The organism is Sedimenticola selenatireducens DSM 17993 (assembly GCF_000428045.1).
GTDB classification, from domain to species: Bacteria; Pseudomonadota; Gammaproteobacteria; order Chromatiales; family Chromatiaceae; genus Sedimenticola; species Sedimenticola selenatireducens.
Map to the genome: position 1 here is coordinate 113,034 of NZ_ATZE01000002.1, position 115,343 is coordinate 228,376.

Here is a 115,343-nt window from a genome sequence, read left to right on the forward strand (position 1 = left end):
TGGTTCACTGTATGAGGTGATGCACAAAAGATTCCATGAATCACTAAAGGATTATCAGGAGCGGTTTGGTTATGCGGATATCTTCCTGGTCGATTCAAAGACCGGAGAAGTGATCTATTCCGTGGCCAAGAAGGCGGAGTTTGCCACTTCATTGCTGGAGGGACCGTTTGCCGGAACCGGTCTGGGGCAGGTGTTCAAGCAGGCCAATGAATCAGATGACCCGGGCTTTATCGCCATGACTGACTTTTCCGCTTATACCCCCTCTTACGACAACCAGGCGGCGTTTGTCGCCTCGCCCGTGTTCAATCGCGGCAAGCGTCTCGGCGTACTGATTTTCCAGCTTTCGGTTGACCGGCTTTCCGGCATCATGACCCATGACCGCAAATGGGCCGAAGTAGGCCTGGGTGAGTCGGGTGAAAGTCTGATTGTTGGAGCGGATTATTCGCTGCGTAACGACAGCCGCTTCCAGATTGAGGATGAGACCGGTTATCTGGAGAGCCTGCGCCAGACGGGCGTGTCAGGGGAGCAGTTGGCCAGGGTGCAGGCCAAGCATTCGGCCATTGGTGTACAGCAACTACGGTCGCCGGCGACAGAAGCCGCTTTGGCCGGTGAGGCCGGCGTGGCGGTATATCCGGACTATCGGGGCGTGGATGTACTGACAGCCTATGCGCCGGTGAAAGTTGCCGGCTTGAATTGGGCGGTTGTTGCCAAAATGAATACCGAGGAGGCGTTCCGCTCCGTGGAGTCGCTGAAGAGCACCATTGCCGGCGTGGCGATCGGTATTTCCCTGCTGGTGTTTGTCCTGGGTGCCCTGGTCGGATGGGTCTTTACCGGACTGATTGTGCGCCCCATCCAGAACACGGTGGATGCGGTCAGGGATATCGCCGAGGGTGAGGGTGACCTGACCCGTCGGCTGGATGCCCGGAGCAAGGACGAGCTGGGTGAACTGGCCGGATGGTTCAATCGTTTCCTGGACAAGATGCAGGGCGTGGTCGGTGAACTGAACAGCGTGACGCAGAACCTGTCGGTGTCGGCTGAGCAACTCTCCCGGGTCTCCGAGGAGACTCGGGACGGTATCAGTAACCAGCAGGGGCAGACCGAGCAGGCTGCTACCGCTACCAACCAGATGGCGGCCACGGTACAGGAGGTGGCGAAGAACGCCGAATCCGCCGCCAATTCGGCCATGCAGGCAAGAAACGAGGCGACACAGGGCAAGGGTACGGTGGATGAGAGCATCACCACAATCCATAACTTGTCGGCGACGGTTGAGCAGGCGGCCGCGGTGATTGGCAAGCTGGAGCAGGACAGCGTCGAGATCGGCGGGGTGCTGGATGTGATCCGCAATATTGCCGAGCAGACCAATCTGCTGGCCCTGAATGCCGCCATCGAGGCGGCGCGGGCCGGCGAGCAGGGACGTGGATTTGCCGTGGTGGCGGATGAGGTCCGCACCCTGGCCTCCCGCACCCAGCAGTCGACTCAGGAGATCCAGGAGATGATCGAACGCCTGCAGACAGCCTCCAAGGAGGCGGTGAAGGCGATGGATGAGACTAACTCCCAGGCCAGGAAAGGGACGGAGTTTGCTGTCAGAACCGGTGAGGTGCTGGAATCCATCACCTCCGCCATCAATCAGATCAGTGATATGAACACCCAGATCGCCAGCGCAGCGGAAGAGCAGAGCGTGGTGGCAGAGGAGATAAACCGTAATGTGGTGGGGATTAACCAGATTGGAGAAAAGACAGCCAATGGAGCGCAGCAGACCGCATCGGCCAGTGAAGGGCTGAACAGCCTGGCGGGGCAACTGCAGCGGATTGTCGGACAATTCAAAATTTAGCCAGCGCCACGCTGACCCCTGAACAGGGCGCTTCCCGTGAGGGCGGCGCCTTTTTTGCGGGCGACCCGGGTACCTGGGAAGAGCAGTGTCAGTCAGGCTACAAACTTGACGGCAATGGGCGTATCCAGGGCGATGACTCGTGCATGCACGCCTGGATAACCGGCTAGCGGTTCAGCTCAGGATCCAGGCGGCTAAAAATATTTTCATCGCGGGGAGCGGCGACCGGCCGGTTGAGCAGATTGGTCAGGCGAATCAGACGCTCGTGCCGGGGGCGGATCTCCAGTCCCTGGGAGAGATAACGCCTGGCCTTCAACGCGCGTCCCTTGTCAATCTGCATCTGTGCCAGGTCGGCGTAGCGGTCGGCTACTCTTTCCAGTCCACTGATGGCGGTCGGATTGTCCGGGTCCCGCTTCAGTACCGCGTTGAAATAGAAACGGGCACTGTTTTCGGCTGGATAACTGAGTCGATCCGTTGCCAGGCGATTTTGTGCCTTCTCCAGTAATTTGGCGATATCCGAAGCCTGGGTCGCGGTTTTTGGTGATGCGGCGGGTGCCTCTTCGGAGTCCGCTTCGGTATCACTCCTTACTTCGGCTGTTGTCTCGTTCACTCCTGATGCGGGCGGCGATAGTGTCCCGGCGGGTGCGACCACGGCCATCGATTCCACGGTTGTTGTGGTGCTGATCTCGTTCGTCTGCGGCTGTTCCGTATCGCTGTCAACCGGGCGTTGGCCAAGTCCGAGCCAGCCCAGCAGTATAAACAGTCCCAGGCCGGCGTATGCCAGCCAATAGAAACGATGAGGGAAGCTGGATGCGGTCTCCAGTGCCTGGGTTTCCGGGGGTGGCGGTTCGTGTTCGCCCAGCCTCTTCGTTGCAGGTTTTTTTTCTGACCTTATCTTGCCGCGCACGGCCTGTAAGTTCATCAGCAGTTCGGCGCCGTTTTGAAAGCGGTCTTCCGGTTTTTTTGCCAGCAGTTTGTCCAGGACGGGTTGCAGATCGGCAAATTGTTCCGGCAACTGCGGAACGGGCTTCTGGATGTGGGCCATCAGGGTGGCGGCAAAACTGTCTGCGGTATAGGGCTTTCTGCCGGTGAGCATCTCGTACAGGATAATGCCCATGCTATAGAGATCGGAGCGACCATCCACCCGGCGGATACCCTGGGCCAGTTCAGGACTGAGATAGTGGGGGCTGCCCATCACGGTACCGGTGACGGTCAGATCGTTATCGGTCTGGATCAGCTTGGCGATACCGAAATCGGTCAATACAGGGGAGCCGTCATTGCGAAAAAGGATGTTTGACGGCTTGATGTCCCGGTGTATCACCCCTTCGCCATGCACGTAGGCGAGACAGCCGGCCAGTCGGCTGAGTATCTTCAGGGCATGGGCCGGTCTGATACCCTGTACGATACGTGATTTCAGATCTCCGCCCGGCAGATACTCCATGGCGATGTAATAGAAGCCATCTCCCTGCCCGATGTCGAAGATGGCGATCAGATTGCTGTGATTAAGCCGGGCGATACAGCGCCCCTCGTTGAAAAAGCGCTCAAAAAACTGTGGCGTATCAGGATCATGCAGGACCTTGAGGGCCACCGGTCTGCCGAGCGACATCTGGGTGGCCAGGTAGACGGTCGCCATGCCGCCCTTGCCGAGGATGCGCTCGATACGATAGCCGGGGACTTCGATCTGCAGGCTATGGTTCATTTCTGGTCCCGTCTGGATCTAAACCGGCGCGCGGCGTCGTGACCGCACACCCTGTCGGAGAGAGGTTACCCCCTTGATCAAGGGTGTCGTCCGTCGATGCCGAAAATTGAGCACTGCTTCACTTAAAGGAGCCTCTGATCAAGTCATAAACGGGTATCTTGCGCCCGGAACGCCCAGCTTCTGTGTTGCAGATCTTCGCAATAGCCGGCTATTACGTGCGATTTGCGCCTTGAATCTGATCATTCTGGCTCACAATCTACTTCGTCCAGACTTAGTCAGAGGCGCTGAATGGCTCAATCCTCCCGCGCCAGCCACTGCTTTCTGGCTGACGCGATGGCGCGGCTTCTGGCCTGAAATATGATCTCCGGAATCATCCGCTGATTGCTGGCCTTTCCCGCCAGCGCCGTCGTGTCAACGGCAGCGGCGGCACGCCGGGCTGCCTTGAAATAGTCGGCCTGGGGATAGGGCTGCTGTTCAAATCCCTTACGTCCCCGTGCGTCTGCTTCGCAGGCGATCAGAAACTGATCCAGCCGCTCGGGGCGGCGCAGGGCGTCGAGTTTTTGCAGGGTGCGCAACAGGGTGGCGGGCTTCAGCTCACCTGCCCGGTGGCAGTGGGTATGGTACTCAGCCACCAGCCGGCAGAGTTCGCGAAACCGGTTCGGGATGCGCAAGCGGTCGCACAGGCGGTCAACCAGTTTGGCGCCGCGCTGCTCATGGCCGTGATGGCTGGGCCACTCGGCAGGCGGTGTGGTGCCCTTGCCGATATCGTGCAGCAGGGCAGCCAGCCGGGTTTCCGCTTCCGCACTGAGCGCGCACGCCTGCTGCAACACCATCATGCTGTGTACGCCGGTGTCGATTTCCGGGTGATGCCGTTCCGGCTGGGGGATGCCGAACAGGCGGTCCAGCTCGGGCAGGATTACCCGGAGGGCGCCAAGATCACGCAGGGTTTCGAAGAAAATTCCCGGATTGGTACCCTCCAGTGCCCGCACAATCTCGGACCAGACCCGCTCGGGTACCAGTTGATCCAGTTCGCCCTGGCTAATCATCTGCCGAACCAGCTGCCGGGTCTCTTCCGCCACACGGAATCCGAGGTCAGCGAATCGGGCGGCGAACCGCGCGAGCCGCAGAACCCGGATCGGATCACGCCGGAACGTGGGGGTGTGGCGCAGCCGGCGTGCCTGCAGATCCTGTCGGCCGTTCAGCGGGTCAAGGTAGCTGCCGTCCGCTGCCAGGGCGATGGCGTTGATGGTGAGATCCCGCTGCATCAGGTCGTCGTATACCTGCTCCTGCTCGTTCCTGCCACGAGTGTCCCCGCGTGGCAGGGCATACTCCTCGGCGTTCTGCGGATGCAGAAAGACCGTGAAGTCCTGGCCCACCTTGCGATAACCCTGGGCGACCAGCTGTTCGGCCGTGGCACCGGTGACCAGCCAGTCGCGGTCGCTGACTGGCAGGCCAAGCAGTTGATCCCGCACTGCGCCACCAACCAGATAGGCATGCATGCCGAAGATGCTAGAATCGCCCATGTGAATACGATAACCCCCCTTTCTATACGATGACCGGCAGCTGGCATCCATGGCGAAACCGCCTGATCCTGTTTGCTCTCCTGGGCCTCCTGCAAGGTTGCAGCAGCCTGGGCTATTATAGCCAGTCCATCGGCGGACATCTGCAGCTGATGGGGCAGCGTCAGCCGATTTCGCAACTGCTGCAGGACCCGCAAACCCCGTTGCCACTGAAACAGAAGTTACAGAAGATCGGGGCAATGCGCACCTTCGCCACGGAGGTGCTGGGCCTGCCTGACAATGACAGCTACCGCAGCTACACCGCGCTGGAGCGCGATGCGGTCGTCTGGAGTGTGGTGGCGGCGCCGGCGTACTCCATACAGCCGAAGCAGTGGTGCTTCCTGTTTGTCGGCTGCGTCAGCTATCGGGGTTACTTCTCCAGGGAGCAGGCCGAGCGATATGCTGATGAATTGCAGACGCAGGGACTGGATGTGGCGGTGCAGCCGGTACCGGCCTATTCGACCCTGGGCTGGTTTGATGACCCCCTCCCCAGCACCGTCATCCAATGGCCTGAAGCGAGAATCGCCGGCCTGATCTTTCATGAACTGGCTCATCAGCAGCTCTATGTCAGGAATGACAGTGCCTTCAATGAGGCGTTTGCCAGCCTGGTGGAGCAGGAGGGAGTGGAACGTTGGCTCGGTGGTCGAGATGGTCCGACCTTCATGCAGTGGCAGGAGTCGCATGGAAGGGAACGTCAGTTGGTTGATCTGCTGCTGACCACGCGGGATGCCCTGGAGGTACTCTATCGGCGGCCCCTGGATAGGGCGCTGATGGCACAGCGCAAGGCGGCACTGTTTCAGCAACTCAGGGAGCGCTATACGCGGCTAAAACAGCAATGGGGCGGATATGGCGGTTTCGACGGCTGGTTCGGTCGCGACCTGAACAATGCCCATTTGGCCTCCATCGCCACCTATGAGGCGCGGGTGCCGGCCTTCAGGCGGCTGCTGGAGAAGGCCGGGGGGGATTTGCCGACTTTCTATGCCGCCAGCCGGGCTCTCGGCCAGTTGCCCGAAACGGTGCGTGAGGAGCGGATGCAAAAGCTGCTCCGCGAGGCCGGACAGTAGTCGGTTTCACCAGCCGATGCGGATATAGCGAAACAGGTTGCCGGCCGGATCCTGCATCAACAGGCGCCCGTCTGATTCAGCGAATGCATAGGGCCGCAACTGGCCGCTGTTCAGATCCTGCAGGATGATCAGCTGGGGTTCCGGCTGTGCCAGACGACCATCACGGAAATTGTCACGGTCCAGAAAAATCCTGAACAGGCCGTTGCGGATCACCAGTATCTCTCCACTCTCACCCTGCCAGCTGCCATTGAGTACCGGGACCGGCCCGGGTGGGACGGGAGGGCCATAGACGGGACCCGGATAAGGCGCGTAGCCGGGAGCGCCGCCCGGGTAATCGTAATAATCCCGCGTCCTCTCGTGCAGCCGTTTCTGATAAGCCGAAGAGAAGGCGTCCATCATGTCGAACAGGGTTTCGGCCATGCTGTTGTAGCGGTTGGGATAGTCGAGTGCAGTGGCTTCCAGCGGCAATAGCGCCAGCAGAATCAGCAGTCTGAGCAGCCGGTTTTTATTCACCTTGGTCCCCTTCTCCACATCGTCCCGGGCACCTCGCATTTTACCAGAAAATTCCATAAGTAATTTCAAGGATATGGAGAAACTTGCCTGTTCCCCGGAATGGGGTTTATCTTAGGCTATCTTTTGGCACAAGACAGATAACAAAGGCCGCAAAATGATGGCAAGTCAGCATGGCGACGGACAAGAGCGCCGCACCCGAACTAAAGCGATGGTGGATAAGTGGCTGGACGAGCGTCAGCAGATGCTGGTCCTCTACTGCAAATTGGCCGGCATTGATTCCTTCAGTCCGGACAAGCCGGAAAAACAGCTGTTGCGAGATTTCTGTCAGTTGTTGGTTGATTATGTCGCTTTCGGACACTTCGAAGTGTTTGACCGGATCAATACGGGTGAAGAGCGCCGGGGCCAGGTGATCAGGGTGGCGCAAGCGGCCTATCCGAAAATTGTCGAGGTAACGGATCTGGTGGTGGAGTTCAATGACAAGTACGACCTGAGCGATCACCGGCAACCTCTGGACAATCTGGGCAGGGACCTCTCCATTCTCGGCGAGGATCTGGCCAGCCGCATAGAGCTCGAAGATAAAGTGGTCAAGGCGCTGTTGCAATGATCCACTCGACGGACTGAGGATGAAGGGCCAGGCATGGTGACGAAGCTTGACAACCTGTTTCGCTGGCGTCCGGATGCGGAGGAGTTCAGTAAGCCGTTACAGTTCAAAAAGCCGTTCAAGCTGCTGTTTGACCGGTTGCCGATAGGCGTTGATAACAATCGGATCGATGTCACGCTGAGTCAGGAATTCATGGATCGGTGCCGATTGTTTGTGCGCCGTTCCATGTTGCACGATGTGACGGAAAACTATTGGGGCGAACCGCCTCCACCTCCCGACAATAAAGATCTACAGGCGTTGCGTGAGGGTTATGCCGGCCTGATGGAGCTGACGGTCGACCGGGCCAGAAAGTACAACCGCCTGGAGATGGTGCAGCTGTTGCAGTTCAGCGTGGTGAAGTTCCTGCTGCAACTGGTGGGGCAGGAGTATGATCGCCTGCGCAATCAGGTGCAGCGCGCCAAGAGTGTGGACAGTCACCAATCTACCGGTCGTTCGGTTCAGCTGCACGACCGGTTGGTGCTGCTGGCCAGGAATGAAGCGGCCATTCGTTATCGGATTACCCGCCGCCTGTTCCGCGAGATGCTGAAGATCGAAAACATGCGTCTCAGTAAACTGCGTAAATCAGTCCTTGGCCAATCCTGGCCGGTGCCCAAACCACTGCTGTTCAATCCGATGCTGCAACTGCCCTCGCTGTGGGCCGATGAGCAGGTGATGAGTCACTATCCCCTGGTCTGCACCGACAGGGAGGATCAGGATGGTTTTGATCGGGTCAATCGCCTGGTAACAGGTCTGTTTGCGGAGTTTCTGCCCTCCTGGTGTTGGAGTGTGGATCCGGCTGATCCGTTCGACGCCACCTGTAGCGATATCCAGACCACGGCGCGTCGCCACCAGGGTGAGCAGGGCGGGCTACCCGGTTATACGGAAAGCCTGATGTTGCTGAAGCGTTCGCTGCAACCGACGGAATATGAAAATGGCAACTGCTCCTGGCTGGATATCCCGGAGAATATCGACCGCATTGTCTATTCGGTAAAACACAGAAGCGCAATCCGTACCGACTATGATGCTCCCCGGCTACGCGTTACCTGGGAAAATGCCAAATGGCCCGGATTTCATCATCGTCTGATGAAACGGATACTGAAGGCATTTCAGGGCAGCCGCGTAGAGCTTGATCTGCTGGCCTGCCATGCGGCACCCGGCGTCTATCACGAATTGAACCGGCAGGTGCCGGTGCGGATAATCTGCCAGTACCTTTCCGGTCGCATGACGAAACGGGATCTGCAGAGAAAGCTCAACAGTTTGCAGGGTAAGGCCGTACCGGCACAGGTGATCAAGGTCCTGGACCGGATGCTTTTGATCATCCGGCGCATGCCGGCGCCACGGCGCCGACGGCGAATTTTCAGTTTTCTGCGGCACTTCGCCCTGTTCAGGCGCGACTTGAAACAGGCCTACCAGGCCCATGTTGCCATGCACCGTATCCACTTACTGGTGCGGCCTGAGGATATTGAGCTCTCCCGGCGCAACGGTAGTCTGCTGGAGTTCCCATTGCGCGTTGAGCTGAAGCCGGAACAGCATCGCATACGTAATCACGTCATTATCAAGGCGGACGTGCGTGGCTCTACGGTAATGACCAATGAGCTGCGTAACCGCAATCTCAATCCCGCCTCCCATTTCAGTCTCAATTTTTTTGAGCCGATCAATAAGTTGCTGGAGAGTTATGGGGCGAAAAAGGTGTTTATCGAGGGTGATGCGGTGATTCTCAGTATTTTTGAGTACGAGGATACCCCCTACCAATGGCTCTGCGTTTCCCACGCCTGTGGACTGGCGCGCAAAATTCTCCAGGTGGTGGATAACCAGAACGTGAAAAATCGTCAGAACGACCTGCCGGAGCTGGAGCTTGGACTGGGTATCGCCTTCAGTGACGAAGCACCCACCTTCCTGTATGACGAAGGACGGGAGATCATGATTTCTCCGGCCATCAACCGGGCGGATCAGCTCTCTTCCTGTTCGGCAGCGGTGAAGCGGTCTGAATATGGAAAACGGCTGGGTCGTGGAGTGGTGGTGTTGGCTCCGGCGCCCAGAGAGATCATCAACAAGGAGAGTACGGACAAACTGATTCGCTATAACGTGAACGGGATTGAGCTGGATTTTCCGGCCTACTACAAACTGAAGTCGGAACTGTCCTTCCGCCGGATTGAGCTGGACAGTGGCAAACGGTCGAACAACGACCATCTGCTGGTAGCCCGCTATCCGGATCTGGAGGGGCACATGCACGTCCTGGTAATCCGGGAGGCGGCGGTTACCGTGTGGGACGGTGAAAAGGCGGGCAGGCAGGCGGCGGATGGACGCTGTTATTACCAGGTTATCAGTGATCCGGAGATGATCGCCTACGCCATTGAACAGTCCAACCAGCGGCGCCGTCCGCTACCTGATATCTCCGGCACCACGGCAGAAGAAAAAACTACAGAGCCACGCCTGTTCCACTGATCCCCTTGGCGGCCAGTTGGTCTCTGGGGCGCACGGGTGACATCCGTGCAGAGAGCCGCTGCAGCGGCTGGTTCAGGCGCTGGTCATAGATTGCCGCATAACTCAATACCCGCTCGGTATAGCGCCTGGTCTCATTGAACGGGATCAGCTCAACCCAGATGTCGGCGGGCAGGGTGGCGTCCGGCAGCCATTTCAGCACATTTTGCGGGCCGGCGTTGTAGGCTGCCGTGGCCAGCACCTGGTGTTCTCCCAACTGCCGGTAGACATGGTTCAGATAGGCGGTTCCCAGGGTAATATTGACTTCCGGCCTCAATAACTGAGCCAGGCGTGGTTTTTTCATTTTCTCCTTGCGAGCGATAAAGCGGGCGGTTGCCGGCATCAGCTGCATCAGCCCCCTGGCCCCTGCCGGTGATTGGGCGTCGCTGGAGAAGGCGCTCTCCTGTCTGATCACGGCAAAGATCCAGGATTTGTCCAGATCGGTTTCTGCCGATTTTTCCGTTACCAGGGTTTGGTGCTCCAGTGGGAAACGCAGCTCCAGGTCGTCCCAGTAACCGGTGCGTGCCAGGGTGAAAATCGCCCGGTCGTGCCAGCCCCAGGACTGGGCCAGCTTGGATACCCGCTTCAGGTCCAGGCGCTTCAGATTCTGCACGCCGGCATACCATTCACGCCGGGCGTCCAGGAACCGGCCGAGCTGAAATAATTCGCGGGCCCGCAATAGCGCGGGTTGCTGCGCCAGTTGGTCGATGTTCGACTGCTGAAGGTCCAGCGGGGTCGGGTCATAGCGATAGGGTTGATCCAGCAGGTCGGCGGCGAGAAAACCGTGATAGCTGCGCTCTTTGGCCAGGGCGGCGAATTGGGTCTGGGCATCTGCTTTATTTCCGGTCTCCGCCAAGGCACGTGCCTGCCAATAGCGCCAGCGATCAGAGTTCTTCAGGCTGTCAGGCAGTTCAGCTATCCAACCCAATAGTTGCGGCCATGCCCGTTTACTCAATGCGCTCCTGAGGCGGGATTCATGCAGGGAGTGATCCTTGCCGGAAGGGGTAAATGCCCCGAGGGCGGACAGGGTGTCGGGATGGTCGTTGCGTATCAGTCCCAGCAGCAGCGCCCGCTGACCCCGATAGCGCTCCTGCCGGCTGAAGGCGATCTCATTCTGTAGCTGGTTCCAGATGGAGGCCGCGCTGTCGATATCCTTTCTCACCAGACGTTTGAAGCCGTCCAGCAGGATGCGTTTTCGCGCTGGGCTTGCCTCCAGTCGGGAGGTGATGGAGGCAGTCTGGTGTGGATCTCGTTGCAGCTCCTGCCAGGCCTGTAGCCATGTCTGCTGTTGCGGATTGAGATAGCGTTTCAGGTAATTGGCGAAGCGGCTTTCGGAGGCCAGCATGGCGAGTTCGACCCGCTTCCAGGCCAGCGCGGGGGTCAACTTGCCGGCGTCAATCCAGCTCTGCAGAATCCGGTCGCAGGCTTCCGGCCGGGACCGGGGATGCAGCCAGATCGGTGCCGCTTCGGCCAACGCCTTTTCCGGCTTGCCGGTCTCCAGCAGCGCGGTCAGGTAGTGGCATTGGTAGGTTGCCCCGAGCTTGGGCCGGTAGAACACCAGGTAGGTCCACCATTTGCCCCGGCTGGCCAGTTCGTCGAGCCACAGGCGCCGCATTCGCTGTGCCAGGGGTGAGTCGGCATAGCGGGTGATGAAGTCATCGACCTGGCTGCTGTCCAGGCTGGAGAGCTGGAGCTGCAGCGCCTGGTATTCCAGGTAGGGGAAGAGCGGATAGCTCTGCAGGGTGGATTTGATGCTGTGGTATTTTTTCAGATCGCCGGCGGAGAGTATGCGTTCCGCAGCGAGAAATCCGCTGCGCTGCCGGTCCAGGTCGGCCCCCGCCAGGCAGAGGGCTGGCAGCAGGGCAATCAGCAACAGCAGACTCCTACCGATACTCGGGTGTACCACTTACCTGTTACTCCTTCTATGGCTTAAAACAAAAAGGGCGTGAGGGGAAGCTTAGGGGGGGCGTGGATAAGGTGCAAGGGGGAAAACCCTCTGATTTGCGCGGACGCAGTTGATTGCCCGGTAGCCCCTAATACGGGATGATAGAAGCATGACAAGGCAATCTGCAAATACATCCACATGGCCCGACAGCAGACAACTGCAGCATATCCTGATCGATATTGCCGAGGCCGAGGTACTCTCGCGCTATCGCCATCCGGATGTGACGCGCAAAAGTGACGGCACCCTGGTGACCGATGCCGACCTGGCGGTACAGAGCCGATTGATTGAACAGTTGGCCGCGAGCTGGCCGGAGATCCCGCTGATGGGGGAGGAGATGACCGCAGAGCAACAGCAGGCATTAGCCGCGCATGAATGTTACTGGTGTGTTGATCCGCTGGATGGCACCACCAACTACTCCGCGGGACTACCCTATTTTGCCCTCTCCCTGGCACTGGTGGTGGAGGGAAGGGCCGTGCTGGGCATTGTTTACGACCCGGTTCGCCACGAGTGCTTCCGTGCCGAACTTGGCCGGGGCGCCTGGCTCAATGATGAGCCGCTGCGGCTGTCTCGGGGGCCGGGCACTTTGAAAGAGTGTATCGCCATTGTGGATCTAAAACGGCTTACGCCGGAGTTGGCGGTGCGCCTGTCGAACCGGCCGCCCTACCGTTCACAACGCTGTTTTGGCGCAATTGCACTGGAGTGGTGCTGGCTGGCGGCAGGACGGGCTCATCTGAACCTGCATGGTGGTCAGAAACTGTGGGATTACGCCGCCGGCCGGCTGATTTTTTCCGAGGCAGGCGGAGTATTCAATCAGGAGGCAACCGAACAGGAACGGCTAGGGCTGGCGGTACGGCCCGCCCTGGGTGCGGTTGATGAGCATCTGTTCCGGCTCTGGCAGACGTGGCTGCAACAGGCCGGTTTTCCCCTGGCGGAGGCCGGATAAGCGGTTACTCCACCCGGTGGCCGGATCGTATGACTACAAATAACCATGGGCGAAGCCGTCAGTGATGGGGTATGAGCCCGGATAAACCGGAGGTAGACAATGAGCAGTAATGATGAACAGCTGGATATGGAACTGGGCAGCGGAATCGCGGCTTTTGAGTCGAAGCATTTCGCCAGTGCCACCAAGTTGTTGTCGGGTCTGGCCGAAAACGGCAATTCTGAGGCCCAGTACCGCATGGCCATCATGGCTCAGAATGGACTGGGTATGACAGTCAATCAGCTGATGGCCTACAAGTATATGAAGGCGGCAGCCGAGAGTGGTATGGCGCTGGCACAGCATGGCCTGGGTTTTATGTACATGGAGGGTGAGTGCGTGGAGAAGAACGGCGCCAAGGCGGTGGAGTGGTTCACCAAAGCCGCCGAGCAGGGGCTGGTCGGTTCCCAGACTACCCTGGCGATGATGTATGAGACGGGCGAGGGCGTCGAGCAGGACCCGGAAGAGGCCCGGCGCTGGTATCACGCCGCCGGTTTTGACGAGAAATAGGCGTCCGGAGAACGAATAAGCAGGCCAGCGAAACCCCGGGTCTTCGCGCCGTGGCGTGACGACCCGGGGTTGTGCGTCAGCTACTGTGGCGTGTGCGGCGCTGGCGCACCGCCTCGGCCAGGGTGCGCAGCAGGGGTTCGGTGTCTTCCCAGCTGATGCAGGCATCGGTGATACTCTGGCCGTACACCAGCTCCTCGTCGGCGCGCCACTCCTGGCGTCCCGCCTCCAGGAAGCTCTCGATCATGACGCCGTTGATGCGCCGGTCGCCACGGGCGATCTGGCCGGCCACATCATGGCCCACATCAATCTGTTTCTGGTGCCGCTTGCGCGAGTTGGCGTGGCTGAAATCGATCATTACACGCGGTTTGAATCCGGACTGCTCCATCTCTTCCGAGGCAATGTTGATACTTTCGGTGTCATAATTTGGACGAGTGCCGCCGCGCAGGATCACATGGCAATCCTCATTGCCGGTGGTGGTGAAGATGGCGGAGTGGCGCTCCTTGGTTACCGACAGGAAACAGTGCGGCTGGGAGGCGGCGCGGATTGCGTCCAGGGCGATGCGCAGGGTGCCGTTGGTGCCGTTCTTGAAGCCGACCGGGCAGGAGAGGCCTGAGGCCAGCTCCCGATGCCCCTGGCTCTCCGTGGTGCGTGCGCCGATGGCGCCCCAACTCACCAGGTCGGCTATGTACTGGGGACTGATCAGGTCGAGAAATTCGGTGCCGGCAGGCAGTCCCATGCTGTTGACATCCAGCAGCAGCTGGCGTGCCAGACGCAGCCCCTTGTTGATATGGAAGGTGCCGTCCAGGTCTGGATCATTGATCAGTCCCTTCCAGCCGACGGTGGTGCGCGGCTTCTCAAAATAGACCCGCATGACGATCAGCAGATCGTCTGCAAGCTCCTCACGCAACTTGTTCAGTTTTGCCGCATAATCACGCGCGGCTGCCGGATCATGTACCGAACAGGGGCCAACGATCGCCAGTACCCGGTCATCTTCGTCATGCAAAATGCGGTGTATCTCGCGTCGTGCGTTAAACACCGTATCGGCAACCGCATCGCTAACGGGGAACTCTGCCAGTAGTTCAGCCGGGGCTACCAACTCTTTAATGGCGGCGATGCGAAGGTCGTCGGTTTCGTGGCGCATGGTCTCTCTCTTGTGGAAAATAAAAGTAAGCCGATGATTGTATAGTGTAATCCATTCCGGCAACAGGCGTCCCTGACACCGGGGGAGGGCTTGTGTATGCTGTCGGATATGGCATCAGCTTGAACGAGGCGGCGTTATGACGGAACTGACACTGGTAATCGGCAATCAGAACTACTCTTCCTGGTCCCTGCGGCCGTGGCTTTTTCTGGCCCATCATGCGATCCCGTTCAAGACCAGGAAGATCAAGCTTTCTACCGACAGCACGGAACGGGATCTGGCGATGCATTTCTCGGACAACAAGGTGCCGATACTGATCGATGAAGATCTGGAGGTGTGGGATTCGCTGGCGATTCTGGAGTATCTGGTGGAGCGTTTTCCCGAGACCCGGGGTTGGCCGGAAGAGCGTTCTGCCCGGGCGGTGGCCCGCTCGGTCTGCGCCGAGATGCACTCCGGTTTTTTCGGGCTGCGCGGCGAACTGCCGATGAATTGTCGTCGGCGCTTCCCGGGATTTGAGCCGGGGCCCGAGGCGCAGCGGGATATCGACCGGGTGTTGGGCTTGTGGCAATTCTGCCGTGAGCGTTATGGCGCTTCTGGCCCCTGGTTGTTTGGGGAGTTCAGTGCCGCTGACTGCATGTATGCACCGGTGGTAATGCGTCTGCTGAGTTATGAGATACCACTGGACGCGGTCTCCACGGTCTATGCCCGTACGCTGTTTGAGAGCCCGGCGATGCAGCAGTGGGTAAAGGCCGGTGCCGGGGAGGCTGAGGTGATCGATGAGGATGAAGCGGACTGGCCGAGTGTGCCGTTCTGATCTGATATACCGGGGTGGAGCCAAATTGGATTGGGCATTGATATAAACCGGCCCGACTCTGATCTCTTGCCTATAATCATCAGTTTTCACCGGTATTCAACCGGCTGACCCGCTGCTACATTCCGGGTAGTGGAAATATGATTTGGAAGTGGTCAGGTTGCAGATAGCCATTCACAGCAGTATCGGTGAAATACCCGCCGCAGAGTGGAACGGGCTGGTGCGGGATAACAATCCCCTGATCCGCCATGAGTTCCTGCATGCCATGGAGCAGCAGGGTTGTGTCGGTGAGCGGTTTGGCTGGCTACCGCGACATATCGGTGTGTATCGCGACGATCATCTGGTGGCAGCCATGCCGCTGTACGAAAAGTACAACTCCTATGGTGAGTTCGTGTTTGACAACGCCTGGGCTGACGCCTATCAACGCGCCGGCATGGCATATTTTCCCAAGCTGGTTTCGGCGGTTCCCTATACGCCGGCCTCGGGCCAGCGACTGCTGGCACTGCCTGGTCGGGAGTCTGAGTTGTTTCCCCTGCTGCTGGAAACAGTGTTGCAACTGGCCGGGCAGATGGGTGCCAGCAGTTTCCACTGCCTGTTTCCCAGCCCGGAGGGGTTTGAGTTTCTGGCGGGTCAGGGTCTGTTGACCCGCCACGATGTTCAGTTTCACTGGCATAATCACGGTTACCCGGATTTTGACCGGTTTCTGGCCAGTCTGATCGCCAAGAAGCGTAAGAACATCCGTCAGGAGCGACGGCGGGTGGCTGATGCAGGGGTGACGCTACGCCGCTTGAATGGACACACGGCCACAGATCAGGACTGGCGGCAGTTTACCCATTTTTACAACAAGACATTCAGTGAGAAGTGGGGGATGGCGACGCTTAATTACGCCTTCTTTCGGCAGGTGGCTGAACAGTTGCCGGACCGGGTGCTGCTGGTACTGGCAGACCTGGAGGGTGAGTGCATAGCCGGTTCGCTGATGTACCAGAGTGACACCACACTCTTCGGTCGCCACTGGGGTGCCGACCGGTGGGTGGACGGGCTTCATTTCGAGGCTTGCTACTACCAGGGTATTGAACACTGTATCGACCAGGGGTTGAGCTGTTTCGAACCGGGCGCCCAAGGGGAACACAAGCTTTCCCGGGGCTTCGTTCCTACCCTGACCCGGTCAAGCCACTGGATCAGCGATGACGGTTTTCGCGATCCGATTGCCCGCTATACCGAGCATGAACAGGCGGCGATTGCCGCTTATCTGGAGCAGTTGCAGTCGTCGAATCCCTATCGTGAGGGGCTGGCGGAGTGACAGGCCGGTCCGAGGAGAGAGAATGAAGCCCTATGCCGAGTCCTGTGACCAGAATCGTGATCCGATCCTGTCGGTGATCCAGCCGTTGTTTGCGGAGCTGAGTCGGGTGCTGGAGATCGGCAGCGGTACCGGGCAACATGCCGTCTACTTCGCCGCCGCCATGCCGCACCTTACCTGGCACACCAGCGACTGCCTGGAGTACCACGACGGTATCCGCCTCTGGCTGGAGGAGGCGGCACTGCCCAATGTCCGCCCGCCGCTGCAACTGGATGTGGCCCGCTCCGTTTGGCCCGCGCTGGACGTGGAAGCGGTATTTTCCGCCAATACTGCACATATCATGCATTGGCCGGAGGTGGAGGCGATGTTTGCCGGTGTCGGCGGGTTGCTCCCGACGGGTGGTCTGTTTGCCCTCTACGGTCCGTTCAACTACCAGGGCCGGTTTACCAGCGCCAGCAACGCCCGCTTCGATGGCTGGCTGAAGCAGCGGGACCCGGCCATGGGCGTGCGGGATTTCGAAGCCCTGGACCGTCTGGCCAGCGCCGCCGGCATGGCATTGATTCAGGACTTCGAAATGCCGGCCAATAACCGCATTCTCTGCTGGCAGCGACAATGATTGTGGTGATTATTGGCGAGGATCAGGCTGTCTCAGGCTGGTCAATCCGCTGCTTTACCAGCTCCCGGGTCTGCTCAACCCACTGTTCCCGTTCAATGCGGCCGGGGAAGTGCAGATGGTGATTTAGCCAGAGGATATTTTCCCGACTCAGGCCGGCAATCTGTTCATAGTGGAAGATCCCCAGATTGTGCAGGGTCTGCTCGATCTTCGGGCCTATGCCGCGAACCTTCTTGAGATCATCCATTTGTCCTTTTGGTTCCGCCAGCGCGGCAGGGCGCCAGTCGTCGGTGATCTCCCGCTTCGGCTTTTCCGTATCCGGTTTGCTGGTATTGGTGGCTGATTCCAGCTCACGCAGGCGTTTTTTATGGCTGCTCAGCTCCGATCGAAGCAGTGACACAATAATATGGTCATCGCCGTGGCCAATAGTTTCTCCATCGCCCTTTTCGTCATCCTGAAAGGCGTGGGTAAAACCGCGCAGCAGCCAGCCGACGATGCCGCCCAGCCCGAATGCCAGCAGTATCCAAATGAGAATCTGAAAAAAAAGGTAACTCATCAATCTATCTCTTGGCCGTGCCGCGCGGTGGTGCCCAGCCGGCGGCAGCGCGGCATAAGCCGATTTCCGTCGATCCCGGCATCAGCGCTCCTTGATGCTGGATGACCAGGCGGCCGCGTCGACCGGTAATGTGGTGGTGCCGTCGTTGCCGGCCAGAATGGTGAATTCGTCAATCACACGGTTGACGCCTTCAAGTGCTTCAAGCAGATGTAGAGCCTGGTCTGCCGTTTTATTCGATGGCGCCTCTCCCTGCAGGCGCAGATTGCGCCCATCGACCTCAAGGTTCACCCATTGCAGCTTGTTTTCTGCCAATGCGGTTTCTCCCCGCAATTTCAGGTCTTGCTCGATCTTCTCTGTCCCATTATAAAAGGCGAGCGCAAGAATCAGTACAAATCCGCTCAATCCCAGCAGCAGGGTTTTGCTTCTACTCATGCTTCCCTTTTTACCTCATACGACGGTGGTGCGGATAGTGAACGGACTCGCAGTTTTATATCTACTCTGATTTGCCAACCCCGGCAATAGCCGGATCTGCGAACTGCTCTATACTCAATCTGTTGACTATTCCCTATGCTGCCAGCTTTTCCAACCAGATGCACGACCGGGTAAGGCAGCAGGGATGGCAGGGAGTTCCTTTGAATGATGTCTATCGTTGTGACCGTCGGTCGCCCGATGGTAAACCCGGGTCCACGTGATGCCAGAAGTTGAGCCGATGGTGTCGGCAACCGACAGGCGTATTCCGACCGGTTCGCTCTATCACTGGTCGCTGTTCGGATTTCTGCTGGTTACCCTGCCCCTGGTGATGGCGCTGATATCGGGTCTGTTGTCGGTGAGCCGGTATACCGAGAAGAGTCAACAGGCGTTGTTCCAGACGGTAAGTGCCAATGAGGGCGGCCGCACATTGCTGGAACGCCTGGTATCCATGGAACGCGGCATACGGCAGTTTCAAATATTGAAGGATCCGGAACTGCTCCAGGTGTATCGGCAGCACCATGACTCCTTTGTCGAGGTGGCCCGGGGGCTGCGCTTTGACGGATTGCCGAATAATCTGCGCATCCCGCTGAAAGGCCTGGTGGCGGCTGAACAGGGGATGTTTCAACACATACAGACGAAGATTACCAAGGCCGGGGCAGCCCTGACAGCAGATGATCTGCAGGGCTACGCTACCCTGACACTGCAGGCGCGCGCGTTATTACATACCGGTGGCCGACAGGTGGGTATAGAGGCTGAGGCCTTGGCTCGTGAGGCTGACCGGGTACGTCACTCCATGCTGCAGTGGGCACTGCTGGCCCTGCCGCTGGCGCTGATTCTGGGACTGCTGTTCGTCTATCTTATGACTCGGCCGATCAAGCGTATCGAACGGGTAATCAGTGAGCTGGGTGCGGGACGGTTTGACCGGCCCATCGTGATAAACGGACCCAGTGATCTGGAGGATCTGGGTCGCCATCTGGACTGGATGCGGCAGCGGCTGAAGGCGTTGGAAGGAGAGAAGCAGCAGTTTATCCGCAATATTTCCCACGAACTGAAGACCCCCCTTGCAACACTGCGGGAAGGTGCCGATCTGCTGGAGGATGAGGTGGTGGGTGAGTTGAACCAGGAGCAACGTGAAATCGTGCAATTGATGACCATCGGTGCGCTGCAGCTGAATGGGTTGGTGGAAAACCTGCTGGAATATCAGCGCCTGGCCAACCAGCGCACCCTGGCTGAGCCGAATGATTTTGATCTGGCGCAGCTGCTGAGAAAATTGCTGGATGACTACCGGCTGCTGGTGCGAAACCGGCGGCTGCAGATTGTTGATGAATTGGAGCCAGTAACCGTAAAGGGTGACAGGGAGGCGATCAGGATGGCGTTGGGTAATCTGTTGAGCAATGCAATCAAGTTTTCACCGGACGGAGGGCGGATCAGTCTCGGCCTGTCGGTTCATGAGGGTACCAGCATTTTTTTAATAGAAGACCAGGGAGAGGGGATCTCACCGGAAGATCAGCCTTTTGTTTTTCAGGAATTTTATCAGGGGAAGAGTGTCGGGCGCTCCAGTGTCAAGGGGTCTGGTCTGGGGCTTGCCCTGGTGAATGATACCGTCCTGCGCCACCGGGGCAGGATCACCTTGTTGGCGGCGACGGACGAATATTCGGGTGCCCGGATCTGCCTGGAGTTGCCTTTGACGCAGCGAAGAATATCGGAGGTGACGCAATGAAGTGGATCTGCTGGCTTTGTCTCCTGATGTTGTCGGGGTGTCAGCAACCGTTGACCCGAAACGATGCTCCTGCACGGGTAACTGAAGCGGCGGCGGATACATCAGGAGGGGCGTTGCGGAATCTGATAGACTTTTCCAATCGTTTTCAAGTTCATACGCGCCAGGATCAGTTGATCCTGTGTGGTGCGATGCGTCAGTCCCTCAGCCGTGACGGGGATCTCTGGACCGGCTGGTATCTGGCCACCGCAATCAGTCAGGTGGAAGGCTGTGGAGAGCCGGGAGAGGCGATTACCCTGATCAATCATCTGCTGGAGCAGCGTTTTGTCTCGCGCGAGACGGGCTGGCTCGCCTATTATCAGATCAGCCTGTTGCAACGACAGCAGCGTCAGCGTCAACAGCTCAGCAAGGCGGTGGCGGAGCAGAGGAGACTGGAGGAGAGACTCGCCCAGGTTGCTGAGGCCAAACGCCTGTTGGAGAACCAGTTGCGTGATCTGAAACACATCGAAACCAGTATTAACCAGAGGCTTGATGAAAAACAGCAAGGGACAAACCCCACCGTCACAAAACCAGCGGGTGCTACTGGTCGATGATGATCCGAGTCTGCTGCGACTACTCTCTCTGCGCCTGACTGCGATTGGATTATCGGTCGAGTGCGCGGACAGTGGCGAGCAGGCTGTGGGTCTGGTACCCCAGTTCAAGCCCCATCTGGTGGTGACGGATCTGCGTATGGGGGAGATGGATGGGCTGGCGCTGTTCCGTTATCTGCAACAGTACTATCCGCTGTTGCCGGTGATTATCCTGACAGCCCACGGCACAATTGCCGAGGCGGTGGAAGCGACCCGTCAGGGGGTATTTGGTTTTTTAACCAAGCCCTTCGACAGCAAGGAGCTGATCGCCCAGGTGGAGCAGGCGCTGCGGCTGGGTGGCTGGCCACAGGGAGATGATGAATCCTCGGTTGAGCAGGATTGGCGCGCTGAGATTATTACCCGCAGTCAGTCGATGGAGCAGCTGCTGCAGGAGGTGCAGCGTGTCTCCCAGGGTGATGCCAGCCTGTTTATTCATGGTGAGAGTGGCACTGGCAAGGAGTTGATTGCCCGGGCGGTGCACCAGGTCAGTCCGCGTGCCACAGCGCCCTTCGTGGCCGTCAACTGCAGCGCCATCCCGGCGGAACTGCTGGAGTCGGAGCTGTTTGGGCATGTACGGGGGGCCTTCAGTGGCGCCGTCTCATCGCGGGATGGATTGTTCCGCAGTGCCGATGGCGGCACCCTGTTTCTGGATGAGATCGGTGACATGCCGGCGCTGTTCCAGGTAAAACTGCTGCGGGCCCTGCAGGAGCAGCGTATAAGGCCGGTGGGCGCCAACCAGGATATTCCGGTGGATGTGCGTATCATCTCGGCCAGTCATCATGATCTGGATGTGCTGGTGGAAGAGGGGGACTTTCGCCAGGATCTCTACTATCGACTGAATGTGGTCACCCTTACGCTGCCCCCGCTCCGTGAGCGGCGGGAAGATATCCCGCTGCTGGCCAGCCACTTTTTGGCACGGCTCAGCCCCCGCTACGGCAATCGGGTCAAGGGTTTTTCGGCGGAGGCGCTGAATGCCCTGGTGCAATATGACTGGCCGGGGAATGTGCGCCAGTTGCAGAACGTGGTGGAACAGCTGACGGCGCTCTCCAGTACGCCGATTATACCCGTCAAGCAAGTTGAGAAGGCGTTTAAGGAGAAGGCCGCCTTGTTGCCGGGATTCCAGGAGGCGCGGGAACAGTTTGAGCGTGAGTATCTGGTGGAGCTGCTGCAGCGGGTCAATGGCAATGTAAGCCAGGCGGCCCGGCTCGCCAAACGCAACCGCACCGAGTTTTATAAGTTGCTCAAACGCCATCACCTGGAGCCGGCAAGGTTCAAGCAGGATACGGGAGCCGATTAGCCAAGTCGGTGCCGACAGGGAGTGCCCCGCGATGTTGCCATTCGGCAACAGCCAGAGTGGTGGAATTTCAACCACCTACGGTGTCGGCTCTGTTCTGCTGTTGCCGATCGGCAACAGATTATTCGTTTGTGCCGCTCTGTCTCTCGCCGTGTAGTATTTAACTGAATGAAATATATAGAAAACTATAAGTTGGCATTCCATTTGCTCTAGTCCGAGTAGCTGACTGCGCCGAGGCAGCCGGCCTAATGTTGCAACTATTGATAAATGGAGTTCCCTATGACCAAGAAGATTATGACCCTACTGTTTGCTTCCCTGGCTGCGGCTGCGGTGATTGCGGCAGAAAGCAAAACCGACGTGGTGCTGGATACCGATAACAACGGTACCCTGAGCCAGGAAGAGGCCAAGGCCATTCCGGGTCTGAGTGAGCAGTGGGAGGTGCTGGATGTGAACAAGGATGGTCAGCTGGACCCGGCTGAATTCGCCAAGTTCGAGGTGGTGACCACCACGGCTCCGGCCAACTGATCGGTCGTATGCAGGTCGCAGGGCAGTACTCCCTCCTGTGACATCTGCATGTGATTGGCCAAACCCCGGCGGGTAGCTCCCGGCGGGGTTTGGTCGTTTGTGGGCTGTTGATTTAGCGGGTCAGGGAGAGGAACAGTTCCGGCAGTTTGGCCGGCAGTTTCTCCACCCGGTCGATGACGCTGTACTGTTTACCGAAGATATCGCTGACATACTCATCCGCCCTGGGGTCGAGGTTGATGCAGTAGGTGTAGATGTTGTCCCGGTCCAGCTCCTGGACCGCCTTGCGCGCATCCTCGATCAGCAACCGCTCATCCTGGACGTCGATATCGGAGGGCTCGCCATCCGTGAGGATCAGCAGCAGTTTTTTCTCCGCCTGGCGATTACCCAGGTAGTGGCCGGCGTGGCGCATCGCCGCCCCCATGCGGGTGGAGTAGCCGGCCTCCATGGCCGCCAGCCGCGCCTTTACCTGATCGTTCCAGCTCTCGCTGTAGCCCTTGATGTGCTGATAGCGCACTTCATGCCGGGTGTTGGAGGAGAAACCGGCAATGGCGAAACTGTCCCCCAGCCGGTCGATGGCCCAGGCCAGCAGCGCCACCGCCTCCTGGCTCAGTTGCAGGATGCTCTGCTCGCACCCCTCCGGCACCTGGTGCAGGGATTGCGACAGATCCAGCAGCAGCATGACCGCGATGTCGCGGCCGTCGTGCCGATGGCTCATGTTGATCCGCGTGTCCGGTGTCGCGCCGCCCTTGAAATCGACCAGGGAGCGGATCGCCACATCCAGGTCCAGCTCGCTACCCTCTTCCTGATAGCGCACCCGCACATACTGCTGCGGTTTCAGCAGGTCGAGAATGCGCTCCAGCTGCTTGGCCAGGGCGCTGTGCTTGGTCAACAGATCATCGATTAATTTGGCATCGCCTGGTGGATGTAACGATTCATACAGACTGACCCAGTCGGGACGGTAGGTCTGGGTCTTGTAGTCCCACTCGGGATAGTGGCGCGGCGGCAGGGTGTTCAGCGGCTCCTGCTCAATCTTCTTGCGCTCCACCTCGAACTGCTCCTCCTCGTCCCCCTCCTCGATGAACTTCCACAGGTGACGGTTATCATCCCGGTATTCCACCACGGTGTTCTTGAAGTAGACGTTGGGGGCCTGGTCATTCTGGATCCGGGTGCGGGCGATAAAGGAGATTGCCAGCGGCACGATCGCCTGGGTGCTGGTCTCGCCGGCCAGCATCAGTTCATGGAACTGTGCCACCGCGTCGAGAATATCCGGGTTGCGGTAGCTGTGGTGCGGATTGAGAATCGCGTAGGAGAGCATGGCCAGGCGGTGGCGGATACAGGACTCCTTCTCCGGGTCGCACTCGCCCTCGATCGGCACCGGGTGCAGCGCCAGCCACAGCTGCCGCAGACCGGGATACTGCTGCATGGCCAGGTATTCCACCCGCGAATCCTCCAGCAGCTCGATGGCGATGCGCTGGAACGGGCTGAAGTTGTCGGCAAAGATGAAGTGGCTCCAGCGGCGGTGGGCCGCGATATGGGCCAGCACCGCACGATAGCGGTCGATGCCGGGTACGCCGCTTTCCGTATCATCGAACACGTCCGGCAGGCGGATGCCGAGGGAGTCGTAGTAGGGGATCGGCTTGCGCAGTTCGTCGAAGGCAGTGGAGTAGGGGACCAGGTGGTCCTTGTCCTGCCACAGGGCGCGCAGGTAGAGATCGAGCTGGCGTTCATGATCGGCAAACAGGGTACCGTGGCGCTCCCGTTGCAGCATGGCGCGGCTGTCGGCGGACTGCAGGCTGAAGAAGTCCTTCTGCCGCTCGGGGTGGTTGGAGTAGTTGCGAATGCCGTACTCGGTCCAGTTGCGTATCCCCTCCAGGGAGAGCTGGTTCAGCAGATAGGGCATCTGCTGCAGATACTCCTTGGCACCCGGGCTGGGAATGGTGGCCTGCCCGCCGTGGATGGAACTGCTGGTGCGCTCCAACATGTTCAGCAGCATGTCGATGTAGCGCACCAGCTGTTGCTCGCTGCCGAGTCGCCGCGCCGCTTCCGGCAGAGTCTGCAGGAACGGCAGGATGATGGCGCCATTGGGGGTGCGGGAGATCTTCCAGACGCTTTGCGAGACCAGGCCGAGTACCGGCTCGCCCAGCCGGGCCGCCACCTGCGGCATCTCCTCCAGATAAACCAGCACCGGCTCGAAGCCGCGGCCGATCATGCAGACCAGGGAGGCGCCTTCCAGATAGCTCTTGATGCCTGCCTCGCTCAGGCTGGCGGCGGCTTCTTCCATGCAGTCGCCAAACAGCAGGTCCAGCTGCTGGAAATTGCAGGTCAGTTGCTCCCGGTAGACCTGAAGGGCGGATTCCTCAATGCTCACAGTGCTGGTCCCCGCGGATTGTCTCCGTCATTTGCTTGCCGGTCAGGCGAACAGGCTGTCGATGGCGTGATCCAGGGTGGCCCGGATATCGGCGTCGTCGGTGATCGGGCGCACCAGTGCCATGCGGCAGGCGGCGGTCGGCTCAACCCCCTGCCTGATCAGCTGGGCACCGTACACCAGCAGGCGCGTGGAGATGCCCTCATCCAGACCGTGGCCTTTCAGGTTGCGGGCGGTGTGGCCGACCTTTACCAGCTTGCCGGCGGTGTCGTTGTCGATGCCGGTCTCCTGGCAAATGATCTCGACCTCCAGTGTCTCGGGTGCGTAGTCGAAATCGAGCGCGGAGAACCGCTGCTTGGTGGACTGCTTTAGGTCCTTCATCAGGCTCTGGTAGCCGGGGTTGTAAGATATTACCAGCTGAAAGTCGGGGTGGGCGGCGACCACCTCGCCCTTCTTGTCCAGCGGCAGGGTGCGGCGATGGTCGGTCAGCGGATGGATCACCACGGTGGTGTCCTGGCGCGCCTCCACCACCTCGTCCAGGTAGCAGATGGCGCCGATACGTGCCGCCACGGTCAACGGACCATCCAGCCAGCGGGTGCCGTCCGCGTCCAGCAGGTAGCGGCCCACCAGGTCGGATGCGGTCATATCCTCGTTGCAGGCCACGGTGATCAGCGGCCGCTTCAGGCGCCACGCCATGTGTTCGATGAAGCGCGACTTGCCGCAACCGGTCGGCCCCTTGATCATCACCGGCATGCGCGCCTGGTAGGCTGCCTGGTAGAGGGCGATTTCATCGCCCTGCGGTTGGTAGAAAGGCTCCTGTTGGATACGGTACTGCTCACTGTTTTCTGTCATGACGACCCCGTCTTGCGATAACCAAGATTGTCCAGCAGATTAGTAGGTATTCAACTGGAGTAATAATAGTTTTTACTGATTAGGTTAATAATAATAAATTTATGAACGACGGTCATCGTATTATATTTGGTGATGGATAAAGTAGCTGTTTGCATTTATTCCGACGATTTTCAGAGGCTGGGGCAGGCGCGGTGATTTCCTGCCACACAAGCGGATGCAGGTGACAGATAATGAAAACAATAGGCATGCTGGGCGGTATGAGCTGGGAGTCGACGGTCAGTTATTATCGTGCGATCAACCAGGGGGTGAAAGCCGCGCTGGGTGGGCTGCACTCGGCCAAAATCATTCTCTACAGTGTCGATTTTCAAGAGATCGAGCGGCTCCAGCACCAGGGTGATTGGGAGGCGACGGCGGATATTCTCGTGCGGGCCGCCAGATCAGTCGAGCAGGCCGGCGCAGATGGCCTGATTATCTGTACCAATACCATGCACAAAGTGGCGGACCGGATTGAACGTGTGTTGTCGATCCCGCTAATACATATTGCCGATGCTACAGCCCGGCAACTGCTGGCTGATGGTGTCCGGCGGGTCGGCCTGCTGGGGACCCGCTTCACCATGGAGCAGCCGTTTTACCGGGATCGATTGCAGGAACGGTATGGGATTGATGTACTGGTGCCGGAGATGGATGACCGGGAACGGGTGCATCAAATCATCTACACAGAGTTGTGTCTGGGGCAGATCCACGAGGCCTCCAGGCGCGAATACCTGCGGATTATCGCTGATCTGCAGCGGGCTGGCGCGGAGGCGGTTATCCTTGGCTGTACCGAGATCGCCCTGCTGGTACAGCCGGAACAGACGGAGGTTCCACTCTATGATACGACCGCTATTCATGCCGCTGCTGCGGTGAATTTCCTCCTCACGAACTGAGCAGGCGCCGGTCCGGCCTCAGCGTCACGTCCTACATGGTCCGGCCGGTTTTTGACCGCCGTTTACTCCTCCAGGCGATAACGGGTCCGGCAGTAGCGGCAGCTGGCTTCATCCCCGGGTTTTTTTAACGGTATGACGACACGCGGGTGCAGGCCGGTGGTTGGGCCGTCGGTTCTGGGGCAAGTAAGTGGCAGATCGCTTTTACTTACCTTGACGACAGGTGTCGACAGCGCATCAATTGGCGTTTCCGGCTGTGTCATTTTTTCTCCATTGGTTACACGAGGTCAGGGAAGCCGGATGTCGGCGAACAGATGCGGACATCCCCATACGCCGCGGATTCTACCTCAAAATTCGCCACCACATGAAGGGCGACCAGTGATGCAGGCGTGATCAGTGGTGTTTGGTCTTGACGTCCAGCAGGCCCATGGCGACGGCTGATGCCACAAAGGTCAAATGAATAATCACATACCAGAGCAGCTTGTCGTTATCAATATTCACCGCGTTCATGAAGATCTTCAACAGGTGGATGGATGAGATTGCCACGATGGAGGCGGCTACCTTGTTCTTCAGACTGCTGGTATCCAGCTTGCCGAGCCAGGCGAGCTTTTCGGTATTTTCCGAAACATCCAGTTGCGAGACAAAGTTCTCATAACCGGAGAACATCACCATCACCAGCAGGCCGCCCACCAGCGCCATGTCGATCAGCGACAGCACCACCAGCACCAGGTCGGTCTCGGTGACCGAGAAGATTTGGGGCAGCAGGTGGTACACCTCCTGGAAAAACTTTACACCAAGGGCGAGCAGGGCCAGGCTCAATCCCAGGTAGATGGGCGCGAGCACCCAGCGCATCGCATACATCGCCCGCTCGAGGTTTCTTTCAATCATGGATGGTCCTTCAGGTCAGTGAGATTTTTGTGCTTTTGAATGTAACCGGTCCCATGGTGGGGGCGCTGGAGCGTTTTTTAAAGGTCATACATCAGGACTAGCATGCTCAACAGTCCCAGCCACATGATCAGTGTCAGTGGAATGCCGACCCGCAGGAAGTCGCTGAACCTGTAGCCCCCGGCGCTGAAGATCAGCAGGTTGGTCTGATAGCCCATGGGCGTGGCGTAACTCATGTTGGCGCCGAACAGCACTGACAAGATGAAGGGTTCGGCGGGCAGTCCCAGTTGACTGGCAATACTGATGGCGATTGGGGTGCCGATCACCGCAGCCGCATTGTTGGATACCACATTGGTCAGGATGGCGATCATCAGCATCAGGCCGCCCAGCACCGCGCTGATCGGCAGTCCGGTGGAGATGGCGACATAGAGACTGGCAATGTATTCGGCGCCGCCGGTCCGCATCAGCGCCAGGCCGAGCGCCAGGCTCACCACGACGATCAGGATCACCCGGGTGCTCAGGGCGGAGGCGGCATCCTCCCAGTCCAGGCAGCGCGTCAGCAGCATCAGCCCGACGCCACACAGGGCGCTGGTGGCGATCGGCAGCAGACCGGTAGCGGCGAATGTGACCACTGCCGCCATGATCAGCAGGGCCTGGCGTGCCCGGCGGGTCTCCGGCAGATAGACCGAGGCATCCAGTACCAGCAGCTTGCCGCTGCTTTTCAGCGCTTCGATACGATCCGCTGCGCCCTGCACCAGCAGTACATCGCCGCTCTCCAGACGCACATCCCCCATGCCCTTCTTGATAGTCTGCTGGCCCTGGGTCTGGGAGCGGTGAATCGCCAGGATTACCACGTTGTTGTGTTCCGCGAAGCGCAGCTCCTTGAGAGTGCGGCGATACAGTGGCGAGCCTTCCGTAACCACCACCTCGGCCAGCAGTTGGCCTTCCGAGGAGAGGGGGTGCTCTTCATCAATGGGATTCTCGATATCAGTGGCGTTATACAGAGTGGCGCCCAACAGCTGTTCGTACTCCTTGAGCAGTTCCGGCGTGTCCCGCACCAGCAGGCGATCGCCCTCGCGCAGCTCGGCGGTCGGCAGGCGGGTCACGTTGAGCCCCAGACCCCGCTGGATCTTGTCTACCTTCATGCGCCGGTCGGTTTTCTCCAGTATCTCAGCCAGGGTCTTGCCGTTGGCAAAGCTCTCCTGATTGATATGGAGCAGGGCGTCAAAAATTCTCGGTGACATATCAGAAAGCAGCGCCTGGCGCGGGGGCAGCAGTCGCGGCGCAACCAGCCAGAGATAGAGCAGCCCAAAACTGCCGGCAACCACCACCGGTAAGGCAAAATCGAACATGCCGAAATGATGCAGGCCCAGGTCTGCGGCGATACCCACCACCAAAAGATTGGTGGAGGTGCCGATGGTGGTGGCCATGCCGCCGAGCAGGGTGGCGAGGCCCATCGGCAGCAGGATGCCGGAAGAAGACTGCTTGTTGCGGATCGAGACGCCAATCAGAATGGGCAACAGCATCACCACGATCGGCGTGTTGTTGAGAAATGCGCTGAGCAGGGCGGCGGAAAGCAGGGTGGCCAGGAACGATAGCAGGGGCCGGGTGGCCCAGAGTTTGGACAGCAGGGCCGCTAGTGGTCGGAGCGCCCCGGTGGTCTCCAGACCCTGGCCGACGATCATCAGGGCGCAGATCGCCACCAGTGCCTCATTGCCGAATCCGCTGAAAAAGTCACCCGGCTGCAGCGTGATACCGTTGCGCGTGTAGGGAAAGGCCTCGAATCCGACCACCAGGCTGACCAGAATCAGCAGCGATGAGGTCTCCAGCGGGATGTTGTCCCGGGTGAACAGATAGAGGGCGACCACGATCAGTAGCAGGACAGCGATGGCGTGCGGGTCAGGTAGCGGTGGCAGCATAGGGCGATGGTTGTTTGATGTCCGGGGTAACGCGCCGCTGATTCAGGCACACAGGTAAGAGTATAACGGCAATCGGGTTGGGTGCTTAATTTGCACAAGGGCTTGGATGGCCAGGGTATGCTTGAATAGAGTAATGGTGTAATTGGTATTTGGCGTCAGCGGCTGAGGAAGTTTTAGATGGAAAAACGGGTTCCCGGTTATTGTGCGCTCTGTATCTCGCGTTGTGGCTGCATCTCCACGGTGCGTGATGGCCGACTGGTGGCGGTCGATCCCGATCCCGACCATCCGACCGGTGAGCACCTCTGTATCAAGGGGCGTACCGCACCGGAGTGGGTGAACAGCAGCGAGCGCCTGCTGACACCGCTCAAGCGGACCCGGGCCAAAGGCGCCGCCGATCCCGGATGGCAGCCGATCAGCTGGGATGAGGCGCTCGAGACCATCAGTCAGCGCCTGCAACAGCTCGCCGCCAGTGCGGGTCCGGAGAGTGTGGCATTCTCGGTGACCACACCCAGTGGCACCGGGATCGCCGACAGCTTCAACTGGATCAACCGGCTGGCCCACGCTTACGGTTCGCCCAATATGGTGTTTGCCACGGAAAACTGCAACTGGCACAAGGACTTCACGCCGATGCATACCTGGGGTGGCGGTATCGGTATGCCCGATTATGAACGGACTGGTTGCATCCTGCTGTGGGGGTTCAACCCCACCACCTCCTGGCTGGCACAGGCCAATCTGGTGCGCCAGGCCAAACGGCGTGGCGCCCGATTGGTCGTGATCGACTGCCGCCGGGCGGGGCTGGCCGCGCTGGCGGACCAGTGGCTGCGGGTTCGCCCCGGCAGTGACGGCCCCCTGGCCATGTCCCTGGCCCATGTGCTGATTGAGAACGGCTGGTATGACCAGACGTTTATTCGCCGCTGGAGTAACGGCCCGTTTCTGGTGCGGGGTGACAATGGCCGGCTGCTGACCGAAGCGGATATCCGTCCGGGCGGGTCCAGTCAGCGATACGTGCAGTGGGACAGGCGCCGGGACGCTCCACTGATCATGGATTCAGCGGCCTCCTGTGATGCTTCAGTCGCCGGCGATGCGGCCTTGTTCGGCGCCTATCCGGTGACCACTCTGCAGGGTCGGATTCTCTGCTCGCCAGTGTTTCAGCATTACGCGGAGCGTTGCCGGGAATATGCCCCGGAAGCGCAGTCGGAGATCACCGGTATCAGTGCCGAACAGGTGCGTGAAACCGCCCGTCTGCTGCATGAGCGGGGCCCGGTCAGTTATTTTACCTGGACCGGCACCGCCCAGCAGCCGCAGGCGAGCCAGACGTCCCGCGCCATCTCCCTGCTCTACGCCCTGACCGGCGACTTTGACGCTCCCGGTGGCAATGTCTATTTCGCCAAGCCGGCAGTGGCCAACTTTTTCGGGCTGGAACTGCTGGATCAGGCACAGCGCCAGAAGACGCTGGGATTCAGTGAGCGTCCGGTGGGTCCGGGCACCATGGGCTGGATCACATCGCTTGATCTCTACCGGGCAGTGGTCGAGCAGGTACCCTATCCGGTCAAGGCACTGATCAGCTTCGGCAGTAATCCGCAGTTGACCAAACCGCCGACGGCACACACGGAGGCGGCCCTGAAGCAGCTGGAATTTTACGTGCATGCCGATCTGTTCATGAATCCGACGGCGGTCTATGCCGACATTATTCTGCCGGTCGCTTCCCCCTGGGAGCGATCCGGACTCTATCCCGGATTCCAGGTTTCACAGCGGGCGGAGTCACACCTGCAGTTGCGTCCGGCGGTGATTCCGCCCCGAGGGGAGGCGCAAAGCGATACCTGGATTGTCTTTCGGCTGGCCGTCAGGCTGGGACTGGCTGATCACTTTTTTGGTGGTGACATGCAACAGGCGCTGGAAAAACTGCTGGAACCGTCCGGGGTTACCCTGGAGACGCTGCAGCAGCATCCCCAGGGCATCGATCTGGCACTGGAGACGCAGTATCAGAAATACCGCCAGCAGGGATTTGCCACGCCCTCGGGAAGATTGGAGCTCTATGCTTCCCGCTTCGAGGCCGCAGGCCATGATCCTCTGCCGGACTTCGTCTCCGGCTCGGACAGGGATGCCGCCTATCCGCTGCGACTGACCTCGGCCAAATGGGTGCAATACTGTCACAGCCAGCAGCGCAACGTACCGTCACTGCGCAAGCGCATGCCCGATCCCCTGGTGGAACTGCATCCGGATACGGCTGTTAACGGCGGTATTGCTGAGGGAGAGTGGGTGGTCGTCGCGACGCCGCAGGGTTCGATACGCGCCCGCGCACGGTTCAATGAGTCGCTGGACCGGAATGTGGTCTGCGCCCAGTATGGCTGGTGGCAGGCCGGTGATGGCTTCGGTGGACGACACTACAATGGCCTGATTGATGCGGAAGAGATTGACCCTGTCAGTGGATCAAACAGTCTGCGCAGCGCCCGCTGCCGCATCAGCAAGATTGCTCCGGGCGAATGAACCGGATGTGGCCGCAGGAGTTAACCTGACCGGTTCAGGCGAGTGTGCTAGTACCCGCGTCGCTGGCAAACGCGCCCGGAGGCGGTATAACCCCGTTGTCAGTCAATGCTGCGAATGGCGTCCGTCTCGCTGGAGAGCGGAAGCGGCACCAGATGCAGCCCGGCGCGCCGTGTTTTCGGCTCTTCCGGCTGTATGTAGGGGCACTCATCCATGGGGCGCCAGTCGCAGGCGACGCCGGTCACCAGTTCATGCGGACAGCTATGGCAGATGTGTGTATCCAGTTTCTTCAACATATCCAGGCCTCCTTTGCGGTTCATATTAAAAATAACGCAATATCATGCAATTGCAATACTTTTATGATATTTATTTTAGGAAGTAGATCTAACTTCTGATAAATGAAGCCGGGAGTGATGCGGGGAGGGGCGATTGGTGGATGCGGGCGGCCTGTGTCGGCCGCCATGCCTGAACCGGGAGCGGGTTATTCAGGGCCTGTTTACAGGCCCCGGCTGATTAATTGCACTCACCGATGCGCTTGCCCGACCACTGATGATCCATCGTTATCTGCTGGCCCTGCATCTCCATGAACATCTGCAGGGTGCCGTTCATGGTGTCGCCCTGTGACTCGAAGTGGCCGGTACCGGTCATGTTGCCACCATGCCCGGTGCAGGCCATTTTCCAGCTCACCTGTGAACTGCTCGCCTGCACGTCGCTGAACTCGCAGTTGTTGGCATTTTGCATGATCTTGTCTGGAGACAACCGGCTGGCGGTGAAGCAGTGCTGCATACTCTTGACCGTGGGTTGGGGTAGCATGGGCATTTTCGATGTGATCTGAACTTCCCACATGCCGGGGGTAATTTGCATATCCGCAGCATCCGCTGCTGTGGTGGACAATAACAGGGTGCTGGCAAGGATTGCATAACGAACAGACATGGTACTTCTCCTGAGGGTACGGACGGTTATCTCCAAGGCTGTGATTCTGACAGAGATCCCGGAGAGCGTCGATGCGGGAGTGACCAAGTGGCTTACTGCGGTGATACATGACCACTCTACCGCTCTGGGAACGCTGCCGTGTTAGCGGTATCATCGGCTGCTCACAAAACAACCCGCGATGGCGTCAGGTCCCGTTATGAATCGTTACTGGAGTTCGGTCGTTCACACTCTCACCCCCTATGTGCCGGGAGAGCAGCCCAAACAGAACGATCTGATCAAGCTCAATACCAACGAAAACCCCTATCCGCCCTCACCCCTGGCGCTGCAGGCGATGGCGGCAGAGGCGGCGGAGAGCCTGCGGCTCTATCCCGATCCCAATGCCGAGCGGCTGAAGCAGGCAATTGCCGACCTGCACGGTCTTACCCCGGCACAGGTATTTGTCGGTAATGGCTCTGATGAGGTGCTGGCCCACACCTTTCTGGCGCTGCTGAAACATGAGTCGCCGCTGCTGTTCCCGGATATCTCCTACAGTTTTTATCCGGTCTATTGCGGACTCTACGATATCGCCTTCAAACAGGTGCCGCTCACGGAAGGGTTTGAGATCGACCCGGATGATTACCGGATCGCCAATGGCGGGATTATCTTCCCCAACCCGAATGCGCCCACCGGCCGGTTGCTGCCGCTCACGGCTATCCAGGCAATCCTGGATAACAACCGGGATTCGGTGGTGGTGGTGGATGAGGCCTACATCGATTTTGGCGGTGAGTCCGCCATTGCTCTGGTGAATCGCTATCCCAACCTGCTGGTCATCCAGACCTTCTCCAAATCGCGCTCCCTGGCGGGGTTGCGGGTCGGTTTTGCGCTCGGCAACGCCGAGCTGATCGAGGCTCTGGAACGTGTCAAAAACAGCTTCAACTCATACCCGCTGGACCGATTTGCCATTAATGGCGCGGTGGCCGCGATCGAGGATCGGGTCTATTTCACCGAAACCTGCCAACGGGTGATCGCCACCCGGGAGCAGCTGACACAACAGTTGATCACGCTGGGATTCCAGGTGCTGCCGTCGGCGGCCAATTTCCTGTTTGTGCGCCACCCCGGATGGGATGCCGGGGAGCTGGCCGCCCGCTTGCGGGAACGATCCATTATTGTGCGGCACTTCCGCCAGCCCCGGATCGACCAGTTCCTGCGTATCACCATCGGCAGCGACCAGCAGACTCAACGGCTCTGCGAGGTCTTGGCCGACATTCTCGAATAACGGTTGCCGTAGGTCTCGGATAATCGGTTCAACCCTGTGTGGATTGTTGATAAGCACCGCAACGGTGCATTGCTGCACCAGGGTGGCTGCAGCCGCTGACCGATAACCCTGAAAATAATTTTACCGGCGCTGATTCTGACGCATTTCTTACCGATGGCATGCTCCTTGCTGAATGCTGCTGTATTCGCAGGAGGTATTGTCCATGTCAGTGGTTGGTTGTTTTTCGCTTGAGCCTCACTCCCTCGTGGTGATGCAGCGGTTTCCGGGCCACCCCGTTATCGGGAGGGCATACTGATGTCCCTGGAAGTCAGGACCACCTGTCCCTATTGCGGCGTCGGTTGTGGTGTTATAGCCAGACGGGAACCCTCGGGTGCGGTGACAATCACGGGAGATCCGGAACACCCGTCGAATTATGGCCGACTCTGCTCCAAGGGGAGTGCCCTGGGTGAGACGTTGGGTGAATCGGGCCGCCTGCTGACGCCGGTGGTGAACGGTCGTGAGGTGGGTTGGGATACCGCACTGGATAGTGTGGCCAATGGCCTGCAACAGGCGATTCGTGAACATGGGCCGGAATCGGTCGCCTTCTATGTCTCGGGTCAACTGCTGACCGAAGACTACTATGTGGCCAACAAGCTGATGAAGGGGTTTATCGGCGCGGCCAATATCGATACCAACTCCCGTCTCTGTATGTCATCCGCCGTGGCGGCACACAAGCGTGCCTTCGGTGCCGATGTGATGCCCTGCAGTTATGATGATCTGGAGCGGGCCAAGCTGATTGTGCTGGCCGGCTCCAATGCCGCCTGGTGCCATCCGGTGATCTACCAGCGCATCATGGCCAGCAAACAGCAGAATCCGGATCTGCAGATCGTTACCATCGATCCCCGAATGACACCTACCGCCGCGACGGCTGATCTGCACCTGGCGATCCGGCCCGGTACGGATGCCCTGCTGTTCAACGGCCTGCTGGTCTACCTGGAACAACAAGGTGAACGCAACAGCCTGTTCGTCCGGCAGGCAACCCGGGAGAGTGAGGCCGCTTTGGCGGTGGCAGCTCTGGATGCCCCGGATATCGCCCGGGTCGCTAAGGGTTGTGGACTCGCGCCGGCAGCGGTGGAGCGTTTTTATCGCCTGTTTGCCCGCACCGAACGGGTGGTCACCGTCTATTCCCAGGGCATCAATCAGTCCAGCAGCGGCGTGGACAAGATTAACGCCATTATCAACTGTCATCTGCTGACCGGTCGTATTGGTCGTCCCGGTATGGGACCCTTCTCCCTGACCGGGCAACCTAATGCCATGGGTGGGCGTGAGGTAGGCGGGCTGGCCAACCAGTTGGCCGCCCACATGGAGCTTGAGTCCGAGGCGGATCGGGAGCGGGTGAAACGCTTCTGGGAGGCACCGGCAATACCCCGGCGGGGTGGACTGAAAGCGGTCGATCTGTTTGACGCCGTGGAAGCTGGCAGGATCCGGGTGCTCTGGATAATGGGGACCAATCCGGCGGTCAGCTTGCCGGACTCGGATCGGATACGTCGCGCCCTGGAAAAATGCGCGCTGGTGATCGTCTCCGACTGCGTGGCTGCGACGGACACCCTGGGGCTGGCGCACATCCGCCTGCCCGCCACCACCTGGGGTGAACGTGATGGTACGGTCACCAGCTCGGAACGCCGCATCTCGCGCCAGCACGCCTTTTTGCATGCGCCGGGGGAAGCGCGGCCGGACTGGTGGATCGTCAGCCAGGTGGCGAGCCGTATGGGCTATGCCAGGCAATTCAACTATCAGCGCCCCAGTGAGATTTTTCGTGAACATGCGGCCCTTTCGGGCTTTGAAAACCGGGGTGGTCACCGGGCCTTTGATATCAGCGGTTACGCGGATCTGAGTGATGCCGCCTATGAGGCACTCACTCCCCGCCAGTGGCCGCTCACCAGGAGGGAGCCCAGCGGCACCTGTCGCCTGTTCAGTGAGGGCCTGTTCTGTACCGAAGACGGCCGGGCGCGGTTTGTGCCGGTGACGCCCAGACCGCCGAAAAACATGCCAAACCAGGAATATCCGCTGACCCTGAACAGTGGCCGGGTGCGGGATCATTGGCACACCATGACCCGTACCGGCCTGTCACCCCGACTCGCCAGTCACACCATCGAACCCTATGCGGAGGTCCATCCTGATGATGCGGCTCTGTACGACCTGGCCGATGGAACCCTGGCGTGCATCGAGAGTCCCACGGGCAGCGCCACGGTACGGGTGCGGGTGACCGCCGGCCAGCAACCGGGCAGTCTGTTCATGCCGATGCACTGGAATGGCCAGTTTGCCGAGACCGGCCGGGTCAATGCGCTGCTGCCGGGGGTGACCGATCCGCTCTCCGGACAGCCGGAGTTCAAACAGGGCCGGGCACGCATCCGGGAACGCCGCTATGCCTGGCACGGTTTCCTGTTTTCGCGCCGCCGGTTACAGCCGGTCGGGGCTGACTACTGGGCACGTTCCCGGGGTGCGGGCTGCTGGCGCTATGAGATGGCGGGCGATCTGACCCCGCAGGACTGGGCCGGGATGGCCCGCTCCTATCTCTGCAGCGCGGAGCAGGAGGTCGGCTGGATGGAGTATTCCGACCGGGCCGCCAACCGCTATCGCGCCGCCCGTTTTGTCGACAACAGCCTGGAGAGCTGCCTGTTCATCGGTCCGGATCTGGAGCTGCCGCCGCGCGACTGGATCGAAGTGCTGTTTGGCAAGGCATCACTGGACATGGCCGAGAGGGCCAGTCTGCTCTCCGGCCATGCGCCGGATAAGCGCGCGGACGTGGGCAGGATCGTCTGCGCCTGTCACGGGGTTGGGGAGAAGCGTATCCAGGCGGGGATACAGGTGCAAGGACTGAACAGTGTCGAGGCTATTGCCGAGGTGTTGAAGGCGGGGAGTGGCTGCGGCTCCTGCGTGCCTGAGATTCGCGCCCTGCTGGCAGCGGGATAGGGGTGCACCTTGGAGTGGGACCCGGTTCCCGGAAATACGCGTTCCCACGCAGAGCGTGGGAACGCGGGGATAAGTTTGAGTAAACAAAAAACCCCGCACCAGGGTACGGGGTCTTCTGTTCTACACAGCGATTTAACGGCTTACTTGTGTACGCCCAGACGATCTCTCCAGCCGGGGAAGATCTGATCCGCGTCCTGCGGGAAGGACTCGAAGGCGCGGGCGAACTCCTTGTGCTCCTTGGCGTACTCGACCGGGTCGGCACCCTCTTTCCAGCACTCGTAGGCCTGGCGCAGGGAGATGGCGCCGGCCGCCGGGCTGTCGATGTGGCCGTAGGAGCCGCCGCCGGAGGTGTTGATTACGTTGCCGTGGCCCAGGTTCTCGAAGAAGCCGGGCAGACGCAGGGCGTTCATGCCACCGGAGATGATCGGGGTAGTCGGTTTCATGCCGTACCACTCCTGGTGATAGAACGGACCGTCACAGCTGTCGCGTTCGATCATGTAGGCGATGACCTTGTCATCCCGTGAACCTTCCATCTTGCCGTAGCCCATGGTGCCGACGTGGATACCGGATGCACCCTGCAGACGGGCCATCTTGGCCAGCACGAAAGCAGTGTAGCCGCGTTTGGATGACGGCGAGGTGACGGCACCATGACCGGCACGGTGGTAGTGCAGGTACTGGTTGGGATACTGCCGGCGTGCCGTGGTGATCATGCCGGGACCGCCGACATAACCGTCCACCAGGAAGGCGACGTGGGAGGCGTTCTCGCCAAAGGTCTCCAGGATGTAATCGGCGCGGGCCAGCATCTCATAATGGTCATCCGCCGTGATATTGGCGGAGAACAGCTTGGCCTGTCCGGTCTCGTCCTGGGCGCGTTTCATGGCGTCAGCGACCAGCGGCATCACCTTTTTCATCGGGCAGAACACCTGGTTGCCCTGGGGCTCGTCGTTCTTGATGAAGTCGCCACCCAGCCAGAACTGGTAGGCGGCTGAGGCAAATGGCTCGGGACGCAGGCCCAGTTTCGGTTTGATAATGGTACCGGCAATGTAACCACCGTCCTTCACCGGACGACCCAGGATACGCCACATATCACTGATGTCCTTGGAGGGACCGTCAAACAGCTGCAGCATCTTGGGTGGCACGTAGAAATCCTGCATCTGGGCGCTCTTTACATCGCCCATGCCCTGGTTATTACCAATGGCGAGGGTGAGGAAAGAGACCAGCATGATGCGACCATCGGTAACATTGCGATCGAACAGCTCATTCGGGTAGGCGATCTTCATGATGCCGTTGGCTTCATCGATCTCATACACCAGCGCGTCGACACCCTTGGTGAAGTCGTCGGTGGTGGAAACCTCGACGTTGGTGCCGGTGGAGGACTCGGCAGCGAAGTGTGCCGCGGTAGCAAGATAACCGTGGCCGGCTGCGGGCTCCATGGTGTAGGCAACCAGGATATGGTTGCCGTCAGCGATCAGCTTGTCTTCGTTCAGGCTCAGGTCGGCATAGCGACTGGTTTGGTCAAGGGCCATCTGTTGTTACCTCACTACTCTCTAATTTTGATTGGGCTGTCTGGTACAGTGCGATGCGTTGATTCGGCTTCTCCCTCAGGAGTTGCGGTGACTATAGCCATCGATCACTATAAATAAAACTAAAACTTTTTGATTGTTGTGATAAGGTAGCGCTTATGTGTAAGTACGGGGTGATGCGTTATGAATTTCACGATTCGTCAGTTAAAAGTGTTCGAGGCCGTAGCCAATCACTTGAGTTTTACCAGGGCGGCTGATGAGTTATATCTTAGTCAGCCGGCGGTTTCCATGCAAATCAAACAGTTAGAGGAGAGTGTCGGCCTACCGCTGTTTGAGAAGCTGGGTAAGAAAATTCACCTCACGGCAGCGGGTCGGGAACTCCACACTTACGGAAAGGCCATCTTCCGGCAACTGGATGAGATGGAAGAGGTGATGGAGGCTCAGAAGGGCCTGAGTCGCGGCCGTCTGGATATCGCCGTCGCCAGTACCGTCAACTATTTTGCGCCCCGTGCCCTGGGCGCGTTTTCCCGTCGCTATCCCGGCGTGCGTCTCAGCCTCTCGGTCAATAACCGCAAGGAACTCATGCGTATGCTGGATCAGAATGAGAAGGATCTGGTGCTGATGGGGCAGCCACCTGAAGCTCTTGATCTGGAATATGAAGAGTTTATGGATAATCCGCTGGTGGTGATCGCACCACCTGACCACCCGCTGGTGGGGGAGAAGCATATTGCACTGCAAAAGCTCGCCGAAGAGACCTTTCTGATGCGGGAGGCCGGTTCGGGTACCCGATTGGCGCTGGAGCGTTTTTTTCAGGAACAGGCCCTTGAGCTGAACTGTGGCATGGAGCTGAATGGCGGCGAGGCTATCAAGCAGGCGGTCAGGGCCTGGCTCGGTCTGGCGGTGGTTTCGGCCCACACCATTGAACTGGAGCTGGAAACCGGTCGGCTGGTCACCCTGGATGTGGAGGGTTTTCCGCTGCTGAAGAAGTGGTTCATGGTGCACCGCCGTGGCAAGCGATTGTCACCCTCCGCCCAGGCGTTCCATGATTTTCTGCTGGGTGATGGTCTGGCCGAAATTCAGAAAATTAGGTAGGGACTTGGCGCGGCCTGTTAGGCTAGAATGGCCGGTTTCGCTTATTGCGATTGCACAATCACCAGCATCGGGAGCCAGCTTCCACCAGTAAACGGGTGGATATTTCCCGGCGGCTATACTTTACAATGGCCGCTGGGGCCTCCAGTGGAACGTACGGGTAAGGGCATGTCAGAGCGGCAACAGAGCAGCAGGTCAGGATCGTCTGGAACATTCAAACTGCTCAACAGTATCGAATATCCCAGGGATCTCCGGTTGCTGCCGCCTGAGCGTTTGCCGACGCTGGCCGAGGAGTTGCGCTGTTTTCTGATTGAAACCGTGTCACGCACGGGCGGGCACCTCGCCGCCGGACTCGGGGTGGTAGAGCTGACCATTGCACTCCACTATGTACTCAACACCCCAGAGGATCGGCTGCTCTGGGATGTGGGGCATCAGGCCTATCCACACAAGATTCTGACCGGTCGTCGCGAGCGCATGGGCAGCCTGCGCCAACGTGATGGTATCTCCGGTTTTCCCCGGCGCGAGGAGAGCGACTACGATACTTTTGGCGCCGGCCACTCCAGCACCTCTATCGGCGCGGCACTGGGGATGGCCGCTGCTGCCAAGCAACAGAACATCAAGCGCGATGTGGTGGCGGTGATCGGTGATGCGGCGATGGGCGCCGGGATGGCGTTCGAGGCACTTAATCACGCCGGTGCGCTGGATCTGGATTTGCTGGTGGTGCTGAACGATAACGACATGTCTATTTCGGATCCTGTCGGCGCCTTCAGAAACCATTTGGCCCGTCTGCTTTCCAGCAAGTTCTATACCCGGGTACGGGAGGGCGGAAAATCGGCTCTCAGCAGCCTGCCGCATATTTCCGAGCTGGTGGGGCGCTGGGAAGAGCATATGAAGGGTATGGTGATGCCCGGCACCCTGTTTGAAGAGTTGGGATTCAATTATATCGGCCCGATCGACGGACATGACCTGGAGACCCTGACCGCCACCCTGCAGAACATGAAGGTGATGCATGGCCCGCGGTTGCTGCATGTCGTGACCCAGAAAGGCAAAGGCTACAAGCCGGCGGAAGGGGACCCGCTGGTCTATCACGGGGTTACCCCGTTTGACCCCAAGACCGGCAAGATGGATAAGAAGAGCGCCTCCGGTCCCAGTTATACGGAGATCTTCGGCCGCTGGTTGTGCGACGCGGCCACGGCCGACAAGCGGCTGGTGGCGATTACCCCGGCCATGTGCTCGGGTTCCGGGATGGTGCAGTATGCGGAACGTTTTCCTGATCGCTATTACGATGTGGGCATTGCGGAACAGCATGCCGTTACCTTCGCTGCAGGCCTGGCCTGTGACGGGATGAAACCGGTGGTGGCGATCTACTCCACTTTCCTGCAGCGTGCTTACGATCAGCTCATCCATGACGTGGCGCTGCAAAACCTGGATGTCACTTTTGCCGTGGACCGGGCCGGCCAGGTGGGGGCCGATGGCGCCACCCACGCCGGTAGTTTTGATCTGAGTTATGCGCGCTGCATCCCCAACATGGTGGTGATGGCGCCATCGGATGAGAATGAGTGCCGGAAGCTGCTGCAGACCGCCTATCAGCATGAGGGACCGGCCCTGGTCCGTTATCCCCGAGGCTCCGGTTGCGGTGCCCAGGTGGCCGAGGGGCTGGAGGCCCTGCCCCTGGGTAAGGGTGAGATTCGACGGTCGGGTCAGCGGATAGCGATCCTGGCCTTCGGCAGTCTACTGGATACGGCGCTGGAGGTGGCGGAGAAAGTCGATGCCACGGTAGCCAATATGCGCTTCGTCAAACCGCTCGATGAAGCGCTGGTGCAGCAACTGGCCAATACCCATACGCTGCTGATCACGCTGGAAGAGAATGTTATACAGGGCGGTGCCGGGTCTGCCGTCAATGAGTACCTGGCGGCTATTCAGCACCGGGTCCGTGCCATCAATCTCGGTTTGCCTGACCACTTCATTGAACATGCCACACCGGCTGAACAGCTGCAGATGGCGGGTCTTGACCGTGAAACTGTTCTGGCGGTCATCAAGCGGGCGCTGGAGTCGGGCAGCGACCGGGCGGTGGGATAACCTGTCGTGGGTGACTCGGTGATCGGCCATCTCCCGTCCCTGGTGTATCAAATTGATCAGGACCTTGCGCCCAGCTGAATAGTTCCAGCTAGTCGGTATTGCCGTGGTGCAGGGGATGTTATCTCCCAGCCGTGTGGATTATAAAAATAAAGAGAGGATGATTATGAAGCGTTTTATCGCCCTGTTCGTGGTGTTGGGTGCTGTCCTGATGGCGGCTCCCGGTATCATCGGCTTTCAGGTGGAGAAGTACTATCAGGGACTGATGCAGCAGTTTGCGAAAGGAGGAGTCGAGTTGGTCTCTCAGGATTACCAGCGGGCCTGGTTTGGTGCCGAGAGTCGTACCGGTTTTCTGGTCAGGATTCCTGCGGGGGCGGATCGCAGCAAGACGGAAACGCTGAATTTTTCTCTGGTGAGTCACATTGTGCATGGGCCGTTAACGACCGAAGGAGTCCGGCTGGCGGATATTCAGAGTGACATCAGGGTGGAGGGTGAATCACTGCTGCCGGCGGATTATGAGGCGGTGGTCAGGACACTGATCGGAATAGATGGTCAGGGCAGTACGCGGATTGACCTCCCGGCCAGTGAGATTCCGGCCAGTGGTCAGCGCCCTTCAATCCGCTTCAGTGGGGTCGAGGGCGAAATGCGTTTTGATGCCGCCTTTGAACAGGTGGATGCCCGTTTCACCCTGCCGACGTTGCGGCTGGCACAACAGAGTGGGCAGCTACTGGAAATTGATGGGATGCAGTTCGACTCGCACTCCCGCAGGGATATCTCCGGGTTGATGCTGGGAGGGGGGCGGTTCGAGATTGGCCGCATTGGCCTGCGGGATGAGGAGGCCGGTAGCCGATTTGAAATACGTCAACTGGGCATAGACGCGGAGAGTAACGCCAGCGAGACCGCGGTCAGCGCCTCTGTCCGTTACCGGCTTGAAGAGCTGGAGGTGAACGAAACCGCATACGGTCCGGCGGATATTCAGCTGGGAGTCGGTAATCTGTCACCCAAGGCGTTGCTGCAGGTCCAGCAATCGATCGATGAGATCAATGCCCAGCAGCTGTCGGATGAAAAGAAAGGGATGGCGCTGTTGAGTGTGCTGATGGGCAATGCCCCGGCCCTGCTCAAGGGTGATCCGGTAGTGACCATTGACAAGCTCAGTATTCAGACCCCGGATGGATTAATAACGGGCAAGCTCTCGGTTCAGTCGGTTGGTCTGGAGTTGAAAGAGATCGGCAATGCGCCGGCGGTGCTCAATAAGCTGGTTGCGGACGCGTCGCTACAGATGCCGAAGCGGTTGTTCATGCTACTGGTGCAGCAGAAGGTGGAGGCCGATCTGCTGCGGCAGTTTGAGCAGCGCCGGTTGATCGAGCCTGAAAGTGAGATGCCTGACACCGAACAGCTGAAGGAGATGGCGGCAACACTGGCCGATCGGCAACTGAGTCTGCTGCTCGGTCAGGAGATTCTGTTGGCGCAGGGCGATATGATTGCTACCCAGGCGACACTCTCTGGCGGACTGCTGAGTGTCAACGGAAAGACCATACCCCTGCCGCAGCCGCCGCAGTAAGCGGATCAGTCAAATAGGAGCGGCTTCGCCGCCGAAGCCGCTCCTGTAATTCGCTACCATTCCTCTGTCGGGGCTTGATCGGAAACACAGGCCTCTCAGCCGTTTCTCTCATCCATCATTTGTTCGATGATCGGAGTCAGGATAATCTCCATAGCCAACCCCATTTTCCCTCCGGGCACCACGATCGAGTTGCGGCGTGACATGAAAGAGTCATGCAGCATTGAGAGCAGGTAAGGAAAGTCGACTTTGAATTTCTTGGGGTCGCGGAAACGGATGACCACAAAGCTTTCGTCCGGACTGGGAATGTCCCGGGCAATGAAAGGGTTTGAGGTGTCGACGGTGGAAACGCGCTGGAAGTTTATATCGGTGCGCGAGAATTGCGGCGTGATGTAGTTGATGTAATCCGGCATGCGACGCAGGATGGTGTCGACAATGGCCTCGGCTGAATAGCCGCGTTCGGCATTGTCGCGGTGAATCTTCTGAATCCACTCCAGGTTGACAATGGGAACGACCCCGATCAGCAGGTCGACATACTGGGCGACGTTGGCGTCATCCGTGACCACCCCGCCATGCAGGCCTTCGTAAAACAGCAGGTCGGTTTCTCCCGGAATATCCTCCCAGGGGGTGAACTGGCCCGGTTCCAGGGCGGTGCCCAGGCGGGCATTGTGCTCGGCCGCCTCTTCCTCGCTGTGCAGGTAGTAGCGTTTCTTGCCGTTGCCGTGATCGCCATAGGACCTGAACAGCTTCTCCAGTTCGCCAAATAGATTGGAGTCAGGGCCGAAGTGACTCAGGTTTTCTCCATGTTTTGATGCCTCGGCAACGGCCTCGCGCATCGCAACTCGGTCATAACGGTGGAAGCTGTCGCCTTCGATAATGGCCGGAGTCACGCCGTCACGATAAAAAATGTGCTCAAAGGCACGCTTTACAGTGGAGGTCCCTGCGCCGGATGAGCCGGTAACGGCAACGATCGGATGTTGTTTGGACATGTTAAACCCCTGAGTTTATAACTTCTTCTCCAGATTACCGGCAATTCTGACAGTGGTGAAGCGGGAGGAGAAGTAACAATAATTTTCCTTATCTATAAGCCATTGTTATGTGTGTGCTTGCTTTTATCAGTCTAGCCGTGATTTTTTCTGACCCCGGTATGGAGTGTTGACCAGCCACTGTAACAGACCTGGCATCAGCCGGCGGGGATGCCGATACTGGCGGCTGCATGCTGCAGGGCGGATAGGCGCCGGTTGTGTTGGTGCCCCTCATTCAGGCGGCCCAATACTCCCTGTTTCTGCAGCATCTCGTAGACTTGGGGTCGGCCGCCCACCAGAAAAACCTGGCGACCGGTACTCTGGGCATTGAAGATCATGTCATCCAGGGCACGGCTGGAGGTGAAGTCAACCTTGGCCACGTCACTGAGATCCAGCACCAGGGCGCGATACTGATCAAATTGGGCCAGCCGTCGGGACATCTCCTTGGCGGCGCCAAAACTCATGGGGCCGGCCAGGTGGTAGAGCAGGATGTCACCCCTGGCCGCCTTGATGATTAGCTTCTCCTCATCGGACAAGGGAGTCTCGGTCTGATCGGGATCGGTAATGGTGCTGATACTTTTTAGCTGCAGATCCACCATCTCCTTCATGAACAGCATGCTGGCCATCACCATGCCGGTCGCAACGGCAATCATCAGATCGACAAATACCGTCAGCAGCAACACCACCAGCATTTTGACAATGCCGGACAGGGGGACCTGCCGCAGCCGTTTGAAGTAGTCCCAGTCGATAATGTCAGTGCCCACCTTAATGAGGATGCCGGCCAGTACCGCTTTGGGTATATGGCTGGCCAAACCGCCGGCACCCAGAATACAGCCGAGCAGAATCAGGGAGTGCAGGGCACCGGAGATGGGAGTCCTGCCGCCCGCCTTGATGTTCACCACGGTACGCATAGTGGCCCCGGCACCCGGCAGACCACCGAAAAAGCCCGCCACCGTGTTGCCTATGCCCTGGCCTATCAGCTCCCGGTCAGACTTGTGGTAGCCGCGGGTAATATTGTCCGCCACCAGTGACGTGAGCAGTGAATCGATGGCGCCCAGAGCGGCCAGGGTCAGGGCCGACTTGATCATGCCGGGAAGTAATAGCAGGTCAAAGGCGGGTATTTGCAGTGTGGGAATGCCGGTAGGGATCTCACCAAGTAGCGGTGCGCTGCTTCCGGGGAACAGGAACCATACCGCCGTGGTGCCGAGGATCAGGGCAATCAACGGAGCGGGTATCAGTTTGTTGAGTTGTGGCAGAAATGCGGGAACCGTATAAACAACAATCAGGGTTAACAGTCCGAGGGTCGCCGCATCTGGCTGGATATTACTGAGAAAATCCGGGATGGCCTGCATGGCCAGGAGCGGCCGGGCCGGGCTGTCGAATCCCACCAGGGGGCCGATCTGCAGCAGGATAATGATGACGCCGATGCCGCTCATGAAACCTGAAATCACCGGGTGCGGCACCAGTTCAATGAATTTTCCCACGCGCAACAGGCCGAAAATGATCTGGAACACCCCGCCCAGGACCACCACGCCAAAAGCGAGTGCCGCTCCGTGCGCCGGATTGTCCGGAAACATGCCGGTGTACTGGGTGAATATCATTGCCATGACCACGGTCATCGGGCCGGTCGGTCCGGAAACCTGTGCCGGCGTGCCGCCGAACAGCGCGGCAAAAAAGCCGACGAAGATAGCGCCGTAGATACCGGCAATCGGGCCGGCTCCCGAGGAGACGCCCATGGCCAGGGCGAGGGGCAAAGCGACCACCGCGGCCGTCAGACCGCCATAGATATCACCTTGCAGATTACGCAGATGAAAACCGTTGACGAGTGGCATGGAGCGTTACCGGATCGGGTCGTAAACGAATGAGATTAACATATTTCAACTGGACTGGAAGGGTCGGTTGGCGTGATTATTTGTTGACGATACAGTTAAGCATTGATAGGCGTCGGGCCGATGGGGCGCAGGGCGCTTTCTTGATAAATATAAGACTGGACTGATATACTTCCGTGCCCAATTTGCCGGGTGTGGCTGGCTGCCAGGCCGGCAATCTTATAAGGTATATGCAGACTGCCTGGCTATATCAGGTGAACAGTTCGGGGCGGGTCTTTTGGGGCTCGGACTATGCCGCGTTGCCCCGGATTCAGGGTGGCCGATAATCATAATATTAATTTTCGGGGTATAACAGTTGATGGAGTCTGCGGTCTCGCTGGAGAAGAAGGAATCGATCACGCTGGACGTGAAAAAAATTGTCGCGGCTGTGGTCTTTACGCTGCTTGCCATCGGCATGGCAACGGTTGTTCCGAGCATACAGATTGCCTGGGTCACTGCCCTGCTGTTGTTGACCATCTATCTGTTTGCATTTGAAGTGGTCGGTGTGGATGTGGCCGCCTTGACCGTCATGGTGTTACTGGGCCTGACCAGCCTGCTGGCACCGATCATGGGGCTGTCGGAAGGACTGGTCTCCACCACCCATCTGTTTGACGGCTTTTCCAGCAATGCCGTGATCTCCATTATCGCGGTGATGATTATCGGCGCTGGGCTGGACAAGACGGGCGTGATGAGCAAGGTGGCGGCGTTTATTCTCGATGCCGGCGGCAGTACCGAGAAGCGGATCATCCCCATCATTTCGGGCACCGTGGCGTTCATCTCCTCCTTCATGCAGAATGTGGGTGCCGCCGCACTGTTTCTCCCGGTGGTGAGTCGTATCTCCGCTCGCTCCGGCCTGCCGATGTCGCGACTGCTGATGCCGATGGGGTTTTGTGCCATCCTTGGCGGTACCGTGACCATGGTCGGTTCCTCGCCACTGATCCTGCTCAATGATCTGATTCTGACCTCCAACAAGGCCCTGCCGGCTGATCATCAAATGCAGGTCTGGTCACTCTTTTCCGTCACCCCGGTGGGTGTTGCCCTGGTGGCTACCGGTATTATCTATTTTGTGCTGGCCGGCCGCTTTGTGCTGCCGGGTGCGGGTGGCGACAGCGGTACGACCGCCACCAACTCTATGGAATACTTTCAGCGCATCTATGACATCGACTACGCCCTGTTTGAAGTGGTGGTACCACCGGAGAGTGAGCTGGTCGGTATGATGCTGGATGATGTGGAGACGGAATACCGGGTCCGTGTGATTGCCACCAAGGGAGCGAATGGCCGAATTCGTATTGGACGAGGCGATCTGGCCCGCGATTTCGCCATTGAAGGTGGTATGGTGCTGGGTGTGCTCGCCTCGCCCAAACATCTGGCAGGCCTGGTCGAGAAATTCGATCTGCGGCTGCGTAACGGCCTCAAGTCGTTTGCCGAATCCCTCGCCTCCACCAAGGCGGGTATCGCCGAACTGGTCATTCCCCCCGGCTCGCAACTGATTGGCAAGAGCGCCCGAGATGTCTGGCTGCGCAAGACCTACGGCGTCGCCATGGTGGCGCTGCATCGCAACGGCGAAACCCTGCATGAGGGTGACCATATTCGTGATCTTCCGCTCAAGGCGGGCGATACCCTGGTTGTGCATACCACCTGGGATTCCCTGGTGCGCCTGGAATCGGACCGCAACTTCGTGGTGGTCACCACGGAATATCCCCATGAAGAGACCCGCCCGCAGAAAGTGGGATGGGCCGGACTGTTTTTTGTGATAGCCCTCTCCATGGTGCTGTTCACCGATATCCGGCTCTCGATTGCACTGCTGACAGGAGCTATCGGCATGGTGCTTTCGGGGGTGTTGAAGATTGAAGAGGCCTATTCGGCGGTCTCCTGGAAGACAGTGTTTCTGCTGGCCAGCCTGATTCCGTTGGGACTGGCGGTGGAGACCAGCGGCACTGCCAAGTGGATTGCCGAGCAGACCATTTCAGTGGTTGGCGAAATGCCCGTCTGGGTGATTCAAAGTGCGGTCGCCGCACTGGCCACTTTCTTTACCCTGGTGATGTCCAATGTCGGTGCGACCGTGCTGCTGGTCCCCCTGGCGGTGAACATCGCCATTGGTGTGGGTGCCGACCCGGCGGTGTTTGCCCTGACGGTGGCCATTGCCACCTCCAACTCCTTCCTGATACCGACCCATCAGGTAAACGCACTGATCATGGGGCCGGCCGGCTATCGGGTGCCTGACTTTATGCGAGCCGGTGGCGTGATGACACTGCTGTTCCTGGTAGTGATGATCGGCATGATGAACCTGTTGTTTTGATTTACCCCGGTTACCCATTCAATTAGTAGTTGGGGTGAGCTTGTGAACCCCGGCGGGGTTTCACGCGAGTGCGCATGCTGTTGGAGTTCGTTCGTCACCCCGATTTACGGTTTTGTGGCGGCTGTGCAGATCAGAACAGGCGGGCGTTCAGCCACAGGTGGGTAAGGATGCTCGCAACATAGGCGAACAGGATCACCGGCGTCCATCTCAGGTGGCTGAAGAAAGTGTACTTGCCATTGGATTGCCCCATCAACGCCACGCCGGCGGCCGAACCGATCGCCAGCACGGAACCGCCGGTGCCGACACTCAGGGTCGCCAACAGCCACTCGCCCCGCGACATCTCCGGCATCATGGTCAGCACGCTGTACATGGTCGGGATATTCTCCAGCACCGCCGACGCCAGACCGACCGCGATATTGGCGGAGGTGGGGCCCCACTGGCTGTACATGATATCGGAAGCGATGGCCAGGTAACCGATATAGCCGAGTCCCCCGACCGACAGTGCCACGCCATAGATGAACAGCAGGGTGTCCCACTCCACCCGGGCCACCCGGACGAACACATCAAACGGATTTCTGCTGTCGATCGGGATGGGTGATGCCAGTTGCTCGGCATCCTCCACCCCCTCTTCCCGGAGCCGGTGGGTTTTTTTCAGGTAGAAGCCAAAGAACTGCAGGTAGGAGAGGCCGGTGAGCATGCCGATCACGGCCGGCAGGTGCAGTACACCTCTGAAAAATACTGCCGTGGCGATGGTGCAGATGAACAGCAGGATAATACGTCTTGCCCCGCGCAGCATACGGGTCGGTGCGCAGTGAGGGTCTGGTCTTCCCTTCGGCAATGCCAGGTGCATGGCGCAGGCCGGTATCAGGAAATTGATGAGTGACGGAATGAACAGGTTAAAGAAGCTCCAGAAGTCCAGGGTGCCATTGCTGCTCTGGATATTCTGTTGCCAGACCATCAGGGTAGTGATGTCGCCAAACGGGCTGAAAGCGCCGCCGGCATTGGCGGCAATCACCACATTCAGGCAGCCCAGGCTGATGAAACGCCGATTATCCGGCTCGATCACCAGGATCAGGGCACCAACCAGTAGCGCGCTGGCCAGGTTGTCGAGGAACGGCGACAGCAGAAAGGTGGTGATCCCGCTGCTCCAGAACAGTCCGCGATAGCTGAGTCCCCTGTTACACAGCCAGGCGCGCAGCGTCTTGAACACACGCCGCTCACCCAGGGCATTAATGTAGGTCATCACCACCAGGATCAGCAGCATCAGCTCGGCATACTGGAGCAGGCTTTGCCGCACACTCTGTTCCGCCTGATCGGTAGTGCCGGTAGTCATCGCGTACCAGCCGATCAATGCCCATATAATGCCGGCGGCGATGATTACCGGTTTGGATTTTCTGAGGTGGGTGTACTCCTCGAAGCTCACCAGGAGGATGGCGAGGGCGAAAGCCGCCAGGGCGAAATAGCCGCTCCAGTGCGCTGTCATCGTCGGCAGGAGCCGGTCCACGTCGGCCGCCATGGCGACACCACTGTTGAACAGCAGCAAGAGAAAGATCAGCTTGAGTGTTGTTCGGGTGATCTGCATGTTGTCGCTTGGTGTCAATGAACCAGCGCCCATGATAACGGAAACCATGCAGTCCGAACCACCGGCAGTAGTGCCTGCCGGTGGTTACCCGGAATCAGAAAATGGCTGAGTTGATCCAGAGATGGGTATAGATGCTGGCGGCGTAGCCCAGGGCGATCACCGGCGCCCACTTCAGGTGACCGAAGAAGGTGTAGCGGCCACGCGCCTGACCCATCAGCGCCACCCCGGCGGCGGAACCGATGGAGAGCAGCGAACCACCGACACCGGCGGTGAGGGTGACCAGCAGCCACTGTCCCATGGACATGTCAGGCAGCATGGTGAGTACGGCGAACATCACCGGGATGTTGTCGACAATGGCGGAGAGAATACCGACGATCACATTGGCGGTGGTGGCACCCAACTGGATATACATCAGTTCCGAGGTCAACGACAGGTAACCGATGAAGCCCAGGCCGCCCACGCACAGCACCACGCCATAGAAAAAGAGCAGGGTATCCCACTCCGCGCGCGCCACCTTGCTGAACACGTCGAAGGCGACCAGGTCACCCATCTGGCCATCGTGTTCCAGTTCGGTGGCGGCCTCGCCGTTGCTGGTGTTCCGTTCACGATGATAGGTCTTCTTCAGGTAGAAGCCGAAGAACTGCAGGTAGGCCAGGCCTGTCAGCATGCCGATGACCGGTGGCATGTGCAGAAAATTGTGGAAACTGACGGCGGTGACAATGGTCAGCAGGAACAGCACGATAATGCGTCGGGCGCCCCGCTTCATGGCCACCGGTTTTCCACCGCCGCTGGGTTGTTCATTGGGTACGGCAAAATGCATGATGGCCGCCGGCACCAGCCAGTTGACCAGGGACGGAATAAACAGGGCGAAGAAGCTGCCGAAAGCAACCACCCCCTGGGGGGTCTGTACCCCTTTCTGCCACACCATCAGGGTGGTGATATCACCGAACGGGCTGAAGGCGCCGCCGGCATTGGCGGCGACCACGATGTTGATACAGGCCAGCAGGATGAACTTGCTGTTGCTGCCGCCTACCGCCAGCACCACCGCACACATCAGCAAGGCGGTAGTCAGATTGTCGGCAACCGGCGAGATGAAGAAGGCGAGTACCCCGGTGATCCAGAACAGCTGCCGGAAACCGAAGCCCCTGGCCACCAGCCAGGAGCGCAGTGCCTCGAACACGTTGCGCTCATCCATGGCGTTGATATAGGTCATCGCTACCAGCAGGAACAGCATCAATTCGGCGTATTCCAGCAGGTTGTGGCGTACCGCGGCCTCGGCTTCATGGGTAAAGCCATGGCTGGCGTAGTACCAGGCGATGATCGACCAGATCAGGCCGGCTGCCAGGATGACCGGCTTGGATTTCCGCAGATGGGTAAACTCTTCGGCCATCACCAGCAGATAGGCTACGGCAAAGATGGCAATGGCCGTATACCCCACCCAGTGACTGGTCAGATCCAGGTTGTTGTCGCCGGTTGCCGCCGCCAGGGCCGCGCCGGGAAGGGCCAGCAACAGGAAAAACAGGGTTTTAAGGACGTAAGTCACGCAATTGCTCCTCGATTCAGATGCCGGACTACAGGTTGTAAGCATGGGGCCGGACCGGATGACGGAAATGGCCGCTGGATAAATTGGTGCGACTTTATACCATTTTAGGTGCGGGGTGTGGAGGCCGAGGTGTGAATATGTTTCTCTTTGCGAGGGGCGGCTGGTTATTTGGAGAAGTAGATGTCGCCATAATAGGCGTGAGCCTGCCGGCCCGAGTTGTCGGTGTCGGTCATGATGGCGATGACGTCGATATAGCGCACTCGGGTGTCGAAGTAACGCTGGAAGTCTTCCTGGATATTGCGGCGCTCGCTGTACAGTCGGCCTGGGCGGTCGGTGGCGGAGCGGACGGCAATCATGCGTGCCCGGTCGGTATAGGCATTGGGCCAGTCCGACCCCGCCGGCTGGCCGCTGGACCAGACATAGTTCAAGGCCCGGGTCCGCCACGGAAGCAGGCCACTGCGCATAATCACGTAGACCCGGGCACTGTAGTCATCGCCGGCTTTGCTCTGCTCATTCAGGCCACTCAACGGTTGCTCTATCTGCCACTGCCAGTTGAGGTAGGGTGTCTCCTGCAGATCCACCCGGATCTCTTTATACAGACCGGAAGCGGTACCATCGCTATGGGCACTGATCATCGGTGTGCCATTGAGATTAATCACCCGGTATTGGGTCTTGCCTTTGAAGTCGTGTTCCTGCCAGCCCTTCAGGCCCTCAGCGGCTATGTCGGAGATGTTGACCTGACTCTCCATGGCCAAGGCGGAGATGCTGCAGGTCAGTAGCAGTGCGGCCAGGGTCGGTTTCAGCATCATGCATCCATCTCCGGCAGGGTCTTGCCGGGATTGAGGATGTCCAGGGGGTCGAACTGGTGTCGGATAGCGTGCATCAGGCGCAGCGTTGCGGAGTCAATTTCCCGATCAATAAAGTCCCGTTTTTCCAGCCCCACACCATGCTCACCGGAGAGCGTTCCGCCGAGCTGCAGCACCAGATCAAAGGTCTGCCCCAGGCATTCGTGGGCGCGCGCCATCTTTTCCGGATCATCCGGGTCGGTCAGCAGATTGACATGGATGTTGCCGTTGCCGGCGTGGCCGAAGTTGACGATCTGGATATCGTAACTGCGTGACAGCTGTTCAAGCCCGCTGATCAGATCGGGAATTCGTGAAACCGGCACCACCACGTCTTCGTTGATCTTTTTCGGGGCGATATTGCGCAGCGTGGGTGACAGTGCCTTGCGGGTTCGCCAGAGCCGCTCGATCTCCTGTTGACTGTGGGCCACCTCGATATCGATCACCCCCTCGACCCTTGCGGCCTCGATCACCGCCTGCAGTGACTCGGCCAGGCCATGCTCCGGTCCGTCCACCTCGATCATCAGCAGGGCGCCGACACTGTCCGGCAGATCGAGGTCGGAGTAGCTGCGCACCATGTCGATGGAGGCACCGTCCATGAATTCCAGGGCGCAGGGGGTGATCGGCTGGGCCATGATGGCCGAAACCGCCCGGGCGGCAGCGTGCATGTCCCGGTAGGTAGCCTGAAATGTGGTCTTGGCCTCCGGCAGGGGCGTCAGTTTCAGTACCGCCTCGGTGATAATGGCCAGGGTTCCTTCCGAGCCGATCAGCAGGCGCGTGAGGTCATAACCCACCACTCCCTTGGTGGTGATGACGCCGGTCCTGATCTCCTCACCGGCACCGGTGACCGCGCGCAACCCCAGAGTGTTCTCCCGTGGGGTGTTGTATTTAACCGCTCGCGGCCCGGCTGAATTGTAGGCCAGATTACCGCCAATGGTGCAGATTGCTGCGCTGGTGGGATCTGGCGGCCAGAAGAAGCCGTGTGGCTGCAGTGCCTGTTGCAGTGCCTGATTGGTCACACCGGGTTCAACCCGGGCGATCCGGTTGGCCGGATCGATCTCCAGAATCCGGTCCATTCGCTCCAGGGCCAGGATGATGCCACCCCGGTCCGGTACCGTGGCGCCGGTGGTGCCGGTTCCTTTGCCTCGGGCAATCAATGGGATCCGCTGCCGGTTGCAAAGAGCCACTATGTCACGTACCTGCTCATGGGTGGTGGCGAACACCACCGCCTGGGGCAGGGCCTGACGGCGACTGTTGTCGTAGCCGTAAGGCCAGCAATCCCCGGGGTCGGTCAATACCGCCACGCTACCGACAATCGCAATCAGCTCTTGTCGTACCGCTTCGCTAATCGGTTTTGCAGTATGCTCCTCAGATGTACTCAAAGACCTTGACCACCTTGGTGACGCCACTCAGATAACGGATTTTATCCACCACGGCGGTCGCCTCTTCGGGGGTCACCATGCCCATCAGATAGACCACGCCCTTCTCGGTGATCACCTTGACCCGGGTCGGATCGAACTGCGGCAGTTTGATATTGAACAGTTCGATCTTCGCCTTTGAGGTGATCCAGCTGTCCTTGCTCTGTTCGGTAAGTGTGGCATTGGGCCCGATCTGCACCTCGTTGACTGTGCGCTTTACCATCGGCGTGCCGGCTGCGATGCGCTCGAACTGGGCGCGATAGTCGGCGTTTTCCGCCTGTCCGGTGAGCAGCACCACCTGGTTGTAACTGGTGGCGCTCATGCTGCTGTGTTCCCGCAGTTCCGGGTTATTAAGTAATTCGTTCATGATCTTCACGGTAATGGTCTTGTCATCCAGTATGGTGCCGGCCGAGCGTCGGTCGTGAATCACCGAGGCGCCGGTGGCTGCACCACCGACCACGGCCGTGGCGCAACCCTGCAGCAGCGGCAGGGAGAGGCTTGAGATGACAAACAGCGCGAGTATTCTTTTCATGAGGTTCTCCATTATTCCCTTAGTTACCAAGGAGTTGTTTATCTATCAGATCACACAGGCAGTGGATGATCAGGAGGTGGGTTTCGAGTACGCGGGCCGTCGATTCGGCCGGGATGCAGATCTCCTCGTCCCCCTCCTGCAGCAGTCCCGAGAGTCGCCCGCCGTCGCGCCCGTTGAGGGCAATCACCAGCATCTTCCGCTCGTGGGCCGCTGCAATGGCCGCATTGACATTCTCCGAGTTGCCGCTGGTGGTGATGGCCAGCAACAGGTCGCCCGGGTGTCCCAGGGTACGGATCTGCTTGGCGAAAATTTCGTCGTAGTCATAATCATTGGCTATTGCGGTCAGTGTCGAAGAATCGGTGGTCAGCGCAATCGCCGGCAGTCCGGGTCTTTCGCGGTCAAGCCGGTTGAGCATTATGGAGGAGAAGTGCTGGGCGTTGCCGGCACTTCCCCCATTACCGCAAGTGAGAATTTTCCCCCCTTCGAGCAACCGCCGGACAATCAGTTCGGCACTTCTGGCAACGGGTTCGGCGACTACGGGAAGAGACTCCATCTGCAGCTGCACGCTCTGATGAAAGGTCTCGTTGATATGTTCGATCAGGTTCATCTAGACAAGTTCCCAGGGCCTATTGAAAGGCATCGGTGATCCACTCGATCTGCGCCTCACCCTCACCGGTGAGGGTCACTACGTCAAAACGACAAGGGGCGTTGTGCCGGTTCTCACGGCTCAGCCAGTGACTGGCGGCGCGGATGATCTTCTGTTGTTTGGTACGGGTCACACTCTCGGCTGCAGAACCGAAGCGGTTCTGTCTGCGGTAGCGTACTTCGACGAACACTACGGTATCCCGCTGCAGCATGATGATATCAATCTCACCCGCACGGCAGAGATAGTTGCGTTGCAGGGTACACAACCCCTGCTGCTCCAGATAGTGCTGCGCACGTGTCTCGGCGTCATGCCCTTTTTTCCGACCCTGGAAAATAAGTGTCACCCGTCTATTCTGCCGGCTTGATGGTGGCGGCGCCGGCCTCCGGTATGATACCGCGGGCTCCCGGAGTTTCGGATTCCGAAGGTGCGGGGGCGGGGGCGGCAGGGAGGCTCTCCATCTCATCTGTCATGCTCATCATGCGGGGAGCATAACCGATCGCCTTGGGGACGCCTTTGTACATTTCGGCCCAGACCAGTTGGCGATGGATCTGACGGATACTGTCAAGGTAAAGGTTGCCGGTCTTGCCTTCGATGGATTCCCGAGGGGAAGACTGCAATCGCCCGAGATGCGGCAACAGACGGAAGCTGTCGATGCCCATGGCGTAGAGACGGCGATAGGTACCCTGGCTGTCAGGCAGGAGGCGGGCCAGGTTATCCCGTGCCAACGGGTTGTCGCCTTCGTTTAGCAATAGCCAGGGGATGTCCGGGAATTTGATACCCTCCAGGTCCTGGTCTTCAGTCGGGGTCGGTACGCCGGTATAGATGCTGGAGGTCGCGTAGATCGGTATATCGGCGGCATGATGGAACTGGAACTGGGGCCTGATCTGTCGCGCCTTGAGAGGGTTTGCTGCCAGGAGAATGAAGTCGGCATCCTCTCTGCGGCGGGGTTCAAACTCCAGTTGCTGGCCGAACAGCTTCTGCAGCCGGCTGCGCCGGGCTTGGCTCTCGTCCAGATTCAGCAGCGCCTGGATTGCGCCAGAGAAGTCGTTCTCTTTGGCGTCATAGCGCTGTTGCTCGCTCAGGATGCCGCCCAGGCGCTCCCAGCGATCGCGGAATGCCTGCAATATCCGGTCACCCCAATCGTCCTGCGGAGTGAAAATGATGGCCCGGGTGTGGCCGTCAAGCCAGGCGCGTTCGGCTATTTGCCGCGCTTCGTCTTCCGGGGCCAGGCCGAACTGATAAAGTCTGACCGGTGGTGTGGTTTCCGGAGGTACCTGGTTGAGGGCCAGTACCGGGACTTCGAGTTCGCCGGCCCGGGCCAGTTGCGCGACTCCCTCCTTGTTCAGAGGGCCGATCACCATGTCCGCGCCCGAGTCCACTGCCTGTCGGTAGAGCGGCCAGGTATCAGCGCTGTCACTGCTGTCATAGAAAACCAGCTGGGGTCGACTCTCAGGCGGCTGCTGATAGTAGGCCGCCATGAAACCGTCCCGCAATGCCTTGGCGGCATTGGCGTAGGGCCCCGATTTCGGGAGCAGGATGGCAAGGTGGTTGGGGCGCTGGTACTGGCTCTCCAGTTTTTGGAAATAGCCATCAAGCAGGCCGGGAATGGTCGGATGGCTGGGAAACCGTTCTCTCCAGCTCTTCAGCTGTTCCTGAATCTGGTTGGTATCGCCGGTGTGGCCTTTAATGATTCTTGCCAGGGCCATCCAGCCACCCTGAATACCTGGCGGGTTGGGTTGTAGCAGGTCGAGCGCGGTGTCGGTCAGGGCGGTCAGGGTCTGGATAATCAACAATTGGTTTTCCAGTCGTTTGTCCGTATCCTCCAGCAACAGGTCCAGCTCGCCCAGTTCCCGGGCGCTCTCCAGCAGGTTGCCGGACAACCGGAACCCTTCGGCCCGATCGGCATGGAAGCGCTGCCGTAGCGGAGTGTCGGTCCCTTCCGGTACGCCTTCGCTCAGCAGGGCCATCGCTTCATCCGGCCGGTTTCTATTGAGCGCCAGCTCCGCCACCAGCAGGCGTTTCTGGAAATCCAGGGCCGGCAGGGCCTGGGTGTTGATTCTGGCCAGCAGCGCGGCGGCGCGTTCACCGTCCTGCGCCTGGAAGTAATTCTCGGCGGCCCTTAGCAGCAACGCCTGATCGGCGGGAGGACGGGCCTGCAGGGCCAGCTGCTCAAACAATGCAGCCGCCGCGGCATGCTCTCCCACCTGCTCCAGAGTATTCGCCTGCTCCATGAGCTGGTCGGTTTTGCTATCGGTACCCCTGACCCCCGGCGAAGGAACGCACCCGATTACAGTCAGCAGGATTAACAGCGCAAGGAGAAATTTAGTATGTCTTTGTTGCATGGTCGCTTTCAGGCAGGCAGGATTGAGCAAGACAGTATCTTTTTTTGGAGTGTGCCGTGTCAATGGATAAGGGGTGCCTGTATATAGTTGCCATGCCAATAGGCAATCGTGGCGACATCACAGAACGGGCGAAGCAAGTATTATCCGCGGTTGACCTGATCGCCGTCGAGGATACCCGTCACAGTCGGCCGCTGTTGCAGATGCTGGCGATCACCACCCCGCTACTGGCACTGCATGAACACAATGAGCAGAAGCTGGTTGCACGGCTGGTTGATCAATTGACGGCCGGTGACACGATTGCGCTGATATCCGATGCCGGCACCCCCCTTATCAGTGATCCCGGCTTTCCGCTGGTGCGCGCCTGCCAACAGGCGGGCGTTCGGGTGATCCCGGTCCCCGGTCCCAGCGCACTGATCTGCGCCCTTTCGGCGGCCGGTCTGCCGACCGACCGGTTTCTGTTTGAGGGTTTTCCGGCCAGAAGCGGGCCGGCCAGGCGTGAACAGTTCAGGCGCCTCAAGGATGAGGGGATGACCCTGATCTTCTATGAGTCGAGCCACCGGATCGTCGATTCCCTGGCTGATATGGCGGCGGTGTTTGGAGAGGACCGTCCCGCGGTGATCGCCCGTGAACTCACCAAGCTGCATGAGACGATCCTCTCTCAGAGCCTGGGTTCACTGGTTGAGCTGGTGTCCCGGGATCTGAATCAGCAGAAAGGGGAGTTTGTGGTGCTGGTGGCCGGTGCGGTCCGGGATGCGGAGGCTATCGATCCCGAGACACAACGTATTCTGGAGATTCTTCTGGAAGAGATGCCGACCAAACAAGCCGCCACGCTGGCGGCAAAAATTACCGGAATAAAGAAAAACCGGCTCTATCAAAAAGCTCTGGAGCTACAGGAGGGATAAACAGGCCCTGCATATCCTTCTCCGCGTTATAAATCCATCCCTGGATAAATACGCTCCCGCACATCCCTGTGCTTCGCGTTATAAATCCATCCCTGGATAAAAATACCGCCCCGGCTTGGCGGGGCGGCATATTAATTAGCTACTGCGTTTCGGCTGGATGTCTATCTTTTTCGAGCGTTTTGCCTCCACCTTCGGGATAATTACTTCCAGCACGCCGTCCTTGCCGCTTGCCTTGATCAGCTCGGGATCGGTGTTGTCCGGCAGGCTGAAGCGCCGGTAGAAACTGCCATAAGAGCGTTCGACCCGCTTGTACCCCTCCTTGTTCTCCGTCACCTCGTGCCGTTTCTCGCCTTTAATTGTCAGCATGCCGTCTTCCATGGTGAGCTCGATTTTTTCCGGTTCTACGCCGGGAATATCGGCATGCAGTACGTAACGATCCTCTTCTTCCTTGATGTCGATGGCGGGAGTCCAGTCGCCACCTACCACACTGGAATCGTCACTCTGCGCGAGGGGATTGCGCGGACTACGGTTCAGTTCATCCTGCCACAGCCTCATCAGCTGCCAGGGATCAGATGTCATGCGTGCCATTTGATACCTCCTGTGATTGAGCTATTCCCACTATCAATATAGGGTGAAATCAGCCGGATTCAAGAGGGTGAGTGGGTGGTTTCCACCGTGTTTTACAGGCGTAGTGCCTCCCCCTGGATGGGGGAGGCGGGCAGGGCTTGCAAGGTGGTTCAGCCGGCAAAATTGGCCGAGACATACTCCCAGTTCACGATGCCCCAGATCGACTCCAGGTATTTGGGCCGGGCATTACGGTAGTCGATGTAGTAGGCGTGCTCCCATACATCGATGGTAAGAAGTGGTGTCTTGCCGTCCGTCATCGGGTTGGCCGCGTTCGAGGTATTGACGATTTCCAGACCACCGGCGCTGTTCTTGACCAGCCAGGTCCAGCCGGAACCGAAATTGCCTGCGGCGGAGGCCGAAAACTGCTTTTTGAACTCATCCATGGAACCGAAAGCGCTGTTGATGGCAGCCGCCAGTTCACTCCCGGGAGCGGCTCCGCCCGGACAGAGGCAGTTCCAGTAAAAGGTGTGATTCCAGATCTGGGCGGCGTTATTGAACAGTCCGCCGGAGGCTTTCATGATGATCTCTTCGAGAGATGCATTTTCAAAATCGCTACCCTTTACCAGATTGTTCAGATTGGTCACATAGGTCTGATGATGCTTGCCGTAATGGTATTCCAGGGTCTCTTTTGAGAGCACCGGCTCCAGTGCGTCCTGTGCGTAGGGTAAGGGTGGGAGTTCATGTGCCATGGTATATCTTCCTTAATTGGGTTTGGTGATTGAAAATTAAAATTGTAATAACATAGTATTTTACTTGGTATTGTAATACCAGCCTTAATTTTGATTCAAGGCCATCCCTTGATTAAGCATAGCTATAGTGTGTGGATGCCCCAAGGGCAAGGTTATAATGGTGTAGCAAACAGGCGTCAGGGGACGGGGTTCGTCAGGTCCCCGTATACTTCTTGACAGCATGACAGGACAGGAAACAGTTAATGTGTGGAATATGTGGTGAGTTGCGTCTTGATGGTGGGCGGCCTGATCTGGGGGCGATTTCCAGAATGACGGCCCGGCTGGACCGGCGTGGGCCTGATCATGAGGGGAGCTATAGTGATGGGCCGCTGGCCTTCGGACATCGGCGTCTGGCCATTATCGATCTCTCCGAGCGGGCCAATCAGCCCATGGTGGATCAGGAGTTGGGTCTGGCGCTGGTATTCAACGGCACGATCTACAACTATCCGGCGCTGCGAGAGACGCTGAAGCAGAAGGGTTATCACTTCTATTCGGATGGCGACAGTGAGGTCATACTCAAGGCGTGGCACGCCTGGGGTGATCGCTGTGTCGAGCAGTTGCAGGGGATGTTTGCCTTTGCCATCTGGGATCAGGGCAAAAAACAGCTGTTCATGGCGCGGGACCGGATGGGGATCAAGCCTTTTTACTACAGCCACAGCGATAGTCAGTTCCGGTTCGCATCTAATGTCCAGGCGCTGCTGGCGAGCGGCGGGGTGGATATTTCCCTGGATGCTGTCGCCCTGCATAATCAGTTTACCCTGCACGCGGTAGTGCCCGCGCCACGGACGATCCTTCAGGGCGTGCGCAAGCTGGCGCCGGGCCATTCATTGCTGCTTGACGCCGATGGCAAGCGCACGGAACGTCGTTACTGGCAACTCTCCGCCACCCGCCCGGCCCGGCCGCGCAGTGACGGCGAGTGGCTGGAGTCCATTCATGATGCGTTACGCCTGGCGGTGCATAAGCGTAATAATATATCCGACGTCCCGGTGGGTGTGCTGCTGTCGGGCGGGCTTGATTCCAGTCTGCTGGTGGCACTGCTGGCGGAGTCGGGGGTCTCGGATTTGCGTACCTTTTCGGTGGGGTTTGAGGATCATCCGGATGAGAAGGGGAGTGAGTTTGAATATTCCGACCAGGTGGTGGAACGCTACGGAACTACCCATCACAAGTACCTGATACCGAACGAGGAGGTGCTGAAGCGTCTGCCGGAGGCGGTGGATGCGATGGCGGAACCGATGTTCGGCCAGGATGCGGTGGCCTTTTACCTGCTGTCGGAACAGGTTTCAAAACAGATCAAGGTGGTCCAGTCCGGTCAGGGTGCCGATGAGGTATTTGGCGGATACTTCTGGTACTCGCGCATGATGGCCGAGCAACAGGGATCGCCGGTTGAGCGGTTTGCCCGTCACTATTTCGACCGGGATCATGAGGAGTATCTGCGCATGGTCACGGCCGAATACCGGGGTGATGATTACACCAGTCAGCATATCGCCGAGTTGCTCGGTGAACCGGGGGCGGACAGCTTCATGGATGCGGTGCTGCGCATGGATGTCACTACCCTGATCGTGGATGACCCGGTCAAGCGGGTCGATAATATGACCATGGCCTGGGGTCTGGAGGCGCGGGTACCGTTTCTCGATCAACAGCTGGTGGAGCTGGCGGCACAATGTCCGCCTGAGCTGAAGCTGCGCGAGGGGGGGAAATACCCGTTGAAGGCGATGGCCAGAGGGATCTTGCCCGATTCGGTGATTGACCGGCCAAAAGGCTACTTCCCCATGCCGGCGCTAAAGTATGTCCGGGGTGACTTTCTCCACTTTATGCGGGATATTCTGGAATCAGCTGCCTGTCGACAGCGAGGTCTCTATTCCCGCGCCTATGTCGATTTGTTGCTCTCTGCGCCCGAGATGCACCACACCCGGCTGGTCGGGAGTAAGCTCTGGCACCTTGCGCTGCTCGAATACTGGTTGCAGCGCAATGTGGACGGCCGGTAGTCCAGGCGGTAATTGATTAATATTTCACCAAGGATTGAGGGATACAGGTTATGTTTTCAGCCATTTTAACGTTACATCTGCTGGGCGTGGTGGTCTGGGTTGGCGGTATGTTTTTTGCCCACATGGCGCTGCGTCCGGCGGCTATCGAGGTGCTGGAACCACCGCAGCGGCTACCCCTGATGAAGCGTACTCTGGATCGTTTCTTCCCCTGGGTCTGGGTTGCCATCGTTCTGATACTGGCCAGCGGATATGGTATTTTGCTTGGGATACTGGGCACTCAGGCCGGCATCCATGTGCACATCATGCACGCCATTGCCCTGATTATGGTGGCGGTGTTCTGTTATATCTACTTCCTGCCGTACAAACAGATGGGGCGAGCCTTGCAGGATGGAGACCTCCCCGGGGCAGGTGCACAGCTGGTGATTATTCGCCGGATGATCGGTATTAATCTGGTGCTTGGATTGGCCACTACGATCATTGGTACTGCCAAGCCATTTTGATCCGTCGGGTCGGATAATTGGAACATGCCGCGCACTGCCGGGGGGTGGGTGCCGGTCTTGAAATTAACCATGGGTGACCCAATATGCCGCCCAGAGTGAGTTTAACATAGAGGTGAATGATGGACGTTTTGGAGCGAATCAAAGAGCAGGTTGAGAACAACCCGATAGTGCTTTATATGAAGGGGACTCCGCAGTTCCCCCAGTGTGGGTTCTCATCCCGCGCCGCGGCGGCACTGCAGGATTGCGGCGTAGAGTTCGCTTACGTCAATGTGCTGTCGGACCCGGAGATTTTTGAGAATCTTCCCCGTTATGCTGATTGGCCGACTTTTCCGCAACTCTATATCAAGGGTGAACTGGTGGGCGGGTGCGACATTACCCTGGAACTGCACCAGACCGGCGAGCTGCAGAAAATGACAGCAGAGGCCGCCGGCAAGTAAACGCCGATGGCCGAAAAAAAGGCTCCGCCCTGAAGCCAGAAAAAACCGGCGCGCAGTAATGCGCAGCCGGTTTTTTATCCAGGGATGGATTTATAACGCGGAGCACACGACTCCAGGGATGGAGGAGGTAGAGCAAAGCACACCGCCAGGGAGGGCGGTGGTAGACAGCGTCGGGAACTGGCTGTCGAGGAAGCCAGAGCCGAGGGATGTGTGGGAGCGTATTTATCCGGGGATGGAGTGATAGTGAGGATTCCTGGGAACGGGGAGGGGATCTATCCCGGAATGATCGTTTTGCTCTCCTGCAGCCAAGGATACTCGGTGGCCTGCTGTTGCCACTGATTGACTATCCGGCAGAACAGCTCTGCAGTCTTCTCGGTATCATATATGGCTGAATGGGCTTGAGTATTATCCCACTCCAGACCGGCTGCCATGGCGGCTTTTGCGAGCACGGTCTGACCGAAGGCCAATCCCGAGAGTGAAACCGTGTCAAAGGTGCTGAAGGGGTGGAATGGGTTGCGTTTGATGCCGGCGCGTGCCACCGCCGCATTCAGAAAACCCAGGTCGAAAAAGGCGTTGTGGCCGACCAGGATCGCACGATTGCAGCCACTGGCCTTAACAGCCTTGCGAATCGGCGTAAAGATCTCGTTCAGTGCCTGCTGTTCCGGCAGTGCATTGCGAAACGGATGATCAGGGTCGATGCCGTTGAATTCCAGCGCTTTGGGTTCCAGGTTGGCTCCGGGAAAGGGCGCGACATGGCGGGCGTGACAAGGCGTGGTGTGGAGTCGGCCGCTTTCATCCATGACCAGGATGACGGCGGCGATCTCCAGCAAGGCGTCTGTCTCGGCATTGAAGCCGGCGGTCTCCACATCAACAACCACGGGAAGAAAACCACGAAAGCGTTGTGCGATGGCCGGATTGAATGGGTAGTCGGTCATAGCGGCACAGGATAAAGGAATCGGCCCCGGTTTTCGATCAGAACATCCAGTGATCGCGAAAATGGCGGCCCATATCCCGGCGGGTTTTATTCGGAATGGTGGTGTTAAGGAAAATCCTCGGCATCAGTTGCTCCGAGCGCCTATCCTGATTCATAGAGGTGACCCGGATTGCGATAGGAAGTAATTGTATGAAACGGCAGTTTTGCAGTCTGTTGATGCTGTTGATGGTGTTTGCTGCCTGGATGGCGCCCGCCTGTGGTGACGAACTCCCCTTCGGGCAAGGAGTGCTGTTCCATATTGAGAAAGACGGGGAGTCTGCCGGCTATCTGTTCGGTACGATACATTCCGAGGATCAACGGGTGCTTGCCTTGCCTGAGCCGGTGGAGAGGGCGTTTATCGAGTCGCCCCGATTGTACGTTGAAGTGGATATGGATGCCGCCAATATGCTTGCCTCCGTAGCGGGTATGCTACTGGATGACGGGAGAGAAATAACCGACCTCCTTGAGCCATCCCTGTATCAACAGACGGTGAGGGCCGCTGCACAACTGGGTCTTCCCGAGGTGGCGCTGCGACACTACAAGCCCTGGGCTCTGGCGATGCTGCTGAGTCTTCCGCCTGCCGAAACAGGACGATTTCTTGATCTTGTGCTCTATCAGCGGGCCAGGACGCTAAATAAAGAGGTCACAGGCCTCGAGACAATTCGCGAGCAGATGGACCTGTTTGACACCTTGTCCGAGGATGAACAGATTAATTTGTTACGTGATGCGTTAAATAATCTTGATCAGCTGCCGACAATCTTTCAGGCGCTACTCGAACGCTACCTCAAGCAGGACCTTCAGGGATTGGTGGAGATCAACCAGCAGTTGCTCGATTCGAGTGCCTCGGAACTGGCTGATCGGTTCCAGGTCAAGGCGGTTGACGAGCGGAATCAACGTATGGTTGAGAGGTTGGTAGCGCCTCTGGCACAGGGTGGTGCTTTTATTGCGGTGGGTGCCCTGCATCTTCCGGGTGAACAGGGCATGCTAAGGATGCTGGAAAGGCGCGGGTACCGGATCGTCAGAAAATACTGATAATTCAGTTTATGGGTGTGCCATATAGTCAGATATGATAAATTCCGCCTCTGTTTGGGGAATCTTCTGTACAAAATCTGATATAAGTCAAACGAGTTGATCTGTTAAGGATAAGAAAAATGAAGGGTGAGCGTCTTTTCAGGCAGTTGAGAGTTACACTGCTTACGCTGATGGCGGTTGTACTGTCCGGCTGCGCAACGACGGGTGATTATCAGGATCCACGTGATCCGATTGAAGGCTTCAACCGGGCGATGTACTCGTTTAATGACGGGCTGGATAATATCCTGATGAAGCCGTTGGCCAAAGGGTACAAGGCGATTACTCCTGCTCCGGTGGACACGGGCATCAGCAACTTCTTCGGCAATCTGGCTGATGTCGGCTCTGCGATCAATAACCTGTTGCAGTTCAAACTGGAGCGTGCCGCCACTGATGTAGGGAGGGTTCTGGTAAACTCCACCATCGGACTGCTCGGCTTCATTGATGTAGCCAGCAATATGAATATGCAGAAGTATGGAGAGGATTTCGGCCAGACCATGGGCGCCTGGGGTATGGATCCTGGCCCCTACATCGTGCTGCCGTTCTTCGGTCCGAGTAACGGACGCGATACCGTGGGTCTGGTTGTTGACTGGTATACCGATCCGGTGCGTTATGTTAAACCCAACCACTGGCGCTACAGTCTGATCGGTTTACGGGCCATTGATACCCGTGCGGATCTGCTCAGTGCCAGCCGGGTGCTGGAGGAAGCGGCCCTGGACCCTTATGAATTCCAGCGCGACGCTTATCTGCAGAAACGTCGCCATGACGTCTATGATGGCGCACCCCCTCCAGAACCGATGGAATAAAGCCGCCAATAATCCCGAAACCCCTTCGATCCAGAAGGGGTTTTTTTATGGCTCTGTCCCAATTATGTGTTGGTGTTGTTTTGGCTTGGCTTGGCTTGGCTTGGCTTGGCTTGGCGATTCGCCCGGTAGGAGCGGCGCCTCGCCGCGAATTCGGCCCGGGGCGGGCCTCCTGCAGATCAAACCCCTCTCCGGCGGCCAGGCGTAGCGGTAGGAGTGGCTTCAGTCGCGAATTTCGCGGATAAATCCGCTTCTACAAAAAGGCCACCTCTCATACAACAGGTAACTGGGACAGAGCCTTTTTTATGTGTGAAAAGAAAATGTGATTGGTATCCCGGGATTGAATAAATAAAAATATTTTATATATAGATAATTATTTACAATTATGCAGTTTAAGTAAATTCTAATATTCTTATCACCAAGAAAGCAATGCAGTAATCAGGCTTTCTGTTGGAGATAGAAACGAATTCAAATTTACGGAGAGTTTACGATGAACAAAATTGTTAAAGCTGCCGCAATCGCTGCCTTGTTGGCTTCTTCTGCTTCTGCTTCCGCCTGGTGGGGTGGTCCCTGGGGCGGTGGTCCCTGGAATGGCATGGGTGACGGTTTTGGTGATGGCGCTGGTGACTTCAACATGAATTTCAGTGGTCGCAGCAATGTCTACGGAACCGGCAGAGGCTACGGTTATAACAATCCGTACTACGGCTATGCGCCCTATGGCTACGCCCCCTATGGTGCTCCCTATGGTTACGCCCCGTACGGTTATCCGGTTGCGCCGGTAGCCCCTCAGGCTGCCCCTGCCCCCGCCCCTGCGAAATAAGTTAGGGTCGAGAGACAGATAACCCTCCAGGGAAGGGTGAGGTACAGGGACGTACCCGATTACTTTAAACAGTCCTTTTCACGCGCGGCACGATCTGGAGTTTCAAGGGGTCACTGCAGGCAGCGGTTGGGGGTTGAGTGTAAACAACGGAAGGATTTTGATTATGAAAAAGATTGCTACTCTGGTCGCGGCTGCGGCTCTTTCAACGGTATCCATGACTGCCAGTGCCTGGTGGGGCGGACCGTTTAATGGTCTGGGCGATGGCTTCGGAAATGGTGATGCTTCATTCAGCATGAATTTCAGCGGTCGCAGTCGTTTTTCAGGCTATGGTGATGGCTATGGTTATAACCAGCCGTACTATGGATATCCTTACCAGGGTGCCTACGCCCCGGTCGCTCCGCTGACCGAAGATCAGCAGCAAGCGATGGAGCAACAGCAACGGGCCTTTGCAGAACAGCAGGCCAAGGCGATGCAGGATGCTGTGGAGGCGCAACGCAAATTTGCTGAAGAGTTCACCATGCAGCCTCAGCCGTTTGTTGCACCTGATGCAGCCCAGTTCGAACTTCCTGCCGATATCCAGGCCCGTCGTGACGAGATGCAGAAACAGATGGAGGCTCGTCGCGCCGAAATGATGAAGCGCGTCGAGGCACAGCGTGCTTCTGCCAAAGCGCAGCAGGATGCCGTACGCAAGGAGATGGAAGCGCGTCATACCGCCCGCGATATCTGATCCCGCACTTGCTGCAGGGGCGACTCCCTGTAGCGACATCCATGAAGCACCCGCAGTGATCACTGCGGGTGCTTTTTTTGTCCAGGGATGGACTTATGCCACGAAGCACAAGGGTGTGCGAGAGTGGCTTTTTCCAGGGATGGACTTATGCCGCGAAGCACAGCGGGTAGGATGGGCAAAGCCTGCGTGCCCATCAACTCCTCTGACTGCGCGGCCCTTTTCCTCTCCGTTCATCCTGCTTGCGCTGCTAGAAAATTCACAAGCCACTCCGGTTCCTCTTTCTCCGTATAAACACCCATCGTCAATGCTCAATGCACATAGTGAGCTCGCCCTGGATTGCGGTTGATCGGATTTGAGTGAATCCTGTATATTTGTTTCCACAATATAAAGTATTGATTTACTCAATAGTAATGCCCGGTTTAATAGTTTCCTTCGTAACTGCCCGGGTATTTCTCTAAAACAATGGGTTTATGCACTGAAGAAAAAGAGAGCGTGTTCTATGAAGCCGGATATTGATCCTGAAGAGACCCGTGAGTGGCTGGAGGCCCTTGAGGCCGTCCTGGAGAACGAAGGGACCGAACGGGCCCACTACCTGATCGAGAGCCTGATCGACAAGGCACGTCGGTCAGGTGCCTATCTCCCCTACAGCGCCAACACCGCCTATGTTAATACCATCCCTGTGACCAAGCAGAAACGCTTTGCCGGGGATCCCGCGATGGAGCGCCGCATCCGCTCCTTCATTCGCTGGAATGCCATGGCAATGGTGGTGCAGGCCAATCGGCTGAGTCCGGAACTGGGTGGACACATCTCCAGTTTCGCCTCGGCCGCCACGCTGTATGACGTTGCTTTCAATCACTTCTTTCATGCCCGCAGTGATTCCCGAGACGGTGATCTGGTTTTTTTCCAGGGTCACTCCGCGCCGGGGATCTATGCCCGGGCCTTCCTTGAGGGGCGCCTCAGTGAAGAGGATCTCTATGGATTCCGCCAGGAGTCCGAGGGTGAAGGACTCTCCTCTTATCCACACCCCTGGCTGATGCCCGGTTTCTGGCAGTTTCCCACGGTATCCATGGGGCTGGGCCCCCTGATGGCGATCTACCAGGCGAGATTTATGCGCTATCTCCATGATCGGGGCATTGTCAGTACAGAGAAGCGCAAGGTGTGGGCCTTCATGGGTGATGGGGAGAGCGACGAGCCGGAATCACTGGGAGCCATATCCCTGGCGGGCCGAGAGCGCCTGGATAACCTGATTTTCGTGGTGAACTGTAATCTGCAACGGCTTGACGGGCCGGTACGGGGAAACGGCAAGATTATCCAGGAGCTTGAGGGGGTGTTCCGGGGAGCCGGCTGGAACGTCATCAAGGTGATCTGGGGCGGCTACTGGGATCCCCTGCTGGCGCGGGACAAGCAAGGGTTGCTGCAGAAGCGCATGGAAGAGGCAGTGGATGGCGATTACCAGACCTACAAGGCGAAAGGCGGTGCCTACACAAGGGAGCACTTTTTCGGCAAGTACCCGGAACTGGCCGATATGGTGGCCAACATGACTGATGAGGATATCTGGCGCCTGAATCGGGGCGGCCACGATCCCTACAAGATCTACGCCGCCTACGCGGCCGCCATGCAGCATACCGGGCAGCCGACGGTTATCCTGGCCAAGACCGTGAAAGGTTACGGTATGGGCATTGCCGGTGAAGGGCAGAATATCACCCACTCACAGAAGAAGATGGGGGAGGCGGCACTAAAGGCGTTTCGTGATCGCTTCAATATCCCCATCCCGGATGAACAGCTCAACGCCACGCCGTTCTACAAACCGGCGGCAGACAGTCCGGAACTGAAGTATCTGCAGGAGCGACGCGAGGCATTGGGCGGCTACCTGCCGGCTCGCTACGCGAATACCCAACCCCTGGAAGTGCCGTCACTGGAGTTCTTCAAGGTCATGCTGGAGAGCAGCGGCGATCGGGAGATGTCCACCACCATGGCCTTTGTCCGCATCCTGTCGATCCTGATACGTGACAAGCAGGTGGGCAAACGGGTGGTGCCGATTATTCCGGATGAGGCGCGCACCTTCGGAATGGAGGGTATGTTCCGTCAGTTGGGCATCTACTCTTCAGTGGGGCAACTCTATACGCCGGTGGACTCCGATCAGGTGATGTATTACCGGGAGGATAAAAAGGGTCAGATCCTGCAGGAGGGTATCACCGAGGCGGGCGCCATGTCCTCCTGGATAGCGGCGGCTACTTCCTACGCAAATCACGGCATCAGCATGATCCCCTTCTATGCCTACTACTCGATGTTCGGTTTCCAGCGGGTCGGTGACCTGGCCTGGGCGGCAGGTGATATGCAGGCGCGTGGATTTCTGATCGGTGGCACCGCCGGGCGCACCACGCTGGCGGGCGAGGGGTTGCAGCATCAGGACGGCCATAGCCATCTGCAGGCCGCAACCATTCCAAACTGTGTTGCCTATGATCCGGCCTTTGCCTATGAACTGACCGTAATCATCCAGGACGGTCTGCGGCGCATGTATCAGGAGCAGGAGAATCTATTCTATTACATCACCGTAATGAACGAGAACTACCACCAGCCGGCCATGCCGGAAGGGGTTGAGCAGGGGATTGTCAAGGGTATGTACCGCTACCAGTCGACCGGGCGCAAGAAGAAGCAGCGGGTACAGCTGCTGGGGAGCGGCACCATTCTCAGGGAAGTGCTGGCCGCCGCTGAACTGCTGGAGCAGGACTTTGCTATCTCATCCGATGTCTGGAGTGTGACCAGTTTCAATGAGCTGCGGCGCGCCGGACTCGAGGTTGATCGTTGGAACATGCTTCATCCGGAGGAGACGCCCAGAGTCAATTATGTTGCCGAACAACTGGGTGACCAGTCCGGCCCGGTGGTTGCCGCGACGGATTATATTCGCAGCTACGCGGATCAGATTCGGCCTTTTGTGCCGGGCACCTACCGTGTGCTCGGCACGGATGGCTATGGTCGCAGCGACACGCGCAGCCAGTTGCGAAAGTTCTTTGAGGTGAACCGCTACTACATCGTTGTGGCGGCACTCAAGGCGCTTGCGGATGATGGGGGTATCAAGGAGGCGGAGGTGAGCAAGGCGATCAAGAAATACCGAATCGATCCTGAAAAACCCAATCCCCTGACGGTATGACTCGTGGATACCCGTCTGAACTGAGCTGTAACAGGCATTGCGAACAATCTGGAGGCCCGCTGTGGCGAGTGAAATAAAAGAACTGGTGCCGGATATTGGAGATTTTTCCGGTGTTGAGGTAATTGAGGTGCTGGTCTCGGAGGGGGACCGTATTCAGGTGGAGGACTCCCTGGTTACCCTGGAGAGCGACAAGGCAACGATGGAGATTCCGGCCGCCCACGCTGGTGTGGTCAAGTCGGTCAAGGTCAAGGTTGGCGACACCATCAGCGAGGGGGATCTGCTGTTGACGCTTGAGGCGGCTGAGTCCGGTGAGTCGGATCAGGAGAAGCGCGCCGCCAGGGATGATCAGGCGGGAGCGGCTGACGCGGAGGAGGATAAGCAGGCGGATGAGTCGGGCGGTAAAGATGCCCCCGCTCACGGGTCGGAGTCCTCCCTAGAGCATGCCGTAGAGGAGCGGGATGAAGAGGAATCACCGGGTGAGCAGAAACCACCCGAGCGGCTACCCGGGGACAAGGCGCAACGGCAGCCACCAGTAAGGCATGCCGAGTCGGATGTACCAACCGGCGTGGCCCATGCCAGCCCGTCTATTCGCAGTTTTGCCCGTGAGTTGGGTGTGGATCTGGCGCAGGTTACCGGCACGGGTCGAAAGGGGCGAATCACCAAGCCCGATGTGCAGAACTATATCAAGCAGAAACTGCAGGCAAGCAGTCCGGCGGTGGCCGCAGTGGGTGGGTTGCGTCTGCCGGCAGTACCGGAGATCGACTTCACCCAATTCGGTGAGGTGGATGTTCAGCCGCTCAGTCGGATCAAGAAGATCAGCGGTAATCACCTGACCGCCTGCTGGTTGAATATCCCCCACGTGACCCAGTTTGACGAGGCGGATATCACCGGGCTGGAGGCGTTCAGGGAAGAGCAGAAGGCGGTTGCCGCAAAACAGGGGATCAAGTTGACCTTCATGCCCTTTTTGATGAAAGCGTGTGTCGGTTGTTTGAAAGAGATGCCTGATTTCAACAGTTCGCTCAGTCCGGACCGGGAGAAACTGATCTACAAGCGCTTCTTCAATATAGGCATTGCTGTGGATACGCCAAACGGCTTGATGGTGCCGGTGATCCGGGATGTGGAGAAGAAATCGATTTTTGAGCTGGCTGCCGAACTGGCCGAGGTGAGCGGGCGGGCCAGGCAGGGCAAGCTTGGACCGGCCGACATGCAGGGCGGCTGTTTCTCCATCTCCAGTCTTGGCGGTATAGGCGGGACGGCGTTTACTCCCATTGTTAACGCACCTGAAGTGGCGATATTGGGTGTGTCGCGTTCATCCATGAAGCCGGTATGGAATGGCAAGAAGTTCAAGCCCCGGCTGATGCTACCTCTATCTCTCTCCTACGATCATCGGGTTATTGATGGTGCGCAGGCGGCGCGCTTTACGGTAGCTCTCTCGGCCCTGTTGTCGGATATTCGTCGCTTGTTGTTGTAGCGAGAGGGTTGCGCTTTTTTAGCGCAGCCTGGATTTTCGGAAATTTATAATTTCAATTTATTGGCAGATAGGCTACTCTTTGCGTGATTTCCAGGTGAAATCAAATAATAGTACGTTTGTCCAATTATTTTTTTATTTATTTTCGGCTTTTTGTTTTTTTCAGGGCTTTTTTAGAAAAACTGCCGGGCCGGATAAGCAGCGGATAGCCCGAATGCCGGGTCTGGGGTCTGTAGTGGAGGATTTTCCGGGGCGGGGCGGATGGGTGATGGTCTATCCTGAATTATTGAATTTGCATAGGGTGAAGCAGAAGAGATGAAAAACGATTCCGGCTCCAATAGCGCCCAGGGCGCGGTAGATATCCAGGCAGAAGTGGTGGTACTCGGTGCGGGTCCGGGTGGCTATACTGCCGCCTTTCGTGCCGCCGACCTGGGTAAAAAAGTGGTTCTCATCGAGAAGCACTCAAACCTGGGCGGAGTCTGCCTGAATGTCGGCTGTATTCCTTCCAAGGCGCTTTTGCACTCGGCAGCAGTCATCAACGAGGCCGCCGAGATAGAGCACATGGGTATCAGCTTCGGCAAACCGAAAATTGACCTGGATAAGATGCGCGCCGGTAAGGAAAAGGTGGTGAGTCGCCTGACCCAGGGACTGGCGGCATTGGCCAAGCAACGCAAGGTCGAGGTGGTCAATGGCTGGGGGCAATTCGACAGCCCGAACCGGATCAGCGTCGATACGGAAAAAGGCAAGGTCACCATCGGTTTCGACAATGCCATCATCGCCTGCGGTTCCCGGCCGGTAGCCATACCCGGTTTCCCCAATGATGACCCCCGGCTGATCAACTCCACCGGCGCCCTGGAACTGGAGGATATTCCCAAGAAGATGCTGGTGGTGGGCGGTGGTATTATCGGCCTGGAGATGGGTACGGTATATGCCACACTGGGCAGTCAGATAGATGTGGTCGAACTGCAATCCAGCCTGATCCCCGGCTGTGATACCGACCTGGTCCGGCCGCTGCAAAAGCGCCTCAAGGATCAGTTCAACAGCATCATGCTGGACACCAAGGTTACCGAGATCAAGGCGCAGAAGGGCGGCCTGAAGGTCAGCTTCGAAGGCAAGAACGCCCCTGAAAAAGCGCTGGTTTACGATAAGGTGCTGGTGGCGGTCGGCCGAGTCCCCAACGGCAAACTGATTGGCGCGGATCTGGCCGGGGTCAAAGTGGATGAGCGTGGCTTCATCGCGGTAGACCAGCACATGCGTACCAATGTGTCCAACATCTACGCCATCGGCGATGTGGTGGGCAATCCGATGTTGGCGCACAAGGCGACCCACGAGGCAAAGGTCGCCGCGGAAGTGATTGCCGGTCATCATGCCCTGTTTGATCCCCTGGCTATCCCCTCGGTGGCCTACACCAATCCGGAGGTCGCCTGGATGGGTCTGACCGAGACCGAAGCCAAGGCGCAGGGCATCGCCTATGAGAAGGCCGCCTTCCCGTGGGCTGCCTCGGGCCGCGCCTTGGGTATCGGTCGTGAAGAGGGGTTGACCAAGTTGCTGTTTGATCCCAAAACCAGACGCATCCTCGGCGCCGGTATCGTAGGCGTGAATGCCGGAGAGCTGATCGGCGAGACGGTGCTGGCGCTGGAGATGGGCGCGGATGCCGAGGATATCGGTCTGACCATTCATCCGCACCCGACCCTGAGTGAGACCATCTGCTTCTCGGCAGAGATGGCGGAAGGCTCCATTACCGACCTGATGCCGCCGAAAAAGAAGTAAACCGGGTTAGCCCTTTCGGCGCAGCGTGTTGCGGGATTCACTCACCCGCAACCCTGCGCCGATACTTTAAATACAGGACCTGTCCAGGCGATGCGACTCCACTATCGGGAATACGGCAGCTATAGCGATCAACATCCGACGCTGATCTTTCTGCACGGCCTGCTGGGCTCCTCCGCCAACTGGCACTCCCTGGCCCGGGGACTTGCCGATACATTCCATATCCTGGTGCCCGACCTGCGCAATCATGGTCGCTCCCCTCATGACGACGATGTCAGCTATGCCGCCCTGGCCAGGGACCTGACACAACTGATTGACGAACAGGGTCTGGAGTCGGCTCTGCTGATCGGGCACAGCATGGGCGGAAAGGCCGCCATGTGGCTGGCGCTGGAGCAATCCGAACTGGTGGCGGGGCTGGTGGTGGTGGATATTGCGCCGGTCGCTTACCCGAACCGCTTCGGTGAGATCTATGAGGCCCTGCATGCCGTTGATCAGGCGCACATCGGCAGTCGGGCGGAAGCCGATGCGATTCTGGCCGGATACCTGGATGAGGAAGCTCTGCGCCAGTTTCTGCTGCAAAATCTTCATCGGGTGGGCGGTGCCTGGGAGTGGCGCATGAATCTCCCCGCCCTCACCCGTGGCATGTCGGAGATTGTCGGCTTTTCCGTGCACAACCAGCTTGCCTATACCGGGCCCACGCTGTTCATCCATGGTGGCCAGTCGGACTATCTGCAGCCGGAGGCGAAACCGGTTATCCGGCGGCTGTTTCCCCATGCCCGTGTGCGCGCCATCCCGCAGGCGGGGCACTGGGTCTATGCCGAGCAGCCCCAGGCGTTTTCTGCCCTGCTGGGTGAGTTCCTGGATAAGTTCTGATCCGTCTTTTTTTCCTCTCTGTCCGCTCAAACCTGCCAATATCAGCCGGTTGGCAGTTAAATAATTCACAACATACCGGCGCAATGTGCGGTATTCTTTAACCCGCAATCTCCCTGAAAAATCAATAAAAGTAGCTAACCAGGAATGGATCCCGTCACTATGGCAAATACAGAGACCTGTATCGGTAAGGTTACCGAAATACGCGAAAATATAATGATCGCCGAACTGACCACCCTGGAGGGCGATGGGTTTCCGGTCGTTTCCACCGACTCCGGTGAAGTGGCCGTTGGGCAGTTGGGCGCCTATCTGATGATCAAGCAGCGGGGCATGGAAGTAGTGACCATGGTGATCAGCGCCGGCCAGGAACACCTGGATTCGGGTGGTACACGGGGCGTGATAACCCTGGTCCCGCTCGGTGAGCTGGATGCGAACAGAAGCTTCCACCGCGGCGTGATTCATTATCCGACCCCCGGTGCGGAAGTGCATGTGGTCCGGCCGGATGAGATCGCGATTCTGTTCAAGAAATTTCAATCCACCGGTTTTGAGCTGGGCTATCTGCCGACCATGCCCTCCATGGGGGTCTGCCTGGACCCCACGGCCCTGTTCGGTCGTCACATGGCGATCCTCGGCCAGTCCGGCGCCGGCAAGTCCTGGTCGGTTGCCAGCATGTTGCAGCGTACCGTTCAGACGATGCCGAAGGCCAAGGTGATCCTGCTGGATCTGCATGGTGAATATGTCTGGGAGGACGGTGATCAGCGACACTCCGCCTTCCGGGAAGGCACTTACCGCTATCTCGATGCGCGTAAGCTGGAGATACCCTACTGGCTCCTCACCTATGGCGAGCTGGTGGACTTGCTGATTGACCGGGACGATGCCAGGGCATCCACCCAGATGGCCTTCCTGCGCGAGGCGCTGTTGATGCTGCGCCGCAAGGCCAACACCGATCTGGAGGATGCCCATATCTCGATCGATTCGCCGGTCTACTTCTCCCTGGCCGAGCTGTTCCATCAGTTCAAGCGGGCCAATGAGCAGGTAATGGATTTCGGCAAGGTGAAGGGGGCGCTCTATGGTCAGTTCGATGAGTTCCTGATCAAACTGCAAAGCCGCTTCAACGATGTGCGTTACGACTTCCTGTTCAAGCCGAAACGGCGCAAGTCATCCGATACCCTGGTGGACCTGCTGCGGGAGTTTGTCGGCCTGGTTGAGCCGCAACGGCAGATCACGGTGATCGACTTCAGTTCGGTGCCGTTTGATGTGCGACCCACGGTATCGGCGCAGATCGGTCGTCTTGCCTTTGAGTTCAACTACTGGAACCCCCAGTCCCGGGAATTCCCCATCCTGCTGGCCTGTGAAGAGGCGCATAACTATATCCCCCGCGAGGCGGGTACCCAGTTCGAGGGTACCCGTCGCTCCATGGAGCGTATCGCCAAGGAGGGTCGAAAATATGGTGTGGGTCTGGCGGTGGTGAGCCAGCGGCCGCATGAATTGTCGGAAACCGTGTTGGCCCAGTGCAGCAGCTTTATCTGCCTGCGGGTAACCAATCCGGAGGATCAACAATACATCCGCGACCTGGTGCCGGATGCGGAATCCAATCTGGTGAATATACTTGCCGCCCTGGGGCGGGGCGAAGCGATGGCGCTGGGGGAGGCGGTACCGCTGCCGACCCGTTTCCAGTTCCATGTGCCGGACCCGGCGCCGAACAGCAACGACATCGACTTCTTCAATATGTGGCGCGACGGGCCGGGCACGGTGGATGTCGAAGCAATTGTGCGGCGCTGGCGCTCCCAGGGGCGCTGAAGGCAGCGCAACCCGGATTAACCGGTGGTAAAAAGGCCGGGTAACTGGGTTATAATGCAACGCTTTCTTGACTGTATTGCCGTATGGTCGGCAGCAATTTACGGAGTTTCCCCATGTCAGCGTCTGGCGTTAAAAAAGTCGTACTCGCATATTCGGGTGGTCTGGATACCTCGATCATCCTTAAATGGCTTCAGGAGGAGTACGGGTGTGAAGTGGTGACTTTTACCGCCGACATCGGTCAGGGGGAAGAGGTGGAACCGGCCCGCGCCAAGGCGCAGGCGGCCGGGGTCAAGGAGATCTATATTGACGACCTGACCGAAGAGTTCGCCCGCGATTTTGTCTTTCCCATGTTCCGCGCCAACGCCATCTACGAAGGGGAGTACCTGCTGGGTACCTCTATCGCCCGGCCGCTGATCACCAAGCGCTTGATCGAGATCGCCAAAGAGACCGGCGCCGACGCCATCTCTCACGGCGCCACCGGCAAGGGCAACGATCAGGTACGATTTGAACTCGGCGCCTACGCCCTTATGCCGGATGTGAAGATTATCGCCCCCTGGCGCGAGTGGGATCTGCTCTCCCGCGAGAAGCTGATGAAGTACGCCGAGGAGCACGGCATTCCCGTAGAGATGAAACGCAAGGGCAAATCCCCCTACTCCATGGACGCCAACCTGCTGCACATCTCCTATGAAGGCTATGATCTGGAAGATCCCTGGTGTGAACCGTCCGAGGAGATGTGGCGCTGGAGCGTATCGCCCGAAGCGGCACCGGATAAACCCACCTACATCGAACTCACCTTCGAGAAGGGCGACGTGACCGCCATCGACGGGGTGGTCATGAGCCCCGCCACCGTGATGACCGAATTGAACAGGATTGGTGGCGCCAACGGCATCGGCCGCGATGACATTGTGGAGAACCGCTATGTCGGCATGAAGTCCCGCGGTTGTTACGAAACCCCGGGCGGCACCATTCTGCTCAAGGCGCACCGGGCCATCGAGTCGCTGACCCTGGATCGTGAATCGGCCCATCTGAAGGATGAGTTGATGCCCAAGTATGCTGAATTGGTCTACAACGGCTACTGGTGGAGTCCGGAGCGTGAAATGCTCCAGGCGGCGATTGACCAGACCCAGGATGTGGTCAACGGTGTGGTCCGTCTGAAGCTCTACAAGGGCGGCATCATGGTGGTGGGGCGCAAGTCCGAAACCCATAGCCTGTTTGATGAATCGATTGCCACCTTTGAAGATGATGCCGGTGCCTATGACCAGAAGGATGCCGGTGGTTTTATTAAACTCAATGCCTTGCGGTTGCGCGTAGCGGCCCGCCGGCGCAACTCCTGAACAGAGCATGCAACCAGACAATCGTGAATATACCCGCTTTGCCCTGCGTTCCCAGGTGAAACTGGTCGACGCAGAGGGCAAGGAGCGTGAAGTCTATACCAAGGACCTGTCACACGGTGGTCTGTTTCTGATCATTAAGGATGAGCAGTTGCCGGCCCTCGATTCGGAAGTTGAGGTGACGGCCATGGATATTGAAGATCCCTTGCCGCAGCGTGCCGTCGTGGTAAGGATTGAGCCTGGCAGAGGCATCGCCATCAGGTTTCTTTAAGTAATGTCCAAGATGACAGTAAAACGTGCTGCTACCGTGGGGGTCCGCGTCGGCGGTGTGATTGTCGGTGGCAATGCCCCGGTGGTCATTCAGTCGATGACCAATACCGACACGGCGGATATTGCCGCGACCATCCGGCAGGTGGCCGAGTTGCATCGGGCCGGTTCCGAGCTGGTACGTATTACGGTGAACACCGACGAGGCGGCAGGCGCGGTCGCCTCAATCCGTGATGGACTGGATAAGCTGGGGGTGCCGGTACCTCTGGTGGGTGATTTTCATTTCAACGGCCACAAACTGCTACAGAAGTACCCGGCATGTGCCCAGGCCCTGGCCAAGTACCGGATCAATCCGGGCAATGTGGGGCGAGGCGCCAACCGGGATGAGAAGTTCGCCTCCATGATTGAGCTGGCCTGTCGCTATGACAAGGCGGTCCGCATCGGCGTGAACTGGGGCAGTATGGACCCGGAGCTGGTGGTGCGGATGATGGATGAGAATGCCCGGGCCGCCGAGCCGCTGGATAACGACCGGGTGATACGGGAGATCATGGTGGTTTCCGCCCTGGATAACGCCCGCCGGGCCGAGGAGCTGGGCCTGGCCCGAAACCGGATTGTCCTCTCCTGCAAAATGAGCGGGGTGCAGGATCTGATCGGCGTTTATCGGGAACTCTCCAGCCGTTGTGACTACGCACTCCATCTCGGTCTGACCGAGGCGGGTATGGGTTCCAAGGGGATCGTCGCCTCCACTGCGGCCCTGGCGGTACTGCTGCAGGAGGGCATCGGTGACACCATACGGATCTCCCTGACCCCGGAACCCGGCGGTGCGCGTACCCAGGAGGTACAGGTGGCCCAGGAGATCCTGCAATCCATGGGGTTGCGCTCGTTTACCCCGATGGTGATCGCCTGTCCCGGTTGCGGTCGTACCAGCAGTGTATTCTTCCAGCAGTTGGCCCAGGAGATTCAGCAATATCTGCGCGAGCAAATGCCGCAGTGGCGTCAGAAATTCCCCGGGGTTGAGGAGATGAGCGTGGCGGTAATGGGCTGTGTGGTCAACGGTCCCGGTGAGAGCAAGCATGCCAATATTGGTATCAGCCTGCCCGGCAGTGGCGAGGTGCCGGTGGCTCCGGTGTATGAAGATGGTGAAAAGACCGTGACCCTGAAAGGGGAACATATCGCCGAGGAGTTCCAGCAATTGGTGGCACGCTACGTGGAGCGCCATTACGGCAGAGAGTCGTCAGGCGGCTAGTGCCAATTATTACTATCCCCGCTACCGGTTCACCGGTAGGGGCGGCACCCCACTGCAATGATCGATTCGGCCACTGTACTCCGTTCAATCGGCCCGGGGGCGGGCCTCCTACAGGCCGAGCTCACTTCGGCTGGTCAGTTTGCTGCAGGAGCGGCACCCCCACTGCAATGATCGATTCGGCCTCTGTGCTCCGTTCAATCGGCCCGGGGGCGGGCCTCCTACAGGCCGAGTTCACTTCGGCTGGTCAGTTTGCCGCAGGAGCTGTGCCCCCGCCGCGCTGTCTTCCTGATTGTTGTCCCTCCACGGATCATTGAACGAGGCCGTCAGCGAAAACCGGCCATCTCCGCATACAGGTCGTGCAGCAGACGCTTGAATTCCGGGTGGTTGCGCAGCAACTGCTGGCCGGCGTCAATCAATTGTTCAGCGGCCTGCTCCGGCAGGGTAAAGTCTGTGGGAATGGTGGAGAGAGGCTGGCCATTGATCTGCGCAGGACTATCTTCCAGATTGATTTCGATGATGTAGAGGTCCGGCGGACAGTTGATTTTTTCCTGGCAAGGGACTGCACTGTTCTGTTGCAGCCAGGGCCCCATCTGGCTGTGCAGATAGGCCTTGGTTTCGAAATTGTAGTTGCTGAGAGGCGTGGTGGTGGCTGCATCCAGAATCACCCCCTGGGGGGGGTGATCCGGCTTCTTCTCCCATTCGATGGGCAGGCGGGCCGCCGCATCGATCTCGATCAGTACGATACGCTTTGTATTCCCCGTTACATTTTTCCTGATGCTGTCATCCAGGCCATCATGGATAATGATCTGGTCCATCATCGCGCGCAGTCCCAGATTGTCGGCAAGACCGCCATCCAGCAGATGGATATAGGGATGCTCTGGTTGATCCAGGTAGCGACTCCAGGTCCTGGCCAGGCGATAAAGTCTCGGTTTCTGGTGCTTTTCGGTCAGGCCGCGGCCTATCCACTCCGGGGTGGGATAGCCACAGCTGCCGGCCCGGTTGTTCAGGGTAATCGGGGTGAAGATCAACGGTACCGAGCTGGAAGCGGCTACTGCCCTGGCGACCGGGAAATGCTCACTGTCGGAGCAGATCAGAGAGAACAGTTCCGGGGTAAATCCAAACCGGCTGCCTTTGAACAAGTCGGTGGCGTTAATGATCACAACCGGACCTTGCTCATCGAACAGTTCGCTCAGTGGCCGGTCGCCGAACAGCGTCTCCCGGAAATACTCGTCCAGTATGTCGCCTGAACCAAAAGTGGTCGATGAGAGTCGTGACAGGTTGTCCAGTGACAGCATGCGTTGACGTATTTCATTCCGAACATCCCGCTCGAGAAATTTTTCGCGGAAAGTCTCAAACATCTGTTCACCGTACAGACCGTAATAGGCCGCGATGATACTGCCACCGGATACCGCCGAGATCATATCCACCTTGTCCAGCAGCGAGGGCGCCTCGGGCCGGGTGGTGAGTGGGGTCTGGTAAAGGGCTTCCATCACCCCATAGGCGAAGGCGGAGGCCCGGCTGCCGCCACCGGATAGCGTCATCAGGAGAGTCGTGGAGTCCGGGCTGTAGGGCGTGATCGCCGGTTTAGCCGCAATCAGGGGCGGATTGTCCGGGAAACGGGCGGTACTGGCGCAGCCGCTGAGCAGCAGGCTAAGGAGTATGGCATAGAGCCTTTGATGTCTGTTCATCGGGAAGAAAGCGGATCCTGTTGAAACGTCGCAGGATTACCCCATCCCGGGGTGCGCTTGTCAAGCCTCGGCGCCAGTTGTCTCCCGGTTTTGGATCGCGCGAGCCCAGCTCTCCATGGCCGTGTTGGCGACAGGCATCGGTGCTTCCATGAAGGTGATATAGAAGCTTTCCGGCAGTTCAACCACCCCGATAGATCGGGGGCGCAGGGCCATCGCCTGGGGTGTTGGCAGGGTAAAGCCGAAACAGAAAATAATATTGCTGGCGGCCTCGATTTCTTCATGGATCTGACCATTCGGCAGGGTGCTGGTATGGGTGTGATGATCAAAAGTGGCGATAAAAGTTGCCGCTGGGTCGGCCTCGATACAGCTTTTAAGGTGGTCGAGGATCTGGGACACGCTGTTAAAAGTGGTCTCTGATTTGCCAATCTCCAGCGAGAACAGGGAATATGACTCTCGCGTGAAGGACTGCTGCATGGCTGGCTCCTGAAGAGTGCTGTGTGAATGCCATTAATTCAAGTAATTCACACAGAGACTAAGGGCTCCGGAACGGCGATGCATTGAAAAATCTCAATGCCATGGGATTGTTTGTCAGTTGTCGGCAATAAATTCGAGATTGCGGATGTCCAGCAGATATTTGTTCGGTTCGGTTTCGATCAGCAGGCTCTGGCGCTTGAATTCGGCGATGGTCCGGCTGGTGGTTTCGGTGGTGATACCGAGCATGGCCCCCATGTCCTCCCGGGGGAACAGTTCGCACTCACTGGATTCCTGATTACGCACCAGGCGCAGCAGCAGCCGGGCAACCCGCTGTTTGGCGGAACCGGTGGAGAGTTCGGTGAGCCAGGCGTCGGCCTCTTCCAGTGCCCGTTGCCAGCGGGTCAACAACTCCTGGTGCAGCTTCGGGTTGGTCTTGGAGAGCGCCTGCACCACGCTGACCGGCAGGCTGCACGCCTGGGTCGGATGCAGCACCACCGCATCATGCTTGTAGGGCTGGCCCAGCAGCGCCTCCAGCCCGGTGACATCGGTGGAACGGATCAGTCTGACAATGCGTTGTGTCCCGTCAGGCAGATACTGGATCAGCTTCAGCACGCCGCTGCGGATGGTGTAGAGACGGTCGGCCTTGTCGCCGGCGCGATACAGGGTGGAGCCGGCGGGCAGGGTGTAGAGATCAATCGGCTGATGAATTTTATCGAAGTCCTCCTCTTCCAGCCCGGCAAACAGCACCGAATTACGCAGCGTGCAGCTGATGCAGTCGGCAACGCCTTCCCAGGCTTCTTTATCGGAGAGGTTTTTCATGCGACACATCCCTCGGCAACCGCTCCCTGCGTTGCTCTACCTCCTGCATCCATGCAGTCGTGTGCCGCACCCCGACGGGCGGCCTTTGGCCGTGAAAATTGTCTGTCCTGCCAATTTTTCATGCGACACATCCCTGTGCCGTACCCTGACGGGTGGCCTTTGGCCGTGAAAATTGTCTGTCCTGCCAATTTTTCATCAATGGTTCTCTAGCTGTTCGTGAATGCCCGCAATCGTACCGGGGTCGGCGTCAAATCAAGTCCAGGTATTGAGTCCATACCTGAGCTGTTCATTCGTTTGACTCCGACCCCTTGGATTGGTTTAGGCGGGTTTCTATCAGCCTACCTGTGGTAGATGTTTGAGCGACTCCCTGATCGCCTCTTCGGGGTACTCATAGTCCTCCAGTTCGCCGGCAAAGAAGCGGTCGTAGGAGGTCATGTCAAAGTGACCATGGCCGGAGAGGTTGAACAGCAGCGTCTTGGCCTCGCCGGTTTCGGAGCAATGGCGTGCCTCACGGATCGCTGCGGCGATGGCATGGGTCGATTCCGGCGCCGGCACAATGCCTTCACTCTTTGCAAAAAGCACACCCGCCTCGAACGTTTCGATCTGCGGCACGGCCATCGCACCCAGCAGGCCCTCGTTGTAGAGCTGACTGATCAGTGCCGAATCGCCGTGGTAGCGCAGACCGCCAGCGTGGATGCCGGGTGGCATGAAGTCGTGCCCCAGGGTATACATCTTCATCAACGGCGTCAGGCCAATGGCGTCACCGAAGTCATAGGCGTAGGTGCCCTTGGTCAGGGTCGGGCAGGAGGTTGGCTCCACCGCCACCAGTTCCACCTGCTTGCCGGCTGCCTTGTCGGCGAAGAACGGGAAGGCGATGCCGCCAAAGTTGGAGCCGCCGCCGCAGGGGGCGAACACCATGTCGGGATATTCACCCACCATGGCCAGCTGCTTCTTGGCCTCTTCGCCAATAATGGTCTGGTGCAGCAGTACGTGGTTCAGTACCGAACCCAGGGCATAGTTGGTGTCCGGCCGGTTGGCCGCGATCTCCACGGCTTCAGAAATCGCGATACCCAGGGAGCCTTCACTGTTCGGGTCCTTCGCCAGGATGGAGCGGCCGGACTCCGTCAGGTCGGTCGGGCTGGCGTGCACCTGGGCGCCCCAGGTGCGCATCATGGTGCGGCGGTAGGGTTTCTGGCCATAGCTCACCTTAACCATGAACACCTCGACCTCCAGGCCGAACATCTGACCGGCCAGCGCCAGTGAGCAGCCCCATTGTCCGGCACCGGTCTCGGTGGTCAGTTTCTTGATACCGGCCTGCTGATTGTAGAAGGCCTGGGCCACCGCGGTATTCGGTTTGTGGGAGCCGGCCGGGCTGACGGATTCATTCTTGTAGAAGATCTTGGCCGGAGTATTTAGCATCTTCTCCAGTCGATGAGCCCGGTAGAGCGGGGAGGGGCGCCACAGACGCAGTACCTCGCGCACCTCTTCCGGGATCTTGATCCAGCGCTCGGCGCTTACCTCCTGCTTTATGATCTCCTCGGGAAAGATGGCGGCCAGCGCATCTGGGCCCACCGGATTACCATCCGGACCCAGCGGGGGGGTGGGCGGATTGGGCATGTCGGCAACCACGTTATACCAGTGGGTGGGCATCTCTGATTCTTTTAGTAGAATCTTGGTCTTCATCTCAAGGCTACTCCCAATTCTTTGTTGGATCGGAGGGTTCGAAACGGATGGCCCTAAGCGGACCGCTGGTGCAATCTTCACATATTAGGCATGTCTTATGCCACCGCTTTAGCCCCCAATCCGGCCAAACAGCCCGCAATGACAGTATCAGGTGCAATTAAAATCTGTTGTTGCGCAGCCTGTATGGCAAGTCACATGAGCATCTCATAACAAAGATCGCCGTTATCCTGCATCGCCGGCTGGGGTACAATCGGCGTCCCTTTGGATAACGGTGTAACGGGTGAGCAATGGCGCTGATCAATCTGCGCAAGATACAACTGGGCTTTGGCGGCCCGGCCCTGCTGGATAATCTGGACCTGGCAATTGAACGGGGCGAACGGATCTGTCTGCTGGGACGCAACGGCGCCGGAAAATCGACCCTGATGAAGCTGATCGCCGGAGAACTGCAGGCGGATGACGGAGAGTTTTCCGTTCAACAGGGGGCGGTGATCACCCGCCTGACCCAGGAGGTACCCGCCGGCATCGAGGGGACGGTGTTCGACGTGGTGGCCACCGGCCTGGGTGAACTGGGTGATCTGGTGCGCCGCTTTCACCAGATCAGCCATCGGCTGGCCAGCGAGAGCAGTGACAAACTGCTGGATCAGCTCTCCCGGGTGCAGCATGAGCTGGAGGCGGTGGATGGCTGGCAGTCGGAGCAGCGGGTGGAGACGGTGATCTCCAGGCTCTCCCTGGATCCGGATATCGCCTTTGCCGCGCTGTCGGGTGGCCTCAAGCGCCGGGTGCTATTGGCCCGCGCCCTGGTGCAGGCGCCGGATCTGCTGCTGCTGGATGAGCCGACCAACCACCTGGATATTGCCTCCATCGACTGGCTGGAAGAGTTTCTGCTCAATTACGAAGGCACCCTGCTGTTCGTGACCCATGACCGTATGTTCCTGCGCAAACTGGCTACCCGCATTATCGAACTGGACCGGGGCCAGCTCACCGACTGGCCGGGGGACTACGAAAACTTCCAGCGCCGCAAGGCGGAGATGCTGAACGCCGAGGAGAAGGCCAACGCCCGCTTCGACAAGAAGCTGGCCCAGGAGGAGGTGTGGATCCGCCAGGGGATCAAGGCGCGGCGTACCCGCAATGAAGGCCGGGTGCGGGCGCTGCAGGCGCTGCGCGCCGAGCGCCGGCAGCGCCGTGAACGCGCCGGCAATGTCAGCATGGCACTGCAACAGGCAGAACGCTCCGGCAAGCTGGTGATCGAGGCGGAAGGGATCAGCTACGCCTGGGATGGTGTGCCCATTGTGCGCGACTTCACCACCACCATCATGCGCGGCGACCGCATCGGCGTAATCGGCCCCAACGGTGCCGGCAAGACCACCCTGCTCAACCTGCTGTTGGGAAAATTACAGCCGGACAGCGGCGCGGTGAAACACGGCACCAAGCTGGAGGTGGCCTATTTCGATCAGTTGCGCGCCCAGCTGGATGATGAAAAGTCGGTGCAGGACAACGTGGCCGACGGCAGTGACAAGGTGGAGATCAACGGCAGCAGCAAGCACGTGATCAGCTATCTGCAGGACTTCCTGTTTGCTCCGGATCGGGTGCGGCAGCCGGTCAAGGCGCTCTCCGGTGGGGAACGCAACCGACTGCTGCTGGCGCGGTTGTTCAGCAAAAGTGCCAACGTGCTGGTGATGGACGAACCCACCAACGATCTCGACGTGGAGACCCTGGAGCTGCTGGAGGAGCTGTTGCTGGATTATCAGGGCACTCTGTTGCTGGTGAGTCATGACCGGGTTTTCCTCAACAACGTTGTGACCAGCACCCTGGTGTTCGAAGGGGAGGGGCGGATCAACGAGTACGTAGGTGGCTATGATGACTGGCTCAGTCAACGTAAGGCCCCGCTGGTTGAGAACACGGCCAAACCGGTATCCGCCAAACCGGAGTCTGGGAGGCGCGAGCCGGTAACGCCCTCCGGCAAACCGAAAAAACTGAGCTACAAGGATCAGCGTGAACTGGATGCCCTGCCAAAGCGGATCGAACAGCTGGAAGGTGAACTGGAAAAGCTGCAAATGACCGTGGCTGATCCCGCCTTCTATAAACGACCCAAGGAAGAGAAGGCCGAGGTGCAGCGACAACTGCAGGATACCGAGACGGCGCTCAACGCGGCCTACGGGCGCTGGGAAGCACTGGAATCCTGAGGTGCTTGGAAATCAAAGTATGTGGGTGCGTTTCAGCACCCCATGGCGAGCGGGAAGCCTGCAGGATGCGGTGAGTGAAACGATGCGCATCGCTGCGCTCAGCACATCCTACATGCACGTCTACCGGAATAGCCCGCTAGGACTCAGCTCTTTTTGGTCCACAGGGTGCACCAGCCATCCGGGCTGATCTGGCCTTCCACCAACTTGCAGCTATTTGAGCCGGCGATGAAATGCAGACACCCATCGCATTTCTGTCCGTTCCTTGGTTCAGTCTGATATTGAACGGCTTGCTGTGGTGCTTTTACCACTTCGGTAGCTGGAGCGGCAGATTCCGTGTTGGTGCCGCTCGGGGAAGAGCCCGCCGGAGCGGCGCTGGATGATTTTTCGCCCTCCTTTGAGTCACACCCGATCAGTGCGACCGGGAATACCAGGCTGCAACCTACAGCAAGTACCCCGCGTAATACCAACCTGCGCGAATGAATCTCTTCCTCTATCTTGCCTTTGAGTTGCTTGCTGTTAGCTTCAGCAATATCCGCGTTCATCTCAACCTCCTTTGTCTAATCACCTTGGCAGGCGTTTGTGCCAATCGATAATTCGTGGGAGTGTGTCAGATTCAACCTGACCCGCAACAGCATATCGGGATATGCACAGCCTCACCTATGAAAGCGCATTATGATGATTCCGCCTGGTAGGCTGAAAGTGTAGTAGATCGCAACCGACAATCTACAATGCAGGTGTTATTGATGACTGATGTCCAGACCTCCATTTTGATTCGGTTCCGGCTATGGCCGTGGCCTGTGCGAATGGCATTTTTAGGGTGTGCTACGATAAGTTAGTTAGGTTTAGCCTATTCCTGAATGGAGGAAGCAGTTATGTCAGACATAATCGATACTTGGCGCAAAGACCACGTAAATTTCTCGCGACTTCTTAACCTTCTTGAAGTGCAGGTTAAGCTTTTTCATGAGGATGAAACGCCAGACTATGAGCTCATGCAAGACATTATTTATTACATGACACATTACCCCGATCTCTTCCATCATCCAAAAGAGGACCTTGTCTTTGACATGGTTAAGAAAGTTGACTCCAGTACGCGGTCCGTGGTGGATGAACTGATGGAGCAGCATGTGGTGCTGCGGGAAAGCGGCATGAAGTTGTTTGGCAATCTCGAGGCTGTCGTTGCCGGGGCGATGTTGAGCAGGACCAGTGTTGAGGATCCGGCAGAGACCTACATCGCATACTTCCGCAGTCATATGAAAAAGGAGGAGTCGGAGATATTCCCGCTAGCCGAAAAACTGCTGTCTGACCAAGACTGGCGTGATGTGGATGCGGCGGTACCGCCTCCGATAGATCCACTATTTGGACCGTCTGTGAATGAGCGCTATCTTGCACTCCATCGGCAGATAGCCGATGAGGCGGGGTGTGGGTGTGGCGAGTAGTCTGTCAATCTGCTTGTTTGGCAAGCCAGCTGCGCAACTCGGTCATCGGCAGAGGTCGGCTGTAGAGGTAGCCCTGCGCGATGTCACACCCCATGGTACGCAGGATAGCGGCCTGCTCCTCGGTCTCTACCCCTTCTGCCACAACCTTGAGATTCAGGGCGCGGGCCATCGTGATAACCGCAGTGGCGATTTCGCGGTCGGTCGGATCATCACACAGGTCCATCACCAGGGATCGGTCCAGTTTGAGCTTATGTACCGGTAACTGTTTGATGGTGGCAAGATTTGAACAGCCGGTGCCGAAATCATCCACGGCAATCTGGATTCCCGCATCGCCGAGAGTCTGAAATATATCGCTTATCCCTTCACGATGACTGGTGACGGCGGTCTCCGTCAGTTCCAGCTCCACCACGTTGGTTGGGAGTCCATGTTGTGTGAGTATCCCCAGGATGGTATCAGCGAGGTTGTCGGTATCCCGGTCTTTTCCGGCAGAATTTACCTGAAACGGCGAGAGATTGATGGCGAAGCTCAATGGTGTTCCGGCACGAGGGTATTCTGCCAGTATTGCCGCGGCCTGGCCCGCTGCGATTTGCAGTACCTGTTCGCCCAGCTGGTTGATCAGGCCGGTCTGTTCAGCCAATGTGATAAACAGGTCGGGTGAAACCGCCTTCCCGTCCGGGCTCCAGCGCGCCAGCGCCTCCATGCCCACGACACTGCCGGTTGCCATATCCACTTGCGGTTGCCAGGCAATTGTAATCTCTTTTTCCGCCAAGGCCTGGCGCAAACGTGCGCTCATCTGTACCTTCTCGACGAACCGGTTGTGTCCGGATGCCGAATAAAAATGGTAGCGGCCTCTGCCGATGGCCTTGGCTTGGTACATGGCGTTATCCGCCTCCATCAGCAGTACTTCAGGGGAATCCCCATCCTCCGGGAAACGGCTGATGCCTATGCTGGCGGAGACAAACAGTTCATGCCCATCGATATTAAACTGGTGAGTCAGGGTGGAGAGCAATTTTTCTGCAATGGTGATGACACCGGTTTGATCTGTGCCGGTCTGGGTAATTACGGTGAACTCGTCACCGCCGAGTCGGGCTACGGTATCGTTTTCACGGACGGCACTCTGTAACAGGTTGGCGATCTGGCACAACAGCTTGTCGCCGACCAGATGGCCCAGGGTGTCATTCACCTCCTTGAATCCGTCGAGGTCGATGAACAGCAAGGCCAGGCTGTCACCGTCACGGCGTGCCTGGGCCACAGCCTGGGTTAGTCGATCCAAAAACAGCTGACGGTTGGGCAACCCGGTGAGGGCATCATGGTAAGCGAGGTGATGCAGTCGGGCGCGCATCTCCTGATGGTGTGTGGCATCGGAGAATACTCCGGCGTAGTAGCGTACCTCACCCTGGTCGTTTCGAATGGCATTAATATGCAACCATTCAGGATAGATGTCGCCGCTCTTGCGCCTATTCCAGATCTCCCCTTCCCAGGCGCCGGTCTCCTGGAGGCAGTCCCACATCTGTTTGTAGAAAGCTTCGTCATGCTTGCCAGAGTGCAGAATATGTGGCGTTTGGCCGATCGCTTCTTTAACAGCCCAGCCGGTAGTTTTACTGAAGGCGCGGTTGACCAACTGGATGCGTTGCTTGGCATCGGTCACCATGATGCCTTCGCTGGTTGCCTCGAATACGGCGGTGGCAATGCGGCGGTTTTCCAGTTCGCGTCGATAGTCCAGGAGCAGGTGCTCCAGGTCTTTGCGCAGGTCGCGCTCCCGTTCCACCAGTGCGGTGATGATCGATAGCCGCGAGACGATGCCCACATACTGACCCTTACCATCGACCACCATCAGGTGATTGACAGAGTCCTGCTCCATGCGGTTCAGGGTGGACAGGATCGGGACACTGTTATCCACCGGTGGTGGCTGCCGGCGTAGTAGAAGGTCAGCGAATATTCGATTGGGAAACAGTGCCGCCTGGCGTTCTGTCACCAGACCCATTAACTCGCCCTGTTCCGTGAATACCACGAAGACATGGGCATCCGTCTGTTCCGCTACTTCCTTGTAGCGCTGATAGGCATCGACCAGAATTACGTTGGGGCATAGGCAGTCGACAATACCGAGTTCTTTATTGGTCATCAAACCTCCTTTTCGAGGCTGATTTCTACATCGATATTGAGCTGGATGATTTCTTCTGGGCCCATGAAGGGCTTGATACTGGACAGTACGAAATCCCGTAGTTGTGGAGCCGTGACCTTGCGTAGAATGGCGCTGCGCACCAGGATATCGCCGATCACATCATCGTCCACCTGTACATGTTCAAAAGGTGTCACACTCAACAAGCCCAGAGCACGGCTTACCGCGACATGACCGATTGGTGAGTGCCGGCCCAGTACCAGTCCGTCTTCAATGGGTGGTAGCAGAAACTCAGTGACGCGGGCGCGAATCGTATAGTGGCGTCGCTCTTTATGCATGGCGGGAACTGCTCCAGGAGCTTTAAAATCAGTACAAAGGGAATGGTTGGCATCAGAAAGCATCCATCCCAGGACCGCTCTCGGCACGGTACCAATACTCTAACTATCGGGTTCCTGGTGATTTCTAACGGCTCATGGCCACAAGAAATGGCAGTGCTTCCCTGTGCTTCCTTGGTATCAGCCCTTTCAGCACGGATGCAAAGCGAAAAATTACACGCCTCATCGCAGACGCGTAGTCTATCGGATCGGGTGTTCTGTAAAATTGACACACATCAACAAAGGTTTTTATTGCGCTGGGTGTTTGGGAGTAATTTAGAGGCGGATCACGATTTGTGGGCCGATGCTCAACGGTCCTGAGGACGGAGCATGGAAGAAGACCAGTCCCTGTGATCACCTGTCCTTCAGTAACCCCTGAAACCGGTAACCTACAATATCGGGTAGGACTTTGTACTGGAGAGCAGTCGGATGATTTTACATAGCTTGAGATTGCTGTGGGTCAGCATGCTGTTGGCCGGTACCGTAGCCGCCGAGCCTGCGCGTGATGCGTTACTGGATCAGCGCTTTGCCGAACTGAAGCAGGCGCAAGATGAGGTAACTGCACGCGGGATCGAACAGGAGATCTGGAAATTGTGGATGATCTCGGGCAATACCGAGATTGATGGGTTGATGCGGCAGGCAATGGAGGCGCGACGCTGGGGGGATTATGCCAAGGCGCTCGCGCTGCTCGATCAGGTGACCGGGATAGATCCGGAGTACGCCGAGGCGTGGAACCAGCGTGCCACCATCCATTTTCTGCGGGATGACTATGAACAGGCCCTGGCCGATGTCGCCCGGACACTGCAGCTGGAACCGCGTCATTTTGGCGCCCTGGCCGGGCGGGGAGTCATCCGCCTGCGTCAGGGAAGATCTGCGCTGGCGATCCAGAATATCAAGGCGGCGATGGACTACCACCCTTTCTTGCGCGAACGCCACCTGGTGCCGTCCCGGTTTTTAGATCAACCCGCTGAGTCGCGTTGATCAGGCTGTGCCGACCGCACTCTTTTGTCCATACAATAGACCGGGGGGCGGATTTGCAAGGATTGGCGCCGATTCCGGCGTATGATATACGCGGCCCATCAGCCGGAACAAACCGCATACATTTCCCAGTCGTGTCCCGAGGGTACGCTGTTAGCAGATGAATGCTTTACACAGTCAATACCTTGATAGGACAACCCACGTGAACCCGACCTGCTTCTCATCACTGAATCTGCACGCTGAGCTACTGAACAATCTGGCGACCCTCGGCTATGCTGAAATGACCCCGATACAGACCCGGAGCCTGCCGCCCATTCTGGCGGGTCAGGATGTGATCGCCCAGGGCAAGACCGGCTCGGGGAAAACCGCCGCGTTTGGACTGGGGCTGCTGCAGAGGCTGGATGTAAAAAGGTTCCGGGTACAGGCACTGGTGCTCTGTCCGACCCGGGAGCTGGCCGATCAGGTGGCCGGGGAGATTCGCCGGCTGGGACGGGGTATCCATAATATCAAGGTGCTGACCCTGTGCGGCGGCATGCCGTTCGGTCCCCAGGCGGGGTCACTGGAACACGGTGCCCACATTATCGTCGGCACCCCGGGGCGTATCGAGGATCACCTTGGCCGGGGGACGCTGAAGTTGGCGGATGTGAGCACGCTCATTCTGGATGAGGCCGATCGCATGCTGGATATGGGCTTTCAGGAGGTGCTGGATCGGATTATTGAGCAGATACCGAAGCAGCGACAGACACTGCTGTTCAGTGCCACCTTCCCCGATCAGATACAGGCGATTGCCCGGCGCATCATGACCCAGCCGGTGATGGTGCAAGTGGAGTCGAGTCACGATAGCGCTAGCATTGAACAGCACTTCTACAAGGTCACTGACAACAAACAGCGTCTGACCGCACTGCGTCTGCTGCTGTTGCAGTTTCATCCCGAGTCGACACTGGTGTTCTGCAATACCAAGAAAGAGACCCAGGCTGTGGCGGATCAGCTGATGGATTTTGGATTCAGTGCCCTGGCGCTGCACGGCGATCTGGAACAGAGGGATCGGGATCAGACACTGATACGCTTTGCCAACAAAAGCATCTCGGTCCTGGTTGCCACCGATGTGGCGGCCCGGGGGCTGGATATCGAGGCGCTGGACGCGGTGATCAACTATCACATCGCTCATGATGCCGAGAGCCATCTGCACCGGATTGGTCGAACCGGACGTGCCGGCAGCAAGGGTATCGCTTGTTCTTTGTATGATGACAGGGAGAGCTACCGGGTCGCGCAACTGGAGGCCGGCATCGATCCGATTCTGGATAGCGAGCCGTTGCCGCCCCTCACGCTTCTGGATCGACCCTCCATGAAGCCCGCCATGGCCACGCTGCAGATTGATGGTGGCAAAAAACAGAAAATACGTCCGGGTGATATTCTGGGTGCCTTGACCGGCGAGCGGGGTATCAGCGGACAGCAGGTCGGCAAGATTAATGTGGCGGACAACTGGGCCTTTGTGGCAGTGAGTCGTGGTGCGGTGAAACCGGCCCTGAAAAAACTGACCGAGGGGAAATTGAAAGGGCGCTCGTTTCGTGTTCGGTTGATTGGTGATTAGTGGTAATAGACTGGGTTGAATCTGGTAGCGGGTTTTGGTTGATCGCTGAGATGATTCAAATCCTACGTCTGTTTTCGGCTGCGGTTAACCAATGTCACGGGCTGAAACCATCCAGAAGCGGACGTTATTGCCTTCTATATGGCTGCATGCTTCCGATCCCTCTTTTTGTCTTTGGAAACGGTGAGAATGACTGCTAGCGCACCTAAAAGTAAAACCCAATCAAGAGACACACTTAGGTGTGCAGCCCCAAAAACGCCATAAAAAGTTCCGGAAAGTCCTAGGACAATCGACCATGCACGAACACCAAAGCTGCCAACAATAATGGAAGGACCGATAACCATCGAAAGTGTGGGACACGGAATAAGTCCTGTAGGAGCGGAGTATAAGTAAGGGAAGAACGACGCCGTCTCGAGAAAATGAGGATAGACCCAACCAAAGGTAAACATAATTGCGCCTATCACCTTAGCCCATAAAGGTGCAATTTGAATGTCATCTCGTGGCAACCGGAATGAGATAAATAACAATGCCGCACCGGAAAAAGTGAAGAAAATGCCGTTGAAAGGATTTCCAGATGCCCACGCCAAAGCGCTCACGGATACTAGAGGCAGAACTAACCCCAAACCAACCAGGCGCATTGAGGGGCGTATACCTAATACAAGAACTGAGGCTAGAACTGCAAAATAAATGTGCCAGAGAATTGCAAGAAATTGCCAATCATTGGCAATTTCTTTAAGAACACTCAGAATTTCTTCAGGGGGTGGCATTGTTTTTCATTGGTAACTCGGTCACATAACGCCCATATAAACCGCGCGACGATAGGAGCGTCGGGCGACCCAAAGGAGGGGAGTTCCCACGAAAAAGTTGACACCCCCTGGTTATGCGCACGTTTGCTCGAACTCCATCGGTGACTGGTAACCTAGCAGAATTTGGGGTCAGATGAAAAACTATTCGGCACTAGCCTTGCCTTTCGGACCACGCTTCAAATTAGCGACGCGCCGACCAGACAATCTCTCGATCTCTTCTTTGAAAACGCTCATTTCCAAGTGCCATCCCCTGATTAGCGCTCCGCTGAATATCCGTCTAAACTTCCTCATTAAGTTCATAGCGAAAGAGTGCCCGATATGCATTCGATCTATCGGCTGGCGTCTGACCCAGTAGAGCGGCAGAATACCTGAACCTACATCTACGAGATTGAGTTTTTCATCTGACCCCAATTGGTTGTGACCCCAATTGGTTGCGTTTGATAACTTTCTAGGGCCTGTTAACACTAATCAACGCGTCTGTGATAAGTGCGAAATGGATGAAGAACATGAAAACAACATCCAGTTTATCGAATCTTGAGAAGATTCGGCGAAAGCCTTTCAAGCGGCGAAATAACCGCTCGACTTCATTGCGTTTCTTGTACAGCTCTTTGTCATACTCCCATTTTGTAAGACGGTTGCTCTTGGGAGGCACAACCGGAACCATTTCGAGCTCCAGTACCAACTGTTGTGTTTCATCCCCTTCGTAGGCTTTATCCATAATCACATGTGTGCCTTTCCAGCCCTGGTTTTCCAGCGTTTTTAGCAACTTTCTACCTTCAGGGGCATCACCGGCATTTCCAGGTGACAAAGAAAATGTCACGGCCGTTTGTGCACCAGCTGCAACCATATGAATTTTGGTTGTCCATCCGGCTCGCGATTTACCGATAGATTGTTCACCGTTTTTTTTAACGCTCCAGTGCCATCGGGATGAACTTTTACCGCAGTGCTATCGAGGGAAACGTGATCTACCTGAATATTGATAAAATCATTCTCTTGCAACGCCGCAAATACGCGATCCAGCACGCCATTTTTCGCCCAACGGTTGGCTCGGGTGTAAATACTGTGCCAATTGCCGAATTTCTTGGGTAACCCTCGCCACTTGCAGCCCTGTTCAGCGACGTACAAAATGGCGTTTAAGACCTGTAAATTTGATATTTTTACGTTACCCCGTTGAACGGGAAGCAAATTTTCGATGATTTTGAAATGCGCCGATGTGATTTTCATCGGCATATTTTACCTCATTTAGTGTTAACAGGCCCTAGTACGCACCCTGTGAATAGGTTAACTCATAGCTATGCGAATAAACTTCGAAGATGAGGCCGAATGGATCTTCGACGTAGCACATCTTGTAGGGCTTCTCTCCAGGGTAATATTCACGGATAGGCATTCGCTGCTTCCCACCGTGCGCCACGATTTTTTCTACCAGCCCTTCAATATCCGGGTCCTGAACGCAAAAGTGAAAGGTGCTCGTTTTCCAGTATTCAAAATCCTTCGGAGTTTCATTGTTTTTAAACTCGAACATTTCTACACCGATTTTGTCACCAGTCGACATGTGAGCGATCTTAAAGGATCCCCAGCCCTTGCCAAAAACATCAATACACATTTGGCCTATTGGTGTAGCTGATTCTTCGGTAATGACGGTGGGCTCCATTATGTGATACCAGCCCATGACTTCACTGTAAAATTTGACCGCTTTTTCTACATCAGGAACAGAAATTCCGATGTGTGAGAACGTTCTTGGGTATGTACTCATGGTAGTTCCTTGTTTTGAAAGTTAACGCTGTTTATACAGCCCGCACATTCGGTACAATATACAGCTGTAGAATATAGTGTCGATTCCGACACATTGCTCTATCCATGTTCTACGTTTAGGGATGATTTTAGAGTGCGGCATCCCGCCATAGAAGCTCATTCCTTAATGTTCTTGGGTCTATCAGCCGATAACCTTGTTGAACAGCCACAAGACGAGCACCCGCTTCATGCCCTGAGCAGCCTTACATTAACCAGACCCTGTCTCGCAAATTCAACGACATAACATAATCGGAAATGGAATTCCGCTATCCTCAGGGTATGACAACACTTGAAGATCGACAGTCTGACCCACCCGAAGTGGAGGTGGTGATAGAGATCCCGCGTGGCAGTTTTCTCAAGCGCGGCAGCACCGGCCATGTCGACTTTGTTTCGCCATTCCCGTGCCCCTTTAACTACGGTTGTGTACCGGCCTATATCGGCGGTGAGGGAGACTTGCTGGATGCGGTGGTGCTGGGTCCGCGCCTGCCGCTGGGTTCACGGGTGAAGGTGCGGGCCTGGGGGGCAATTGGGTTGTCAGAGCGTTTTATGTATGACGATAAGTTGATCTGCAGCGTCAAACCGCTACGTACCAGTCAGCGACGCTGGACACTGCGCTTTTTCCACTTCTACGCCTTCTGCAAGGGTTGGCTGAACGTGTGGCGCGGACGTCCGGGAGCCGCCCGCTGTGAGGGCTGGGGTTCTGCCGGTGAAGCGATCGCGCGCGCCGTGCCGGCAGGTCCGGATTGGCGCGGGCCTGGAGTGCCTTTTTAAAACAAGAGAAATGGCTTTGGTCGGCCAGATGTTGGCGGTTCAGCTTGGCCAGAGTAGTTTGCAGGTAGCTGTCCGCTGCCTGTTTTTATTGCCGGGTAAACGATCAATTAAATTGATGGCCCATACCGTGCCTGATTACTACAGCGGCCGATATCAAAAAATTCTGTGGTATTTTTTGTGGAAATGGCTTGCCCTGTCAGCGGGCAGGCTCTATAGGTTAGGAGAGTTGTATAAGCAGTCGTTTCTGGTCAGCCAGTAAAGGTACTGATTATATGAAAACCCTCCCGCTAAGGAATAGCAGATTACCCTACAGCTATCACATGCTCTGGGTGTCACTGGCGACTTCTCTGGTGATTCTTTCCCCCCTCTATCTGCTGCTTAATTTTGGCATGATATCCCTCCTGCTGACGGTATGGATAACCGTAGGCGTCATAGTGCTGGCAGCCCTGTACGAGTCATCACTCCTGTTTATACTTACCCGGCATATGCTGAAAAGCACCAGGAATGATCATCAAGATCCGTAGGCTCTAACGGTTACCGAATTCTTCGGGCGTGGTTTCTGACCACGCTGAATGTTCTCGTTGGGATTCCTTGAAAAACCTGGCTGGAAAGGCCGACGTCAGCGGGCCCCCGCAGGGGGGAATTGGCCCTAGAGGAGGTCGGTAATCGCATGGTGGTCCATGTGGAGTACAATGTGCCATCTCCAAATCATTCCGCTAATAACGACCAGATAAAAAACCATAAGTTGGTGATTTGTAAGGTAGGGTAAACCCTTTTATCCCATTCACTCACTCCATGTTGTCATAAACAGCACTGCAGTTGCGGTGGCAACCAATGGAATATTAGAATAGGATTAATTAATGATTTTTATCATTCACTGATCCGGGACAGCGCCCATGCAAGATCCAACCACCCAATCCGACAACGATCTGGGCCGTGTGGAGGTCAAGACCACCACCTGCTACATGTGTGCCTGCCGTTGCGGTATCCGGGTGACCCTGCGTGATGGCGAGATCCGCCACATCGAGGGCAATCCCAAGCATCCCCATAACCAGGGGGTGATCTGCGCCAAGGGCTCCTCCGGGATCATGAAGCAGTACTCGCCGGCCCGTATCACCAAACCCCTGTTGCGCAAACCGGGCGCGGAGCGGGGCGGTTCGGAATTTGAGGAGATCTCCTGGGAGCAGGCGTTCGAGATGGTCAGCGAACGGCTGGCCCGGATTCGCGCCGAGGACCCGAAAAAGTTTGCCCTGTTCACCGGACGCGACCAGATGCAGGCGCTGACCGGTCTGTTCGCCAAGCAGTTCGGCACGCCCAACTATGCCGCCCATGGCGGTTTCTGCTCGGTCAACATGGCGGCCGGGATGATCTACACCATCGGCGGCTCGTTCTGGGAGTTCGGCGGTCCGGATCTGGACCGGGCCAAGCTGTTCGTGATGATCGGCACCGCCGAGGATCACGACTCCAACCCGCTGAAGATCCACATCTCGAAATTCAAACGGCGCGGTGGCCGCTTCATCTCCATCAATCCGATCCGCTCCGGCTACTCGGCCATTGCCGACGAGTGGGTGCCGATCAAGCCGGGTACCGACGGGGCATTGATCCTGGCGATCAACCATGAGCTGATCAAGCAGGGACTGTTTGACCGGGAGTTCCTGACCCAGTACTCCAATGCCGCCGAACTGGTGGTGGACGATCCCCGACGCGATGATCACGGCCTGTTCAAGCGCTTCGAGATGCACGTGGAGGAGGGCTGTTTCGATCCGGAGAACAAGCTCTGGTGGGATCGGGACCTGGATCGGGAGATCTCCACCCACACCCCGGGGACCGAACCCCGCCTGCTGGGGGAGTTCCGCCTGGAAGACGGCACCCGGGTAAAACCGGCCTTTCAATTGCTTAAGGATCGGCTGGAGGAGTACACCCCGGAGTGGGCCGAGGGGATCACCGGGATACCGGCCGATACCATCCGCCGACTGGCCCATGAGATGGGTGTCACGGCGCGGGATCAGAAGATCGAGCTGCCGATCCAGTGGACCGACAGTTGGGAGAACGAACACGAATCGATCACCGGTAACCCGGTGGCCTTCCATGCCATGCGCGGCATTGCCGCCCACTCCAACGGTTTCCAGTCGATCCGTGCCCTGAGCATCCTGATGACCCTGCTGGGGACCATCGACCGGCCCGGCGGTTTTCGCCACAAGGCGCCGTTCCCGCGGCCGATTCCGCCCTGTCCCAAGCCGCCCAACAGCCCGGACGGGGTCAAGCCCAACACGCCGCTGGATGGCATGCCGCTGGGCTGGCCGTCGAAGCCTGAAGACCTGTTCGTTGATGAGCAGGGCGAGGCGGTGCGCCTGGACAAGGCATTCTCCTGGGAGTATCCGCTGTCGGTGCACGGCCTGATGCACAACGCCATCACCAACGCCTGGCGCGGCGATCCCTATCCCATCGACACCATGCTGCTGTTCATGGCCAACATGGCCTGGAACTCCTCCATGAACACCGAGCAGATCCGCCACATGCTCACCGACAAGGATGAGTCGGGCGAGTACAAGATCCCGTTCCTGATCGTCTGTGACGCCTTTCAGTCGGAAACGGTGGCCTTCGCCGATCTGGTGCTGCCGGATACCACCTACCTGGAGCGCTATGACGCCCTCTCCATGCTGGACCGGCCGATCTCCGAGTTCGAGGGACCGGTGGACTCGGTGCGTATCCCGGTGGTGCCGCCGACCGGCCAGTGCAAGCCGTTCCAGGAGGTGCTGGTGGAGCTGGGCAGCCGCTTGAAGCTACCCGCCTTCATCAACGAGAAGGGCGAGCGCAAGTACCGCGATTACCCGGACTTCATCACCAACTACGAAACCTCGCCCGGCTCCGGCATCGGCTTTCTGGCCGGCTGGCGCGGCAAGGGCGGCGAGAAGTTTCTCAAGGGCGAGCCCAACCCGCGCCAGTGGGAGATGTACCAGAAGAACGACTGCTACTACCACTACAAGTTGCCCAAGTCCTACCAGTACATGCGCAACTGGAACAAGGGCTACCTGCACTGGGCGCGCAACCACGGCATGATCCGTTACGCCGAGCCGATCACCATTCACCTCTACTCCGAGGTGTTGCAGAAATTCCGACTTGCCGCCCAGGGCAAGGGCAGTGGAAGGAAGCCGCCGGAGCGGCTGCGCAAGCGTGTCGAAATGCACTTTGATCCGCTGCCGTTCTACAGCGAACCGTTGCTGTCACGGCTGGTGGACACCCATGAGTATCCGCTTAATGCCCTGACCCAGCGGCCGATGGCGATGTATCACTCCTGGGACTCCCAGAACGCCTGGCTGCGGCAGATCCATACCCACAACTACCTGTTCGTCAATCCGGCCCTGGCCCATGCCAAGGGGATCGATGACGGTGACTGGATCTGGGTCGAGTCACCCACCGGCAAGGTGCGCTGCATGTGCCGTTACTCGGAGGCGGTGGAGCCCGGCACGGTCTGGACCTGGAACGCCATCGGCAAGGCGGCGGGGGCCTGGGGCCTGTCGCCCAAGGCCAATGAATCCCAGAAGGGTTTCCTGCTGAATCACCTGATCCCGGAGGAGCTGCCGCCCTGCGAGTCGGGCGAGCATCTGTCAAACTCCGATCCGGTCACCGGTCAGGCAGCCTGGTTCGATGTGCGGGTGAAAATCTACAAGGCGGAACCGGGTGAGCCGGCACAGACCGCTCCCCAGTTCAGCACCATGAAACCCCTGCCGGGGCAGACTATCCGGCGCGGACGCTGGCTGTCATTCTTCGCCGGCAAGCTGGGCAGGAACCTGAGCAGGAAGAAGCGGAGCAAGGTATGACCCAACTGGCACTGGTTATTGATCTGAACGTCTGCGTCGGCTGCCACGCCTGTGTCACCAGTTGCAAGGAGTGGAACAGCTCCGGCTGGGCCGGCCCGATGCCGGACGAGAATCCCTACGGGGCCGATCCGAGCGGCGTGTTTTTCAACCGGGTGCAGACCTACGAGGTGGGCTGTTTTCCCCATACCGAAACAGTCCACTTCCCCAAATCCTGTCTGCACTGCGAGGACCCGCCCTGTGTGCCGGTCTGTCCCACCGGGGCCAGCTACAAGCGCGCGGACAACGGCATCGTGCTGGTGGATTACGACAAGTGCATCGGCTGCAAGTACTGCTCCTGGGCCTGTCCCTACGGCGCCCGCGAGATCGACGCCCAGAACAAGGTGATGAAGAAGTGCACCCTCTGTGTCGACCGGGTGACCGATGAGAGCCTGCCCGAGGCCGAGCGCAAGCCGGCCTGCGTACTGGCCTGTCCCACCTCGGCGCGCATTTTCGGTGACATCCATGACCCCAACTCGGTCGCCTCGGTGGCGATCCGCGAACAGGGTGGCTACCAGCTGCAGCCGGAGTGGGGCACCCAGCCGGCCAATCACTACCTGCCGCGCCGTCGCAGCCAGATGCAGATTCATGAGGATGAGCTGATTCGTGCGGACAACCCGTTGCGCAAGGAAGAGGTTGAGATGCCGATCGAGCAGGGCGACACCCTGGACGATGTGGCCTGGTAGGGTTGCTGTGTAACACGTAGGTTGGGGTGAGTGGAGCGAACCCCAACGGACGAAGGCTCCGCTCAATGCCATGTTGGGGTTCGCAGGCTCACCCCAACCTACGGTTTGCGGGTCGATAGAAAAGCAATTTCGGCAATAGGAACATTCGATGCATCCGGCATTTTCAGTAATTTTTCTCACCACCCTGATCGGTATCGGTCAGGGACTGTTTCTGGCCCTGTTCACCGGCCAGGTGTATGCCCTGGCCAACCTGATTCCGGTGCAGGAGAGCCTGGGATTCTACGCGGTCGGCAGTCTCATTGCCCTGCTGTTTCTGGTGCTGGGATTGATCGCGTCGGTGTTTCACCTGGGTCGTCCGGAGCGGGCCTGGCGTGCGGTTACCATGTGGCGCACCTCCTGGCTCTCCCGTGAGGTAATTGTGCTGCCGCTGTTCATGCTGCTGGTGTTCCTGTACGGCGTGGCACACTTCTTCGGTTTGACCCAGCCGCTGTTCATGGTGGCGGATACCCTGCCGATAGATCTGACCCTGATCATTGGCCTGCTGGCCAGCATGATGGCCTTTGCGCTGTTCATCTGCACGGCCATGATCTATGCCAGCCTAAAGTTCCTCAAGGAGTGGTATACGCCATTGACGGTACTCAATTATACCCTGCTGGGCCTGGCCTCCGGCTTCATGTTCGCGGCAGCATTCTCCGCTTATGTCAGTTTTGACCTGGTCTCCCTGTTTGGCATCTGGGCAGTGATCTTTACCCTGCTCGGGGCAGTCTCGCGGGGTACTTCCCTGGCCAGAAACCGTGCCTTGCGTGACAAGTATGGTTTGACCACGGCCATTGGCGTGCGCCATCCCAATATGAAACAGCTAAGTCAGGGATTCATGGGTGGCGCATTCAATACCAGGGAGTTTTTCCACGGCCGCACAGCCGGGGCGCTGCGGCTGATCCGCTGGTTCTTTCTGCTGGCGGTGTTCCCCATTCCGGTGGTGCTGATCGCCACGGCCTATGCGCTGGAATCACCCTCGCTACCGATCGCGGCCTTCGCGCTGCAGTATCTGGGACTGATTGCCGAGCGCTGGTATTTCTTCGCCGAGGCGAAACATCCACAGAATATCTATTACCAGTCGATGGCCTGAGTGGCCGAATTTGAAGGAGGCAGGTATGAAACTGTTGAAACGGTTGCTTGTGGTCGGGGCGCTACTCTCTGGCAGCGCGCCGTTGCAGGCCGATGTGGCGGTGCTGGTGCACGGTTATCTGGGCAGCGCCAGCTCCTGGGAGAGCAGCGGCGTCAATGCCGTGCTGGTGGCCGATGGCTGGAAGCGGGCCGGTGTTCTGCGCACCGATCCCTACGGGGTTGAGCTGATCCCGGTACTGGGAGACTCAGGTGAAAACAGTCTCTACCAGGTGGAACTGCCCTCGCTGGCACCGATGATGGTACAGGCAGATCAACTGCAGGCGATGTTGCATCAGGTAGCCCAACTGCACCCGGATGAGCCGATCACCCTGGTGGCTCATTCCGCCGGTGGTATTGTTGCCCGTATCGTGCTGGTCCGGGGTGGCGTGCCTCATGCGAAGGCGTTGATCACCATCGCCTCTCCCCATCTCGGCACTGGACGGGCGGTGCAGGCGCTGGAGAGTACCGACGTACCGTATCCATTCTGCCTGGTACAGAACTTCTTCACCGGTGGCAAGACCCGAGTGTTGCGTGAATCCCGCGGGGCGCTGATCGACCTGGTACCGGCGCAGCCCGGCAGCCTGCTGTTCTGGCTGAACAGCCAGCCACATCCGCAGATCGCCTATCACTCCATTGTGCGTCCCGGACCGGTTGGAATGGGTGATGAGCTGGTGCCGGTGTTCAGTCAGGATATGAATCGGGTTCAGGCGCTGCAGGGCCGGTCGAAGGTGACGGTGGTTAGCAGTACTCACTCGCTGAATATTCAGGATGGGATGGTGTTGGCGCAACTGCTGAAGGAGTAGGGCGTTCGCCTGTTGCATAATCGGCTCCCGGACCGGCCGATTTGTCCCGGGGAGAAACTTGTTACTGCGGGGTAGTTAAACTACCTTTTAAGTAATGATGCGGTCACCTGAGGTGCAGCAATGGGCAATGTCGCTGATTTCTCCAAGTACAAGGCGCGAAAGGATCATGGCCGGCAACTTCAAGACAAGGGATGGGTGCCTACCTGGCTTGGTGAGGGTGCTGACAGGGGGACTGCAATCTATATCTATGATGACCATACCCGGCTGCTGCTTTACGCCGGAATCGAACAAACCAGCCTGGATGCAATCGCCCGCAGTGTCCGACGCTCGGAGGGAGAGGATCTGCTCTCTCTGGCAGAACAGTTAAGCGCGCTGATTACCGAATTCTCGCACCATCCGCCATTTCAGGGAGATCAGCGTCTCGCGCTGGTGGCGCAGACGGCCGCCTGGTTTGTCGGCTTTTCCCTGTCCCTGATAAACAGCGACTCTCTGGAGGGTGAATCAATAGTCATCTTGAGACTGGTGGATGTCGAGAGCAGGGAGAGCGCGTTTCACTTGGCTCACCTGGAGTGGCCGGGGATCATGGACAGGCGGTCTGCCGAGTCGCAGCTTTCCGACATGGCCCGGTCACTTCGGCGCAACTTGTTCAATGATGGTTGAGTCCGGCGCGATGCATGTTGGTTTACCGGACCAGCTGCTCTGCGTCCGTGATGACTATGGAGGCGGGCTTGCCCGCTGCCCGTTTCTCCGCCCAGCCGAGAAACGGTTGATTCAACCTCCGGTGACTGCCAAAAAAGCTGAGATCCATATTCAGATAGTCCCCTGCGCTGTTGATGGCAATGTGCTCGGTGGTGCCATCGTGCAGCGTGGCAACGGTTAGCAGTGTCCAGTCAATTGCATAACCGGCTCGTTGTGCGTTCTGAAGGGCTGCGACCAGCATGCGCAGATCATGGGCGATGGCCTCACAACGCGCCTGTTTTTCCGCCCGGTTTTCCAGTGTGCGGAAAACAAAAATCAGCCCGTCGTCGGTTTCATAAGTTGCCCCCTGCCGGTTTTGGATATGCCAGCCACCCCGGACCTTCCGGACTTCGCTAGTCAAGGGTGAGGGTGGGGTGTTGTGGTAGCGCGTACAGTCGTGCAGCTTGCAGAAGCGGTCAATAATCCGCTGCTCCATCTGACCAGCCTTGCCGATTTCAGGTCCACTGATGACAACCGGCGTATTGTCGATAAACAGGATAATTGCTCCGGATTGGTCGGCTTGAATCTCGATATGGCTTTGGTCGCTGATGCCGGCAAACTGTGACTTGAGCTGGTCAACGAAGATCTTTGACTCTCTGCGCCAGCGGGCCAGTTTCAGTTGTGCCTTCGGTTTATCGTGCTGCTCCTGGGCGCTCTCCTGGTAGCTGGTATCGTAGGCGTTGATCAGTTCGTTCAGGGCGATGGTGGCGAAGTCGAAACGTTCCAGTCTGTCTGACAGGGCAACCTTGCTTGCCAGGGAGCCGAAGTAGGATTTTGCCGCCGGTTCGGCCGTCACCGGACTTCCCGCCACCGCCTCTGCGGAGCCGAGCAGCAGGGCGAGGGTTACCGCAAGGGCCGGCATCGGCTGTTTTGCTATCCGCAACATATTGAACACAATAGATGAAAGGAGGCGCCAGTATAAGGTTTTCACGACCGCGATCTGTGACTCGGGTTGCGCTGTTGCATGTGATCAGATATCAGGTGCCAGCACCTTGAGTTTGCGCAGCCTGGCCTGGCGTATTTCAATCAGCGCGACCCCGGCAATAGTCATTGTGCCGCCGATAGCCTTGTACAGCGTGAACGCCTCATCAAGAATCAGGATGCCGGCGGCCACGCCGAGCAGTGGTGCCAGCAGCGAGAAGGGGACCACCTGGTTAATGCTCAGGCGGGCGATTAGGCGATACCAGAGGTAGTAGGCGATGATGGATGAGCCGATAACGATATAACCGAGTGCGGCCCAGGCATTCCCGCTGGCAGTCTGGATGGCGGTCAACTGCCCGGACTCGAAAAGCGCGGAGGCGACAATCAGAATGGGCATCGCCAGCAGGCTCATCCAGCCAATGATGGTCAGGGGGTGGATGTCGCTGCGCCGCTTGATCAGCACATTGGCCCAGGCCCAGCAGAATGCCGAAACCAGCAGTGAGAGTAGTGCCAGAGGCGTGCCGCCCTCGGGTTCACCTGCCAGCAGGGCGGCACCCGAAAAGGCCATCGCCATGCCGAGTATGCGTACCTTGCCCAGGCTGTCGGCAAACAGCAGCGTCGAGAGAATGACGCTGAACGGGATACCGAGCTGGATCATCAGTGCGGTGGTAGCCGCATCGGCGCCGCGCAGGCCGATAAACAGCATACCGAAGTGGCCAAAGCCCAACACCAGGGCGAGAGCGGCAATGCTGCCGAACTGGGCGCGGGTCGGGCGGAAAAAAGGCGCGATCAGCAGGGCCACCCAGGCAAAGCGGAGCGCGGTAAGGGCAAGGGGCGGTATTTCGGTGACTGCGACCTTGATCACCACAAAATTAAATCCCCAGATGATGACCACCGCCAAGGCCTGAAGCAGGTCGGAAAGTTTCATCTCAATCGAGTGCCTGCGTCCGGGTTTGTATCCAGGGCATATACCGCATGGTCCGTATCAGCACAGCGCTCATGGGTTCGCCGGAAGGTCTCCTGCAGAATCATCGCATCGGTGCTGGCGCGATGGCGGGCCAGTTTCATCTCGGCAATCACCTGCGCCTTGGTCGGCTGCCAGAGCAGCACCTGCTGTTCGCTGATCAGACTGCGCAGACTGTCCAGGGTAAAGAGTTGCGGTATCCCGGTCAGGTCATACAGTTTGCCGATCCAGGAGATATCGTGACTCCAGGCATCGGTGTAGATCCTTCTGCCCTTGAGCAACCGGTTGAGTTCGTCGGCTACCTGCTCGGGCGGCTTTCCTTTATCCAGCAGCAGTTGTCTGGAGATGCCGTGCACCGCTTCGGCGCTTTTGTCCCAGAAGGTCCAGTGCGCCGCCGGTTTGATGATGCGACAGAAACATTGTCGGTCAGGGAGAATCACGCCCACCTCGATCGGGTAGCTGTCGCGTCCGAATCCCGAGGCTTCAATGTCGATAATGATTGGTAGCATGATCCCTCGCCTTTTGCACTCTTATACACCCATCGACCGAACGGGTCATATATAAAGCCGGGATCTGTTTTATCCGGCCGCCGTTGGCTGGCATCGGCTGCAGTAATAGCATGGCTGCCCCGCGTTCGGGGTTTTTTCGATCGGATGACCGCAGCGGTAACAGGGCAGGCCTTCGCGTCTGAAGAGATAAAACCGGGCCTGCTCAAATGAGGCACCGGATGACATCAGGCGGTCTGCCGTGGCCGGATCGTTGGTAATGCCACCGGTGCGATAGGACTGTCTGGGCAGCTCAATCAGTGCATGGGTGAGTGATGCCAGCTGCTCGCCGCTACAGTCAATGGGGCGCAGGGTCGGGTGCAGACCGCTCAAGAACAGGATCTCACAGCGCAGGTAGTTGCCCAGTCCGGCGACAAAGGTTTGATCGGTGAGCAGGTGGCCGAGACGCCTGTTGCGAAAGGCGGGTTGCATCAGTCGATCCATCAGACAGGATTTGTCCGTTGCCGGGTGCAGAATGTCCGGTCCCAGTCTGCTCAGAAAAGGATGCTTTCGGAGCTGTGTGTCATTCAACAACTCAATAGTGGATGCGCTGTAAAGGTGAGCGGCTGAACTGTCTGTGACCAGTGCCACACGCAATTGCCGCCTGGTATCCGGTTGCAGATCGGCCGGCCCGGTGGTCCAGCGGCCATAGAGCTGGTTATGGGTGTAGAGGGTCAGCTGGTTATCAAATCGCGTGAGCATTGCCTTACCAACCGTATCGACCCGGGACACCCGGCTACCAATGAGTGCCGCTCCCCGCGACTTCAGATGATCCAGGCCAAAATGTACCTGGACCAGGGGGCGTGCTTTCAATGCCGCTTCTACTTGGTCCGCGGCGCGGCGGATTTCCGGCCCCTCAGGCATGCTTTAAACTCCGGTTAGTTGTGATTTAGTCAAGGTGACCGGCATCGATAATCGCCTCCGGGGCATTGCGATGTGGCCCAGGCAGTTTAACGGATACATGGGGTTGCTACACATCGAATAAGCACGAGGGAACGTGACCCTCCGACCCGAACTTTTGTGACATTTCGTCGGCTTGCGTTCGTTTCAACCCCCTATAGCAACGTTGAAATGTACAGCCATCTACTGTCGATAAATTTTACACTGCCAAGCTTACTTGTTGAATTTAAACATATTTTAAAGTTCTAATTAACATTAAAAAACAATTGATTGCAAGATTAGCGAAATTAATGGCACTAAAAATGCGTTAGTGAATTTTAACTGTAAGTTTGAACTGTTATGAGAATTATAAGCAGTAGGGTTGGTTTTAATATTTCGATGGAGCGAAGGGGCAGTGCTTGTGCAGAGATAAACTTCGGAGGGCGGAGAATGAAAAAACCACTAATGAAAACCTTGATTTGCGCGGCCATCGCGACATCGCTGGGGTCTGTCGCAATAACCGCCGAAGCATCTCACTTTCGTGGGGGGGCCATGGTCCCCACGATTCAAAACGGCATCCTGACGGTGGTACAGACGACCTTCTGGCGTAAAAATACCAGTGAGGCAAATACACCGACGGTTACCGGAGTGGGCGGCATGACGCTGCAGAGCACGGCAACGGATACCTCGGATTCCCGCTATGACAGGCGTACCAATGTCTACACGGTGGATGTCAGCAATGCCACCCAAGGTGTGTTGAACATCACCGCGGGCAGCTGCTGTCGGGTAGCTGTTGGAGGCCTGGGTAACTGGAGTGAGAGTTCCTGGGACCTGAACTCTGCCATCGCCTGGGATGGGACCAACGCCGCCCCGATCACGTTTGATTTCGGCACCATTCAGCCGGAAGTGAGCCGCTTGGCGGGTAATGACTATGCACAAGGCCTCAATGCCACTTCGCCGGACGCGCTGGCCCTGAGCTACAACCAGGCGCTGAACCTGAACATCAACTCTCAGGTGCCAGGTTTTACCGTTAACACCACCACCGGCCAGATGACCATTATCGGAGATGCCAACCGCGCCCTGATTACCGACAATACCACGCTCGGTGGCCAGAATGTGGGTGCGGATGCCGCCTTCAGCGGCAACATCATCGCCAGCGACGGCTCATTTGTGGAGTTCGACTGGATGTTTGACGGTGTGGATGCCGCCTCCAACCAGGCGCCGATGGTGGATGATGCCGTTATCAATGCCCTGGTCGGTCCCGGACCTATTCTGCATACGTTCACCGCGACGGATCCGGAAGATGGCGCCTTGCTTGGCCCGCCGGGGTCCTGGGATCCCATCCTGGTGCTGGGTGCGGGCTTTATTAACGCGTTGCCGACCTTCGATCCCAACACACAAATGTTGTCGTGGGATACCACCGGCTACGCTGCCGGGCAATATCTCATCCAGGCACGCGCCTTCGATTCGAACAATGTGGGTGACTTCGGCTTGCTGACGGTCAATCTGTGCAACAGCCCAAATGATCCTCCATGCGCCTCGACACCACCGCCTCCTCCGGGTATTCCGGTACCGGGGACCCTGCTGCTCATGGGGCTCGGCCTGGCTGGACTGGGATGGAGACGCAACAAGAAAGAGCAGAATTGATCAGACCGCTCTAGTGGTTTCAATGTGGATCAATGACAGGGACCTCACTTTGTTGAGGTCCCTTTTTCATGGTGCGCACGCCTGCGAGGCGGATGGCATGTTGTGTTGGATTCCACTGACTCAATAAAAAAATACCAGACTATAATTTTTTAATTATGACCCACAATAATCATCCAAAACATGAACGGAACAATAGCCTGATAATGCGGGTGGTTATACTGGGCGGCCTCCTGGTCAGTCTACCCGGTTACCCGGCACATCATCCGGACGGGGCCGAAAAGAGTCAGGAATCAATCAAAAAATCCGTAGCATCGGGAAAGATACACGAAGAGTGCGTGCTGGTGCGGGAAGGACACAGGCTGCAGTATCATTTCACGGCCAGTGCGGGTATCGAATTCAATCTTCATTACCATAATGCACAACAGGGTCGGGTCATCTATCTGTTTGGGCCGTCGTCGGTCAGCGCCAATCCGGCGGAAAACCAGTATGCCGCCCCGGAGCCACAGGTCGTCTGCCTGATGTGGAATAACAAAGCTACGGACCCCGTTCTTTTGGGTTATTCTTTTAGTATTACCCCGATTTAACGAATAAGCCGAATCACAGAAGAGGACGCCATTATGTATCGGTTGTTAACAGGCGTTGCATTCATGATGGTCATGGTAACGTCCAGCCATGCCATTACCATTGAACAGTCATCCCCCATAGAAGCCCCCACCATCGATTCGCTAAGTATTAGCAACCCGGCGGTTATTCGCGACAGTCAGTTGCAGGAGATCGTTAAACTTATTCAGGCGGGAAGACAGCAGGAAGCCAATGTTCAAATTGCCAGGATTCTGGCGCGACGCCCCAAGGATAAGGATGCACTGGAGCTTGCCGGCATCTCGTTGATGATGATGAAGAACTTCAAGGCCGCGGAAGAGGCGTTTCAGCGGCTTGTGGCGCTGCCCCCCGTGAAAGCGGAGGTGATCACCAAATATGGCGTCACCAAGATTCTTAATGGCGATCTGAAAATGGGTGAAAAACTGCTGCGGCAAGTGGTGCAGGTGACGCCCGAAGACCACTTGGCCAACCGTTATCTCGGCTGGTTGGCCGACAGAGCTGGGGACACTCGACAGGCTATCTATTACCTGGAAAAACTACCATCGGCCAGAGCGGCAGGGCTCAGGGATTTTCATCTGGCACTGGCGCGAAACTACAAGCAGGTCCAGTCCTACCAATCCATCATTGACCTGCTTTCGCCGGTTTTAGCGGACGATAAGCTGGATAACAGTGCACTCACAACCCGGGCAGCCCTGTATCTGACGCTCTCTTATGCGGCCACTGGCGATGCCATAAAATCCAGACAGTGGGTCGCATCGCTTAAGCCGCTGATTGCGGACAATCCGTTAAACCTGTTCCAGCTCGAGATGGGGCTGGCGGAGGTAACCAAGGATACCCGGGCCGCCCAAAAAGCTGTTCGGGAGCTGTTGGAGAAGGTGCCCGGTGCCGAAGCATACGCCCGCTTTGAGCTGGCCAGGGTACACCTGTTGGCTGGTGAAGTGATCAAGGCGGTGGATGAGTATGAAACAGCCCTGAAGAGTGTCGATGAGGCCGATACGGCAAATATCCTGAAAGTGATGATCCCGGTGTTGCTAGGCGAAAGCATGAATGAGTATGCAATCGGCGTGCTGGAGCGGGCCACACGGAAGTATCCGAACAATGATGATTTTTTATATGGCCTGGCTGATCTGCAATTGACCAGCGGAAGAGTCCAGGCGTCGCAGGTGACGCTCGCCGCCCTGATCGAACGTCCACAACCCTACCCGCCGGCACTACTGCTGGGGGGTAAAGTGGCCCGCGCGGAGAAAGACTATGCGGCGGCCAGTCGTTACCTGCGCCAATATATCGATCTTGATCCCACTGACGAAAGTGCCTGGATTGCGCTGGCCGGTATTCATTTCGATCAAAACGATATTCCTCAAGCCATCGAAACCCTGAAACAGGCTGTCGAGGTGAACCCAACCAAGGCGATACTGGAATATGAACTGGGTACCCTGTATCAGGCTGCCGGGAAACTGGACATGGCCAATAAACGGTACGAAGCGGCACTGTCCCTGAATGGCGACTATCTGGCGGCCATGGATAACCTTGCCAGCAACCTGCTGGATCTTAACCAGGATATCAAGAGAGCGCGTGCCCTGGCAGGAAAGGTGTACGCCGAGTTGCCTGATACTCCTTACATCCAGGATCTTTGGGGTTGGGCCTTGTATCGTAGTGGAGACCTGAAAAATGCCAAGGTTACATTACAGAAAGCGGCCATGGGGATAACCGATTCGGGGCGTGCCGATTATCATCTGGCGCTTGCCTTGAGGGATCTTGGCGATAAGGAAACTGCGAAAAAGCACTTTAAATTGGCGCTGGATAAGGGTCTGTCGGCGCCGCTCAAATCGGAAGTCGAAGCCGCCATGAAAGCCGAAAAGTAACGGCTGTTCCAGTTGATGTTCACATGAGGCGCGGTGAATTTTTTGGCTATGTTCCAATTAGTTGTTGGTCTTGTTTTGGCTTGGCTTGGCTTGGAGATTCGCCCGGTAGGAGCGGCGCCTCGCCGCGAATTCGGCCCGGGGCGGGCCTCCTACAGGTCAAACCCCTCTCCGGCGACCCAAGCGTAGCGGTAGGAGCGGCGCCTCGCCGCGAATTCGGCCCGGGGCGGGCCTCCTACAGGTCAAACCCCTCTCCGGCGACCCAAGCGTAGCGGTAGGAGCGGCGCCTCGCCGCGAATTCGGCCCGGGGCGGGCCTCCACAGGTTAAACCCCTCTCCGGTGGCCAAGCGTAGCGGTAGGAGCGGCGTCTCGCCGCGAATTCGACCCGGGGCGGGCTTCCTGCAGGTCAAACCCCTCTCCGGCGACCAAGCGTAGCGGTAGGAGCGGCGCCTCGCCGCGAATTCGGCCCGGGGCGGGCCTCCTACAGGTCAAACCCCTCTCCGGCGACCCAAGCGTAGCGGTAGGAGCGGCTTCAGCCGCGAAAATCCCGGATAACCCGGCACCTATGGGCCGACCCTCCAGGTCAAATCAGTACCAACACATAATTGGGACAGCGCCAGATTGGTGGTTACCAATCCCGCTTCGATGCTGGTTCAGTCGATGCCCGAGCGGATGTCGACAATCTCATCCAGCAGTGCCTGGATGTCGTTTAGGCTGGTGGCCGGGTTCATGAACACCAGTCGCAGCCAGCGTTGTCCACGGTACAGGGTGGACGAGATATAGAAATCGCCCCGTTCCAGCAGTTGTCGGCGAATCTCCAGTTGGATATGGTCGTCGCCGCTGATCCTGAAGCAAAGGATGTTGGTCTCGGGCTGGATGGCCAGTTCGAAGCCAATCCGCTCCCTGATCAGATCGGCCGCCTCCCGGGCGCGTTGCACCAGCCCCTCCACATGTCGCGCCAGCCCCGCTTCTCCCATCGCCGCGATGGTCATGAACAGCCGTAGTCCCAGGCCTGCCTTGGTGCACTCCACGGTACGGGAGATGAAGTCGAAACCGGGCTGATCCTTGGCGTGCAGCAAGTAGCTCGCCTCCTGCTCGAAGGCGTGATCCAGGTGGCGGTGGTCCCGCACCAGCACGGCGGCGCACACGGTCGGTGTGCACATCATCTTGTGGGCGTCCCAGACCACCGAGTCGGCCAGCTCAATGCCGTGCAGTAGGTGGCGCAGTTTGTCCGATACCAGCGCGCCGCCACCATGGGCGGCGTCCACATGCAGCCAGATGTGGTGTTCCCGGCAAATAGCAGCGATCTCCGTGAGCGGGTCATAGAGACCGGCTGCCGTGCCGCAGGCATTGGCCACGATGGCCATCACCTGTCTGCCTTGTGATTGAAGATCAGCGATCTGTTCGGTCATGTGTGCGGGCTGCACCCGGCCATCCGCATCGGCCGGCAGGGTGAGGCAGTTGTCCTCGCCCAAGCCGAGAATGGCCACTGCCCGTTTCATTGAGTAATGCGACTGCTCCGGCACCAGTACCACCTGATTGCCCGGGTTGCCGGATTTCCAGAATGCCGGCACCCGCGCGCCGCGGGCCGCCAGCAGCGCGGTGAGATTGGCCAGTGAGCCGCCGTGAGTCAGCACGCCACCGGCATGCCCGGATTGCGGGTCCAACTGCCGGTTGCTGGTGGTACCCGTCCAGCCAATTTTTTCCAACATCCAGTTGATCATGAAGTACTCGATACTGGAGGCTGCCGGGCCCATCTCATAGATGGCCATGGCGTTGTTGGTGGCGCCGTCGATCAGGGAGCCAAGCGCCCCGGTGGTGTGAGGCACCGCCACCTGATGGGCCAGAAAGCCGGGATGGTGCAGCCGGGTGGTGGCGCTCAGATAGTCCTGGACAAAATGGCGCAGTGACTCGCCTGTCAGGTCTCCCCGGGCAATGTGCTGTCGAAGCTCAAGCTGTTCAATTACGGTTTCCAGTACAGGCTGGTGGATAACCGGGACGTCTCTGTTGCCCGATTCGCGGATATAGTCCGCCAGCGCATGGACCACAATGGCGGCGTCTTCAGTAAAGGGTGCCTGCTGGCTGCTCATATCTCTGCCGGGGTTGGGAAAAAGAGATCGGTCGAGGACTGGAGAATACTGCAAACCCGGATCAGAACAAAGCGGCGAGCGGAGTGGTTTGGCTTACTGCTCCAGGGCAAATGTGCCGGCAAACAGCAGCGGGGTTATCTCCCTGGCGGGCAGCGGCCGGGCGATAAAGTAGCCCTGCAGTTCGTCGCAGCTCTGCTGCTGGAGAAATTCTGCCTGTTTTGACGTTTCCACCCCCTCTGCAACGACCGAGAGACTCAGCTTGTGGGCCATGGCGATCATGGCGGAGACGAGTTCGGAGTCATCCCGGTTGGCTGGTACATCACGAATAAAGGAGAGGTCTATCTTCAGCTTGTTGATAGGCAGGCGCTTCAGGTAGCCGAAATTGGAGTAGCCAGTACCGAAGTCATCAATAGATATATGCACGCCATGACTCTTCAGCGATGCCAGCATCGGCACCACATCTTCGGAACGCTTCATGACCGCACTCTCCGTCAGTTCGAGTTCCAGGTAGCGCGGATTGACGCCGGCCTGTTGCAGTATGCTGATTACCCGCTCGCTGAAACCGTCCTGGACCAGCTGGTTGGCGGACACGTTGACTGCGATACGAAAATCGTCCAGTCCCTGCTCGATCCAGGCGCGGCACTGGCGGATAGCTGTAATGAGCACCCAGTCTCCCAATTCGCAAATAATGCCGAGACTTTCGGCCAACGGAATAAACAGTGAGGGTGCAATATAGCCCAGCTCCTGATGCTGCCAGCGGATCAGTGCCTCGGCACCGGTAATCCGTCCAGTGTCGGCCGCTATTTTTGCCTGATAGTGGAGGATGAACTCCTCGTTTTTAAGGGCTTTGCGCAGATTGCTCTCCATCGCCAGGTGCTCAAGCGACGAGGCATTCATGGTAGCGGTGTAAAGCTGATAACTGTTGCGTCCGTTGTCCTTGGCCCGGTACATGGCGGTATCGGCGTTGCGAATCAGGTTTTCACTGTTGGTGCCATCGTGGGGGTAGATGCTGATACCGACACTGGCGGTGATGTAGAGGGTGTTGTGGGCGATCGCCACCGGCCGGGCGATGGCGCTGAGAATACGGTGCACCAGGGCCACGGCCGCGTCCGCATCCTCGATCTCCTGCAACAGCAGGGTAAACTCGTCCCCCCCCATGCGCGCTACCGTGTCGCCTTCCCGTATCTCAGCCTGAATTCGCTGGGCCACATCCACCAACAGTCGGTCGCCGATGGTGTGTCCCAGGGTGTCATTGATCCGTTTGAACAGGTCCAGGTCGATGAAGACTACGGCCAACAGGTGGTTGTGCCGGTGGGCGTTGGCGATAGCCACATTCAGCCGGTCGTTGAACAGCCGTCGGTTGGGCAACCCGGTCAGTACGTCGTAGTAAGCCAGGTTCTTGATCTGCTCCTCGCTCTTTTTCCGGTCCGTGATGTCGGTGAGAATAGCGGCGAACTTGGTGATCTCGCCGGTATGGTTGCGAATGGCGTTGATGGTCAGCCACTCCGGGTAGATCTCTCCGTTCTTGCGCCGGTTCCATACCTCACCGGCCCAGGAGCCCTCGCTGTACACGGCGTCCCACATAGTCCGGTAGAAGGCCGCGTCATGTTTTCCTGACTTGAGCAGGGCCGGGGTGTTGCCGATGCTCTCCTCGGCGCTGTAGCCGGTGATGCGGGTGAACGCCGGATTGACCGACAGGATGAAGCCGCTCGCATCGGTCACCATGATGCCGTCCCGCGAGGCCTCGATCACCTGCCGGGCCAGATGCAGGTTCTCCTGTGACAACTCCAGGGCGATGCGGCGCTCTTTCAACGCGCGACGCAGGTCATCCACATGGTTGTGGTCGATACCGGCAAGGATTTCCGAAAATGACAGGATACCGATCAGTTTGCCGCTGTTGTTGGTGATGCCGAGATGGCGGAATCCCTGCTGGTCGAAAATTGTGCGGGCCTGCATCAGCGAGAGGTGATCTGGCTGCGTCATCAGCGGCCTGCTGGCGGCTTCGCCGACGCTGACGGAGGTGCGCTGTACGGTGATGCTTTTCAGGAAGTCGCGCTCGGTAAAGATGCCGTAAGGACGGTCTTCGCCATAAAACACAGCGGCCGCATCCACCTCTGCCTCATGTAGAGACTTGACTGCCTGAGCGAGTGGCAACGAGGCCTCGAATACCACCAGTGGTCGTTTCAGGATGGTCGAGATATTACGTAACAGCAGATCATGTTCAATCCCTTGTGCGCGAATCAGATCACTCTGGCTGAGCAGGCCCGCCGGCTGGCCGTTATGGTCCACTACCAGCAGGTGGCGGATATGCTCCAGCTGCATCAATCGCTCTGCCTTTTCCAGGGAAGCCAGCAGTTCAATGCTCTTGACCGGCCTGCTCATGACGTTGGCAACCGGCTGATTGGTAGCGTCCGAATCGTCGGACATGTCCAGCTTCAGGGCGTCGGCCTCGGTCCAGATGCCCAGCGCCTGCTGCTGGTCGGTAATCACAATGGAGCTGTATCTGGATTCCCACATCATCTCGGCTGCGCGGATGATCGGCGTTGAGGGCGGGCATTCCAGCAGCTTTTTACTGATGATATCACCCACGGTGATATGGCTTTTGGCTTGTTCGATGGCTTCCTGTATCGGGGTCATGAGTGGACTCAGGCGTTGGGTGATGTCGGTTATTCCGTGTGCTTTTCCAGGGTCGGTCCGGCCTGTTGCACATCCCTCCGAGTCCTATAGAGGGATACATTGGTATCATATGTTACGTTTTCGACCGGCTGCCGGGCAACTTTAATGGGTTGTTCCGGCTGAATCTTTCAGGCTACCGATTATAATCAGGAAGTATTGTGATTTTTATTGGTTTTGCCTTATGTTGTTGCTTACGTGAGCAGCGCCGCCTCGGTTTGTCCTTGATTTTTCCAGGGTCTTGATTTTTGGTTTTGCGGTGGCTCTGCGTTATAGTTTTCCGCTTCTTCATCCCCCCGGTAAGCCTGCCCCATGAAACGACCCGAACTGCTCTCCCCCGCAGGGACCCTGAAAAACATGCGCTATGCCTTCGCCTATGGTGCCGATGCGGTGTATGCCGGTATGCCCCGCTACAGTCTGCGGGTGCGCAATAACGATTTCATGGAAGAGAACCTGGCGACCGGCATCGCCGAGGCGCATGCCCTGAATAAACAGTTTTTTCTGGCCTGCAACCTGATGCCCCACGGGGCGAAGCTGAAGACCTTCATGCACGACAT

Annotated in this window: 97 protein-coding genes (2 of these 97 cut by a window edge); 53 read left to right on the forward strand and 44 right to left on the reverse strand. The window is 58.0% G+C overall.

Going from position 1 to position 115,343, the window contains the following annotated elements; all coding sequences use genetic code 11:
* Positions 1-1,831: the 3' portion of a methyl-accepting chemotaxis protein gene (locus tag A3GO_RS0102320; protein WP_029132033.1), read on the forward strand. Its footprint begins 518 nt before the window's first position; only the last 1,831 of its 2,349 coding nucleotides appear in the window; its start codon lies off the left edge, out of view; the stop codon is at positions 1,829-1,831.
* Between the two features lie 163 nt (positions 1,832-1,994).
* Here A3GO_RS0102320 and A3GO_RS22185 read toward each other — a convergent pair whose 3' ends face one another.
* Together A3GO_RS22185 and A3GO_RS0102330 are read right to left on the reverse strand one after the other, a co-directional pair.
* Complete coding sequence (locus A3GO_RS22185; protein ID WP_051301756.1) at positions 1,995-3,527, reverse strand: serine/threonine protein kinase; 1,533 nt, start codon at positions 3,525-3,527, stop codon at positions 1,995-1,997.
* 293 nt (positions 3,528-3,820) lie between these two features.
* The gene (locus A3GO_RS0102330; protein ID WP_029132034.1) at positions 3,821-5,026 is read right to left on the reverse strand and encodes a multifunctional CCA addition/repair protein; all 1,206 of its coding nucleotides are present in this window, start codon (positions 5,024-5,026) and stop codon (positions 3,821-3,823) included.
* A 53-nt stretch (positions 5,027-5,079) separates the two neighbouring features.
* Here A3GO_RS0102330 and A3GO_RS22190 point away from each other — a divergent pair, with 53 nt between their 5' ends.
* The gene (locus A3GO_RS22190; protein WP_037374560.1) at positions 5,080-6,150 is read left to right on the forward strand and encodes an aminopeptidase; all 1,071 of its coding nucleotides are present in this window, start codon (positions 5,080-5,082) and stop codon (positions 6,148-6,150) included.
* 6 nt (positions 6,151-6,156) lie between these two features.
* On the opposite strand, the gene A3GO_RS0102340 is transcribed toward A3GO_RS22190, so the two are convergent.
* Positions 6,157-6,720 (reverse strand): hypothetical protein, encoded by a 564-nt coding sequence (locus A3GO_RS0102340; RefSeq protein ID WP_029132035.1) that lies wholly within the window; start codon positions 6,718-6,720, stop codon positions 6,157-6,159.
* A 97-nt stretch (positions 6,721-6,817) separates the two neighbouring features.
* Between A3GO_RS0102340 and A3GO_RS0102345 the strand changes: the two genes are divergently transcribed.
* Positions 6,818-7,267, forward strand: coding sequence for a sigma D regulator (locus A3GO_RS0102345; protein ID WP_245621644.1), 450 nt, complete (start codon positions 6,818-6,820; stop codon positions 7,265-7,267).
* A gap of 33 nt (positions 7,268-7,300) precedes the next feature.
* Positions 7,301-9,748, forward strand: coding sequence for a hypothetical protein (locus A3GO_RS22195; protein ID WP_051301757.1), 2,448 nt, complete (start codon positions 7,301-7,303; stop codon positions 9,746-9,748).
* On the opposite strand, the gene A3GO_RS22200 is transcribed toward A3GO_RS22195, so the two are convergent.
* Positions 9,723-11,690 (reverse strand): transglycosylase SLT domain-containing protein, encoded by a 1,968-nt coding sequence (locus A3GO_RS22200; protein ID WP_051301758.1) that lies wholly within the window; start codon positions 11,688-11,690, stop codon positions 9,723-9,725. The genes A3GO_RS22195 and A3GO_RS22200 overlap by 26 nt on opposite strands.
* Before the next feature lie 148 nt (positions 11,691-11,838).
* Here A3GO_RS22200 and A3GO_RS22205 point away from each other — a divergent pair, with 148 nt between their 5' ends.
* Positions 11,839-12,672 carry an inositol monophosphatase family protein gene (locus A3GO_RS22205; RefSeq protein ID WP_051301759.1) on the forward strand — a complete coding sequence of 278 codons (834 nt, stop codon included), beginning with the start codon at positions 11,839-11,841 and terminating at the stop codon, positions 12,670-12,672.
* 99 nt (positions 12,673-12,771) lie between these two features.
* On the forward strand, positions 12,772-13,215 hold the full coding sequence (locus tag A3GO_RS0102365; protein ID WP_029132037.1) for a tetratricopeptide repeat protein: 444 nt from the start codon (positions 12,772-12,774) through the stop codon (positions 13,213-13,215).
* A 76-nt stretch (positions 13,216-13,291) separates the two neighbouring features.
* On the opposite strand, the gene aroG is transcribed toward A3GO_RS0102365, so the two are convergent.
* Entirely contained in the window at positions 13,292-14,356 is a 1,065-nt protein-coding gene (aroG, locus tag A3GO_RS0102370) for a 3-deoxy-7-phosphoheptulonate synthase AroG (RefSeq protein WP_029132038.1), read from the reverse strand.
* A gap of 136 nt (positions 14,357-14,492) precedes the next feature.
* On the opposite strand from aroG, the gene A3GO_RS0102375 reads away from it, so the two are divergent.
* From A3GO_RS0102375 to A3GO_RS0102385, 3 genes are all read left to right on the forward strand, one after another.
* Entirely contained in the window at positions 14,493-15,167 is a 675-nt protein-coding gene (locus tag A3GO_RS0102375) for a glutathione S-transferase family protein (RefSeq protein ID WP_029132039.1), read from the forward strand.
* Between the two features lie 148 nt (positions 15,168-15,315).
* Positions 15,316-16,464, forward strand: a complete 1,149-nt coding sequence (locus A3GO_RS0102380) for a GNAT family N-acetyltransferase (RefSeq protein WP_245621651.1) — start codon at positions 15,316-15,318, stop codon at positions 16,462-16,464.
* 22 nt (positions 16,465-16,486) lie between these two features.
* Positions 16,487-17,077 (forward strand): DUF938 domain-containing protein, encoded by a 591-nt coding sequence (locus tag A3GO_RS0102385; RefSeq protein WP_029132041.1) that lies wholly within the window; start codon positions 16,487-16,489, stop codon positions 17,075-17,077.
* A 22-nt stretch (positions 17,078-17,099) separates the two neighbouring features.
* On the opposite strand, the gene A3GO_RS25140 is transcribed toward A3GO_RS0102385, so the two are convergent.
* Positions 17,100-17,630, reverse strand: a complete 531-nt coding sequence (locus A3GO_RS25140) for a DUF1049 domain-containing protein (RefSeq protein WP_029132042.1) — start codon at positions 17,628-17,630, stop codon at positions 17,100-17,102.
* 81 nt (positions 17,631-17,711) lie between these two features.
* Positions 17,712-18,062, reverse strand: coding sequence for a BON domain-containing protein (locus A3GO_RS0102395; protein ID WP_029132043.1), 351 nt, complete (start codon positions 18,060-18,062; stop codon positions 17,712-17,714).
* Between the two features lie 259 nt (positions 18,063-18,321).
* On the opposite strand from A3GO_RS0102395, the gene A3GO_RS22215 reads away from it, so the two are divergent.
* The 4 genes from A3GO_RS22215 to A3GO_RS0102415 all read left to right on the forward strand — a co-directional run bounded on the left by A3GO_RS22215 (position 18,322) and on the right by A3GO_RS0102415 (position 22,266).
* The gene (locus A3GO_RS22215; protein WP_084609678.1) at positions 18,322-19,821 is read left to right on the forward strand and encodes a sensor histidine kinase; all 1,500 of its coding nucleotides are present in this window, start codon (positions 18,322-18,324) and stop codon (positions 19,819-19,821) included.
* Positions 19,818-20,411, forward strand: coding sequence for a hypothetical protein (locus A3GO_RS0102405; RefSeq protein ID WP_169720354.1), 594 nt, complete (start codon positions 19,818-19,820; stop codon positions 20,409-20,411). Before A3GO_RS22215 ends, A3GO_RS0102405 begins: the two co-directional genes overlap by 4 nt.
* Complete coding sequence (locus tag A3GO_RS0102410; RefSeq protein WP_051301761.1) at positions 20,350-21,744, forward strand: sigma 54-interacting transcriptional regulator; 1,395 nt, start codon at positions 20,350-20,352, stop codon at positions 21,742-21,744. The genes A3GO_RS0102405 and A3GO_RS0102410 overlap by 62 nt, the downstream gene beginning before the upstream one ends.
* Positions 21,745-22,020: 276 nt before the next feature.
* Positions 22,021-22,266: an EF-hand domain-containing protein gene (locus A3GO_RS0102415; protein ID WP_029132046.1), complete on the forward strand. Its 246-nt coding sequence runs from the start codon at positions 22,021-22,023 to the stop codon at positions 22,264-22,266.
* A gap of 112 nt (positions 22,267-22,378) precedes the next feature.
* Here the strand turns inward: A3GO_RS0102415 and A3GO_RS0102420 are convergent, their stop codons facing one another.
* Both A3GO_RS0102420 and A3GO_RS0102425 read right to left on the reverse strand, forming a co-directional pair.
* The gene (locus A3GO_RS0102420; RefSeq protein ID WP_029132047.1) at positions 22,379-24,634 is read right to left on the reverse strand and encodes a nitric oxide reductase activation protein NorD; all 2,256 of its coding nucleotides are present in this window, start codon (positions 24,632-24,634) and stop codon (positions 22,379-22,381) included.
* A 42-nt stretch (positions 24,635-24,676) separates the two neighbouring features.
* Positions 24,677-25,483, reverse strand: coding sequence for a CbbQ/NirQ/NorQ/GpvN family protein (locus A3GO_RS0102425; RefSeq protein ID WP_029132048.1), 807 nt, complete (start codon positions 25,481-25,483; stop codon positions 24,677-24,679).
* 230 nt (positions 25,484-25,713) lie between these two features.
* Here A3GO_RS0102425 and A3GO_RS0102430 point away from each other — a divergent pair, with 230 nt between their 5' ends.
* Positions 25,714-26,409, forward strand: a complete 696-nt coding sequence (locus A3GO_RS0102430) for an aspartate/glutamate racemase family protein (protein WP_029132049.1) — start codon at positions 25,714-25,716, stop codon at positions 26,407-26,409.
* Between the two features lie 62 nt (positions 26,410-26,471).
* Here the strand turns inward: A3GO_RS0102430 and A3GO_RS25625 are convergent, their stop codons facing one another.
* The 3 genes from A3GO_RS25625 to A3GO_RS0102440 all read right to left on the reverse strand — a co-directional run bounded on the left by A3GO_RS25625 (position 26,472) and on the right by A3GO_RS0102440 (position 29,210).
* A complete protein-coding gene (locus A3GO_RS25625) occupies positions 26,472-26,669 on the reverse strand; it encodes a zinc-finger domain-containing protein (RefSeq protein WP_084609682.1) in 198 nt (65 codons plus the stop codon).
* Positions 26,670-26,799: 130 nt separating this feature from the next.
* Complete coding sequence (locus A3GO_RS0102435; RefSeq protein ID WP_442985396.1) at positions 26,800-27,294, reverse strand: TIGR00645 family protein; 495 nt, start codon at positions 27,292-27,294, stop codon at positions 26,800-26,802.
* Between the two features lie 77 nt (positions 27,295-27,371).
* Positions 27,372-29,210, reverse strand: a complete 1,839-nt coding sequence (locus A3GO_RS0102440; RefSeq protein WP_029132051.1) for an SLC13 family permease — start codon at positions 29,208-29,210, stop codon at positions 27,372-27,374.
* 177 nt (positions 29,211-29,387) lie between these two features.
* Here A3GO_RS0102440 and A3GO_RS0102445 point away from each other — a divergent pair, with 177 nt between their 5' ends.
* Positions 29,388-31,697 carry a molybdopterin-containing oxidoreductase family protein gene (locus tag A3GO_RS0102445; RefSeq protein ID WP_029132052.1) on the forward strand — a complete coding sequence of 770 codons (2,310 nt, stop codon included), beginning with the start codon at positions 29,388-29,390 and terminating at the stop codon, positions 31,695-31,697.
* A gap of 98 nt (positions 31,698-31,795) precedes the next feature.
* Here A3GO_RS0102445 and A3GO_RS0102450 read toward each other — a convergent pair whose 3' ends face one another.
* The gene (locus A3GO_RS0102450) at positions 31,796-31,990 is read right to left on the reverse strand and encodes a hypothetical protein (protein WP_029132053.1); all 195 of its coding nucleotides are present in this window, start codon (positions 31,988-31,990) and stop codon (positions 31,796-31,798) included.
* A 217-nt stretch (positions 31,991-32,207) separates the two neighbouring features.
* A complete protein-coding gene (locus tag A3GO_RS0102455; RefSeq protein WP_029132054.1) occupies positions 32,208-32,627 on the reverse strand; it encodes a DUF3617 domain-containing protein in 420 nt (139 codons plus the stop codon).
* Positions 32,628-32,823: 196 nt separating this feature from the next.
* On the opposite strand from A3GO_RS0102455, the gene hisC reads away from it, so the two are divergent.
* On the forward strand, positions 32,824-33,882 hold the full coding sequence (gene hisC, locus A3GO_RS0102465; protein ID WP_029132055.1) for a histidinol-phosphate transaminase: 1,059 nt from the start codon (positions 32,824-32,826) through the stop codon (positions 33,880-33,882).
* Positions 33,883-34,176: 294 nt separating this feature from the next.
* A complete protein-coding gene (locus A3GO_RS0102470) occupies positions 34,177-36,834 on the forward strand; it encodes a nitrate reductase (RefSeq protein ID WP_037374563.1) in 2,658 nt (885 codons plus the stop codon).
* A gap of 140 nt (positions 36,835-36,974) precedes the next feature.
* Here the strand turns inward: A3GO_RS0102470 and A3GO_RS0102475 are convergent, their stop codons facing one another.
* On the reverse strand, positions 36,975-38,360 hold the full coding sequence (locus A3GO_RS0102475) for a ribulose-bisphosphate carboxylase (RefSeq protein ID WP_029132057.1): 1,386 nt from the start codon (positions 38,358-38,360) through the stop codon (positions 36,975-36,977).
* Between the two features lie 180 nt (positions 38,361-38,540).
* Here A3GO_RS0102475 and A3GO_RS0102480 point away from each other — a divergent pair, with 180 nt between their 5' ends.
* The 3 genes from A3GO_RS0102480 (at position 38,541) to A3GO_RS0102490 (ending at position 43,083) form a co-directional block, all read left to right on the forward strand.
* Entirely contained in the window at positions 38,541-39,449 is a 909-nt protein-coding gene (locus A3GO_RS0102480; protein ID WP_029132058.1) for a LysR family transcriptional regulator, read from the forward strand.
* Positions 39,450-39,614: 165 nt separating this feature from the next.
* Positions 39,615-41,525: a 1-deoxy-D-xylulose-5-phosphate synthase gene (dxs, locus tag A3GO_RS0102485; RefSeq protein ID WP_029132059.1), complete on the forward strand. Its 1,911-nt coding sequence runs from the start codon at positions 39,615-39,617 to the stop codon at positions 41,523-41,525.
* A 163-nt stretch (positions 41,526-41,688) separates the two neighbouring features.
* Positions 41,689-43,083 carry a YdgA family protein gene (locus tag A3GO_RS0102490; RefSeq protein WP_029132060.1) on the forward strand — a complete coding sequence of 465 codons (1,395 nt, stop codon included), beginning with the start codon at positions 41,689-41,691 and terminating at the stop codon, positions 43,081-43,083.
* A 95-nt stretch (positions 43,084-43,178) separates the two neighbouring features.
* On the opposite strand, the gene A3GO_RS0102495 is transcribed toward A3GO_RS0102490, so the two are convergent.
* Positions 43,179-44,069, reverse strand: coding sequence for a phosphoribulokinase (locus tag A3GO_RS0102495; RefSeq protein ID WP_029132061.1), 891 nt, complete (start codon positions 44,067-44,069; stop codon positions 43,179-43,181).
* 194 nt (positions 44,070-44,263) lie between these two features.
* A complete protein-coding gene (locus A3GO_RS0102500) occupies positions 44,264-45,937 on the reverse strand; it encodes a SulP family inorganic anion transporter (RefSeq protein WP_029132062.1) in 1,674 nt (557 codons plus the stop codon).
* Positions 45,938-46,292: 355 nt separating this feature from the next.
* Between A3GO_RS0102500 and A3GO_RS0102505 the strand changes: the two genes are divergently transcribed.
* Positions 46,293-48,272, forward strand: a complete 1,980-nt coding sequence (locus A3GO_RS0102505; RefSeq protein WP_037374566.1) for an SLC13 family permease — start codon at positions 46,293-46,295, stop codon at positions 48,270-48,272.
* Between the two features lie 130 nt (positions 48,273-48,402).
* Here A3GO_RS0102505 and nhaD (A3GO_RS0102510) read toward each other — a convergent pair whose 3' ends face one another.
* The 8 genes from nhaD (A3GO_RS0102510) to A3GO_RS22220 form a co-directional block, all read right to left on the reverse strand.
* The gene (gene nhaD, locus A3GO_RS0102510; RefSeq protein WP_245621645.1) at positions 48,403-49,887 is read right to left on the reverse strand and encodes a sodium:proton antiporter NhaD; all 1,485 of its coding nucleotides are present in this window, start codon (positions 49,885-49,887) and stop codon (positions 48,403-48,405) included.
* A 61-nt stretch (positions 49,888-49,948) separates the two neighbouring features.
* A complete protein-coding gene (gene nhaD, locus A3GO_RS0102515) occupies positions 49,949-51,397 on the reverse strand; it encodes a sodium:proton antiporter NhaD (RefSeq protein WP_029132065.1) in 1,449 nt (482 codons plus the stop codon).
* Between the two features lie 164 nt (positions 51,398-51,561).
* The gene (locus A3GO_RS0102520) at positions 51,562-52,206 is read right to left on the reverse strand and encodes a DUF3047 domain-containing protein (protein ID WP_084609687.1); all 645 of its coding nucleotides are present in this window, start codon (positions 52,204-52,206) and stop codon (positions 51,562-51,564) included.
* On the reverse strand, positions 52,203-53,621 hold the full coding sequence (locus tag A3GO_RS0102525) for an FAD-binding oxidoreductase (RefSeq protein WP_037374568.1): 1,419 nt from the start codon (positions 53,619-53,621) through the stop codon (positions 52,203-52,205). The genes A3GO_RS0102520 and A3GO_RS0102525 overlap by 4 nt, the downstream gene beginning before the upstream one ends.
* Positions 53,608-54,189, reverse strand: coding sequence for a BON domain-containing protein (locus tag A3GO_RS0102530; protein WP_051301762.1), 582 nt, complete (start codon positions 54,187-54,189; stop codon positions 53,608-53,610). The genes A3GO_RS0102525 and A3GO_RS0102530 overlap by 14 nt, the downstream gene beginning before the upstream one ends.
* A gap of 19 nt (positions 54,190-54,208) precedes the next feature.
* Entirely contained in the window at positions 54,209-54,796 is a 588-nt protein-coding gene (locus tag A3GO_RS0102535; RefSeq protein WP_029132069.1) for a phosphoheptose isomerase, read from the reverse strand.
* Positions 54,797-54,815: 19 nt separating this feature from the next.
* Positions 54,816-55,169 (reverse strand): YraN family protein, encoded by a 354-nt coding sequence (locus tag A3GO_RS0102540; RefSeq protein WP_029132070.1) that lies wholly within the window; start codon positions 55,167-55,169, stop codon positions 54,816-54,818.
* A 13-nt stretch (positions 55,170-55,182) separates the two neighbouring features.
* A complete protein-coding gene (locus A3GO_RS22220) occupies positions 55,183-57,177 on the reverse strand; it encodes a penicillin-binding protein activator (protein ID WP_084609691.1) in 1,995 nt (664 codons plus the stop codon).
* Positions 57,178-57,239: 62 nt separating this feature from the next.
* Here A3GO_RS22220 and rsmI point away from each other — a divergent pair, with 62 nt between their 5' ends.
* Positions 57,240-58,079 carry a 16S rRNA (cytidine(1402)-2'-O)-methyltransferase gene (rsmI, locus tag A3GO_RS0102550; RefSeq protein WP_037374572.1) on the forward strand — a complete coding sequence of 280 codons (840 nt, stop codon included), beginning with the start codon at positions 57,240-57,242 and terminating at the stop codon, positions 58,077-58,079.
* Positions 58,080-58,214: 135 nt separating this feature from the next.
* On the opposite strand, the gene A3GO_RS0102555 is transcribed toward rsmI, so the two are convergent.
* Together A3GO_RS0102555 and A3GO_RS0102560 are read right to left on the reverse strand one after the other, a co-directional pair.
* Positions 58,215-58,667, reverse strand: coding sequence for an Hsp20/alpha crystallin family protein (locus A3GO_RS0102555; RefSeq protein WP_029132072.1), 453 nt, complete (start codon positions 58,665-58,667; stop codon positions 58,215-58,217).
* Positions 58,668-58,816: 149 nt separating this feature from the next.
* A complete protein-coding gene (locus A3GO_RS0102560; RefSeq protein ID WP_029132073.1) occupies positions 58,817-59,395 on the reverse strand; it encodes a superoxide dismutase in 579 nt (192 codons plus the stop codon).
* A 242-nt stretch (positions 59,396-59,637) separates the two neighbouring features.
* Between A3GO_RS0102560 and A3GO_RS0102565 the strand changes: the two genes are divergently transcribed.
* The 3 genes from A3GO_RS0102565 to grxD all read left to right on the forward strand — a co-directional run bounded on the left by A3GO_RS0102565 (position 59,638) and on the right by grxD (position 62,356).
* Positions 59,638-61,419 carry an N-acetylglutaminylglutamine amidotransferase gene (locus tag A3GO_RS0102565; RefSeq protein WP_029132074.1) on the forward strand — a complete coding sequence of 594 codons (1,782 nt, stop codon included), beginning with the start codon at positions 59,638-59,640 and terminating at the stop codon, positions 61,417-61,419.
* Positions 61,420-61,469: 50 nt separating this feature from the next.
* On the forward strand, positions 61,470-61,919 hold the full coding sequence (locus A3GO_RS0102570; RefSeq protein ID WP_029132075.1) for a CopD family protein: 450 nt from the start codon (positions 61,470-61,472) through the stop codon (positions 61,917-61,919).
* Between the two features lie 119 nt (positions 61,920-62,038).
* Positions 62,039-62,356 carry a Grx4 family monothiol glutaredoxin gene (grxD, locus tag A3GO_RS0102575; protein WP_029132076.1) on the forward strand — a complete coding sequence of 106 codons (318 nt, stop codon included), beginning with the start codon at positions 62,039-62,041 and terminating at the stop codon, positions 62,354-62,356.
* Positions 62,357-62,628: 272 nt separating this feature from the next.
* On the opposite strand, the gene rnt is transcribed toward grxD, so the two are convergent.
* On the reverse strand, positions 62,629-63,291 hold the full coding sequence (rnt, locus tag A3GO_RS0102585) for a ribonuclease T (RefSeq protein ID WP_029132078.1): 663 nt from the start codon (positions 63,289-63,291) through the stop codon (positions 62,629-62,631).
* Between the two features lie 188 nt (positions 63,292-63,479).
* Here rnt and A3GO_RS0102595 point away from each other — a divergent pair, with 188 nt between their 5' ends.
* From A3GO_RS0102595 to ispG, 12 genes are all read left to right on the forward strand, one after another.
* The gene (locus tag A3GO_RS0102595) at positions 63,480-64,361 is read left to right on the forward strand and encodes a TraB/GumN family protein (RefSeq protein WP_051301763.1); all 882 of its coding nucleotides are present in this window, start codon (positions 63,480-63,482) and stop codon (positions 64,359-64,361) included.
* 119 nt (positions 64,362-64,480) lie between these two features.
* On the forward strand, positions 64,481-65,203 hold the full coding sequence (locus A3GO_RS0102600) for an MlaA family lipoprotein (RefSeq protein WP_051301764.1): 723 nt from the start codon (positions 64,481-64,483) through the stop codon (positions 65,201-65,203).
* 487 nt (positions 65,204-65,690) lie between these two features.
* A complete protein-coding gene (locus A3GO_RS0102605; protein ID WP_029132081.1) occupies positions 65,691-66,020 on the forward strand; it encodes a sulfur globule family protein in 330 nt (109 codons plus the stop codon).
* A 163-nt stretch (positions 66,021-66,183) separates the two neighbouring features.
* Positions 66,184-66,747 (forward strand): sulfur globule family protein, encoded by a 564-nt coding sequence (locus tag A3GO_RS26325; protein WP_084609693.1) that lies wholly within the window; start codon positions 66,184-66,186, stop codon positions 66,745-66,747.
* Between the two features lie 499 nt (positions 66,748-67,246).
* Entirely contained in the window at positions 67,247-69,898 is a 2,652-nt protein-coding gene (aceE, locus tag A3GO_RS0102615; RefSeq protein ID WP_037374574.1) for a pyruvate dehydrogenase (acetyl-transferring), homodimeric type, read from the forward strand.
* Positions 69,899-69,959: 61 nt separating this feature from the next.
* On the forward strand, positions 69,960-71,369 hold the full coding sequence (locus tag A3GO_RS0102620; RefSeq protein ID WP_029132083.1) for a dihydrolipoyllysine-residue acetyltransferase: 1,410 nt from the start codon (positions 69,960-69,962) through the stop codon (positions 71,367-71,369).
* Positions 71,370-71,681: 312 nt separating this feature from the next.
* Entirely contained in the window at positions 71,682-73,136 is a 1,455-nt protein-coding gene (lpdA, locus tag A3GO_RS0102625; RefSeq protein ID WP_051301765.1) for a dihydrolipoyl dehydrogenase, read from the forward strand.
* A 90-nt stretch (positions 73,137-73,226) separates the two neighbouring features.
* A complete protein-coding gene (locus tag A3GO_RS0102630; protein WP_029132085.1) occupies positions 73,227-74,006 on the forward strand; it encodes an alpha/beta fold hydrolase in 780 nt (259 codons plus the stop codon).
* A 159-nt stretch (positions 74,007-74,165) separates the two neighbouring features.
* A complete protein-coding gene (locus A3GO_RS0102635) occupies positions 74,166-75,803 on the forward strand; it encodes an ATP-binding protein (RefSeq protein WP_029132086.1) in 1,638 nt (545 codons plus the stop codon).
* Between the two features lie 113 nt (positions 75,804-75,916).
* Entirely contained in the window at positions 75,917-77,137 is a 1,221-nt protein-coding gene (locus A3GO_RS0102640) for an argininosuccinate synthase (RefSeq protein ID WP_029132087.1), read from the forward strand.
* A 7-nt stretch (positions 77,138-77,144) separates the two neighbouring features.
* Positions 77,145-77,405 (forward strand): PilZ domain-containing protein, encoded by a 261-nt coding sequence (locus A3GO_RS0102645; RefSeq protein ID WP_029132088.1) that lies wholly within the window; start codon positions 77,145-77,147, stop codon positions 77,403-77,405.
* A gap of 3 nt (positions 77,406-77,408) precedes the next feature.
* Entirely contained in the window at positions 77,409-78,647 is a 1,239-nt protein-coding gene (gene ispG / locus A3GO_RS0102650; RefSeq protein WP_029132089.1) for a flavodoxin-dependent (E)-4-hydroxy-3-methylbut-2-enyl-diphosphate synthase, read from the forward strand.
* A 323-nt stretch (positions 78,648-78,970) separates the two neighbouring features.
* Here ispG and A3GO_RS22230 read toward each other — a convergent pair whose 3' ends face one another.
* The 4 genes from A3GO_RS22230 to A3GO_RS0102670 form a co-directional block, all read right to left on the reverse strand.
* Entirely contained in the window at positions 78,971-80,335 is a 1,365-nt protein-coding gene (locus tag A3GO_RS22230) for a patatin-like phospholipase family protein (RefSeq protein ID WP_051301766.1), read from the reverse strand.
* 60 nt (positions 80,336-80,395) lie between these two features.
* Positions 80,396-80,809 (reverse strand): DUF6858 family protein, encoded by a 414-nt coding sequence (locus A3GO_RS0102660; RefSeq protein WP_029132090.1) that lies wholly within the window; start codon positions 80,807-80,809, stop codon positions 80,396-80,398.
* A 114-nt stretch (positions 80,810-80,923) separates the two neighbouring features.
* Positions 80,924-81,628: a Crp/Fnr family transcriptional regulator gene (locus A3GO_RS0102665; RefSeq protein WP_037374609.1), complete on the reverse strand. Its 705-nt coding sequence runs from the start codon at positions 81,626-81,628 to the stop codon at positions 80,924-80,926.
* A 333-nt stretch (positions 81,629-81,961) separates the two neighbouring features.
* Positions 81,962-83,311, reverse strand: a complete 1,350-nt coding sequence (locus tag A3GO_RS0102670; protein ID WP_029132092.1) for a TrpB-like pyridoxal phosphate-dependent enzyme — start codon at positions 83,309-83,311, stop codon at positions 81,962-81,964.
* A 287-nt stretch (positions 83,312-83,598) separates the two neighbouring features.
* Here A3GO_RS0102670 and uup point away from each other — a divergent pair, with 287 nt between their 5' ends.
* A complete protein-coding gene (uup, locus tag A3GO_RS0102675) occupies positions 83,599-85,494 on the forward strand; it encodes an ATP-binding cassette ATPase Uup (RefSeq protein ID WP_029132093.1) in 1,896 nt (631 codons plus the stop codon).
* A gap of 143 nt (positions 85,495-85,637) precedes the next feature.
* Here uup and A3GO_RS0102680 read toward each other — a convergent pair whose 3' ends face one another.
* A complete protein-coding gene (locus A3GO_RS0102680) occupies positions 85,638-86,036 on the reverse strand; it encodes a hypothetical protein (RefSeq protein ID WP_051301767.1) in 399 nt (132 codons plus the stop codon).
* A 330-nt stretch (positions 86,037-86,366) separates the two neighbouring features.
* On the opposite strand from A3GO_RS0102680, the gene A3GO_RS0102685 reads away from it, so the two are divergent.
* Positions 86,367-86,930 (forward strand): hemerythrin domain-containing protein, encoded by a 564-nt coding sequence (locus A3GO_RS0102685; RefSeq protein ID WP_029132095.1) that lies wholly within the window; start codon positions 86,367-86,369, stop codon positions 86,928-86,930.
* A gap of 4 nt (positions 86,931-86,934) precedes the next feature.
* On the opposite strand, the gene A3GO_RS22235 is transcribed toward A3GO_RS0102685, so the two are convergent.
* Both A3GO_RS22235 and A3GO_RS0102695 read right to left on the reverse strand, forming a co-directional pair.
* Positions 86,935-89,052 (reverse strand): putative bifunctional diguanylate cyclase/phosphodiesterase, encoded by a 2,118-nt coding sequence (locus tag A3GO_RS22235; RefSeq protein WP_037374576.1) that lies wholly within the window; start codon positions 89,050-89,052, stop codon positions 86,935-86,937.
* Positions 89,052-89,387, reverse strand: coding sequence for a hypothetical protein (locus A3GO_RS0102695; RefSeq protein ID WP_029132096.1), 336 nt, complete (start codon positions 89,385-89,387; stop codon positions 89,052-89,054). The genes A3GO_RS22235 and A3GO_RS0102695 overlap by 1 nt, the downstream gene beginning before the upstream one ends.
* A gap of 465 nt (positions 89,388-89,852) precedes the next feature.
* Here A3GO_RS0102695 and A3GO_RS22240 point away from each other — a divergent pair, with 465 nt between their 5' ends.
* Entirely contained in the window at positions 89,853-90,404 is a 552-nt protein-coding gene (locus A3GO_RS22240) for a tetratricopeptide repeat protein (protein WP_051301768.1), read from the forward strand.
* A gap of 199 nt (positions 90,405-90,603) precedes the next feature.
* A complete protein-coding gene (dbpA, locus tag A3GO_RS0102705) occupies positions 90,604-91,992 on the forward strand; it encodes an ATP-dependent RNA helicase DbpA (protein WP_029132097.1) in 1,389 nt (462 codons plus the stop codon).
* Positions 91,993-92,126: 134 nt separating this feature from the next.
* Here the strand turns inward: dbpA and A3GO_RS25995 are convergent, their stop codons facing one another.
* The 3 genes from A3GO_RS25995 to A3GO_RS0102725 form a co-directional block, all read right to left on the reverse strand.
* Entirely contained in the window at positions 92,127-92,756 is a 630-nt protein-coding gene (locus A3GO_RS25995) for a hypothetical protein (RefSeq protein ID WP_157606688.1), read from the reverse strand.
* A gap of 487 nt (positions 92,757-93,243) precedes the next feature.
* A protein-coding gene (locus A3GO_RS26000) for an IS5 family transposase (RefSeq protein WP_157606693.1) occupies positions 93,244-94,019 on the reverse strand; the annotation gives its coding sequence in 2 pieces (ribosomal slippage) (positions 93,244-93,704 and positions 93,704-94,019; 777 coding nt in all).
* Between the two features lie 34 nt (positions 94,020-94,053).
* Positions 94,054-94,548, reverse strand: a complete 495-nt coding sequence (locus A3GO_RS0102725) for a lactoylglutathione lyase family protein (protein WP_029132101.1) — start codon at positions 94,546-94,548, stop codon at positions 94,054-94,056.
* Between the two features lie 317 nt (positions 94,549-94,865).
* Here A3GO_RS0102725 and A3GO_RS0102730 point away from each other — a divergent pair, with 317 nt between their 5' ends.
* From A3GO_RS0102730 to A3GO_RS0102765, 8 genes are all read left to right on the forward strand, one after another.
* On the forward strand, positions 94,866-95,357 hold the full coding sequence (locus A3GO_RS0102730) for an inorganic diphosphatase (RefSeq protein WP_029132102.1): 492 nt from the start codon (positions 94,866-94,868) through the stop codon (positions 95,355-95,357).
* Between the two features lie 10 nt (positions 95,358-95,367).
* Complete coding sequence (locus A3GO_RS0102735) at positions 95,368-95,616, forward strand: hypothetical protein (RefSeq protein ID WP_029132103.1); 249 nt, start codon at positions 95,368-95,370, stop codon at positions 95,614-95,616.
* Between the two features lie 13 nt (positions 95,617-95,629).
* Entirely contained in the window at positions 95,630-95,881 is a 252-nt protein-coding gene (locus A3GO_RS0102740; RefSeq protein WP_157606689.1) for a hypothetical protein, read from the forward strand.
* A gap of 372 nt (positions 95,882-96,253) precedes the next feature.
* On the forward strand, positions 96,254-99,178 hold the full coding sequence (soeA, locus tag A3GO_RS0102745; protein WP_029132105.1) for a sulfite dehydrogenase subunit SoeA: 2,925 nt from the start codon (positions 96,254-96,256) through the stop codon (positions 99,176-99,178).
* Positions 99,175-99,900 carry a 4Fe-4S dicluster domain-containing protein gene (locus tag A3GO_RS0102750; RefSeq protein WP_029132106.1) on the forward strand — a complete coding sequence of 242 codons (726 nt, stop codon included), beginning with the start codon at positions 99,175-99,177 and terminating at the stop codon, positions 99,898-99,900. Before soeA ends, A3GO_RS0102750 begins: the two co-directional genes overlap by 4 nt.
* Positions 99,901-100,048: 148 nt before the next feature.
* Positions 100,049-101,029: a dimethyl sulfoxide reductase anchor subunit family protein gene (locus A3GO_RS0102755; RefSeq protein ID WP_029132107.1), complete on the forward strand. Its 981-nt coding sequence runs from the start codon at positions 100,049-100,051 to the stop codon at positions 101,027-101,029.
* A gap of 25 nt (positions 101,030-101,054) precedes the next feature.
* Positions 101,055-101,870 (forward strand): esterase/lipase family protein, encoded by an 816-nt coding sequence (locus A3GO_RS0102760; RefSeq protein ID WP_029132108.1) that lies wholly within the window; start codon positions 101,055-101,057, stop codon positions 101,868-101,870.
* A 120-nt stretch (positions 101,871-101,990) separates the two neighbouring features.
* Positions 101,991-102,530, forward strand: a complete 540-nt coding sequence (locus tag A3GO_RS0102765; RefSeq protein ID WP_029132109.1) for a hypothetical protein — start codon at positions 101,991-101,993, stop codon at positions 102,528-102,530.
* Positions 102,531-102,552: 22 nt separating this feature from the next.
* On the opposite strand, the gene A3GO_RS0102770 is transcribed toward A3GO_RS0102765, so the two are convergent.
* From A3GO_RS0102770 to nei, 4 genes are all read right to left on the reverse strand, one after another.
* On the reverse strand, positions 102,553-103,494 hold the full coding sequence (locus A3GO_RS0102770; protein WP_029132110.1) for a hypothetical protein: 942 nt from the start codon (positions 103,492-103,494) through the stop codon (positions 102,553-102,555).
* Between the two features lie 84 nt (positions 103,495-103,578).
* Complete coding sequence (locus A3GO_RS0102775) at positions 103,579-104,457, reverse strand: DMT family transporter (protein ID WP_029132111.1); 879 nt, start codon at positions 104,455-104,457, stop codon at positions 103,579-103,581.
* Positions 104,454-105,002 carry a 3'-5' exonuclease gene (locus A3GO_RS22245; protein ID WP_051301769.1) on the reverse strand — a complete coding sequence of 183 codons (549 nt, stop codon included), beginning with the start codon at positions 105,000-105,002 and terminating at the stop codon, positions 104,454-104,456. The genes A3GO_RS0102775 and A3GO_RS22245 overlap by 4 nt, the downstream gene beginning before the upstream one ends.
* Positions 105,003-105,071: 69 nt before the next feature.
* Positions 105,072-105,902: an endonuclease VIII gene (gene nei, locus A3GO_RS0102785; protein WP_029132112.1), complete on the reverse strand. Its 831-nt coding sequence runs from the start codon at positions 105,900-105,902 to the stop codon at positions 105,072-105,074.
* A 465-nt stretch (positions 105,903-106,367) separates the two neighbouring features.
* On the opposite strand from nei, the gene A3GO_RS0102790 reads away from it, so the two are divergent.
* The 3 genes from A3GO_RS0102790 (at position 106,368) to A3GO_RS0102800 (ending at position 110,026) form a co-directional block, all read left to right on the forward strand.
* On the forward strand, positions 106,368-107,564 hold the full coding sequence (locus A3GO_RS0102790) for a PEP-CTERM sorting domain-containing protein (protein WP_169720356.1): 1,197 nt from the start codon (positions 106,368-106,370) through the stop codon (positions 107,562-107,564).
* Positions 107,565-107,767: 203 nt separating this feature from the next.
* Positions 107,768-108,148, forward strand: a complete 381-nt coding sequence (locus A3GO_RS0102795) for a hypothetical protein (protein ID WP_029132114.1) — start codon at positions 107,768-107,770, stop codon at positions 108,146-108,148.
* A 63-nt stretch (positions 108,149-108,211) separates the two neighbouring features.
* A complete protein-coding gene (locus A3GO_RS0102800; RefSeq protein WP_029132115.1) occupies positions 108,212-110,026 on the forward strand; it encodes a tetratricopeptide repeat protein in 1,815 nt (604 codons plus the stop codon).
* Between the two features lie 650 nt (positions 110,027-110,676).
* On the opposite strand, the gene A3GO_RS22250 is transcribed toward A3GO_RS0102800, so the two are convergent.
* Together A3GO_RS22250 and A3GO_RS0102810 are read right to left on the reverse strand one after the other, a co-directional pair.
* A complete protein-coding gene (locus A3GO_RS22250) occupies positions 110,677-112,113 on the reverse strand; it encodes a pyridoxal phosphate-dependent decarboxylase family protein (RefSeq protein ID WP_051301770.1) in 1,437 nt (478 codons plus the stop codon).
* Positions 112,114-112,206: 93 nt separating this feature from the next.
* Positions 112,207-114,750, reverse strand: coding sequence for an EAL domain-containing protein (locus A3GO_RS0102810; protein ID WP_037374577.1), 2,544 nt, complete (start codon positions 114,748-114,750; stop codon positions 112,207-112,209).
* A gap of 348 nt (positions 114,751-115,098) precedes the next feature.
* Here A3GO_RS0102810 and trhP point away from each other — a divergent pair, with 348 nt between their 5' ends.
* Positions 115,099-115,343 carry the 5' end (the start) of a prephenate-dependent tRNA uridine(34) hydroxylase TrhP gene (trhP, locus tag A3GO_RS22255; protein ID WP_037374578.1) on the forward strand. Its footprint extends 1,078 nt past the window's final position, so 245 of the gene's 1,323 nt are visible here — the first part of the coding sequence; the start codon lies at positions 115,099-115,101; its stop codon lies off the right edge, out of view.

Bases quoted from the DNA above. Each gene is read 5' to 3' on its own strand.
- A3GO_RS22185 (WP_051301756.1), bottom strand. From the start codon at position 3,527: ATGAACCATAGCCTGCAGATCGAAGTCCCCGGCTATCGTATCGAGCGC.
- A3GO_RS0102330 (WP_029132034.1), bottom strand. From the start codon at position 5,026: ATGCATGCCTATCTGGTTGGTGGCGCAGTGCGGGATCAACTGCTTGGC.
- A3GO_RS22190 (WP_037374560.1), top strand. From the start codon at position 5,080: ATGACCGGCAGCTGGCATCCATGGCGAAACCGCCTGATCCTGTTTGCT.
- A3GO_RS0102340 (WP_029132035.1), bottom strand. From the start codon at position 6,720: ATGGAATTTTCTGGTAAAATGCGAGGTGCCCGGGACGATGTGGAGAAG.
- A3GO_RS0102345 (WP_245621644.1), top strand. From the start codon at position 6,818: ATGATGGCAAGTCAGCATGGCGACGGACAAGAGCGCCGCACCCGAACT.
- A3GO_RS22195 (WP_051301757.1), top strand. From the start codon at position 7,301: ATGGTGACGAAGCTTGACAACCTGTTTCGCTGGCGTCCGGATGCGGAG.
- A3GO_RS22205 (WP_051301759.1), top strand. From the start codon at position 11,839: ATGACAAGGCAATCTGCAAATACATCCACATGGCCCGACAGCAGACAA.
- A3GO_RS0102365 (WP_029132037.1), top strand. From the start codon at position 12,772: ATGAGCAGTAATGATGAACAGCTGGATATGGAACTGGGCAGCGGAATC.
- aroG (WP_029132038.1), bottom strand. From the start codon at position 14,356: ATGCGCCACGAAACCGACGACCTTCGCATCGCCGCCATTAAAGAGTTG.
- A3GO_RS0102375 (WP_029132039.1), top strand. From the start codon at position 14,493: ATGACGGAACTGACACTGGTAATCGGCAATCAGAACTACTCTTCCTGG.
- A3GO_RS0102385 (WP_029132041.1), top strand. From the start codon at position 16,487: ATGAAGCCCTATGCCGAGTCCTGTGACCAGAATCGTGATCCGATCCTG.
- A3GO_RS25140 (WP_029132042.1), bottom strand. From the start codon at position 17,630: ATGAGTTACCTTTTTTTTCAGATTCTCATTTGGATACTGCTGGCATTC.
- A3GO_RS0102395 (WP_029132043.1), bottom strand. From the start codon at position 18,062: ATGAGTAGAAGCAAAACCCTGCTGCTGGGATTGAGCGGATTTGTACTG.
- A3GO_RS22215 (WP_084609678.1), top strand. From the start codon at position 18,322: ATGCCAGAAGTTGAGCCGATGGTGTCGGCAACCGACAGGCGTATTCCG.
- A3GO_RS0102405 (WP_169720354.1), top strand. From the start codon at position 19,818: ATGAAGTGGATCTGCTGGCTTTGTCTCCTGATGTTGTCGGGGTGTCAG.
- A3GO_RS0102410 (WP_051301761.1), top strand. From the start codon at position 20,350: ATGAAAAACAGCAAGGGACAAACCCCACCGTCACAAAACCAGCGGGTG.
- A3GO_RS0102415 (WP_029132046.1), top strand. From the start codon at position 22,021: ATGACCAAGAAGATTATGACCCTACTGTTTGCTTCCCTGGCTGCGGCT.
- A3GO_RS0102425 (WP_029132048.1), bottom strand. From the start codon at position 25,483: ATGACAGAAAACAGTGAGCAGTACCGTATCCAACAGGAGCCTTTCTAC.
- A3GO_RS0102430 (WP_029132049.1), top strand. From the start codon at position 25,714: ATGAAAACAATAGGCATGCTGGGCGGTATGAGCTGGGAGTCGACGGTC.
- A3GO_RS25625 (WP_084609682.1), bottom strand. From the start codon at position 26,669: ATGACACAGCCGGAAACGCCAATTGATGCGCTGTCGACACCTGTCGTC.
- A3GO_RS0102435 (WP_442985396.1), bottom strand. From the start codon at position 27,294: ATGATTGAAAGAAACCTCGAGCGGGCGATGTATGCGATGCGCTGGGTG.
- A3GO_RS0102440 (WP_029132051.1), bottom strand. From the start codon at position 29,210: ATGCTGCCACCGCTACCTGACCCGCACGCCATCGCTGTCCTGCTACTG.
- A3GO_RS0102445 (WP_029132052.1), top strand. From the start codon at position 29,388: ATGGAAAAACGGGTTCCCGGTTATTGTGCGCTCTGTATCTCGCGTTGT.
- A3GO_RS0102450 (WP_029132053.1), bottom strand. From the start codon at position 31,990: ATGTTGAAGAAACTGGATACACACATCTGCCATAGCTGTCCGCATGAA.
- A3GO_RS0102455 (WP_029132054.1), bottom strand. From the start codon at position 32,627: ATGTCTGTTCGTTATGCAATCCTTGCCAGCACCCTGTTATTGTCCACC.
- hisC (WP_029132055.1), top strand. From the start codon at position 32,824: ATGAATCGTTACTGGAGTTCGGTCGTTCACACTCTCACCCCCTATGTG.
- A3GO_RS0102470 (WP_037374563.1), top strand. From the start codon at position 34,177: ATGTCCCTGGAAGTCAGGACCACCTGTCCCTATTGCGGCGTCGGTTGT.
- A3GO_RS0102475 (WP_029132057.1), bottom strand. From the start codon at position 38,360: ATGGCCCTTGACCAAACCAGTCGCTATGCCGACCTGAGCCTGAACGAA.
- A3GO_RS0102480 (WP_029132058.1), top strand. From the start codon at position 38,541: ATGAATTTCACGATTCGTCAGTTAAAAGTGTTCGAGGCCGTAGCCAAT.
- dxs (WP_029132059.1), top strand. From the start codon at position 39,615: ATGTCAGAGCGGCAACAGAGCAGCAGGTCAGGATCGTCTGGAACATTC.
- A3GO_RS0102490 (WP_029132060.1), top strand. From the start codon at position 41,689: ATGAAGCGTTTTATCGCCCTGTTCGTGGTGTTGGGTGCTGTCCTGATG.
- A3GO_RS0102495 (WP_029132061.1), bottom strand. From the start codon at position 44,069: ATGTCCAAACAACATCCGATCGTTGCCGTTACCGGCTCATCCGGCGCA.
- A3GO_RS0102500 (WP_029132062.1), bottom strand. From the start codon at position 45,937: ATGCCACTCGTCAACGGTTTTCATCTGCGTAATCTGCAAGGTGATATC.
- A3GO_RS0102505 (WP_037374566.1), top strand. From the start codon at position 46,293: ATGGAGTCTGCGGTCTCGCTGGAGAAGAAGGAATCGATCACGCTGGAC.
- nhaD (WP_245621645.1), bottom strand. From the start codon at position 49,887: ATGGGCGCTGGTTCATTGACACCAAGCGACAACATGCAGATCACCCGA.
- A3GO_RS0102520 (WP_084609687.1), bottom strand. From the start codon at position 52,206: ATGATGCTGAAACCGACCCTGGCCGCACTGCTACTGACCTGCAGCATC.
- A3GO_RS0102530 (WP_051301762.1), bottom strand. From the start codon at position 54,189: ATGAAAAGAATACTCGCGCTGTTTGTCATCTCAAGCCTCTCCCTGCCG.
- A3GO_RS0102535 (WP_029132069.1), bottom strand. From the start codon at position 54,796: ATGAACCTGATCGAACATATCAACGAGACCTTTCATCAGAGCGTGCAG.
- A3GO_RS22220 (WP_084609691.1), bottom strand. From the start codon at position 57,177: ATGCAACAAAGACATACTAAATTTCTCCTTGCGCTGTTAATCCTGCTG.
- rsmI (WP_037374572.1), top strand. From the start codon at position 57,240: ATGGATAAGGGGTGCCTGTATATAGTTGCCATGCCAATAGGCAATCGT.
- A3GO_RS0102555 (WP_029132072.1), bottom strand. From the start codon at position 58,667: ATGGCACGCATGACATCTGATCCCTGGCAGCTGATGAGGCTGTGGCAG.
- A3GO_RS0102560 (WP_029132073.1), bottom strand. From the start codon at position 59,395: ATGGCACATGAACTCCCACCCTTACCCTACGCACAGGACGCACTGGAG.
- A3GO_RS0102565 (WP_029132074.1), top strand. From the start codon at position 59,638: ATGTGTGGAATATGTGGTGAGTTGCGTCTTGATGGTGGGCGGCCTGAT.
- A3GO_RS0102570 (WP_029132075.1), top strand. From the start codon at position 61,470: ATGTTTTCAGCCATTTTAACGTTACATCTGCTGGGCGTGGTGGTCTGG.
- grxD (WP_029132076.1), top strand. From the start codon at position 62,039: ATGGACGTTTTGGAGCGAATCAAAGAGCAGGTTGAGAACAACCCGATA.
- rnt (WP_029132078.1), bottom strand. From the start codon at position 63,291: ATGACCGACTACCCATTCAATCCGGCCATCGCACAACGCTTTCGTGGT.
- A3GO_RS0102595 (WP_051301763.1), top strand. From the start codon at position 63,480: ATGAAACGGCAGTTTTGCAGTCTGTTGATGCTGTTGATGGTGTTTGCT.
- A3GO_RS0102600 (WP_051301764.1), top strand. From the start codon at position 64,481: ATGAAGGGTGAGCGTCTTTTCAGGCAGTTGAGAGTTACACTGCTTACG.
- A3GO_RS0102605 (WP_029132081.1), top strand. From the start codon at position 65,691: ATGAACAAAATTGTTAAAGCTGCCGCAATCGCTGCCTTGTTGGCTTCT.
- A3GO_RS26325 (WP_084609693.1), top strand. From the start codon at position 66,184: ATGAAAAAGATTGCTACTCTGGTCGCGGCTGCGGCTCTTTCAACGGTA.
- aceE (WP_037374574.1), top strand. From the start codon at position 67,247: ATGAAGCCGGATATTGATCCTGAAGAGACCCGTGAGTGGCTGGAGGCC.
- lpdA (WP_051301765.1), top strand. From the start codon at position 71,682: ATGAAAAACGATTCCGGCTCCAATAGCGCCCAGGGCGCGGTAGATATC.
- A3GO_RS0102630 (WP_029132085.1), top strand. From the start codon at position 73,227: ATGCGACTCCACTATCGGGAATACGGCAGCTATAGCGATCAACATCCG.
- A3GO_RS0102635 (WP_029132086.1), top strand. From the start codon at position 74,166: ATGGCAAATACAGAGACCTGTATCGGTAAGGTTACCGAAATACGCGAA.
- A3GO_RS0102640 (WP_029132087.1), top strand. From the start codon at position 75,917: ATGTCAGCGTCTGGCGTTAAAAAAGTCGTACTCGCATATTCGGGTGGT.
- A3GO_RS0102645 (WP_029132088.1), top strand. From the start codon at position 77,145: ATGCAACCAGACAATCGTGAATATACCCGCTTTGCCCTGCGTTCCCAG.
- ispG (WP_029132089.1), top strand. From the start codon at position 77,409: ATGTCCAAGATGACAGTAAAACGTGCTGCTACCGTGGGGGTCCGCGTC.
- A3GO_RS22230 (WP_051301766.1), bottom strand. From the start codon at position 80,335: ATGAACAGACATCAAAGGCTCTATGCCATACTCCTTAGCCTGCTGCTC.
- A3GO_RS0102660 (WP_029132090.1), bottom strand. From the start codon at position 80,809: ATGCAGCAGTCCTTCACGCGAGAGTCATATTCCCTGTTCTCGCTGGAG.
- A3GO_RS0102665 (WP_037374609.1), bottom strand. From the start codon at position 81,628: ATGAAAAACCTCTCCGATAAAGAAGCCTGGGAAGGCGTTGCCGACTGC.
- A3GO_RS0102670 (WP_029132092.1), bottom strand. From the start codon at position 83,311: ATGAAGACCAAGATTCTACTAAAAGAATCAGAGATGCCCACCCACTGG.
- uup (WP_029132093.1), top strand. From the start codon at position 83,599: ATGGCGCTGATCAATCTGCGCAAGATACAACTGGGCTTTGGCGGCCCG.
- A3GO_RS0102680 (WP_051301767.1), bottom strand. From the start codon at position 86,036: ATGAACGCGGATATTGCTGAAGCTAACAGCAAGCAACTCAAAGGCAAG.
- A3GO_RS0102685 (WP_029132095.1), top strand. From the start codon at position 86,367: ATGTCAGACATAATCGATACTTGGCGCAAAGACCACGTAAATTTCTCG.
- A3GO_RS22235 (WP_037374576.1), bottom strand. From the start codon at position 89,052: ATGACCAATAAAGAACTCGGTATTGTCGACTGCCTATGCCCCAACGTA.
- A3GO_RS0102695 (WP_029132096.1), bottom strand. From the start codon at position 89,387: ATGCATAAAGAGCGACGCCACTATACGATTCGCGCCCGCGTCACTGAG.
- A3GO_RS22240 (WP_051301768.1), top strand. From the start codon at position 89,853: ATGATTTTACATAGCTTGAGATTGCTGTGGGTCAGCATGCTGTTGGCC.
- A3GO_RS25995 (WP_157606688.1), bottom strand. From the start codon at position 92,756: ATGCCACCCCCTGAAGAAATTCTGAGTGTTCTTAAAGAAATTGCCAAT.
- A3GO_RS0102725 (WP_029132101.1), bottom strand. From the start codon at position 94,548: ATGAGTACATACCCAAGAACGTTCTCACACATCGGAATTTCTGTTCCT.
- A3GO_RS0102730 (WP_029132102.1), top strand. From the start codon at position 94,866: ATGACAACACTTGAAGATCGACAGTCTGACCCACCCGAAGTGGAGGTG.
- A3GO_RS0102735 (WP_029132103.1), top strand. From the start codon at position 95,368: ATGGCTTTGGTCGGCCAGATGTTGGCGGTTCAGCTTGGCCAGAGTAGT.
- A3GO_RS0102740 (WP_157606689.1), top strand. From the start codon at position 95,630: ATGAAAACCCTCCCGCTAAGGAATAGCAGATTACCCTACAGCTATCAC.
- soeA (WP_029132105.1), top strand. From the start codon at position 96,254: ATGCAAGATCCAACCACCCAATCCGACAACGATCTGGGCCGTGTGGAG.
- A3GO_RS0102750 (WP_029132106.1), top strand. From the start codon at position 99,175: ATGACCCAACTGGCACTGGTTATTGATCTGAACGTCTGCGTCGGCTGC.
- A3GO_RS0102755 (WP_029132107.1), top strand. From the start codon at position 100,049: ATGCATCCGGCATTTTCAGTAATTTTTCTCACCACCCTGATCGGTATC.
- A3GO_RS0102760 (WP_029132108.1), top strand. From the start codon at position 101,055: ATGAAACTGTTGAAACGGTTGCTTGTGGTCGGGGCGCTACTCTCTGGC.
- A3GO_RS0102765 (WP_029132109.1), top strand. From the start codon at position 101,991: ATGGGCAATGTCGCTGATTTCTCCAAGTACAAGGCGCGAAAGGATCAT.
- A3GO_RS0102770 (WP_029132110.1), bottom strand. From the start codon at position 103,494: ATGTTGCGGATAGCAAAACAGCCGATGCCGGCCCTTGCGGTAACCCTC.
- A3GO_RS0102775 (WP_029132111.1), bottom strand. From the start codon at position 104,457: ATGAAACTTTCCGACCTGCTTCAGGCCTTGGCGGTGGTCATCATCTGG.
- A3GO_RS22245 (WP_051301769.1), bottom strand. From the start codon at position 105,002: ATGCTACCAATCATTATCGACATTGAAGCCTCGGGATTCGGACGCGAC.
- nei (WP_029132112.1), bottom strand. From the start codon at position 105,902: ATGCCTGAGGGGCCGGAAATCCGCCGCGCCGCGGACCAAGTAGAAGCG.
- A3GO_RS0102790 (WP_169720356.1), top strand. From the start codon at position 106,368: ATGAAAAAACCACTAATGAAAACCTTGATTTGCGCGGCCATCGCGACA.
- A3GO_RS0102795 (WP_029132114.1), top strand. From the start codon at position 107,768: ATGCGGGTGGTTATACTGGGCGGCCTCCTGGTCAGTCTACCCGGTTAC.
- A3GO_RS0102800 (WP_029132115.1), top strand. From the start codon at position 108,212: ATGATGGTCATGGTAACGTCCAGCCATGCCATTACCATTGAACAGTCA.
- A3GO_RS22250 (WP_051301770.1), bottom strand. From the start codon at position 112,113: ATGAGCAGCCAGCAGGCACCCTTTACTGAAGACGCCGCCATTGTGGTC.
- A3GO_RS0102810 (WP_037374577.1), bottom strand. From the start codon at position 114,750: ATGACCCCGATACAGGAAGCCATCGAACAAGCCAAAAGCCATATCACC.